The organism is Stenotrophomonas sp. AN71 (assembly GCF_050435725.1).
GTDB lineage: Bacteria > Pseudomonadota > Gammaproteobacteria > Xanthomonadales > Xanthomonadaceae > Stenotrophomonas.
Genome location: NZ_JBNDKU010000011.1, coordinates 1 through 112603 on the forward strand (window position 1 = coordinate 1; position 112603 = coordinate 112603).

107 protein-coding genes, 1 tRNA gene and 1 riboswitch (1 of these 109 cut by a window edge) are annotated in these 112603 nt (G+C 66.3%); of the genes, 67 read left to right on the plus strand and 41 right to left on the minus strand.

What is annotated here, in order from left to right; all coding sequences use genetic code 11:
* Window positions 1–170 precede the first annotated feature (170 nt).
* Window positions 171–1139 (minus strand): LysR family transcriptional regulator, encoded by a 969-nt coding sequence (locus ABH900_RS16045; protein WP_119007330.1) that lies wholly within the window; start codon window positions 1137–1139, stop codon window positions 171–173.
* 110 nt (window positions 1140–1249) lie between these two features.
* Here ABH900_RS16045 and aceB point away from each other — a divergent pair, with 110 nt between their 5' ends.
* The 4 genes from aceB (at window position 1250) to ABH900_RS16065 (ending at window position 8167) form a co-directional block, all read left to right on the plus strand.
* Window positions 1250–2872, plus strand: coding sequence for a malate synthase A (gene aceB, locus ABH900_RS16050; protein ID WP_429624136.1), 1623 nt, complete (start codon window positions 1250–1252; stop codon window positions 2870–2872).
* 66 nt (window positions 2873–2938) lie between these two features.
* Window positions 2939–4240: an isocitrate lyase gene (aceA, locus tag ABH900_RS16055; protein ID WP_429624137.1), complete on the plus strand. Its 1302-nt coding sequence runs from the start codon at window positions 2939–2941 to the stop codon at window positions 4238–4240.
* A 383-nt stretch (window positions 4241–4623) separates the two neighbouring features.
* Entirely contained in the window at window positions 4624–5664 is a 1041-nt protein-coding gene (locus tag ABH900_RS16060) for a diguanylate cyclase domain-containing protein (RefSeq protein ID WP_429624138.1), read from the plus strand.
* A 4-nt stretch (window positions 5665–5668) separates the two neighbouring features.
* Window positions 5669–8167, plus strand: coding sequence for a putative peptide modification system cyclase (locus ABH900_RS16065; RefSeq protein WP_429624139.1), 2499 nt, complete (start codon window positions 5669–5671; stop codon window positions 8165–8167).
* A 7-nt stretch (window positions 8168–8174) separates the two neighbouring features.
* Here ABH900_RS16065 and ABH900_RS16070 read toward each other — a convergent pair whose 3' ends face one another.
* Window positions 8175–8471: an NHLP-related RiPP peptide gene (locus ABH900_RS16070; RefSeq protein ID WP_429624140.1), complete on the minus strand. Its 297-nt coding sequence runs from the start codon at window positions 8469–8471 to the stop codon at window positions 8175–8177.
* A 139-nt stretch (window positions 8472–8610) separates the two neighbouring features.
* Here ABH900_RS16070 and ABH900_RS16075 point away from each other — a divergent pair, with 139 nt between their 5' ends.
* Entirely contained in the window at window positions 8611–9777 is a 1167-nt protein-coding gene (locus ABH900_RS16075; protein WP_429624141.1) for a putative peptide maturation dehydrogenase, read from the plus strand.
* A 19-nt stretch (window positions 9778–9796) separates the two neighbouring features.
* On the opposite strand, the gene ABH900_RS16080 is transcribed toward ABH900_RS16075, so the two are convergent.
* Genes ABH900_RS16080 through ABH900_RS16090 form a run of 3 tightly spaced genes read right to left on the minus strand, consistent with a single transcriptional unit; the run spans window position 9797 to window position 14605 of the window.
* The gene (locus ABH900_RS16080; protein WP_429624142.1) at window positions 9797–11812 is read right to left on the minus strand and encodes an acetyl-CoA carboxylase biotin carboxylase subunit; all 2016 of its coding nucleotides are present in this window, start codon (window positions 11810–11812) and stop codon (window positions 9797–9799) included.
* An 8-nt stretch (window positions 11813–11820) separates the two neighbouring features.
* A complete protein-coding gene (locus ABH900_RS16085) occupies window positions 11821–13431 on the minus strand; it encodes a carboxyl transferase domain-containing protein (RefSeq protein ID WP_429624143.1) in 1611 nt (536 codons plus the stop codon).
* A 10-nt stretch (window positions 13432–13441) separates the two neighbouring features.
* The gene (locus ABH900_RS16090) at window positions 13442–14605 is read right to left on the minus strand and encodes an isovaleryl-CoA dehydrogenase (RefSeq protein ID WP_429624144.1); all 1164 of its coding nucleotides are present in this window, start codon (window positions 14603–14605) and stop codon (window positions 13442–13444) included.
* 159 nt (window positions 14606–14764) lie between these two features.
* Between ABH900_RS16090 and ABH900_RS16095 the strand changes: the two genes are divergently transcribed.
* The 3 genes from ABH900_RS16095 (at window position 14765) to ABH900_RS16105 (ending at window position 17663) form a co-directional block, all read left to right on the plus strand.
* Window positions 14765–15382, plus strand: a complete 618-nt coding sequence (locus tag ABH900_RS16095; protein WP_429624145.1) for a TetR/AcrR family transcriptional regulator — start codon at window positions 14765–14767, stop codon at window positions 15380–15382.
* Between the two features lie 196 nt (window positions 15383–15578).
* The gene (locus tag ABH900_RS16100) at window positions 15579–16097 is read left to right on the plus strand and encodes a c-type cytochrome (protein ID WP_005407662.1); all 519 of its coding nucleotides are present in this window, start codon (window positions 15579–15581) and stop codon (window positions 16095–16097) included.
* 120 nt (window positions 16098–16217) lie between these two features.
* Window positions 16218–17663: an ExeM/NucH family extracellular endonuclease gene (locus ABH900_RS16105; RefSeq protein WP_429624146.1), complete on the plus strand. Its 1446-nt coding sequence runs from the start codon at window positions 16218–16220 to the stop codon at window positions 17661–17663.
* Between the two features lie 125 nt (window positions 17664–17788).
* Here the strand turns inward: ABH900_RS16105 and ABH900_RS16110 are convergent, their stop codons facing one another.
* On the minus strand, window positions 17789–18646 hold the full coding sequence (locus tag ABH900_RS16110) for an EamA family transporter (protein ID WP_429624147.1): 858 nt from the start codon (window positions 18644–18646) through the stop codon (window positions 17789–17791).
* A gap of 43 nt (window positions 18647–18689) precedes the next feature.
* On the opposite strand from ABH900_RS16110, the gene ABH900_RS16115 reads away from it, so the two are divergent.
* A complete protein-coding gene (locus ABH900_RS16115; RefSeq protein ID WP_429624148.1) occupies window positions 18690–19361 on the plus strand; it encodes an alpha/beta hydrolase in 672 nt (223 codons plus the stop codon).
* Window positions 19358–20458, plus strand: a complete 1101-nt coding sequence (zapE, locus tag ABH900_RS16120; RefSeq protein WP_429624149.1) for a cell division protein ZapE — start codon at window positions 19358–19360, stop codon at window positions 20456–20458. Before ABH900_RS16115 ends, zapE begins: the two co-directional genes overlap by 4 nt.
* Window positions 20459–20514: 56 nt before the next feature.
* Here zapE and ABH900_RS16125 read toward each other — a convergent pair whose 3' ends face one another.
* Complete coding sequence (locus ABH900_RS16125) at window positions 20515–21351, minus strand: DUF2884 family protein (RefSeq protein ID WP_429624150.1); 837 nt, start codon at window positions 21349–21351, stop codon at window positions 20515–20517.
* 529 nt (window positions 21352–21880) lie between these two features.
* Here ABH900_RS16125 and ABH900_RS16130 point away from each other — a divergent pair.
* Both ABH900_RS16130 and ABH900_RS16135 read left to right on the plus strand, forming a co-directional pair.
* Window positions 21881–24283: a ribonucleoside-diphosphate reductase subunit alpha gene (locus ABH900_RS16130; protein ID WP_429624151.1), complete on the plus strand. Its 2403-nt coding sequence runs from the start codon at window positions 21881–21883 to the stop codon at window positions 24281–24283.
* 127 nt (window positions 24284–24410) lie between these two features.
* Entirely contained in the window at window positions 24411–25430 is a 1020-nt protein-coding gene (locus ABH900_RS16135; protein ID WP_008264781.1) for a ribonucleotide-diphosphate reductase subunit beta, read from the plus strand.
* 138 nt (window positions 25431–25568) lie between these two features.
* Here the strand turns inward: ABH900_RS16135 and ABH900_RS16140 are convergent, their stop codons facing one another.
* Window positions 25569–26204: a LysE family translocator gene (locus tag ABH900_RS16140; protein WP_429624152.1), complete on the minus strand. Its 636-nt coding sequence runs from the start codon at window positions 26202–26204 to the stop codon at window positions 25569–25571.
* A gap of 91 nt (window positions 26205–26295) precedes the next feature.
* Here ABH900_RS16140 and ABH900_RS16145 point away from each other — a divergent pair, with 91 nt between their 5' ends.
* The 3 genes from ABH900_RS16145 (at window position 26296) to ABH900_RS16155 (ending at window position 28826) form a co-directional block, all read left to right on the plus strand.
* Window positions 26296–26706 carry an acyl-CoA thioesterase gene (locus ABH900_RS16145; protein WP_429624153.1) on the plus strand — a complete coding sequence of 137 codons (411 nt, stop codon included), beginning with the start codon at window positions 26296–26298 and terminating at the stop codon, window positions 26704–26706.
* Between the two features lie 43 nt (window positions 26707–26749).
* Window positions 26750–27556 (plus strand): NAD-dependent protein deacetylase, encoded by an 807-nt coding sequence (locus ABH900_RS16150; RefSeq protein WP_429624154.1) that lies wholly within the window; start codon window positions 26750–26752, stop codon window positions 27554–27556.
* Window positions 27557–27725: 169 nt separating this feature from the next.
* On the plus strand, window positions 27726–28826 hold the full coding sequence (locus ABH900_RS16155; protein ID WP_429624155.1) for an NADH:flavin oxidoreductase/NADH oxidase: 1101 nt from the start codon (window positions 27726–27728) through the stop codon (window positions 28824–28826).
* A 3-nt stretch (window positions 28827–28829) separates the two neighbouring features.
* Here ABH900_RS16155 and ABH900_RS16160 read toward each other — a convergent pair whose 3' ends face one another.
* On the minus strand, window positions 28830–29741 hold the full coding sequence (locus ABH900_RS16160) for a LysR family transcriptional regulator (RefSeq protein ID WP_429624156.1): 912 nt from the start codon (window positions 29739–29741) through the stop codon (window positions 28830–28832).
* Between the two features lie 114 nt (window positions 29742–29855).
* On the opposite strand from ABH900_RS16160, the gene purU reads away from it, so the two are divergent.
* The gene (gene purU, locus ABH900_RS16165; RefSeq protein ID WP_429624255.1) at window positions 29856–30707 is read left to right on the plus strand and encodes a formyltetrahydrofolate deformylase; all 852 of its coding nucleotides are present in this window, start codon (window positions 29856–29858) and stop codon (window positions 30705–30707) included.
* A gap of 33 nt (window positions 30708–30740) precedes the next feature.
* On the opposite strand, the gene pncA is transcribed toward purU, so the two are convergent.
* Window positions 30741–31367: a bifunctional nicotinamidase/pyrazinamidase gene (pncA, locus tag ABH900_RS16170; protein WP_429624157.1), complete on the minus strand. Its 627-nt coding sequence runs from the start codon at window positions 31365–31367 to the stop codon at window positions 30741–30743.
* A gap of 55 nt (window positions 31368–31422) precedes the next feature.
* On the minus strand, window positions 31423–32094 hold the full coding sequence (locus ABH900_RS16175) for an epoxyqueuosine reductase QueH (protein WP_429624158.1): 672 nt from the start codon (window positions 32092–32094) through the stop codon (window positions 31423–31425).
* 175 nt (window positions 32095–32269) lie between these two features.
* A riboswitch (cobalamin riboswitch) is annotated at window positions 32270–32498 on the minus strand.
* A 139-nt stretch (window positions 32499–32637) separates the two neighbouring features.
* Here ABH900_RS16175 and ABH900_RS16180 point away from each other — a divergent pair.
* Window positions 32638–34485 carry an RpoH suppressor gene (locus ABH900_RS16180; RefSeq protein ID WP_429624159.1) on the plus strand — a complete coding sequence of 616 codons (1848 nt, stop codon included), beginning with the start codon at window positions 32638–32640 and terminating at the stop codon, window positions 34483–34485.
* A 100-nt stretch (window positions 34486–34585) separates the two neighbouring features.
* Here ABH900_RS16180 and ABH900_RS16185 read toward each other — a convergent pair whose 3' ends face one another.
* Both ABH900_RS16185 and ABH900_RS16190 read right to left on the minus strand, forming a co-directional pair.
* Window positions 34586–35539, minus strand: a complete 954-nt coding sequence (locus tag ABH900_RS16185) for a DUF1028 domain-containing protein (RefSeq protein ID WP_429624160.1) — start codon at window positions 35537–35539, stop codon at window positions 34586–34588.
* Window positions 35540–35826: 287 nt separating this feature from the next.
* On the minus strand, window positions 35827–37194 hold the full coding sequence (locus tag ABH900_RS16190; protein ID WP_429624161.1) for a helix-turn-helix domain-containing protein: 1368 nt from the start codon (window positions 37192–37194) through the stop codon (window positions 35827–35829).
* Window positions 37195–37309: 115 nt separating this feature from the next.
* On the opposite strand from ABH900_RS16190, the gene ABH900_RS16195 reads away from it, so the two are divergent.
* Genes ABH900_RS16195 through mmsB form a run of 5 tightly spaced genes read left to right on the plus strand, consistent with a single transcriptional unit; the run spans window position 37310 to window position 42843 of the window.
* Entirely contained in the window at window positions 37310–38815 is a 1506-nt protein-coding gene (locus tag ABH900_RS16195; protein WP_429624162.1) for a CoA-acylating methylmalonate-semialdehyde dehydrogenase, read from the plus strand.
* 14 nt (window positions 38816–38829) lie between these two features.
* A complete protein-coding gene (locus tag ABH900_RS16200; RefSeq protein ID WP_429624163.1) occupies window positions 38830–39996 on the plus strand; it encodes an acyl-CoA dehydrogenase family protein in 1167 nt (388 codons plus the stop codon).
* Window positions 39993–40790, plus strand: a complete 798-nt coding sequence (locus ABH900_RS16205; RefSeq protein ID WP_429624164.1) for an enoyl-CoA hydratase — start codon at window positions 39993–39995, stop codon at window positions 40788–40790. Before ABH900_RS16200 ends, ABH900_RS16205 begins: the two co-directional genes overlap by 4 nt.
* Complete coding sequence (locus tag ABH900_RS16210) at window positions 40787–41956, plus strand: enoyl-CoA hydratase/isomerase family protein (protein ID WP_429624165.1); 1170 nt, start codon at window positions 40787–40789, stop codon at window positions 41954–41956. Before ABH900_RS16205 ends, ABH900_RS16210 begins: the two co-directional genes overlap by 4 nt.
* A complete protein-coding gene (gene mmsB / locus ABH900_RS16215) occupies window positions 41953–42843 on the plus strand; it encodes a 3-hydroxyisobutyrate dehydrogenase (RefSeq protein WP_164089585.1) in 891 nt (296 codons plus the stop codon). Before ABH900_RS16210 ends, mmsB begins: the two co-directional genes overlap by 4 nt.
* Before the next feature lie 331 nt (window positions 42844–43174).
* On the opposite strand, the gene ABH900_RS16220 is transcribed toward mmsB, so the two are convergent.
* Together ABH900_RS16220 and ABH900_RS16225 are read right to left on the minus strand one after the other, a co-directional pair.
* Window positions 43175–43600, minus strand: coding sequence for an organic hydroperoxide resistance protein (locus tag ABH900_RS16220; RefSeq protein WP_025875738.1), 426 nt, complete (start codon window positions 43598–43600; stop codon window positions 43175–43177).
* Window positions 43601–43711: 111 nt separating this feature from the next.
* Entirely contained in the window at window positions 43712–44668 is a 957-nt protein-coding gene (locus ABH900_RS16225) for a cation diffusion facilitator family transporter (RefSeq protein ID WP_429624166.1), read from the minus strand.
* A 379-nt stretch (window positions 44669–45047) separates the two neighbouring features.
* On the opposite strand from ABH900_RS16225, the gene ABH900_RS16230 reads away from it, so the two are divergent.
* The 20 genes from ABH900_RS16230 to ABH900_RS16325 all read left to right on the plus strand — a co-directional run bounded on the left by ABH900_RS16230 (window position 45048) and on the right by ABH900_RS16325 (window position 65321).
* On the plus strand, window positions 45048–45560 hold the full coding sequence (locus tag ABH900_RS16230; RefSeq protein ID WP_429624167.1) for a head-tail connector protein: 513 nt from the start codon (window positions 45048–45050) through the stop codon (window positions 45558–45560).
* On the plus strand, window positions 45557–45907 hold the full coding sequence (locus ABH900_RS16235; protein ID WP_429624168.1) for a head-tail adaptor protein: 351 nt from the start codon (window positions 45557–45559) through the stop codon (window positions 45905–45907). The genes ABH900_RS16230 and ABH900_RS16235 overlap by 4 nt, the downstream gene beginning before the upstream one ends.
* Before the next feature lie 14 nt (window positions 45908–45921).
* The gene (gp17, locus tag ABH900_RS16240; protein ID WP_429624169.1) at window positions 45922–46278 is read left to right on the plus strand and encodes a tail completion protein gp17; all 357 of its coding nucleotides are present in this window, start codon (window positions 45922–45924) and stop codon (window positions 46276–46278) included.
* Window positions 46279–46353: 75 nt separating this feature from the next.
* The gene (locus ABH900_RS16245; RefSeq protein WP_429624170.1) at window positions 46354–47013 is read left to right on the plus strand and encodes a phage tail protein; all 660 of its coding nucleotides are present in this window, start codon (window positions 46354–46356) and stop codon (window positions 47011–47013) included.
* Window positions 47013–47321 (plus strand): phage tail assembly chaperone, encoded by a 309-nt coding sequence (locus ABH900_RS16250; RefSeq protein WP_429624171.1) that lies wholly within the window; start codon window positions 47013–47015, stop codon window positions 47319–47321. Before ABH900_RS16245 ends, ABH900_RS16250 begins: the two co-directional genes overlap by 1 nt.
* A gap of 8 nt (window positions 47322–47329) precedes the next feature.
* Window positions 47330–47629, plus strand: a complete 300-nt coding sequence (locus ABH900_RS16255) for a DUF1799 domain-containing protein (RefSeq protein WP_429624172.1) — start codon at window positions 47330–47332, stop codon at window positions 47627–47629.
* A gap of 64 nt (window positions 47630–47693) precedes the next feature.
* Window positions 47694–50333 (plus strand): phage tail tape measure protein, encoded by a 2640-nt coding sequence (locus ABH900_RS16260; protein WP_429624173.1) that lies wholly within the window; start codon window positions 47694–47696, stop codon window positions 50331–50333.
* Window positions 50330–50659, plus strand: coding sequence for a phage tail protein (locus ABH900_RS16265; protein ID WP_429624174.1), 330 nt, complete (start codon window positions 50330–50332; stop codon window positions 50657–50659). Before ABH900_RS16260 ends, ABH900_RS16265 begins: the two co-directional genes overlap by 4 nt.
* Window positions 50660–50666: 7 nt before the next feature.
* Window positions 50667–51833, plus strand: a complete 1167-nt coding sequence (locus ABH900_RS16270; RefSeq protein WP_429624175.1) for a hypothetical protein — start codon at window positions 50667–50669, stop codon at window positions 51831–51833.
* Between the two features lie 117 nt (window positions 51834–51950).
* Window positions 51951–53102 carry a hypothetical protein gene (locus tag ABH900_RS16275; RefSeq protein ID WP_429624176.1) on the plus strand — a complete coding sequence of 384 codons (1152 nt, stop codon included), beginning with the start codon at window positions 51951–51953 and terminating at the stop codon, window positions 53100–53102.
* Window positions 53103–53140: 38 nt separating this feature from the next.
* The gene (locus ABH900_RS16280) at window positions 53141–54295 is read left to right on the plus strand and encodes a hypothetical protein (protein WP_429624177.1); all 1155 of its coding nucleotides are present in this window, start codon (window positions 53141–53143) and stop codon (window positions 54293–54295) included.
* Between the two features lie 98 nt (window positions 54296–54393).
* The gene (locus ABH900_RS16285) at window positions 54394–55632 is read left to right on the plus strand and encodes a hypothetical protein (RefSeq protein ID WP_429624178.1); all 1239 of its coding nucleotides are present in this window, start codon (window positions 54394–54396) and stop codon (window positions 55630–55632) included.
* Window positions 55633–55717: 85 nt separating this feature from the next.
* Entirely contained in the window at window positions 55718–56848 is a 1131-nt protein-coding gene (locus ABH900_RS16290; RefSeq protein ID WP_429624179.1) for a hypothetical protein, read from the plus strand.
* Between the two features lie 149 nt (window positions 56849–56997).
* The gene (locus ABH900_RS16295; protein ID WP_429624180.1) at window positions 56998–57693 is read left to right on the plus strand and encodes a phage minor tail protein L; all 696 of its coding nucleotides are present in this window, start codon (window positions 56998–57000) and stop codon (window positions 57691–57693) included.
* 62 nt (window positions 57694–57755) lie between these two features.
* Window positions 57756–58496: a C40 family peptidase gene (locus ABH900_RS16300; protein WP_429624181.1), complete on the plus strand. Its 741-nt coding sequence runs from the start codon at window positions 57756–57758 to the stop codon at window positions 58494–58496.
* The gene (locus tag ABH900_RS16305) at window positions 58489–59091 is read left to right on the plus strand and encodes a tail assembly protein (RefSeq protein WP_429624182.1); all 603 of its coding nucleotides are present in this window, start codon (window positions 58489–58491) and stop codon (window positions 59089–59091) included. The genes ABH900_RS16300 and ABH900_RS16305 overlap by 8 nt, the downstream gene beginning before the upstream one ends.
* Window positions 59088–62576, plus strand: coding sequence for a host specificity protein J (locus ABH900_RS16310; protein WP_429624183.1), 3489 nt, complete (start codon window positions 59088–59090; stop codon window positions 62574–62576). Before ABH900_RS16305 ends, ABH900_RS16310 begins: the two co-directional genes overlap by 4 nt.
* Window positions 62576–62905, plus strand: coding sequence for a hypothetical protein (locus ABH900_RS16315; protein WP_429624184.1), 330 nt, complete (start codon window positions 62576–62578; stop codon window positions 62903–62905). Before ABH900_RS16310 ends, ABH900_RS16315 begins: the two co-directional genes overlap by 1 nt.
* On the plus strand, window positions 62905–63615 hold the full coding sequence (locus ABH900_RS16320; protein WP_429624185.1) for a hypothetical protein: 711 nt from the start codon (window positions 62905–62907) through the stop codon (window positions 63613–63615). The genes ABH900_RS16315 and ABH900_RS16320 overlap by 1 nt, the downstream gene beginning before the upstream one ends.
* 251 nt (window positions 63616–63866) lie before the next feature.
* Window positions 63867–65321, plus strand: a complete 1455-nt coding sequence (locus tag ABH900_RS16325; protein ID WP_429624186.1) for a SulP family inorganic anion transporter — start codon at window positions 63867–63869, stop codon at window positions 65319–65321.
* Window positions 65322–65467: 146 nt separating this feature from the next.
* On the opposite strand, the gene ABH900_RS16330 is transcribed toward ABH900_RS16325, so the two are convergent.
* The gene (locus tag ABH900_RS16330) at window positions 65468–66364 is read right to left on the minus strand and encodes a hypothetical protein (RefSeq protein WP_429624187.1); all 897 of its coding nucleotides are present in this window, start codon (window positions 66362–66364) and stop codon (window positions 65468–65470) included.
* A gap of 12 nt (window positions 66365–66376) precedes the next feature.
* Window positions 66377–66619, minus strand: a complete 243-nt coding sequence (locus ABH900_RS16335; RefSeq protein ID WP_429624189.1) for a hypothetical protein — start codon at window positions 66617–66619, stop codon at window positions 66377–66379.
* A 195-nt stretch (window positions 66620–66814) separates the two neighbouring features.
* Here ABH900_RS16335 and dusA point away from each other — a divergent pair, with 195 nt between their 5' ends.
* The 4 genes from dusA (at window position 66815) to ABH900_RS16355 (ending at window position 70641) form a co-directional block, all read left to right on the plus strand.
* On the plus strand, window positions 66815–67846 hold the full coding sequence (gene dusA / locus ABH900_RS16340) for a tRNA dihydrouridine(20/20a) synthase DusA (RefSeq protein WP_429624190.1): 1032 nt from the start codon (window positions 66815–66817) through the stop codon (window positions 67844–67846).
* Between the two features lie 213 nt (window positions 67847–68059).
* The gene (locus ABH900_RS16345) at window positions 68060–68434 is read left to right on the plus strand and encodes a hypothetical protein (RefSeq protein ID WP_429624191.1); all 375 of its coding nucleotides are present in this window, start codon (window positions 68060–68062) and stop codon (window positions 68432–68434) included.
* A 73-nt stretch (window positions 68435–68507) separates the two neighbouring features.
* Window positions 68508–69191 (plus strand): response regulator transcription factor, encoded by a 684-nt coding sequence (locus tag ABH900_RS16350; protein ID WP_004136763.1) that lies wholly within the window; start codon window positions 68508–68510, stop codon window positions 69189–69191.
* Between the two features lie 25 nt (window positions 69192–69216).
* On the plus strand, window positions 69217–70641 hold the full coding sequence (locus ABH900_RS16355; RefSeq protein ID WP_429624192.1) for an ATP-binding protein: 1425 nt from the start codon (window positions 69217–69219) through the stop codon (window positions 70639–70641).
* Window positions 70642–70677: 36 nt separating this feature from the next.
* On the opposite strand, the gene ABH900_RS16360 is transcribed toward ABH900_RS16355, so the two are convergent.
* Window positions 70678–71466 (minus strand): zinc-dependent peptidase, encoded by a 789-nt coding sequence (locus ABH900_RS16360; protein ID WP_429624193.1) that lies wholly within the window; start codon window positions 71464–71466, stop codon window positions 70678–70680.
* Window positions 71433–71711 (minus strand): hypothetical protein, encoded by a 279-nt coding sequence (locus ABH900_RS16365; RefSeq protein WP_429624194.1) that lies wholly within the window; start codon window positions 71709–71711, stop codon window positions 71433–71435. Before ABH900_RS16365 ends, ABH900_RS16360 begins: the two co-directional genes overlap by 34 nt.
* Window positions 71712–71854: 143 nt before the next feature.
* On the opposite strand from ABH900_RS16365, the gene birA reads away from it, so the two are divergent.
* The 4 genes from birA (at window position 71855) to ABH900_RS16385 (ending at window position 74522) form a co-directional block, all read left to right on the plus strand.
* Window positions 71855–72820 carry a bifunctional biotin--[acetyl-CoA-carboxylase] ligase/biotin operon repressor BirA gene (birA, locus tag ABH900_RS16370; RefSeq protein WP_429624195.1) on the plus strand — a complete coding sequence of 322 codons (966 nt, stop codon included), beginning with the start codon at window positions 71855–71857 and terminating at the stop codon, window positions 72818–72820.
* Window positions 72817–73548, plus strand: coding sequence for a type III pantothenate kinase (locus tag ABH900_RS16375; protein ID WP_429624196.1), 732 nt, complete (start codon window positions 72817–72819; stop codon window positions 73546–73548). The genes birA and ABH900_RS16375 overlap by 4 nt, the downstream gene beginning before the upstream one ends.
* Window positions 73549–73557: 9 nt before the next feature.
* A complete protein-coding gene (locus tag ABH900_RS16380) occupies window positions 73558–74406 on the plus strand; it encodes an SPOR domain-containing protein (RefSeq protein WP_429624197.1) in 849 nt (282 codons plus the stop codon).
* A 40-nt stretch (window positions 74407–74446) separates the two neighbouring features.
* A tRNA-Thr gene (locus ABH900_RS16385) sits at window positions 74447–74522 on the plus strand.
* Window positions 74523–74992: 470 nt separating this feature from the next.
* Here the strand turns inward: ABH900_RS16385 and ABH900_RS16390 are convergent.
* The gene (locus ABH900_RS16390) at window positions 74993–75538 is read right to left on the minus strand and encodes a hypothetical protein (protein WP_429624198.1); all 546 of its coding nucleotides are present in this window, start codon (window positions 75536–75538) and stop codon (window positions 74993–74995) included.
* A gap of 101 nt (window positions 75539–75639) precedes the next feature.
* The gene (locus tag ABH900_RS16395; protein ID WP_429624199.1) at window positions 75640–76104 is read right to left on the minus strand and encodes a GFA family protein; all 465 of its coding nucleotides are present in this window, start codon (window positions 76102–76104) and stop codon (window positions 75640–75642) included.
* A gap of 363 nt (window positions 76105–76467) precedes the next feature.
* On the opposite strand from ABH900_RS16395, the gene ABH900_RS16400 reads away from it, so the two are divergent.
* Entirely contained in the window at window positions 76468–76821 is a 354-nt protein-coding gene (locus ABH900_RS16400; RefSeq protein WP_429624200.1) for a DUF805 domain-containing protein, read from the plus strand.
* Between the two features lie 161 nt (window positions 76822–76982).
* Here the strand turns inward: ABH900_RS16400 and ABH900_RS16405 are convergent, their stop codons facing one another.
* A complete protein-coding gene (locus ABH900_RS16405; RefSeq protein ID WP_429624201.1) occupies window positions 76983–77432 on the minus strand; it encodes a hypothetical protein in 450 nt (149 codons plus the stop codon).
* Window positions 77433–77709: 277 nt separating this feature from the next.
* On the opposite strand from ABH900_RS16405, the gene rocF reads away from it, so the two are divergent.
* The 3 genes from rocF (at window position 77710) to ABH900_RS16420 (ending at window position 79352) form a co-directional block, all read left to right on the plus strand.
* Complete coding sequence (gene rocF, locus ABH900_RS16410; RefSeq protein WP_429624202.1) at window positions 77710–78630, plus strand: arginase; 921 nt, start codon at window positions 77710–77712, stop codon at window positions 78628–78630.
* Window positions 78631–78790: 160 nt separating this feature from the next.
* Window positions 78791–78928, plus strand: coding sequence for an entericidin A/B family lipoprotein (locus ABH900_RS16415; RefSeq protein WP_008266021.1), 138 nt, complete (start codon window positions 78791–78793; stop codon window positions 78926–78928).
* A 202-nt stretch (window positions 78929–79130) separates the two neighbouring features.
* Entirely contained in the window at window positions 79131–79352 is a 222-nt protein-coding gene (locus ABH900_RS16420; RefSeq protein ID WP_089241428.1) for a CsbD family protein, read from the plus strand.
* Between the two features lie 66 nt (window positions 79353–79418).
* Here the strand turns inward: ABH900_RS16420 and ABH900_RS16425 are convergent, their stop codons facing one another.
* Entirely contained in the window at window positions 79419–80216 is a 798-nt protein-coding gene (locus ABH900_RS16425; RefSeq protein WP_429624203.1) for a hypothetical protein, read from the minus strand.
* 108 nt (window positions 80217–80324) lie between these two features.
* Here ABH900_RS16425 and ABH900_RS16430 point away from each other — a divergent pair, with 108 nt between their 5' ends.
* The 4 genes from ABH900_RS16430 to ABH900_RS16445 all read left to right on the plus strand — a co-directional run bounded on the left by ABH900_RS16430 (window position 80325) and on the right by ABH900_RS16445 (window position 84889).
* Entirely contained in the window at window positions 80325–81617 is a 1293-nt protein-coding gene (locus tag ABH900_RS16430) for a tryptophan--tRNA ligase (RefSeq protein WP_429624204.1), read from the plus strand.
* A 122-nt stretch (window positions 81618–81739) separates the two neighbouring features.
* Window positions 81740–82042 carry a hypothetical protein gene (locus ABH900_RS16435; RefSeq protein ID WP_429624256.1) on the plus strand — a complete coding sequence of 101 codons (303 nt, stop codon included), beginning with the start codon at window positions 81740–81742 and terminating at the stop codon, window positions 82040–82042.
* 156 nt (window positions 82043–82198) lie between these two features.
* Window positions 82199–83131 (plus strand): MBL fold metallo-hydrolase, encoded by a 933-nt coding sequence (locus ABH900_RS16440; RefSeq protein ID WP_429624205.1) that lies wholly within the window; start codon window positions 82199–82201, stop codon window positions 83129–83131.
* Between the two features lie 105 nt (window positions 83132–83236).
* Entirely contained in the window at window positions 83237–84889 is a 1653-nt protein-coding gene (locus ABH900_RS16445; protein ID WP_429624257.1) for a M28 family metallopeptidase, read from the plus strand.
* 77 nt (window positions 84890–84966) lie between these two features.
* On the opposite strand, the gene ABH900_RS16450 is transcribed toward ABH900_RS16445, so the two are convergent.
* Window positions 84967–85302 carry a hypothetical protein gene (locus ABH900_RS16450; protein WP_429624258.1) on the minus strand — a complete coding sequence of 112 codons (336 nt, stop codon included), beginning with the start codon at window positions 85300–85302 and terminating at the stop codon, window positions 84967–84969.
* A gap of 31 nt (window positions 85303–85333) precedes the next feature.
* Window positions 85334–86668: an MFS transporter gene (locus ABH900_RS16455; RefSeq protein ID WP_429624206.1), complete on the minus strand. Its 1335-nt coding sequence runs from the start codon at window positions 86666–86668 to the stop codon at window positions 85334–85336.
* Between the two features lie 275 nt (window positions 86669–86943).
* Between ABH900_RS16455 and yedA the strand changes: the two genes are divergently transcribed.
* Both yedA and rarD read left to right on the plus strand, forming a co-directional pair.
* On the plus strand, window positions 86944–87849 hold the full coding sequence (yedA, locus tag ABH900_RS16460; RefSeq protein ID WP_429624207.1) for a drug/metabolite exporter YedA: 906 nt from the start codon (window positions 86944–86946) through the stop codon (window positions 87847–87849).
* Entirely contained in the window at window positions 87846–88742 is an 897-nt protein-coding gene (gene rarD / locus ABH900_RS16465) for an EamA family transporter RarD (RefSeq protein ID WP_429624208.1), read from the plus strand. Before yedA ends, rarD begins: the two co-directional genes overlap by 4 nt.
* A 153-nt stretch (window positions 88743–88895) precedes the next feature.
* On the opposite strand, the gene ABH900_RS16470 is transcribed toward rarD, so the two are convergent.
* From ABH900_RS16470 to ABH900_RS16490, 5 genes are all read right to left on the minus strand, one after another.
* On the minus strand, window positions 88896–91721 hold the full coding sequence (locus tag ABH900_RS16470; protein ID WP_429624209.1) for a TonB-dependent receptor plug domain-containing protein: 2826 nt from the start codon (window positions 91719–91721) through the stop codon (window positions 88896–88898).
* A gap of 716 nt (window positions 91722–92437) precedes the next feature.
* Entirely contained in the window at window positions 92438–93760 is a 1323-nt protein-coding gene (locus ABH900_RS16475; protein WP_429624210.1) for an ABC transporter permease, read from the minus strand.
* A 13-nt stretch (window positions 93761–93773) separates the two neighbouring features.
* Window positions 93774–94931: an ABC transporter permease gene (locus tag ABH900_RS16480; RefSeq protein ID WP_429624259.1), complete on the minus strand. Its 1158-nt coding sequence runs from the start codon at window positions 94929–94931 to the stop codon at window positions 93774–93776.
* A gap of 14 nt (window positions 94932–94945) precedes the next feature.
* Window positions 94946–95635 carry an ABC transporter ATP-binding protein gene (locus ABH900_RS16485; protein ID WP_429624211.1) on the minus strand — a complete coding sequence of 230 codons (690 nt, stop codon included), beginning with the start codon at window positions 95633–95635 and terminating at the stop codon, window positions 94946–94948.
* A 102-nt stretch (window positions 95636–95737) separates the two neighbouring features.
* Complete coding sequence (locus ABH900_RS16490; protein ID WP_429624212.1) at window positions 95738–96985, minus strand: efflux RND transporter periplasmic adaptor subunit; 1248 nt, start codon at window positions 96983–96985, stop codon at window positions 95738–95740.
* Window positions 96986–97186: 201 nt separating this feature from the next.
* Here ABH900_RS16490 and ABH900_RS16495 point away from each other — a divergent pair, with 201 nt between their 5' ends.
* From ABH900_RS16495 to ABH900_RS16515, 5 genes are read left to right on the plus strand one after another with little or no spacing between them, the layout of a single operon-like run.
* Entirely contained in the window at window positions 97187–98083 is an 897-nt protein-coding gene (locus ABH900_RS16495) for an ABC transporter ATP-binding protein (RefSeq protein ID WP_429624213.1), read from the plus strand.
* Window positions 98080–98859, plus strand: coding sequence for an ABC transporter permease (locus ABH900_RS16500; protein WP_429624214.1), 780 nt, complete (start codon window positions 98080–98082; stop codon window positions 98857–98859). The genes ABH900_RS16495 and ABH900_RS16500 overlap by 4 nt, the downstream gene beginning before the upstream one ends.
* 6 nt (window positions 98860–98865) lie before the next feature.
* Window positions 98866–100089, plus strand: a complete 1224-nt coding sequence (locus ABH900_RS16505) for a sensor histidine kinase (protein ID WP_429624215.1) — start codon at window positions 98866–98868, stop codon at window positions 100087–100089.
* Window positions 100086–100688, plus strand: a complete 603-nt coding sequence (locus ABH900_RS16510; protein ID WP_164136263.1) for a response regulator transcription factor — start codon at window positions 100086–100088, stop codon at window positions 100686–100688. Before ABH900_RS16505 ends, ABH900_RS16510 begins: the two co-directional genes overlap by 4 nt.
* A gap of 43 nt (window positions 100689–100731) precedes the next feature.
* The gene (locus ABH900_RS16515; protein ID WP_429624216.1) at window positions 100732–101706 is read left to right on the plus strand and encodes a hypothetical protein; all 975 of its coding nucleotides are present in this window, start codon (window positions 100732–100734) and stop codon (window positions 101704–101706) included.
* A gap of 64 nt (window positions 101707–101770) precedes the next feature.
* On the opposite strand, the gene ABH900_RS16520 is transcribed toward ABH900_RS16515, so the two are convergent.
* The 9 genes from ABH900_RS16520 to ABH900_RS16560 form a co-directional block, all read right to left on the minus strand.
* Window positions 101771–102307 carry a cytochrome b gene (locus ABH900_RS16520; protein ID WP_429624217.1) on the minus strand — a complete coding sequence of 179 codons (537 nt, stop codon included), beginning with the start codon at window positions 102305–102307 and terminating at the stop codon, window positions 101771–101773.
* On the minus strand, window positions 102304–103407 hold the full coding sequence (locus tag ABH900_RS16525; protein ID WP_429624218.1) for a catalase family peroxidase: 1104 nt from the start codon (window positions 103405–103407) through the stop codon (window positions 102304–102306). The genes ABH900_RS16520 and ABH900_RS16525 overlap by 4 nt, the downstream gene beginning before the upstream one ends.
* Window positions 103408–103577: 170 nt before the next feature.
* A complete protein-coding gene (locus ABH900_RS16530) occupies window positions 103578–104945 on the minus strand; it encodes a leucyl aminopeptidase family protein (RefSeq protein WP_429624219.1) in 1368 nt (455 codons plus the stop codon).
* Window positions 104946–104948: 3 nt separating this feature from the next.
* Complete coding sequence (locus ABH900_RS16535) at window positions 104949–105668, minus strand: HAD family hydrolase (protein ID WP_429624220.1); 720 nt, start codon at window positions 105666–105668, stop codon at window positions 104949–104951.
* A 31-nt stretch (window positions 105669–105699) separates the two neighbouring features.
* Entirely contained in the window at window positions 105700–106809 is a 1110-nt protein-coding gene (locus tag ABH900_RS16540; protein WP_429624221.1) for an AI-2E family transporter, read from the minus strand.
* A 67-nt stretch (window positions 106810–106876) separates the two neighbouring features.
* Window positions 106877–107332 carry a protein sip-5 gene (locus ABH900_RS16545; RefSeq protein WP_429624222.1) on the minus strand — a complete coding sequence of 152 codons (456 nt, stop codon included), beginning with the start codon at window positions 107330–107332 and terminating at the stop codon, window positions 106877–106879.
* The gene (locus ABH900_RS16550; protein WP_014645651.1) at window positions 107329–107799 is read right to left on the minus strand and encodes a phage holin family protein; all 471 of its coding nucleotides are present in this window, start codon (window positions 107797–107799) and stop codon (window positions 107329–107331) included. Before ABH900_RS16550 ends, ABH900_RS16545 begins: the two co-directional genes overlap by 4 nt.
* 8 nt (window positions 107800–107807) lie before the next feature.
* The gene (locus ABH900_RS16555) at window positions 107808–108170 is read right to left on the minus strand and encodes a hypothetical protein (RefSeq protein ID WP_429624223.1); all 363 of its coding nucleotides are present in this window, start codon (window positions 108168–108170) and stop codon (window positions 107808–107810) included.
* A gap of 102 nt (window positions 108171–108272) precedes the next feature.
* Window positions 108273–109706 (minus strand): Do family serine endopeptidase, encoded by a 1434-nt coding sequence (locus ABH900_RS16560; RefSeq protein ID WP_429624224.1) that lies wholly within the window; start codon window positions 109704–109706, stop codon window positions 108273–108275.
* Window positions 109707–110196: 490 nt separating this feature from the next.
* Between ABH900_RS16560 and ABH900_RS16565 the strand changes: the two genes are divergently transcribed.
* Window positions 110197–111123, plus strand: a complete 927-nt coding sequence (locus tag ABH900_RS16565) for a histone (RefSeq protein WP_429624225.1) — start codon at window positions 110197–110199, stop codon at window positions 111121–111123.
* Window positions 111124–111229: 106 nt separating this feature from the next.
* Window positions 111230–111910, plus strand: coding sequence for a hypothetical protein (locus ABH900_RS16570; protein ID WP_429624226.1), 681 nt, complete (start codon window positions 111230–111232; stop codon window positions 111908–111910).
* A 27-nt stretch (window positions 111911–111937) separates the two neighbouring features.
* Here the strand turns inward: ABH900_RS16570 and ABH900_RS16575 are convergent, their stop codons facing one another.
* A complete protein-coding gene (locus ABH900_RS16575) occupies window positions 111938–112297 on the minus strand; it encodes a DUF1428 domain-containing protein (protein WP_429624227.1) in 360 nt (119 codons plus the stop codon).
* Between the two features lie 92 nt (window positions 112298–112389).
* Window positions 112390–112603: the 3' portion of a prolyl oligopeptidase family serine peptidase gene (locus ABH900_RS16580; protein ID WP_429624228.1), read on the minus strand. 2189 nt of this gene lie beyond the right edge of the window; only the last 214 of its 2403 coding nucleotides appear in the window; its start codon lies beyond the right edge, outside the window; its stop codon occupies window positions 112390–112392.

Below are 112603 nucleotides of genomic sequence, written 5' to 3' on the forward strand. Positions count from 1 at the left end.
TGCCCGGCCATTGCCGCCCCCGCCCCCCCCCCCCCCGGGGGGGGGCGGCCCCCCCCCCCCCCCCCCCCCACCCCGCCATCCCACGGAATGCCCGCTGTTGCTGTTGATGTTGTTTCAGTCGAGCAAGCTCGACTCTACGGGGTGCAGGGCGCAGCCCTGCCGAACACCCCTCACCGTTCCGAATGTCCACTCTGGTCGTAATCGCGTGGACTGAACAGTTCCGGCTGGATCAGCTCGATGAACGCCCGCGCCTGCGCCGACAATGCCTTGCCGCGTCGCACGATCACCCCATAACTCCGCTCGGGGAACCAGCGCTTCATCGAACGCGCCGCCAACCGCTCGCGGTCGGCCTCGTTCAGGCACAGCGCCGGCACGATGGAGATGCCCATGCCCATCGCCACGTACTGCTTGATCACCTCCCAGCCGCCCACTTCCAGTGCCACGGTGTAGGCGATGCGATGGCGCTGGAACACCTGGTCCACCAGGCGGTAGGTGATCTGCCGCTTCGGTGGCAGCACCAGCGGGTAGCGCGCAATGTCGGCCAGCTCCAGTTCGCCACCACTGGCCAGCGGATGATCATGCGGCGCGATCAGCACCTGCTCGAAGCGGTAGGCGGGGGCATAGCTGAGATCGGCCGGCACGTCGGTCATCGAGCCGATGGCCAGGTCGGCGGCGTCCTCGCGCAGCAGGTCGGTGCCATCGGCACTGATGGCGTTGTGCAGGGTCAGGCGCACATCCGGGTGGTGCAGGCGGAAGCGTTCGACGATCTTCGGCAGCAGGTACAGGATGGTCGAACTGTTGGCGGCGATGTTCAGCTCGCCCGCGTCCAGGCCGCGCACCTTGTCGCGGAAGCGCGCCTCCAGCCCGTCCAGGTTCTCCACCAGCGGCTGCGCCATTTCGTACAGCAGCTGGCCCTCGCGGCTTGGCACCAGACGCCGCCCGCTGCGCTCGAACAACGGCACGCCCAGCTCCCGCTCCAGCGCCTGCAGCTGCAGACTGATGGCCGGCTGGCTGACAAAAAGTGCCTCAGCTGCCCGTGAGACCGAGCCCAGACGCACCGTCTGGCAGAACGCGCGCAGCGGCTTCAGTCGGTCGGATTTGTAGGAAAAACGAGGACTTGGCGGGGTGCGCGTGGTCATGGCGTTACAAGTATTAGCACAGTTTATGTAGTGCATTGCAAAAACTGTTTTGCCAAATACTCCGCTTCGACGGCACCGTGGGGACGTTCCCCCACCGCTGGAGTCGCCCCATGTCCGCCGTCGCTTCCGCTGTTCCCACCCCCACCGCCAAGGCCACCCCCGGCATCGCCCTGGCGACCCGCGTGGCCGGCCAGGACACCGTGCTGCCGGCGCCACTGCTGGCCCTGCTGGTGTCGCTGCACCGTGCGGTGGAACCGGGCCGGCAGGCACGTCTGCAGGCCCGTCGGGAACGCCAGGCCTTCTTCGACCAGGGCGGTCTGCCGGACTTCCGTGAGGACACCGCCGCGATCCGCAGCGGCGACTGGCAGGTTGCTCCGCTGCCGGCCGCGTTGCAGGACCGCCGCGTGGAGATCACCGGCCCGACCGATCCGAAGATGGTCATCAACGCACTGAACTCGGGTGCCAAGGTGTTCATGGCCGACTTCGAGGATTCGACCTCGCCGACCTGGCGCAACCTGCTGGCCGGGCAGCAGTCGCTGGCCGCCGCGGTGCGTGGCGACCTGGAATTCACCGCAGCCAATGGCAAGCATTACAGCCTGCGCCCGTTTGACGAACAGGCGGTGCTGATCGTGCGTCCGCGTGGCTGGCACCTGGACGAGAAGCACGTGGCCATCGATGGCCAGCCGCTGGCCGGCGGCCTGTTCGACGCGGCGGTGTTCGCTTTCCACAACGCACGCGCGCTGCAGGCCAAGGACCGCGGCCCGTACTTCTACCTGCCCAAGCTGCAGAGCATGGAAGAGGCCGCGCTGTGGGAGACCGCGCTGTCGCACATCGAGGGCATGCTCGGCCTGCCGCACGGCCAGATCAAGGTGACCGTGCTGATCGAAACGCTGCCGGCGGTGTTCGAGATGGATGAGATCCTGCATGCGCTGCGCGACCGCATCGTCGGCCTGAACTGCGGGCGCTGGGATTACATCTTCTCGTACCTGAAGACCTTCCGCCGCCATGCCGATCGCGTGCTGCCCGAACGCGGCCAGGTGACCATGACCCAGCCGTTCCTGAAGGCGTATTCGGAGCTGCTGATCCAGACCTGCCATCGCCGCGGTGCCCATGCGATGGGCGGCATGGCCGCGCAGATTCCAATCAACCACGATGCGGCTGCCAACGAACAGGCGATGGCCCGCGTGCGCGCCGACAAGCTGCGCGAAGTCACCGCTGGCCATGATGGCACCTGGGTTGCGCACCCGGCGCTGATTCCGGTGGCGATGGCGATCTTCGATGAGCACATGCCCGGTGCGAACCAGCACAGCGTGCTGCGCCAGGATGTGCGTGTCGGCCGCGACGAACTGATCGCGCGGCCGCCGGGCACCATCACCCGCGCCGGTTTCGAAGGCAACGTGGAAGTCTGCGTGCGCTATCTGGCGGCATGGCTGGACGGCAACGGCTGCGTGCCGATCCACCATCTGATGGAGGACGCGGCCACCGCCGAGATCAGCCGCAGCCAGCTGTGGCAGTGGCTGCATACGCCGGGCCAGCAGCTGGACGATGGCACGGCGATCGACCTGGCACTGCTCGATGCCAGCCTGGCGCAGTTGCCGGCGCGGCTCGGCGACACCCGTGCACTGCCCGGTGGCGCGCGCATCACCGAAGCCATCGCCCTGCTCGGCGAACTGAGCCGCAGCAGTGAACTGACCGATTTCCTGACCCTGCCGGCCTACGCACGCATCGATTGACCGAGCGCCCGCGTTCCGCCGTCGTTTCCCTCCCCGCTGTACGCACGAACCGAACTGGAGAAAGACATGAGCAAGCTGCCCACTGCCGAACAGATCCAGCACGACTGGGATACCAACCCGCGCTGGGAAGGCATCCAGCGCAACTACAGCGCCGCCGACGTGGTGCGCCTGCGCGGTACCGTGCACATCGAGCATTCGCTGGCCCGCCTGGGCGCGGAGAAGCTGTGGGCGTCGCTGCACGAGCGTGAGTTCGTCAACGCGCTGGGTGCGCTGACCGGCAACCAGGCCATGCAGCAGGTCAAGGCCGGGCTGAAGGCGATCTACCTGTCCGGCTGGCAGGTGGCGGCTGATGCCAATCTGGCAGGGCAGATGTATCCGGACCAGTCGCTGTATCCGGCCGATTCGGTGCCGGCGGTGGTCAAGCGCATCAACAACACACTGCTGCGCGCCGACCAGCTGCACCATGCCGAAGGCAAGGATGACATCGACTTCCTGCAGCCGATCGTGGCCGATGCCGAAGCCGGCTTCGGCGGCGTGCTGAACGCATTCGAGCTGATGAAGGCGATGATCGAGGCCGGTGCCGCCGGCGTGCACTTCGAGGACCAGCTGGCCTCGGTGAAGAAGTGTGGCCACATGGGTGGCAAGGTGCTGGTGCCGACCCGCGAGGCGATCGAGAAGCTCAACGCCGCGCGCCTGGCTGCCGACGTGCTGGGCGTGCCGACCCTGCTGGTGGCGCGCACCGACGCCGAAGCCGCCGATCTGCTGACCAGCGATATCGACAGCAACGACACGCCGTTCGCCACCGGCGAGCGCACCGTGGAAGGCTTCTACAAGACCCGCAACGGCCTGGACCAGGCGATCAGCCGCGGCCTGGCCTACGCACCCTATGCCGACCTGGTGTGGTGTGAGACCGGCAAGCCGGACCTGGAATTTGCCCGCCGGTTCGCCGAGGCCATCCACGCCAAGTTCCCGGGCAAGCTGCTGGCCTACAACTGTTCGCCCAGCTTCAACTGGAAGAAGAACCTGGACGACGCCACCATCGCCAGGTTCCAGCGTGAGCTGGGCAGCTACGGCTACAAGTTCCAGTTCATCACCCTGGCCGGCTTCCACGCGCTGAACTACGGCATGTTCAACCTGGCCCACGGCTATGCACGCCGCCAGATGAGCGCCTTCGTCGAGCTTCAGGAAGCCGAATTCGAAGCGGCCGAACGTGGCTTCACCGCGGTCAAGCACCAGCGCGAGGTCGGCACCGGCTACTTCGATGCGGTGACCCAGGCCATCCAGCAGGGCCAGTCGTCGACCACCGCGCTGACCGGCTCGACCGAGGAAGAGCAGTTCCACGGCGGGCGCGGCGAACGCGCGGCGTAACCGGTAACCCGTGATGCGCCGGGCAACGGATCTGACCCGGTGCTACCGGTCGCGGAATCCGATCAGGGTGGCCAGGGAAGGGCCAGACAACGCCGGCCGGTCGGGGGACCTGCCGGCGTTGTTGTATCGATGGAACCGTGCAACGGGTGGGCAGCGTCAATCCGGCGCACCCTGGCCACCGCAACTTGGCCGAAACCCTGTGAAAACCGCCACCGGATTGATCCAGCAGGGGTTTTGCCCGGACATACGTGACCAGAAAGGGCCACACCGGATCTTCACATCTGAAAAGATCGCCGGAAGGTTCAAAATGAGATAGGACGCACACTTTAAAGCGGTGCTATGCTCCGCGGCTCACCAGGGGACGCTGGCGGCGGGTGCAGGGAATGACCGGCAGGGGTGCGGCCGAGAACAGTGATGTGACGACAGGTATCGCCCGGGTGGCGATGGCCGAGATCGTGCACGCTCTGTTGTCAGATGCCGAGGTGGCATTGTTCGCCAGATTCGCCCGCGCATGCAAGCTTCATGCCGGACAGTGGTTGTTCCAGCGTGGACACCGGGGCGAGCGCATGTATGTGATCCTCGAGGGCCAGATCGAACTGGACTTCGGCGAGGACCTGGTGATCAAGACGCTCGGGCAGCACGAGTTCTTCGGTGAACTGGGCCTGCTGGTCGGTGATCACCTGCGCAGCGCCAGCGCGCGCGCGCTGGTCGACTGCGAGGTGCTGGAGCTGGGTCCGGCCGATTTCCATCGCCTGGTCGAGTCCGATCCGGGCCTGGTGGCCTATTTCCTGCGCCGCACGATCATGCGCGTGCTGACCAACGAGCAGGCCCTGATCAGCCAGCTGCGCCGACGCAACCACGATCTGGAAACCGCGCTGGACAACCTGTACATCACCACCCACCAGCTGACCCACACCCGTGAGCTGGTGCGCACCGATGAACTGACCGGGCTGCACAACCGCCGTGGCCTGACCCTGTATCTGCAGGAGTGCCGCGTACACGCTGCGGGGGCGCCGCAGGGGCTGCTGCTGATCGACTGCGACCGCTTCAAGCAGATCAACGACCGCCACGGCCACCAGGCCGGCGACCGCGTGCTGCAGAGCATGGGCAACATCCTGCGTTCAATGGCCGGTGAGCAGGATCTGGCGTGCCGGCTTGGTGGCGATGAGTTCTGCCTGATCCTGCGCCGTGGCAACCACGAAATCGTGCAGCATGCCGCCGAATTCATTCTGAGCGCGGTGCACGGCCTGCTCGAGCGCAGTCATGGCACACCGCACGTGAGCCAGGTCAGCATTGGCGCCAGCCTGCTGGATGCGGAGGCGGACTGGAGCGAGTGGTATGCCGGCGCCGACCGGGCGCTGTACCAGGCCAAGCGCGATGGCGGCAACTGCCTGCGCTGGGTGGATGATCCGGACGGCCAATAGGGAGATGCAGGTGATGAATGGCGACAACGGAACGTCAGCCCCGCATAGCCCCCAGCTACGCGCCCTGCTGTTCACCGATCTGTGTGATTCGCTGCAACTGGTCGAGCGGATCGGCGATGTCGCGGCCGCGACCCTGTTCCAGGAACACGATCGCCTGGTGCTGGTGCTGCAGCACCGCTGGAACGGCCAGTTGATCGATCGCTCCGATGGACTGTTCATGCTGTTCGAGCGCGCCATCGATGCGCTCGGCTTTGCCCTGGATTACCAGCGCGAGCTGCACGCGCTGGGCCAGCAGCGTTCGATCGAGCTGCGCGCGCGCGCCGGCCTGCATGTGGGCGACGTGCTGACCTGGGATAACAGCCCCGAAGCGGTGCGCGCCGGCGCCAAATCGATGGAGGTGGAAGGCCTGGCCAAGCCGATGGCGGCGCGCCTGATGATGCTGGCCCGCCCCGGCCAGATCCTGCTGTCGGCCGTGGCCGAATCGCTGACCCGTCGTGCCACCGATGCGCTGGGTGAGCGCGGTGCGCGACTGCTGTGGAAGTCCCACGGGCGGTGGCGCTTCAAGGGCGTGCCGGTGGTGCAGGAAGTGATCGAGGTGGGCGAGATCGGCTCGGCGCCGCTGCGCATGCCGCGTGCCAACGCCAAGGCACGGCGCGACCTGCCGCTGTGGCGGCAGCCGCTGGTGCTGGCAGCCGAAGGCCTGGTGCTGGCGGTGGCGCTGCTGGGTGGCTGGTTGTTGCTGCGGCCGGAACCGGCCATCGCCTTCGCCGAGCGCGACTGGGTGGTGCTCGGTGATGTCGACAACCTCACTGGCGACCCGATCTTCGATGACTCGATGCGGCATGCGATCCTGATCGCGCTGGAGCAGTCGCGTTACGTGAACGTCCTGTCGGAGGGCAAGATTCGCGAAAGTCTGGAAATGGCCAGGTTGTCCAGCGACTCGCGGATGACCCGCAGCACGGCGGTGGAAGTGGCAATGCGCGAAGGTGCGCGAGCCGTGCTGCTGCCCAATGTACGGCAGCAGCCGGGCGGCTACTTGCTGGGTATCGATGTGGTCGAGCCGCGCAGTGGTCAGTTGGTGACCAGCTTCACGGCGACGGCGGATCGGTCTGATCAGATGGTGTTCGCCGTCGATGATGTGGTTGGGCGCCTGCGTCGCGGGCTGGGCGAGTCCGTCGCGAGTCTTGAACAGTCGCTGCCGCTGCCGAGGGCGTCGACCCGTGACCTGCGTGCACTGCGCGCCTTTGCGCTGGCCGAGAACGCATTGGGCCAACGCCGCTTCGAGGAAGCGCGCAACCTTTACCAGGCTGCGATCGACATCGATCCGGGTTTTGCGCTGGCCTACATGGGCCTAGCCAAGCTGCTGGCGCGCACCGCGCAGGTCCAGCAGGCGCGTGAGGCGCTCGAGCACGCATTGGCCCAGCAGCAGCGCTTGCCCGCACGTGAGCGCCTGTACCTGAAAGGCTGGCAGGCCGAGCTGGAGCCTGGCGGTTGGCCGCTGGAGCAATGGCGGGCACTGGCCAAGATCTATCCGGATTCATTTGCGGGGTTGTCCAACACCTCCTGGGGGCTGCTGCAGGACAATCGCTTCACCGAGGCCGAACCCTATGCGCGTGCCGCAGCGGTACCACAGGACCCGTTGCGCCTGTATCCAATGATCCATCTGGCGCGGATACAAATGGGCCTTGGTCAGCCGCAGCAGGCAATGCGGACTCTGCATCAGGCACAGGTGCTGCGCGGCAATGACGGGGCCGACGACTTGGACGTGGATGTCCTGGTCGCTCAAGGCCAGGAAGCACAGGCGCAGCAGGTACTGATGCGATTGCCCCGTGGGGACGATCTGCAGCAGCGCATGCGTCTGCGTGCTCACCTGCTAGTAGCTGCCGAGCAGCGCGACTGCAACGCCATGCAGGCAGCGGTTGCCGCGGACGGTCCGGCGCCGGACCTGATTGATTACCAGATCCACCAACGTCTGCAGCACGCCACGGTGACAACGCTGTGCACGGCAGGCGATGTGAAAGAACTTGAATCCATCGCTGCTCTGCTGCAGCCCTTGCTGCTGCAGGAGGACGACTCTGCCGAGGGCACCCGCAGCCTGCAGCTGCTGGCATTGGCCTATCTGGCCCAGCGCCAAGGGCAGCACGAGCTGGCTGAAACGTGGTTGCGCGTCCATAGCGATCTGCTTGAGCGGCAACGAAGCCCAGTGGTGGGCAAGTGGCGACGCGTGGTGCTGGCTACGGCCGAACTGGCGCAGCGCCGGCCACAGACGGCGCGCGATCTGCTCGAGCCCGCGTTCGATGGCAGCGAACCCGTGCAGGCCCACGTTGTGCTGCTGCAGGCATTGCGCGCGCAGCAGGATGCTGCCGGCGTACGGCGCGAGCAGGCCTGGCTGGCCCGGCATCACGGCCAGGCGATCGCTGAGGTGGCTTCCATGCAGGTCTGGCAACCCCTGAACGTGCACGACATCGCTACTGCGGCGACGTCGGTGCCGCCACCTCGCTGATGCGGACTCAGGCGTTGACGCGCTCGTCGACCCGATCGGCTTCGAAGCAGAACACGACGGTCATCGAAGCGGTCGAGGTGCTCAGGTACGAGTGCAGCGAATCACGCGTGCGGCTCAGCTCCTCGACCGAAGCCAGGGTGTCGATCTTCATGCAGTCGTTTTCGCCGACGGCCGCGTCCAGGCCGATCGAGGCCAGTGCCTTGGCCGGCGAGGCGGTGAAGCGGTCGCGGAAGTCGTCATTGCTGATCAGGTGGTCCAGCAGGGTGCTGGCATCTTCGGCGGAAAGGCGGGGATGGGTGCTCATGGGGATCGTCCGTAGGTGGAGTTTCTCGTATCGGCCGCGACAGCCTGCCATTGAGGGCTGCGATGTGCACGTCGCTAAAGTTGGCCGCGCTGCGGTCGTTGCTGCTATGCCGGTTGTGCGGCAGTAAGGAAGGAAATCCATGCGCCTGCGCCGCTGTGCCAGTCTGATGTTCGAACCCCGCGAGTCGGTCACCCTGGACCTGCGCGCGATGCTGGCCGGCCACGCCGAGATGGACAGCCAGATCAGCTGGGTGGCGTTGGCGGCCCATCTGGACCAGCCGTTGCCGGTGGATGCCGAGGAACGCCAGCTGCTCGGCGAGCTCAGCGCCCACCGCTGGAGCGCACCGCCGGCCGACGCGTCCCCGGCCATGCTGGCGCGGCTGATCGAGCAGGGCCTGCTGCTGACCGACCCGCCGAGCGAGGTGGGGCACCAGATGCGCGATGAAGCGCTGCGCCGCAGTCAATGGTGGCCGCTGGCCGCGCTGGCCCATCGCCACGCGCGCTGGCACGCGGTGGACAGTGTGGAGGACATGCGCCGGCAGGGGCTGGATACCGCCGCCGGCCTGCGCCAGCGGCTGGGACCGCCGCCGCCGGTGGTGCAGCCCATGCAGGGTGATTATCAGCCGCTGCCGCGCAGTGATGAAGCCGCCTTCGACGCCCTGCTGGCGCAGCGCACGACCTGCCGCAACTTCGACCCGCAGCGCGCGTTGCCACTACCGCTGTTGGCCCAGGTACTGCAGCGCACGCTGATGGCCCATGCCGTGCAGAAGGTCGAGCGCGATACCGAGTTCCTGAAGAAGAACGTGCCCTCCGGCGGCGGCCTGCATCCGACCGAAGGCTTCCTGCTGGTGCAGAACGTGGAAGGGCTGGACCCGGGGTTGTACCACTACCATCCGGTGCAGCACGCCGTGCTGCCACTGCCCTCGCCGCCGGCGCAGGCACTGCCCGCGCTGGCGCGGCGGATGCTGTCCGGGCAGGAGTGGTTCGCTGATGCGCCGGCGCTGCTGGTGCTGGCGCCGCGCTATGACCGCTGCTTCTGGAAGTACCGCAACCACGCCAAGGCACACCGGGCGGTGACGCTGGATGTCGGCCACATCTCGCAGCTGCTGTACCTGTGCGCGACCGAGCGTGGGCTGGCGGCCTTCGTGACGGCGGCCATCAACGATGCCGATGTCGATCGTGCCTTTGGCTTCGATGGCATCGGCCAGAGTGCGATGGCGATCTGTGGCCTGGGCTGGCGCAGTGCCACGCTGGACACGGCTGAATTCGATCCCGCCGGGCGTGTGGTGGTGGGCGACGACCGCTGAGCGGCCGCCGCCCGGGTGCCTACTTCGCCTCGAAGTCCACCAGTACCGCACCATCGCCCACCTGGTCGCCGGCCTTGGCGCGATAGCCCTTCACGGTGCCGTCGGCGGGTGCCTGCAGGGTGTGTTCCATCTTCATCGCCTCCAGCACCACCAGCGGTGTGCCGCGGGTGACCTCGGTACCGGCCGCGACCAGCGTGGCCACGATCTTGCCCGGCATCGGGGCCAGCAGGCTGCCGGCATCGGCCACGGCGTGGTCCGACTCACCTACCGGATCGTGCAGGGTGAAGCGGTGCTGGCCGTCGGCGCCGAACAGATACAGCTGGTCGCCGTCGCGCAACAGCGTCAACACCCAGCGGCGCCCGCTCAGCTGTACCGTCAGGCCCTGGGCATCGGCGGTACCGATCACCTGCATGGGCGCTGCATCGTCGAACTGCACGCGCCAGCCATCGGTCTGCGCCCACACCCTCAGCGTATGTCGGCGTTCGCCCTGCTGCAGCGGCAGGACGCGCGGTGCGGACGCGCCCAGGCGCCAGCCGTCCTGCATCTGCCACGGTGAATGTGGATCGCGCGCGTCGGTGCTTCCACCTGCAGTGCCGGCGACAGCGGCCACCGCAGCCAGCAGCCACAGGGCATCATCGCTGTCGCCGACCGCGCTCAACGCCGCCTGCTCGCGTTCGATCAGCGCGGTATCCAGCTTCGCGTTGGCGAACGAATCGGTGTTCACCAGCCGGCGCAGGAAGCCGGCATTGGTGGTCACGCCCACCACCTGGCAGTCGGCCAGGGCCTGGCTCATGCGGCGCAGCGCGGCGTCACGGTCCACGTCCCAGACGATCAGCTTGGCAATCATGGGGTCGTAGTACGGCGTGATGCTGTCGCCCTCCTCGACGCCGGTATCCACCCGCACATGGGCCGATGGGCTCGGCAGGCGCAGCCGGCGCAGGGTGCCGGTGGAGGGCAGGAAGCCACGGTCGGCATCCTCGGCATACAGCCGCGCTTCGATCGCATGGCCGTGGATCGCCAGCTGCTCCTGGCGCAGCGGCAGCGGCTGGCCCGAGGCCACGCACAGCTGCCATTCCACCAGATCGGTGCCGGTGATGTACTCGGTCACCGGGTGCTCGACCTGCAGGCGGGTGTTCATTTCCATGAAATAGAAATCGCCGTCCGGGCCGGCGATGAACTCCACGGTGCCGGCACCGACGTAGCCCACGGCACGCGCGGCATCCACCGCCGCCTGGCCCATCGCGGCGCGGCGCTCGGCACTCATGCCCGGCGCTGGCGCCTCTTCCAGCACCTTCTGGTGGCGGCGCTGCACCGAACAGTCGCGCTCGAACAGGTACACCGCCTGGCCGTGGCTGTCGCCGAATACCTGGATCTCGATGTGGCGTGGCCGCTCGACGTACTTCTCCACCAGTACATGGTCGTTGCCGAACGCCGAGGCCGCCTCGCGCTGGCAGCTGGCCAGCGCATCGACGAAGTCCTCGCTGCGCTCGACCTTGCGCATGCCCTTGCCACCGCCACCGGCGCTGGCCTTGATCAGCACCGGGTAGCCGATGCCGTCTGCCTGCGCGCGCAGGAAGTCCGGCGCCTGCTGGTCACCGTGGTAGCCCGGCGTCAGCGGTACACCGGCCTTGGCCATCAGCGCCTTGGCCGCGCTCTTGTCGCCCATCGCGCGGATGGCGCTGGCTGGCGGCCCGATGAAGGTGATGCCGGCGGCGGCGCAGGCGTCGGCGAAGTCGGCGTTCTCGGACAGGAAGCCGTAACCTGGATGGATCGCCTGCGCGCCGGTCGCGCGTGCGGCGTCGAGCAGTGCATCGCCGCGCAGGTAGCTTTCACGCGCGGCGGCCGGGCCGATGTGGATGGCTTCGTCAGCCAGGCGCACGTGGCGTGCGTTGCGGTCGGCATCGGAATACACCGCCACGGTGGCGATGCCGAGGCGGCGGCAGGTGGCGATGACGCGGCAGGCGATTTCGCCGCGGTTGGCGATCAGGACTTTGGTGAACATGGCAACGTGCTTCATAGGAGCTTGCTCGGTCATGGCACGGGTTACATGCGGAACACGCCGAAGCGCGTCTGCTGCGGGGCGGCGTTGAGGCTGGCCGACAGTGCCAGGGCCAGCACCCGGCGGGTGTCGGCCGGATCGATCACGCCGTCGTCCCACAGGCGCGCGCTGGCGTAGTACGGGTGGCCCTGCTGCTCGAACTGCTCGCGGATCGGCGCCTTGAATGCATCTTCTTCCGCCACCGGCCATTGCCCGCCCTTGGCCTCGATGCCATCACGCTTGACCGTGGCCAGCACGCTGGCAGCCTGCTCGCCACCCATCACGCCGATGCGCGCGTTCGGCCACATCCACAGGAAGTTCGGCGAGTATGCGCGGCCGCACATGCCGTAGTTGCCGGCGCCGAACGAGCCGCCGATGACCACGGTGAACTTGGGCACTTTGGCGCAGGCCACCGCCATCACCAGCTTGGCGCCGTCCTTGGCGATGCCGCCCTGTTCGTACTTGCGGCCGACCATGAAGCCGGTGATGTTCTGCAGGAACACCAGCGGGATGTTGCGCTGGGTGCACAGCTCGATGAAGTGCGCGCCCTTCAGTGCCGATTCGGAGAACAGGATGCCGTTGTTGGCGATGATGCCGATCGGGTAGCCGTTCAGGTGGGCAAAGCCGGTCACCAGCGTTGCGCCGTAGCGCGGCTTGAATTCGTCGAAGCGCGAGCCATCGACCAGCCGCGCGATCACTTCGCGCACGTCGTAGGGCTTGCGCGTATCGGCCGGGATCACCCCGTACAGTTCGTGTGCCGGCAGCAGCGGTTCTTCCGTTGCCTGCACCGCCATCGCCGGTTCCGGCTTGCGCCAGTTGAGCTGGGCGATGATCGCGCGGACCCGTGCCAGCGCCTGCAGGTCGTTGTCGGCCATGTGGTCGGCCACGCCGGAAATGCGCGTGTGCACATCGGCACCGCCCAGTTCTTCGGCCGTGACCACTTCACCGGTGGCGGCCTTCACCAGCGGCGGGCCGCCGAGGAAGATCGTGCCCTGTTCGCGCACGATCACCGTCTCGTCGCTCATCGCCGGCACATAGGCGCCACCGGCGGTGCAGCTGCCCATCACGCAGGCGATCTGCGGAATGCCCTGCGCCGACAGGTTGGCCTGGTTGTAGAAGATGCGGCCGAAATGATCGCGGTCGGGGAAGACTTCGTCCTGCAGCGGCAGGAACGCACCGCCGGAATCGACCAGGTAGATGCACGGCAGGTGGTTCTGCTCGGCGATCTCCTGCGCGCGCAGGTGCTTCTTCACCGTCATCGGGTAGTAGGTGCCGCCCTTGACCGTGGCATCGTTGGCCACGATCACGCATTCCACGCCGCTCACCCGGCCGATGCCGGCCACCACGCCGGCGGCGGGCACGGCGTCTTCATACATGCCATGCGCGGCCAGCGGCGCGATTTCCAGGAACGCACTGCCCGGGTCGAGCAGGGCGTCGATGCGGTCACGCACCAGCAGCTTGCCGCGCGCGGTGTGCTTGGCGCGCGCCGCCTCGTTGCCGCCCAGGGCGGTGCGGGCGAGCGTGGCGTGCAGGTCATCGACCACGGACTGCATGGCCGCGCGGTTGCTTTCGAAGGTATCGCTGCCCGGTTGCAGCTGGCTGTTCAGGACGGTCATCGCGGTGGCCTTACAGGGTGCGCTGGAACAGTTCGCGGCCGATCAGCATGCGGCGGATTTCCGAGGTGCCGGCGCCGATTTCATACAGCTTGGCGTCGCGCCACAAACGGCCGGTCGGGTATTCGTTGATGTAGCCGTTGCCACCGAGGATCTGGATCGCCTGGCCGGTCAGCCAGGTCGCCTTCTCGGCGGCATACAGGATCGCACCGGCGGCGTCCTGGCGGGTGGTGCGGCCCTGGTCGCAGGCGCGCGCCACCGCATACACATAGGCACGGCAGGCACCCAGGCCCACATACATGTCGGCGATCTTGGCCTGGATCAGCTGGAAGCTGCCGATCGCCTCGCCGAACTGGTGGCGCTCGTGCACGTACGGCATCACCACGTCCATCGCTGCGGCCATCAGGCCCAGCGGGCCGCCGGACAGCACCACGCGCTCGTAGTCCAGGCCGGACATCAGCACGCGCACGCCGCCACCGACCTGGCCCAGCACGTTCTCTTCGGGAATCTCGCAGTCCTGGAACACCAGCTCGCAGGTGGGCGAGGAGCGCATGCCCAGCTTGTCCAGCTTCTGAGCGGTGGAGAAGCCCTTCATGCCCTTCTCGACCAGGAACGCGGTGATGCCCTTGGCGCCGGCGTTCATGTCGGTCTTGGCGTAGACCACCAGCACGTCGGCGTCCGGGCCGTTGGTGATCCACATCTTGTTGCCGTTGAGCACGTAGTGGTCGCCGCGCTTGTCGGCGCGCAGCTTCATCGACACCACGTCCGAACCGGCGCCCGGCTCGCTCATCGCCAGCGCACCGACCTTGGCACCGCTGCACAGGTCGGGCAGGAAGCGCTGCTTCTGCTCTTCGTTGCCGTTCTTGCGCAGCTGGTTCACGCACAGGTTGGAGTGCGCGCCATAGGACAGGCCGATGCCGCCGGACGCGCGCGAGATTTCTTCCATCGCCACCACATGGGCCAGGTAGCCCATGCCGGTACCGCCGTATGCTTCTTCCACGGTGAGGCCGAGCAGGCCCTGCTCGCCCAGCTTCGGCCACAGGGCCAGCGGGAACTGGTTGGTGGCATCGGCCTCGGCGGCCAGCGGTGCGACCTCGGCGGCGGCAAAATGGGCCACGCTCTGGCGCAGCAGGTCGATGTCTTCGCCAAGATCGAAGTTCAGGGATGGCACGTGCATTGTGGTGGCTCCACGGCGGGATGGCAGGAAATGGACGCACCCGGCGGGGGAGTGGGCGGCGGTGTACAGGACCGCCACCCACACGGGCGATGGCCCCAGCGTAGCGGGGTTCGGGTAAGAAGTGAATACGAATTCAAAAATTGAAACTAGAATCAGAACATGGCCTATAAACGCTCTGCATTGATGGAAGAACGCCTGGCGGGCGCCCGTGAACGGATCCTGCTGGCGACCCGTGCGCTGGTGGCGACCGGCGGCTGGCGCAACGCTCCGGTGACCGCCGTAGCGACCCAGGCGGGGGTGTCCACCGGCCTGATCTATCGCCACTTCCCGTCCAAGGCCGAGCTGTTCGTGGAAGTGCTCAATGCCGCCGTGGCCCACGAAGTGGCGATCATGGAACGCATCGCCAGTGGCCCGGAGGCGGCCAGCGAGCGTCTGCGGCTGGCGATCACCGCCTTCGTCCGCCGCGCCCTGGCCGGACCGGGGCTGGCCCATGCCTTCATCGTCGAACCGGTCGACCCGGACGTGGAAGCCGAGCGCATGCGCGGCCGCCGCGCCTTCGGCGACGTGTTCCTGCGGCTGGTGGAAGAGGGTGTGGCGGCCGGCGAGCTGCCGGTGCAGGACGCGCATGTGGCCGCCGCCTGCCTGGTCGGCGCCTTCACCGAGGCAATGGTCGGCCCGACCGCACCCAGCCGCGAAGCGCACCGCGATGAGGACGCACTGGTGGATGCGATCTGCAGCTTCTGCCTGCGCGCGATCGGCGCCCCCGTCGCCCGGTAGGGCCGGTCGCTGGCCGGCTTCTGTTGCTGGGGTCAGATCCCTTTTGCGCCGCAAAAGGGATCTGACCCCAGCCCCCGGCATGTTGCGCCGCATCAGCAGTGACGCCTGTTGTCGCACGCGAAGCGCGTTCTATACTCGGCCCATCACGCAGTCGCTCAGCCGTGGTCCAACGACTATCAGCCAGGGGTAACGAAGAGTGCGGAATTACGATCTGGAGTTCCTGAAACGCTTCTCCATGGTGATCGCGCTGCTGGCGACCATCACCCTCGGCCTCATCCTCCTTGCCGCCTACATCCACACCCGGATTCCGCCCGAGGTGTCGCCAACGGCGGCCAAGCGCACCGAACAACGCATCTCGCCCACCGGCGCGGTCTACGCCGGCAGCACCGGTGCCGCCGCGCAGGCCGCGGCCAAGGCCGCCGCACTGGCGAAGGCTGCCTCGCAGGTCGCCTACGGGGGTACCAAGGACGGCAAGGTGATCTTCGACAACCTGTGCACGGCCTGTCATACCACCGGCGTGGGGATGGCGCCGACGCTGGATCATTCGCACTGGGACAAACGCATCGCGCAGGGCAAGGACACCCTCTACAAGCACGCCATCGAGGGCTATACCGGCCCGGACGGCGGGATCATGCCGCCCAAGGGTGGCAATCCGGCACTGACCGAGGAACAGATCCACGCCACCGTGGACTGGATGCTGGGCAACCTGAAATAACGGGCGACGCAGCGCCCGCCGGCACTACCTTTGCCCACCAAGGCCGAAACCCCGCTGTGCAAGCGGGGTTTCGCATTTCAGGGTTAGTCTGTGCGCCCTCTTCCAAGGAACCGCCCGTCGATGCGCCGCCGCTCCCTCGCCCTTGCCCTGTCCCTGCTGCTGCCGGCCGGCGCGTTCGCCCAGCCCCAGCCGCAGGCCGCACCGGTCGCGACGCCCCCCGCCGCGCGCAGCAGCGCCACCGTGGTGCTGACTGCCGCGCCGGCCGACTGGCGCGCGCTGGACGGCCAGCGTGTGCGCGTCGCCGCACCGCTGACCCTGGCCGGCACCGACGGCCTGGAGCGCTTCGGCCAGCTCACCGTGGCCTTCGATGGCCGCCTCTGGCAGCCGACCGAAGTCGCCGCGCCGGGCACTGCCGGCTACGAGCAGGTGATGGCTGACAACCTGCGCAGGCGCCTGCTGCTGGACGATGGCAGCGACGCCCGCGACCCGGCCAGCGTGCCGTACCTGCCCGGCAACCCGGTGCTGCGTACCGGCATGCAGCTGCGCAATGTGGAAGGCATCGTGCGTGTAGACGCACAGGGCCGCCCCAGCCTGCAGGTCGAGGGCGTGTTGAAGCTGCCGGAACTGAAGCGTCCGACCGTGCCGACCGTGCCGGGCAGCCTGCACGTGGCCGCCTTCAACCTGGAGAACTTCTTCAATGGCGACGGCCAGGGCGGCGGGTTCCCGACCCTGCGCGGTGCGCGCACGCTGGACGAGCACAAGGCGCAGGTGGTCAAGCTGGTTACCACCGTCAACGCGCTCGGCGCCGATGTCGCCGCGCTGATGGAACTGGAGAACGACGGCTACGGCCCGCAGTCGGCCATCGCCGAGCTGGTCGCCGCGCTCAATCACGACCGTGGCGCACAGGGTGACTGGCGCTTTGTCGATGCTGGCAACGGCCCCGGCGACAACCCGATCCGGGTCGGCATCATTTATCGCAGTTCGCGCCTGCAGCCGGTCGGAAAGCCGGCCACGCTGACCGGCGGCCCGTTCGTCGAGCACAGCCGCGTACCGCTGGCACAGGCCTTCCGGGGCAAGCACGGCGCGCCGTTTGTGGTGGTGGCAAACCACTTCAAGTCGAAGGGCTGCCGCGATGCCGCCGGTGCCGACGCCGACCGCAACGACAACCAGGGCTGCTGGAATGCCACCCGGGTGAGCTCGGCACAGCAGCTGCACGCCTGGCTGCAGACCGATCCGACCGGCACCGGGGCCAAGGACGCGGTGCTGCTGGGCGATTTCAACGCCTACGCGATGGAAGATCCGATCCGCACCCTGCATGACCTGGGCTGGCAGGACGCGTTCAAGGTCGCCAAGGTCGAACATCCCTACAGCTACGTCTACAACGGCTACACCGGCCGCCTCGATCACGCGTTGCTCAGCCCGGGCATGGCCAAGCGTCTGCGCGGCGCCGCCGAATGGCACAGCAATGCCGATGAGCAGGACGCCAGCGGCTACCAGGGTCGCAATGTGCAGGGCCCGTGGCGCAGTTCCGACCACGACCCGCTGCTGCTTGGCTTCGATAAATAACGCCCAACGTCGGGGTCGGATCCCATTCCAGCGGAATGGGCTTTGACCCCAATGCATCGCGGGATCTGAAACGTAGGGGTCAGAGCCCATTCCGTTGGAATGGGATCCGACCCCGATGCACGCACTCACCCCCAGGCGATCAACCCGATCGCCAGCACCGCCAGCGCCAGGCCGGCGCGGTTCCATCGGGTCGTTGCCTCGCCGAAGGCGAACACGCCCACCAGTGCGCCCAGCACCACCACGCCGATGTTCATGCCGGCGAACACGGTGGCCGGGCTGTCTGGCATCGACTGGTGCGCATGTACATAGAAAAGAATGTTGCCGCCGTTGAGCAGGCCCAGCAGCGCGCCGGCACCGAGGTTGCGCCAGGCCAGCCGGCTGCGGCCACTGAAATGCCGCCACAGCTGCATCGCCAGCATCAGCACGAAGGCCACGCTGAAGCTGGCCAGCACCGCCGCCATCGAGGGTGTGCCGGACAGCGCCACCTGCTTGAGCAGCACGTCCACTACCGCGAACCCAGCCCAGACACCCAGCAGCCAGCCCCAGCGGCCTGCTGAGGAGACGACTGCCGGCCCGCGCGGGCGCAGGCTGATCGCCACCATTGCCAGCAGGCCCAGGCCGAGCCCGACCAGCTTCCAGGGCGTGGCGGTCTGGCCGAAGAACAGGAACGCGGCGGCCAAGGACAGCAGCAGCGACAAGCGCTGCGCCACATCACTGCGGACGATGCCGGCCACCGCGACCGCGCGGCCCAGCACCAGGAAGATCGACGGCAGCACCACCGCCAGTGCCAGCAAGGACAGCCACGGGGCATGCGGCGCGCGCAGTGCTTCCAGCGGCGGCTGCAGCACCACGGCGGTGAGCGTTGCAGCCACCAGGTAGTTCCAGGTGACCATCTGCGCAACATCCAGCTGGCGGCGTCCGGCCACCTTCAACAACACCGAGACCAGCACACTGCAGATCACGGCCAGGGACAGGTAGAGCATGGGGCGGGCACAGGGCAGGGGCGAGGGACGGTATCATGTTGCCATGCACAAGCCCTCGTTCCCCGTCGCCCCCGGCGAAACCGCCTGCCTCGCACTGGACGGTCCGGCCGGCCCGCTGGAAGTGGTCGTCGACCTGCCCAAGGCCGATGTGCCGGTGCAGCCGATCGTGGCCATCATCTGCCATCCGTTGTCCACCGAAGGTGGCACCCTGCACAACAAGGTGGTCACCATGACCGCCACCACCCTGCGCGAGCTGGGCATCTCCACGGTGCGCTTCAACTTCCGCAGTGTGGGCGCTTCGGCTGGCGGGTTCGACCACGGCGTGGGTGAGCAGGACGACCTGAGGGCCGTCGCCGCCTGGGTGCGCAGCCAGCGCCCCGACGATCGCCTGTGGCTGGCAGGCTTCAGCTTCGGCTCGTTCGTTTCGCTGAAGGCCGCCGCGGAACTGCAGCCGGAAGCGCTGATCTCGATCGCGCCGCCGGCCGGTCGTTGGGACTTCGATGGCGTGCAGCCGCCGGCACGCTGGCTGGTGATACAGGGCGAGCAGGACGAGATCGTCGACCCGCAGGCGGTCTACCAGTGGCTGGACACGCTGGACTTCCCGCATGAGCTGGTGCGCATGCCCGAGACTAGCCACTTCTTCCATCGCAAACTGATCGACCTGCGCGGCGCGCTGACCCACGGCGTCAAGCACTGGCTGGGCGCGGCGGCATGAGTGCAACCGAGTTGACCCCGTCGCAGCGGTATGCGGAAGGGGTCGCCCGTGGCGATTGGCAGAACGACCCGGCGCAGCATGCGGCGCTGGCCGAGCTGGACCGCATCCACCTGGGCCTGCTGGACAGCGCCGAGGACGGCTGGCTGGACCGCCTGTCCTCGTTCTGGAAGAAGCCCGAGCCAGTCAAGGGCCTGTACTTCTGGGGCGGCGTCGGCCGCGGCAAGACCTTCCTGGTCGACCTGTTCTACGACGGCCTGCCGATCAAGCAGAAGTACCGCACCCACTTCCATCGCTTCATGCGCAGCGTCCATGAGCGCCTGCGCGAGCACCAGGGGCAGAGCGACCCGCTGGCGAAGATCGCCCAGGAATGGCGCAGCAACCTGCGCGTGCTGGTGCTGGACGAGTTCTTTGTCACCGACATTGGTGATGCGATGCTGCTGGCGCGACTGCTGGAGCGGATGTTCGCCGAAGGCGTGACCCTGGTCACCACCTCCAACACGGCGGTGGAGAACCTGTACCTCAACGGCCTGCAGCGCGAGAGCTTCCTGCCTGCCATCGGGTTGCTGCAGCGTTTCTGCGTCGAGCTGTACGCCGAAGGTACCGAGGATTACCGGATGCGCGCGTTGACCCGTTCGCCGGTGTACCGCGCGCCACTGGCCGCCGACAGTGACGACTGGCTGGCCACGCGCTGGAACGAACTGAGCGGCGGCCAGCCGGCCAAGGCCGGCAACATCGAGATCGAGGGTCGCAAGATCCCGGTGCGTGGCCGTGGCAAGAGCATCGCCTGGTTCGATTTCGCCGCGCTGTGCGAAGGCCCACGCGGCCCGTCGGACTACATCGAGATCGCGCACGAGTTCAACACGGTGCTGCTGGGTGGCATTCCCGCTTTTGATCGCCTGAACGAGGATGCCGCGCGCCGCTTCGTCAACCTGATCGACGAGCTTTACGACCGTCACGTCAACCTGGTCTGCACCGCCCGCACCTCGCCGATCGAGCTGTATACCGGCCAGCGCCTGCAGGGGGCATTCGAGCGCACCGCCTCGCGCCTGATCGAAATGCAGAGCGCCGAATACCTGGGCACCCCGCACCGGGCGTGATGGGTAGTTTCCTGTAGAGCCGAGCGCGGGCTCGGCTCCACAACCGCGCCGCGCGGTTACCGGGTCGGCGCCACCGCATTCGCGCGTGGCCGCTCACCTGGCCCGGCCGACACATGCAGGCCCGAGCCATCGTCGTGCGTCACCCGCACGCTGTCACCACGCTCCAGCAGCCGCAACGGCTGTCCCTGGTAACGCACCTCCAGCGTGTCATGGGCCGCCGCCAGTGACTGCACCAGCGGGCACAGCGCCATCGCCTTGGCCTCCAGCTGCTGGCTGCGTGCTTCCATGCGGCGGTCGACCTCGGCATCGAGACGGTCGGCGCGGCTCTCCATGGCGCCGGCGCGGCCGGTGAACACCTGCCACAGCACGCTGCGCGTCATCGAGGCGGCCATCGTCTCGGCCATCTGGTCGATATGCCCATCGAAGCCATCACCGAAGGTGGCCTGTTCCCAGTAGCCACGCCCGAGGCTGGCGTCGATCCAGGCCTGCATCTCACCGCGCATCGCGCGCATCTGGCGGTTGCCGGACTTGCCGGTGATGGCCTCGAAGGCGGCGTCCAGCGCATCGAAGGTGACCCCGGAGACTTCGTGGGCCAGCGCTGTGGCGGCCGGCATCAGCTGGCGGGCGCCGGCCTCCATCTGCCGCAGGCGCGCGGCGTCGGCGGGGCTGACCGTCACCATCGCGCCGTCCAGGCTCAGCTCGCCGTCGTGGAACACCACTTCATGGGGGGCCTGCGGGCCATGCCGCAGCCAGATGCCGCCGCTGTCCACCAGCACGTCATAGTCGGTATGGATGCCACACTGGTCCGAACGCAGGTCCGGCCCCTCGGCGGCCAGCGCCGGGGTGACGAACAGGGCGGGCAGCAGAGCCAGCAGGGGCAATCGCAGGTGCATCGGACGATCCTTCTCCGCAGGCGAGCGGACAGCATCCGCTGCCAGCGCGCGGGCGTCGCCGGCCGGAAGTCATCCCGTCCACCGGATTCCCACCGGCTGCCCACCACCTATCCACAGGGTTGTCCCTAGCCAGCTTCATCACTGTCATGTGAAGCTGTCATTGTTCCGTTTCCGTGGTGCGTTGTGCCACCGCGATGACGCCTTTCGGACTTGACTGCGCAGCCCGATCCGGCAGGTCTGAAGCGTCTGATCAGGGCGCCGATGGCACGATCCTTGCGGCGCAAGGGATTGCCGAATTTCACTACATTTGGCGTTGACGGACCCCTTTACCCCCACTATCTTGTGGCCGTCGGTCGCGGCGACCCCAGGTCTAGGGGTCCACAGGTAACCCTCCACGATCGTCAATGGCAGTGGCAGGCGCAGGGTCTCATTCCCTGCGACGCCGTCCTGCCATCCTGGGCTGTCATGTCCCGGGCCGCGTCAACCGATGCACCGAGCACCCCCCAATCACGCCAAGAGGACACACGCCGTGAGCACCGAATCCAGCGCCACCATCGAGAAGGAAAGCGAATTCCTGTTGACGTCGCCGCCGACGGCCAACGCGATGAGTGTGACCAAGCGCAACGGGACCACCGAACTGGTGGACCTGAACAAGATCGTGCGCGCGGTGCAGCGTTCTTCTGAAGGCCTGCACGCCGTCGATCCGATGCGCGTGGCCACCCGCACCATCTCCGGCCTGTACAACGGCGCCACCACCCGTGAGCTGGACGAACTGTCCATCCGTACCGCCGCCCTGCTGATCGGTGAAGAGCCGGAGTACGGCCGTCTGGCCGCGCGCCTGCTGGCCAACTACATCGCCAAGGAAGTTTCGGGCCAGGAAATCTACGCCTTCTCGCAGTCGGTCAGCCGTGGCCATGAAGTCGGCCTGATCAACGACCGCCTGCTGAACTTCGTGCAGACCAATGCACGCAAGCTCAACGACGCCATCGATGGCGCGCTGGACCTGAACTTCGATTACTTCGGTCTGCGTACCCTGTACGACCGTTACCTGCTGCGCCACCCGCACACCCGCAAGGTGATCGAGACCCCGCAGCAGTTCTTCCTGCGCATCGCCAGTGCGCTGAGCGAGGACGTGCCGGAAACCCTGGCGCTGTACAAGCGCATGGGCAACCTCGACTACCTGCCGTCCAGCCCGACCCTGTTCAACTCCGGCACCACCCACGAGCAGCTGTCCTCGTGCTTCCTGCTGGACTCGCCGCAGGACTCGCTGGAGTCGATCTATTCCAAGTACGGCGACATCGCCCAGCTGTCGAAGTTCTCCGGCGGCATCGGCGTCAGCTACACCCGCGTGCGTTCGCGTGGTTCGCTGATCAAGTCGACCAACGGCCACTCCAACGGCATCGTGCCGTGGCTGAAGACCATGGATTCGTCGGTGGCCGCGGTGAACCAGGGCGGCAAGCGCAAGGGCGCGGCCTGCGTGTACCTGGAAACCTGGCACGCCGACATCGAGGACTTCCTCGAACTGCGTGACAACACCGGTGACGAAGCCCGCCGTGCGCACAACCTGAACCTGGCCAACTGGGTGCCGGACCTGTTCATGAAGCGCGTCGAGGCCGACCAGGAATGGTCGCTGTTCGATCCGCGCGTCGTGCCGGAGTTCACCGACCTGTTCGGCGAAGCCTTCGAAGCCGCCTACCTGCAGGCCGAAGCGCAGGGCAAGGCCAACCGCACCATCTCCGCGCGCAAGCTGTATGCCCGCATGATGCGTACGCTGGCCGAGACCGGCAACGGCTGGATGACCTTCAAGGACAAGTGCAACCGCGCCAGCAACCAGACCCTGCGTCCGGGCAACGTGATCCACCTGTCCAACCTGTGCACCGAAATCCTGGAAGTCACTTCCAACGATGAAACCGCGGTGTGCAACCTGGGTTCGATCAACCTGGGCAACCACTTCGACGAGCACAACGAGTTCGATTTCGAGAAGCTGGCCGAGACCGTGCGCCTGGCCGTGCGCCAGCTCGACCGCGTCATCGACCTGAACTTCTACCCGATCGAAACCGCCCGCCGCGCCAACCTGCGCTGGCGTCCGGTCGGCCTGGGCTGCATGGGCCTGCAGGACGTGTTCTTCCGCAAGCGCCTGCCGTTCGACAGCGCCGAAGCCCGCGCCCTGTCGAAGAAGATCGCCGAAGCGATCTACTTCCACGCGCTGGAAACCTCCTGCGAGCTGGCCCAGGAACGTGGCAAGCACCCGTCGTTCAACGACACCCGTGCCGCCGGTGGCGAACTGCAGTTCGACGCCTGGAACGTGGTGCCGGAAGACACCGCACGCTGGGATGCCCTGCGTGCCCGCATCAAGGAACACGGCCTGCGCAACTCGCTGATGATCGCGATTGCCCCGACCGCGACCATCGCCTCGATCGCCGGTTGCTACGAATGCGTCGAGCCGCAGGTGTCCAACCTGTTCAAGCGCGAGACCCTGTCTGGTGACTTCCTGCAGGTCAACCGTTACCTGGTCAACGAGTTGAAGAAGCTGGGCATGTGGACCGCCGACATGCGCGATGCCATCAAGCTGGCCGAGGGCTCCATCGCCGGCGTGGCACAGATTCCGGAGGCGCTGCGCGAGGTCTACCGCACCGCGTGGGAACTGCCGATGCGTTCGCTGATCGACATGGCTGCCGAGCGTGGCGCCTTCATCGACCAGTCGGCCTCGCTCAACCTGTTCATGGAAAGCCCGAACATCGGTGCGATGTCTTCCATGTACATGTACGCCTGGAAGCAGGGCGTCAAGACCACGTACTACCTGCGCTCGCGTCCGGCCACCAAGATCGCCAAGACCACGGTGAGCAACGCGGCTCCGGCCAAGGTGTTCAGCCCAGACGAAGCTGTCGCCTGCTCGCTGGAAAATCCGGAAGCCTGCGAGGCCTGCCAGTAACACCGCGCGGTGGATTAACGCGCGGTGGGTGCCGACCGCTGGTCGGCACTGCTGCTCGACTACGGAAACACCAAGGTAGCGCCGGGCCACGCCCGGCGTTTTGACCCGAGAAGACAAGGAAACACCCATGGCCGACAAGCCCAAGCAGATGCTGCTCGATCCCGGTTTTGAACTGACCCTGCGCCCGATGCGCTACCCGCAGTTCTATGACATGTACCGGAATGCGATCAAGAACACCTGGACGGTGGAAGAGATCAACTTCCAGATCGACATCACCGACCTGCACAGCAAGATGTCGCCGGGTGAGCGCCACCTGATCCATCGCCTGGTCGCGTTCTTCGCCACCGGCGATTCGATCGTGTCCAACAACCTGGTGCTGAACCTGTACCAGCACCTCAATGCGCCGGAAGCGCGCATGTACCTGTCGCGCCAGCTGTATGAAGAAGCGCTGCACGTGCAGTTCTACCTGACCCTGCTGGACAACTACCTGCCGGACCCGGAAGAGCGCGTCAAGGCGTTCGCCGCGGTGGAGAACATTGACTCGATCAAGAAGAAGGCCGATTTCTGCTTCAAGTGGATCGATTCGATCCAGGACCTGAAGCGCATCGAGACCCGCGCCGAGCGTCGCCAGTTCCTGCTCAACCAGATCTGCTTCGCCGCCTGCATCGAAGGCCTGTTCTTCTTCGCTGCCTTCGCCTACGTGTACTACTTCCGTTCGCGTGGCCTGCTGCCGGGCCTGGCCTCGGGCACCAACTGGGTGTTCCGCGACGAGAGCGCGCACATGGAGTTCGCGTTCGAGTCGGTGCGTGTGGTGCGCGAGGAAGAGCCGGACCTGTTCGATGATGAGATGAAGCAGCAGGTCTATGACATGCTGGCCGAAGCCATCGAATGCGAAGTGCAGTTCGCCGAGGACGTGCTGTCCGGCGGCGTGGCGGGCATCTCGACCCGCGACATGCGCCAGTACCTGCAGCACTGCGCCGACCAGCACTTCGCCAAGCTGGGCATGGAAAAGAAGTACAACGTGCGCAACCCGCTGCCGTTCATGGAGCTGCAGGACGTGCAGGAGCTGACCAACTTCTTCGAACGCCGCGTCTCGGCCTACCAGGTCGGCGTGCAGGGCGAAGTCGCCTTCGACATGAACTTCTGATCGATCCGGTCAGGCGTGTCGCAACGAAGAACCCCGGCCAACGCCGGGGTTTTTTGTGGGTAGCGTCGGGCCACGCCCGGCGGATTCCATCCGGCCCATGGCTTGCTCGCCGGGCCTGGCCCGGCGCTACCTGCTGTCTTACCGCCGCCCTTCCACTGCCATGCGCACCGCCAGGCCGGCCAGCACCGTGCCCATCAGCCAGCGCTGTACCGCCTGCCAGGTCGGGCGCGCGGCGAGGAAGCCGGCGATGCTGCCGGCGGTCAGCGCGATCACGCCGTTTACGCTGACACTGACCAGGATCTGGGTGGAGCCCAGCACCAGCGACTGCATCAGTACGCTGCCTTCGCCGTCCGGATGCAGGAACTGTGGCAGCAGCGACAGGTACATCACCGCCACTTTCGGATTCAGCAGATTGGTCAGCAAGCCCATCGTGACCAGCCTGCGCGGGCTGTCCTGCGGCAGGTCGCGCACCGCAAACGGCGAGCGGCCGCCGGGCTTGAGCGCCTGCCAGGCCAGATACAACAGGTAGAGTGCGCCACCGATGCGCAGCGCGTCATAGGCGAACGGCACGGTCATCAGCAGCGCCGTGATGCCCAGCGCCGCGCACAGCATGTAGAACACAAAGCCCAGAGCGACCCCGCCCAGCGAAATCAGGCCGGCCATCGGCCCCTGGCAGATCGAGCGCGAGATCACGTAGATCATGTTCGGTCCCGGCGTCAGCACCATGGCCAGCGAGACCAGCGCAAAAGCGAGCAGGTCGGAGGTTGCGGGCATGACGGGTCCTGGCGGTGGGCGTGGCGCAGTGTAGCGCCGCCTGCACGGGGCCTGGCTTAAAATTGCCGTACCCCACACCGAAGCATCCCCCATGACTCCGATCCCCGAGACCGTGCCGCCCATCGAAGTGCGCATGGCCGAAATCGTCTTCCCCAACCACACCAACCACATGGGCACCCTGTTCGGTGGCCAGGCGCTGGCATGGATGGACAAGGCCGCCTTCCTCGCCGCCGCCCGCTACTCGCGCCGCACCGTGGTGACCGCGCGCAGCGACCAGGTCGATTTCAAGCTGCCGATCCGCATCGGCCAGATGGTGGAGACCATCGGCCGCATCGTCGAGGTCGGCCGCAGCTCGATGAAGGTCGAAGTGGAGCTGATCGCCGAGGACCTGCACAGCGGCGAGCGCAAGCTGTGCACCCGCGGCCACTTCGTGATGATCGCCCTGGGCGACGATGGCCACCCGGTGACCGTGCCGCAGCTTCCCGGCACCCCGGCCGCCTGAGCCCCTGCTTGCGGGGGCGCCTGAGCGCCCCCATCTGGCTGCCATGACCCTGCCGCTGACCGACTTCATCGACCGCGCCCAGCGCCTGTTCGTGCTGACCGGCGCCGGTTGCAGTACCGCCTCGGGCATTCCCGATTACCGCGATGCCGATGGCCAGTGGAAGCGCACGCCGCCGGTGACCTACCAGGCCTTCATGGGCGAGGCCGCCACCCGGCAGCGCTACTGGGCGCGCAGCCTGCTGGGCTGGCCGCGCTTCGGCCTGGCCCGGCCCAACGGAAGCCACCAGGCGCTGGCCGCACTGGAAAGCCGCGGCAAGCTGCAGGTGCTGCTGACCCAGAACGTGGACGGCCTGCACCAGCGTGCCGGCAGCCGCAACGTGATCGACCTGCATGGTCGCCTGGATCTGGTGCGCTGCATGGGCTGCGAGCGTCGCGGTGGCCGCGAGGATTTCCAGCAGCGGCTGCTGGATGCCAATCCCGGCTGGGATGCGCTGGAAGCCGGCATCGCCCCGGATGGCGACGCGGACCTGGAGACCGACTTTTCCGCGTTCGTGGTGCCCGATTGCCCGTACTGCGGCGGCCTGTTGAAGCCGGATGTGGTGTTCTTCGGCGAAAACGTGCCGCGTGAACGCGTGGCGGTGGTGCATGACCACCTGCAGCAGGCCGATGCGGTGCTGGTGGTGGGCTCCTCGCTGATGGTCTATTCCGGCTTCCGCTTCGTGCAGGCCGCCGCCAGGGCCGGTCTGCCGGTGGTCGCGTTGAACCGTGGCCGTACCCGTGCCGACGACCTGCTGCAGTTCAAGGACGAGCGCGATTGTGCCGAGGCCCTCGCTGGGTTCACCTCCGGGTAGCGCCCGGGCGCGCCCGGCGGGCGCACAGCGCGGCATCGGACACCCGCCGGGCGTGGCCCGGCGCCAAGTTCATGCGCCCCCACGAAACAGCGATCCATCCAGACGGTTGATTCGCAGGCCGTGCAGGGGTGCAATACGCCCCCTCTATCCGCCTGTCCCCCGCATCGCCGTGACCCAGCTGTTTTCGCCGATTTCGTTCGGCCCCCTGACCCTGTCCAACCGCATCGTCATCGCGCCGATGTGCCAGTATTCCGCCGAAGATGGCCGTGCCAGTGACTGGCACGCCATGCATCTGGGCAACCTGGCGCAATCCGGTGCCGGCCTGCTGATTCTGGAAGCCACCGCCGTCGAGCCGCGCGGCCGTATCAGCTGGGCCGATCTGGGCCTGTGGGATGACGGCACCGAGGCGGCCCTGGCACAGGTGCTGACCAGCGTCCGCCGCTGGTCGCCGATGCCGCTGGGCATCCAGCTGGGCCATGCCGGCCGCAAGGCCTCAGTGAGCCGTCCGTGGGACGGCGGTGGCCAGCTGCCGGCCAACGACGCACGTGGCTGGGCCACCGTGGCGCCGTCGCCACTGCCGTTCCATGCCGCCGATCCGGCGCCGCAGGAACTGGACGAGGCGGGTATCGTCGAGGTCATCGCCGCCTTCGCTGCCAGCGCCCTGCGCGCCGAGCGCCTGGGCTTGGAGCTGATCGAGCTGCATGCTGCGCACGGTTACCTGCTGCACCAGTTCCTCTCGCCGCTGAGCAACCATCGCACCGACGGCTACGGTGGCTCGCTGCCGAACCGCCTGCGCCTGCTGGTGGAAGTGTTCGACGCGGTGCGCGCGGCGGTATCGGACAAGGTCGCTGTGGGCGTGCGCATTTCCGCCAGCGACTGGGTCGACGGTGGTTGGGACCTGGTGCAGAGCGAGGCGCTGGCGCAGGTGCTGGACGCGCGTGGCTGCAACTTCCTGCACGTTTCCAGCGGTGGCCTGGATGAGCGCCAGAAGATCACCGTCGGCCCGGGCTACCAGGTGCCGTTCGCAGCGGCGATCAAGGCCAAGGTGCGCATGCCGGTCATCGCGGTGGGCATGATCACCGAGCCGGAGCAGGCCGAATCGATCCTGCGCCATCGCCACGCCGATGCCGTTGCGATGGCCCGCGGCATCCTCTATGACCCGCGCTGGCCGTGGCATGCTGCCGCCGCACTGCGCGACAGTGTGGTACCGGCGCCGCAGTACCTGCGCTGCGAACCGCGCGATGCGCGCGGCGTGTTCAGCACACGCTGATGCTCATACCCGCCAGGCCGGCGCCATGCCGGCCTGCAGGTGCTCGAACAGCGCGCGGATCTTGGCAGTGAAGTCGCGGCGGTCGCTGACGCAGAAATAGACCTCCATCGGCTCCGGGCGCCACGCACTGTCCGCGTCGAACACCGCCTGCAGGCGGCCATCGCGCAGGTACGGCTCGGCCACGAACGCCGCCAGCCGGGTGATGCCCGCGCCGGCGGCGGCCAATGTGGCCAGCGCATCGATGTCATCGCAGACCATGCTCGCCGGCAGCGCCGCGTCCATGCGCTGGCCGTCCTTCAGCAGGCCCCAGCGCAGTGGCCGGCCATCGGTGGGGAAGCGGTGCAGCAGGCCGCGATGGCCGCCCAGCTCCGAAGGCTGCTGCGGCGTGCCATGTGCTTGCAGGTAGGCCGGCGAGGCACAGAACACGAACGGCACCCGTGCCAGCTGCCGAGCGACCACACCGTCTTCGAGCTGCGCGCCGATGCGGATACTGGCGTCCACCGCTTCCGGACCATGCTGCACGGCGCGGTCGGTCAGGCGCAGCTCCAGCTGCAGTTGCGGGTAGCGCTGCTGCAGTGATGGCAGCAACGGCGCCAGCACGTGGCGGCCGAACGCGCTGCTGCAGGCAATGCGCAGTGGCCCGGCAGGCTCGATGTCACCGGCGGTGACCATCGCCTGCGCGCGCGCAAGGTCGGCCTCGATATGGCGTACCTGCGCCAGATACAGCGCACCGGCCTCGCTGAGGGCCAGCTGGCGCGTGCTGCGGTTCAGCAACCGTACGCCCAGATGGGCCTCGAGCCGGTTGATGTTCTGGCCGACTGCGGTGGCGCTGATGCCCAGAACGCGGGCCGCAGCGGCAATGCTGCCGGTCTCTGCGGTGCGGGTGAAGCTGCGGATCAATTGCAACAGGTTCATGACCGACCAGCTTGCCACGGGAGGCCCCAAGTATCGCTTGGGACTGAACCAAGCCACTCGGTTGCATTGGTGACCAACGATCCGATCAACGGTGTGCTGGCCTACACTCGGATGATGCGCCCCGACTCCATCCTCACCCTGTCCTGCCCCGACCGCACCGGTATCGTCTACCGCGTGTCCGGCCTGCTGTTCGACCACGGCTGCAACATCCTCGACGCCCAGCAGTTCGGCGACGAGGAGAGTGGCCGCTTTTTCCTGCGCGTGCACTTCGACCGCGATGCCGGCCTGGCGCTGGACACCGTGCACGGCGCGATGGCCGCGCTGGCCTCCGATTTCGGCATGGATTGGCAGTTGCATGATGGTCGCCGTCGTGCGCGCCTGCTGGTGCTGGTCAGCAAGCAGGGTCATTGCCTCAACGACCTGCTGTTCCGCGCACACAGTGGCCAGCTGAAGGTGGATATCGCTGCGGTGGCGTCCAACCACGCCGACTTCGCGCCGCTGGCCGCGTCCTACCAGGTGCCGTTCCATCACCTGCCGGTGAATGCGGAAACGCGCGCGGCGCAGGAGCAGCAGATCATCGACCTGGTCGATCGCGAGCGCATCGACCTGGTGGTGCTGGCGCGCTACATGCAGATCCTGTCACCCACGCTGTGCCGCGCGCTGGCCGGCCGCGCGATCAACATCCACCACAGCTTCCTGCCCAGCTTCAAGGGCGCGCAGCCCTATCACCAGGCGCACGCGCGCGGGGTCAAGATCATCGGCGCCACCGCGCACTACGTCACCGAAGACCTGGACGAAGGCCCGATCATCGAACAGGACGTGGCCCGTGTGGACCACGCGATGGCACCGCGCGAGCTGGTGCGGCTGGGCAGCGATACCGAATCGCTGGTGCTGGCGCGTGCCGTGCGCCGGCATGTGGAGCACCGCATCCTGCTCAACGGGCACCGCACGGTGGTGTTCCGCTGACGTTCTACCTGATCCATGCCCGGCGGTCATGCCTCAGATGACCGGAATCCCCGCCTTGCCCAGTGCCTCGCGCACCATCGTGTCGTTGGCGCCGGTCACCGGCCGGGTCAGGTCCCACAGGAACTTCACCCGGAAGCCGGATTTCACCGCGTCCTGCGCGCTCCACAGCACGCAGTAGTCGCGGGCCAGGCCGCAGACGTGCACCTCGCGGATGCGACGCTCGTGCAGCCAGCCGGCCAGGCCGGTCGGCGGGCGCTCACCGTCGGGGCCGTGGTTCTCGCGGAAGGCGCTGTACGAGTCCACCTGTGGGCGGGTGCCCTTGCGCAGGATCAGATCGGCCACGGTCCAGTCCACGGCCGGGTGCAGTGCGGCGCCATCGCTGCCCTGCACACAATGGTCGGGCCACAGGGTCTGTGGCTGCGCGTGCAGCAGGATGGTCTCGAACGGACGCTTGCCGGGGTGCAGGCTGGCAAACGAGGCGTGGTCGGCCGGGTGCCAGTCCTGGGTGGCCACCACGGTACGGTAGCGGCGTTGCGCCAGCAGTTCGGCAATCGGCGCGACCAGTGCATCGCCCTGGTCGCAGGCCAGCGCGCCACCGGGCATGAAGTCCGGCTGCAGGTCGATCACCAGCAGGGCGACATCGGCGGGCAGGGCGGTCATGGCAGGTCCAGCACAACGGAAGGGGCGACCAGCGTGGCCGCCCCCTGGCTGCACGTCAATCGCCCTGCGGCGTCTCAGCGTCCTGTCCGTAGTACAGCAGGCCGATCTTGATCCGTTCGCGGCCGTTCTCGCGGCGGTGGCGGTTGGCATCGCGCAGCGAGTACACACAGCCACAGTACTCCTGCTGGTAGAACTGCTCGCGCTTGCTGATCTCGATCATGCGACTGGCACCACCGCCCTTGCGCCAGTTGTAGTCCCAGTACTGCAGGCCCTCGTAGCGCGAGGCGGCACGGATACCGCAGTCGTTGATCTGCGCCATGTTCTTCCAGCGCGAGATGCCCAGCGACGAACTGATGGTGTCGTAGCCATGTTCATGCGCGTACAGCGCGGTGCGCTCGAAGCGCATGTCGAAGCACATCGTGCAGCGGATGCCGCGCTCGGGCTCGTTCTCCATGCCGCGCGCGCGGCTGAACCAGTTGTCGGTGTCGTAGTCGCAGTCGATGAACGGAATGTTGTGCTGTTCGGCGAAGCGGATGTTCTCCTGCTTGCGCAGCTCGTACTCCTTCACCGGGTGGATGTTGGGGTTGTAGAAGAAAATCGCGTAGTCGATTCCGGAGGCGGTGATTGCCTCCATCACTTCGCCGGAACACGGCGCGCAGCACGAATGCAGCAGCAGGCGTTGGCCGTCGGCTGGCAGGGTCAGGGCAGGGCGTTGGAGCTCGGTCATCATCAGGTACCGCACGGAGCGCCGGCAACGGCGGCGACCCATGCCTCAAGGCGTGGGGGACAGGGCTGGCCGGATACCGTGAAAAGGACGCGCGTGGCCACGCCGCCTGCACGTGCAGGACAACGACGGCCCCGGCACCCTCCCCGCGGAGAGTCCAGGTCGAGTCAGGGGACGGTCGTGTCCCCCGGCCGGGGCCGGTATTCGGGCTGATGGACGCGGGCCGCAGCCCCCCTACTACCTGCCGCTTCCCAGGCGCAAGCCCAGTGCTGTTGGCAGGATTCGTTTCCATTCACCGCTGCGGGGCAGCTCCGGAATGGGCGCACGAGGCGCCTTCACCGGATTCCCGTTTAAATCCATCCCGTCATCCGAACGTGGGGTGGATACCTTCGGCGTGTGCAAGGTGGACCCGTTGGCGGCAATGGTCAAGGGCCAAAGACCGCGCCGTGCTGTGGCTCATTTCTCAGGTTGTGAGAGCGTCCCTTGCCATACTGGACACCGACGGACGGGAGAGGGCTTGTGGCAGACAAGTATTGCGATCTGGTCATGAAAGGCGGCATCACCAGCGGCATCGTGTACCCGAATGCGGTACTGGCGCTGGCGCGCGAGTATCGCTTCAAGAGCATCGGCGGTACGTCGGCCGGAGCCATCGCCGCGGCAGTGGCAGCAGCAGCGGCCTGCGGTGATCGTCGTCAGCAGGCCGGTGAACACCTGCCTGGCGACGCTGGCTACGGCGGACTGTCGGCGGTATCGGCACAACTGTCGCGGCGCGGCTTCATCTACAGCCTTTTCCAGCCGGCACACGGGGCACGGGCGGCCTACCGGCTGCTGGTGGTGCTGACCGGCAACGCCGGACTGCCGCGCAAGCTGCTGTGCCTGGCCATTGCCGTGTTCGAGATCGCGCCGCTGGAAGTGCTGGTGTCGCTGGCGCTGTTGCTCGGCCTGGGCTGGTGGGGCGGTGGCTGGAGCGGTGTGGCCGCCACCCTGCTGCCGTCGCTGCTGTGCGCCTACGGCGCGGGCGTGGCCGGTGCCGCGCTGCGGGTAGCGAGGGTGGCACGGCGCAACCTGCTGGGCCTGTGCAGCGGCCTCGGCCGCGATGCGCGCAAGCCCGCCCTGACCGAGTGGTTGCATGCCTGCCTGCAGCAGCTGTCGGGCAAGCCACTGGATGTGCCGTTGACCTTCGCCGACCTGCACGATGCACCGCGTTATGCCGGCGAGCCTGACAGCCCGCATGCGATCAGCCTGCAGATGATCACCACCTGTGTCTCGCACAACGAGCCGCGCACGCTGCCACTGGGCGGCGCGCAGTTCTGGTTCCTGCGTGAGGAGTTCGAGCAGCTGTTCCCCGCCAGCGTGGTGCAGTGGCTGGTGAAGCAGGCCGGCCCGCCATTGGAGGTGGAAGGGCGTCAGTACTACCACCTGCCGCAGGGCCCGAAGCTGCCGGTGCTGGTGGCCACGCGCATGAGCCTGAGCTTCCCGCTGCTGATCAGTGCGGTACCGCTGCATGAGCCCTCGCGCCGCGAGCGTCGCTGTGAGCCCACCGCACCGGCGGCCGACCAGGAGCACAATGTGGCCGACAGCATGGAAGGGCTGACCAGTGCCGGGCAGACCTGCGGACCGGTGATCACCGCGTTCCGCATCTGCTGGTTCTCCGATGGCGGCATCAGCAGCAACTTCCCGATCCATCTGTTCGATGCTGCGTTGCCGCGCTGGCCGACCTTCGCCATCAACCTGGTCTACCCACAGCACGCCGAGGATGTGAGTCATGGCAGCAGCGGCCGCCAGGCGCTGGAGCACGCGGTGTTCCTGCCCACCGAGAACCGGCATGGCTGGCAGCGCACCTACCAGTCGATCGCCACGCCGCTGGCCGCTGCCGAACTGGGCCGCTTCCTGTTCGCGGTGGTGGCGACCATGCAGAACTGGCGCGACCTGCTGCAGGCGCGCGCGCCGGGCTACCGCGACCGCATCGTGCATGTCAGCCTGCAGGGCGACGAAGGCGGCATGAACCTGGACATGCCGCAGGAAGTGCTCACCCGCATCGCCGACAAGGGCAGCCTGGCCGGTGCGCGCTTCTGTTCGTTCTCGTTCGAGAACCACTACTGGATACGCTGGCGCAACCTGGCCTCGGCCTACCAGCGCTATACGCTGGAAGTGGCGCGCACCGACGACCCGGCGCAGCAGGTACTGGCGTATCGCGCGGCCTATTCAATGGTCGCCAGCGGCGCGCCGACGCCGCCGTCGTACAAGCTGGGCTCGGAGGACAAACGGTTGGGCTCACAGCAGCTGTGGGGGCTGATGGTCGAGCAGGGCCGCAGCTGGGATGACCTCGGCCCCGACCTCACCGACGGCGCGCCGCGGCCGCTGCCGCAGATGAAGGTGACGCCGATCTACTGAGCCGGTCCTCGGTAGATCCACGCCATGCGTGGATGCACCTCCAATCGGGGTCAGATCCGTTTTCTGCAGGAAAACGGATCTGACCCCTCCCCGCGATGCCTTATCGCCACGGCTCCACCACCGCATCTCCCTGCAGTGGTGCGTACAGCGGCAACGCCAGTTCCTGCTTCACCCAGCCCGGGTTGAGCGCACGCAGGCCCGCCAGATACTCACGGGCGAGCGCGGTATCCCCCTGCCGCATCGCCAGTCGCGCCGCACGCGCCCAGGTGCGGTCCCAGCCATGTGCCAGCGACAACGAGGTGGCCAGCGCCGCGCGCGCACCGGCCACATCGCCCTTCTCCCAGCGCTGCTCGGCGCGGATGATCGCGTCGTTGGACAGGCGCATGTCGTACAGCTCGCGCAGGCGCGCCACCGCGTGCGGATCGGCGTCCACGCGCAGGTCGGTGTCCTGCCAGTCGCCGCCAGGTGTGCGCACCAGCAGCGCGGCCGACCACTGTCCGCTGCGCTGGCCGCCCGCCGCCTGGCCGGCCTCCAGCGCCACCAGCAGACGCGCCGCCAGCGCACCGCGCGATGCGTCGAAGCTGCGCTGCATGGCGGCCAGCACCTCCGGCCCGGCCAGGCCATTGCCCTGCACGCTCAACCTGCCCTCGCCGTGCGCGCCTGCCCACGCGGCCTGCTGTGCGGTGGCGCCGGTGTACTGCGCATTGCCGCCACGCGCGCTGACCAGCCCCACCTGGCGCTCGGCCACGGTGGTGCCATCGAAATCACCGTCTTCATCGAGCAGTTGTTTCAGGACCTGTGCAGGCGTGCGGCCCTTGGCCAGCAGGGCCAGTCCCTTCGAGCCGTAGGTCAGATTGGTTTCGAACTGGCTGGCGACGGCGCCCACCCTGGCCTGTGCCCACGGCACGCCGACGCCGCCAACGCCGAGATTGTGCGTGGCCACTGCCACGCCGCAGTCGCCCGCATCATTGCAGGCCGCGATGGAAAAGGTCGCCCACGCTGGTGCAGCGGTGGCAGCGAGCAGCAGGGCCAGGCAAGGGCGTAGCAGAAACATGGGCTTCTCCATGGGCGGGCATCCCGATTGGGATGCAGCGTACGCACGAAAGGTTTAGTAGATCCACGCCATGCGTGGATGAATGTCCATCGAAATCGAATATCTCAAACATTCGTCGAAGAGCATCCGCGCATGGCGTGGATCTGCCGTGTCGACCAAGGTCGACACCTACCAACAGCAGCAGGAACCTGTCGAAGGCGGACCCACCCCGCGATCCCACGGAATGCAGCCTTTTGACGTTGACGTTGATTCGGCGGGTGCAGGGCGCAGCCCTGCCGAACCAACCCCTACCTTCCCGGCAACTGCGCGAACGCGCGCTGCATGCAGTCCTCGCGCGGGCACACTCGGCAGCCTGGGCCGATCGAGACCGAGTTGCCCGGGCTCTGCACGTCCAGCCCCAGCGAATACACCAGGCGTTCGGCGTGCTGCAGGTCGCAGCCGAGCGCGACCGCGAAGGTCTTGCGCGGCTGGCCATGGCCCACCGGGCCGCTGCTGACCTGCCGCGCCAGCCAGAAATGGCGGCGGCCGTCGGGCATGCGTGCGGTCTGGGTGAGGATGCGCCCAGGCTGGTTGAACGCCTCGTAGACGATCCACAGCGGGCAGGAGCCGCCCACCTGCGAGAAGTGGAAATCGGTGGCCGAATGGCGCTTGGACACATTGCCGGCGCGGTCCACGCGGATGAAGAAGAACGGCAGCCCGGGCGCACTGCGGCGCGCCAGCGTGCTCAGCCGATGGCAGACCGCCTCGAATCCGACGCCGAACTGGTGCGCCAGCAGTTCGATGTCGTAGTTGCTGGCCTCGGCCGCGCGCAGAAAACGCATGTATGGCATCACCAGCGCGCCGGCGAAATAGTTCGACAGGCCGATGCGGGCCTGCGCGATGCGCGCCTCATCGGTGAACCCGGCGCGTGCCACCACCGCATCGATCTGCGGCAGATAGCCGCGCAGGGCCAGCTCGGCGGCCATCTGGAACGCCTGCTGGCCCGGCTCCAGGTAGTCCGGCAGCCACAGCCGGCGCGTGCCGGCGTCGTACTGGCGCTTCTCGCGCCCAGCCTGCAGCGCGGCCACTTCCACCAGTACGCCATGACGGTCGGCAAGCAGCTGGCGCAGGCGCGGGGCCACGTGCCCGGGCGACAGCCCCCACTCGCCGAACAGGCCCTCGGCCAGTTCATCCAGTTCCGGAATGTGGTTGTGCATGCGGTTGAAGAACTCACGCACCTGGTCGCCAGCCGGCAGGGTGCTGCCGACGCCAGGCTCGCCCAGCTGGAATTCCAGTGCGGCGGCATGTTCGCGCAGGGCCAGGTGGCGCCGGTGCAGGTCCAGCAGCGCGCGGCTGACCTGCGGCAGGTTGCCGGCCAGGGCGCGCAGTTCGGTGGCGCTGACCTCGGCCAGGCCGAGGTCGCGCAGGGTCTCGCCCAGTGCTTCCTGCAGTGCAGCGGGCTCATCCTCGTCGAACAGGGCGGAAACATCGCCGAGTACCTGGCCCAGCTTCTTCTGCACCGCAGGGGTCAGCGGGCGCTTGTTGCGCTCGATCTGGTTCAGGTAGCTGGCCGACAGCCCCAGCGCCCGTGCCAGGTCGGCCTGGCTGTAACCGCGCTGCTCGCGCAGCCGCAGCAGGCGCAGGCCGAGTTGTCGCTGGGAGGCTGAATAATTCACAAAATTAACAGGAATCGTGGGTCACGTTGACCAGATTAAGCGGGTTCAGCCCGGAAATCGAGGTGGGCGCTGTGAATAATGCCAAGCATCTTTCGCACCCCGTGGGATTGTCGTCATGACTGTTGCAGCGCCCCGTATCCGCATGCTGATCGATGGCCAGTTCGTTGAATCGGCCACCTCCCACTGGCAGGACGTGATCAATCCGGCCACCCAGGACGTGCTGGCCCAGGTGCCGTTCGCTACTGCCAGCGAAGTCGACGCCGCTGTCGCTGCCGCCAAGGAGGCCTTCAAGACCTGGCGCAAGACGCCGATCGGTACCCGTGCGCGCATTTTCCTGAAGTACCAGCAGCTGATCCGCGAGAACATGAGCGAGTTGGCGCACATCCTCACCGCCGAACAGGGCAAGACCCTGCCGGACGCCGAAGGCGATGTGTTCCGCGGCCTGGAAGTGGTCGAGCACGCCGCTGCCATCGGCAACCTGCAGCTGGGCGAGCTGGCCAACAACGTGGCCAACGGCGTGGACACCTACTCGATCATGCAGCCGCTGGGCGTATGCGCGGGCATCACCCCGTTCAACTTCCCGGCGATGATTCCGCTGTGGATGTTCCCGATGGCGATCGCCACCGGCAACACCTTCATCCTCAAGCCGTCCGAACAGGACCCGATGGTCACCATGCGCCTGGTCGAACTGGCGCTGGAAGCAGGCATCCCGAAGGGCGTGCTGAACGTGGTGCACGGCGGCGAAGAAGTGGTCAACGCGATCTGCGACCACCCGGACATCAAGGCCGTGTCGTTCGTCGGTTCCACCCGCGTCGGCACCCACGTCTACAACCGCGCCTCGCTGGCCGGCAAGCGCGTGCAGTGCATGATGGGCGCCAAGAACCACGCGGTGGTGCTGCCGGACGCCAACAAGGAACAGACCCTCAACGCGATGGTCGGCGCCGCTTTCGGTGCGGCCGGTCAGCGCTGCATGGCCGCCTCCACCCTGGTGCTGGTCGGCGAAGCACGCGGTTGGGTGCAGGACCTGGTCGAGAAGGCCAAGACCCTGAAGGTCAGCGGCGGCACCGTTGCCGGCACCGACGTGGGCCCGGTCATCTCCTGCAGCGCGCGCGAGCGCGTGGAAGGCCTGATCGCTTCGGGTGCGGAGCAGGGTGCCAAGCTGGTGCTGGATGGGCGCAGGCCGCAAGTGGATGGCTTCGAGAAGGGCAACTTCGTCGGCCCGACCATCTTTGCCGGTGTCACCACCGACATGCGCATCTACCAGGAAGAAATCTTCGGGCCGGTGCTGGTGATCCTCGAAGCGGAAACGCTGGATGAAGCCATTGCCATGGTCAACAGCAACCCGAACGGCAACGGCACCGCACTGTTCACCCAGTCCGGTGCGGCCGCGCGCAAGTTCCAGGAAGACATCGACGTCGGCCAGGTCGGTATCAACGTGCCGATCCCGGTGCCGGTGCCGCTGTTCTCGTTCACCGGTTCGCGCGCCTCCAAGCTGGGCGATCTGGGCCCGTACGGCAAGCAGGTGGTGTTGTTCTACACCCAGACCAAGACCGTCACCGCGCGCTGGTTCGATGACGAAACGCTGAGCCACGGCGTCAACACCACGATCAGCCTGAAGTAACGGCAGGAGCAGCCATGAGCCACTCGATGACGACGGAACTGGAAGAAGCACAGCAGGCGTACCGCGAGGCTGCGCGCGACTTCGCACAGGCCGAACTGGCGCCGCACGCCGCGCGATGGGATGCGGAGGGCATCTTTCCGCGCGAGGCGATCGCCAAGGCCGGTGAACTGGGCTTCTGCGGTCTGTACATGGACCCGGAAGTGGGCGGCAGCGGCCTGAGCCGTCTGGACGCCGCCGTCGTCATCGAGGAGCTCGCCAACGTCGATCCGTCGACGGCGGCCTACATCAGCATCCACAACATGGCCTCGTGGATGGTGTCCAAGTGGGGCCAACCGGCACTGCGCGATGCATGGGGCCAGGATCTGGCCGTCGGCCTCAAGCTGGCCTCGTACTGCCTGACCGAACCGGGCGCTGGTTCCGATGCGGCCTCGCTGAAGACCACCGCCATACGTGATGGCGAGCACTTCGTGCTGAACGGCTCGAAGGCTTTCATTTCCGGCGCCGGTGCCACCGAGCTGCTGGTGGTGATGGCACGCACCGGCGGCGCCGGTGCCGGTGGTGTCAGCGCCATCGCGGTGCCCGCCGACCTGCCGGGCATCAGCTTCGGCCGCAAGGAGGAGAAGATGGGCTGGAACAGCCAGCCCACCCGCGGCATCACCTTCGAAAACGTCCGCGTGCCGGTCAGCCACCTTCTGGGAGAGGAAGGCGGCGGCTTCAAGCTGGCGATGAAGGGGCTCGATGGTGGCCGCATCAACATCGCCGCCTGTTCGCTGGGTGCCGCGCAGGGCGCACTGGATGCCGCACGCCGCTACATGGGCGAGCGTCGCCAGTTCGGCAAGGTGCTGGCCGAGTTCCAGGCGCTGCAGTTCAAGCTGGCCGACATGGCCATCGAACTGGTCGCCGCGCGGCAGATGGTGCACACCGCTGCGCGCAAGCTCGATGCCGGTGCCAGCGATGCCAACGTGTGGTGTGCGATGGCCAAGCGTTTTGCCACCGATGCCGGCTTCAACATCTGCAACGAAGCCCTGCAGATCCACGGTGGCTACGGCTACATCCGCGAGTATCCGATCGAGCGCCTGCTGCGCGACAGCCGCGTGCACCAGATCCTGGAAGGCACCAACGAGATCATGCGGGTGATCGTTGCCCGTCACCTGCTCAATACCGAAGAGGAACTGCGATGAAGGATTGGCGTACCCAGGAGCACGTGGGCCTGAAGGTCGAGGTGGATGGTCACACCGCCGTGGTCACTCTGAACAACCCGCCGGCGCACACCTGGACCGTGCACAGCCTGTCGGCGTTGCGCGACCTGGTGGGCGCGCTCAACGCGGATCGCGAGATCTATGCACTGGTGATCACCGGTGACGGCGAGAAGTTCTTCTCCGCCGGTGCCGACCTCAACCAGTTCGCCTCCGGCGACAAGGCCGCTGCACGCGAAGCCGCGCGCCGTTTCGGCGAAGCCTTCGAAGCGCTGTCTGCGTTCCGCGGCGTGTCGATCGCTGCGATCAACGGCTACGCGATGGGCGGTGGCCTGGAATGCGCGTTGGCCTGCGACCTGCGCATCATCGAAGAGCACGCCCAGGTCGCGCTGCCGGAGGCCACCGTCGGCCTGCTGCCGTGCGCCGGTGGCACCCAGAACCTGCCGCGCCTGGTCGGCGAGGGCTGGGCCAAGCGCATGATCCTGCTGGGTGAGCGCATCAACGCCGAGACCGCGCTGCGGATTGGCCTTGCCGAAGAAAAGGTCGGCAAGGGCGAAGCCAAGGCGTTGGCGCTGGAGTGGGCGAAGAAGGCCGGCAAGCAGAGCCCGACCAGCATCGCTGCCTGCAAGACCCTGGTGCACTCCACCCGCACCGGCACCCACGCCTCGGCGCTGGTGGCCGAGCGCGAAGCCTTCGTCGACCTGTTCGACACCGCCGACCAGGTCGAGGGCGTGACTGCCTTCCTGGAAAAGCGCGCCGCGCAGTGGAAGAACGCATGAGCACGGTTGCCGACGAAGCGCCGGTACTGTTCGAAGAGCGCGTCGCCGGCAATGGCATGCGCATCGGCATCGCCACGCTCAATGCGCCGCGCACGCTCAACGGTTTCTCGCTGCCGATGGCGCACCTGCTGCTGAAGCAGTTGAATGCCTGGGCCGACGACGACGGCATCGCCATGGTGGTGCTGCAGGGCGCCGGTGAGAAGGCGTTCTGCGCCGGTGGCGACCTGCACAGCCTCTACCAGAGCATGCGTGCGTACCGCGAGGCGGGCCGCAGTGATATCCGCGGGAACGACTACGCCGCCGAGTTCTTCGACGTCGAATACCGCGTCGATTACCTGATCCACACCTACGCCAAGCCGATCCTGTGCTGGGGCCATGGCATCGTGATGGGCGGCGGCATCGGCCTGATGTCCGGTGCCAGCCACCGCGTGGTCAGCGAGTGTTCCAAGCTGGCCTTCCCGGAAATCACCGTCGGCCTGTTCCCGGACGTCGGTGGCAGCTGGCTGCTGCCGCGCGTGCCTGGCCGTGGTGGCCTGTTCCTGGCCCTGACCGGCGCGCTGCTCAACGCGGGCGACGCGATCTACGCCGGCCTGGCCGACGTGCATGTGGCCGAAGAACGTCGCAGCACGGTGTTCGATGCGCTGCTGCAGGTGGCGTGGTCTGCCGACGCCGCACACAACCACGAGCGCCTGTCACAGCTGCTGTTGTCGTTCGCCAGCGATGCGGTGACCGGCCCGCTGCTGGCCAATGCCGCGCAGGTCGACGCGTTGTGCGAAGGCGACGATCTGGCCGCCATCATCGATCGCATCAGCACCCTGCAGACCGATGATGCCTGGTTGCAGGCCGCACAGAAGACCCTGGCCGCAGGTGCGCCTGGCTCGGCACGGCTGGCCTTCGAACTGCAGCGTCGCAGCGCCGGCCAGGACCTGGCCAGCGTCTACCGGCTGGAATACATCACCGCTCTGCACTGCGCTGCCCACGGTGATTTCGCCGAAGGCATCCGCGCGCTGCTGATCGACAAGGACCGCAATCCGCAGTGGAACCCGGCCACGTTGGTCGAGGCCACCGGCGCGTGGGCCGATACGTTCTTCGCATCCCCCTGGGCCGATGCCGCGCATCCGCTGGCCGACCTGGGGTCTTCCCTTGCTGAAAGGAGCCTTGCATGAGCCGCATTGCATTCATTGGGTTGGGCAACATGGGCGGCCCGATGGCCGCCAATCTGGTCAAGAACGGCCACAGCGTGCGTGTGTTCGATCTGGTTCCTGCCGCAGTGCAGGCTGCCGTCGATGCCGGCGCCAGCGCCGCCGCGTCGGCGCGCGAAACCCTGGCCGATGCCGAGGTGGTGATCTCGATGCTGCCGGCCAGCCGCCACGTCGAAGGCGTGTACCTGGGCGATGACGGCATCCTTGCTGCGATTCCTGCGGGCGCGCTGGTCATCGACTGCAGCACGATCGCACCGGCCAGCGCCCGCAAGGTGTCCGAAGCCGCCGCCGCGCGTGGCCTGCAGATGATCGATGCGCCGGTGTCCGGCGGTACTGCTGGCGCGCAGGCGGGCACGCTGACCTTCATCGTCGGTGGCGAAGAGGACGCGCTGGAACGCGCGCGCCCGGTGCTGCAGGCAATGGGCAAGAACATCTTCCATGTGGGTGCCAGCGGCGCAGGCCAGGTCGCCAAGCTGTGCAACAACATGGCGCTGGGCGTGATCATGGCGGTGACCGGTGAAGCCATCGCGCTCGGTGTGGCGCACGGCCTGGACCCGAAGGTGCTGTCGCAGATGATGGCGGTCAGCACCGGCCGCAGCTGGGCCACCGAAGTGTGCAACCCGTGGCCGGGCGTGCTGGAAAATGCGCCGGCATCGCGCGGCTACAGCGGCGGCTTCGGCAGCGACCTGATGCTGAAGGACATGGGCCTGGCGGTGGAAGCGGCGATGAGTGTCGGTGCCTCCATTCCGCTGGGCGAAGTGGCCCGCAACCTGTACTCGATGAATCACCAGGCCGGCCGCGGCAAGCTGGATTTCTCCAGCGTCGTGCAGCTCATCACCAGCGACCGGTAACCGGTCGCTGGCCCGCGCATTCCACCTTATCCCCGCGCCGTAGGCGCGCCCCCTTGAACAACAAGGGGGCTCTCCTCCAGCAGGATGGATGCGCGCTGGCCCCTGTAAAGCCAAGCCCATGCGCGGCTCTGCAGAAGCGAATGCGTCCCTGGCCACGTGCCGGGGCCCACCCGAGGTGGGATGGGCGGATGCCCGGTTTCGACCGGCATCCGCCCATTTTTTCTAGCCGGAGGGCGGATCCCTTTCGCATCGCGAAAGGGCTCTGACCCCGATATGCCGCAGTGGGGTCAGAGCCCCTTGCCGCTGGCAAAGGGATCCGACCCCTTCCGCATCAGGCAACGATCAGCGTCACGTCGATGTTGCCGCGGGTGGCGTTGGAGTACGGGCACACGATGTGCGCCTTCTGCACCAGCTCTTCCACCTGCTCGCGCGGCACGCCCGGCACGCTGATGGTCAGCTCGGCTTCAATGCCGAAACCGGTGGGAATCTGGCCGATGCCGACCTTGCCGGTCACGGTGGTGTCGGCCGGCAGCGCGACCTTGGCCTGGCCGGCCACGAACTTCAGCGCGCCCAGGAAGCAGGCCGAGTAGCCTGCTGCGAACAGCTGCTCCGGGTTGGTGCCCGGGCCGCCCGCGCCACCCAGCTCGCGCGGGGTCGACAGCTGGATGTCCAGCACGTTGTCGGAGGAGACGGAACGGCCTTCACGGCCGCCGGTGGAGGTGGCCTGGGCGGTGTACAGAACCTTTTCGATGGACATCGGGATGCTCCTGGTGAGTGGGTGGGTGGTGCGTTGGAGCTTACTTTGCCTGGTTTTTACGTACGTTGGGTTGCACTGCGTACGTAAAACTTGACCAATCGTCCTGCTGGTCTAGATCGTCCACTCGCGGTCGGTGGTGAACATGATGGTCAGCCAGCGGTCCGGCGAGGCTTCGCCGAGTGCATCGCCGATCTCGTCGCGCAACTGGTCCCACTCCACCAGCGGCCGCGGTGGATCGTTTTCCGGCACCACGAAGAACAGCTCGATCTGCTCGCCACGCCCCACCTGCGCGACATAGCTGCGGTGCTCGACGAAGCCATGCTTGGCGACGATCCCGCGTGCCACCGCATCCACGTGTGCCTGCAGCTCCGGCGGGGTGACCAGCAGGATGCCGGCCAGCGCCCGGCGCACGGTGCCCAGCGGGGCGATCATCACCAGCACGCAGACGAAGGCGAGGATGGCCGGATCGATGTACGGCCCAACCCACGCCCACGAAGTGCCCTGCACCAATACGCCGCCGAGGAAGGCGACCAGGTAGCAGGCCGACATGCTTGCCGCCACCACCCAGTTCTTCGCATCCAGCGCAATGAACTCCGAACCGATGCGGCGGTTGGCGCGCAGCACGAACCACGCCAGCGCGCTCTCGGCTACCAGTGACAGGCCGGCGAAAATCATTGCCGGGCCGAGCGCGATATGGCGCCCACCGGACATCAACGCGTCCACCGCATTGACCAGCGCGTACAGCGCCGCGCCGATCATCAGCGTGCCGCTCACGCCCAGCACGATCGGCTCCAGGTGCCAGAAGCCCATGGTGAAGCGCTGGTTGAGCCGCGACTGCACGGCATCGGTACTGGTGGACAGCGCGATCAACCGTGCGACCAGCAGCGACAGCCAGGTCATCACCACATCGATCAGGCCGTAGATGCCGTCGAAGATGATCAGTGAGGAATTGGCCAGCAGGCCGAACACCACCGCGGCCACCGCCAGCAGCAATGCGCCGGCGATTGACAGGCGCAGCACGCCTTGTTCGGTGCGGGGGTCGAAATAGCGTTCAGCGGTGGCGGGCATGCAGGAATCCGGCGGGGAGCGCACCGCGGCAACGGCGCTGCGCCATTCTATCCAGCCCGTTGCATGTCCCCGTGACCACGCCCAGGAAGACCCTGCAAAAGTCACCAGACTGGTAACCGTTTGCGGATTGACGGGTGCACACCCGAAGCGTATCTTTTGTACCACGATGACATAGAAGCCTCCGGTGACCGCCGGGGGCTTTTTGCGTTTGCGGCCTGCAATGCCGTGTCATCTCCTTCGCGGCCCTGTCTTGCCTGGCAGGGCCGCTTCTGTTTCCGCCCCGACCCTGCCTTTTCCGCGCCGTCCTTGATGACAGCGTGCGGCGTAGCCGCGTGCGCAGGGTCGGGGCACTCCCCATCCATCAACGAAGGAGGATTCGATGCCCTTGCTGACTCTTGAGCAGTGCCGCGCGCACTGTCGTATCGACGGCGACTTTGACGACGCCATCCTGGGTGACCTGCTGGCCGCCGCCAGCGACGCGGCTGCTGCCTATCTCGGCCGCGAACTGTACGCCGACCAGGCCGCGCTGGACCAGGCGCTGGACCGGCTGCCGCAGGACATGGCGGCGGCGGTGACCGGGCATGATGCCGCGGTTGCCGCCGCCAACGCCGAGACCAACACCGCCAAGGCCAAGGCCATGCGTGATGTGGCGGATCGCCGCCTGGCCGTGGCCACCGCACGCAGCACACGCCTGCTGCAGGGGATGCCGGCCAACGACAGCATCCGCGCAGCGGTGCGCCTGCTGCTGGGCCACCTGTACGCCCACCGCGAAGCGGTGGTCGTATCCGCGCAGACGCTGGATGCGCCGGCAGGCACCGCCGCCATTGCAATGGAACTGCCGTTCGGCGTCGCCGCGCTGCTCGATCCGTACCGAGCGGCGGCAACGCCATGAACGCCGGCCACTTCAATCGACGCATCCGTATCGAGCGCCAGGACGGTCGCCTTGATGCCTGGGGGCAGCCGCTGGATACCTGGCAGCCGGTGGGCGACCTGTGGGCCGGCATCACCGCCGATGCCAGCGGCGGCCTGCAGCGACTGACGCTGGAAAGCCGCCTGCCGGCAACCCTCCGCCGGCAGCGCTTCCATGTCCGGCTGGCGGCTGCGCGGCAGGCCGGCATCCAGGTCGGCATGCGCATCGTGCACGACGGTCGCATCTTCGACATCACCGGTGTTGCCCCCGACTTCAGCCGGCGCCAGACCACGGTGCTGTTCACCGAACAGTCTTCAGGCACGGCCTGAGCAAGGACACTGCGATGAGTTACGAAGTGAAGCTGCACTCACTGCTGGGCCCTCTGCTGCAGGGCCGGCTGTATCCCGATGTTCCGCCGGAACCGGTCACCTATCCCTGCGCGGTCTACCAGCAGGTGGGCGGACAGGCACTGTGGTTCAACGAAGGCTCCATTCCCGAACAGAAGCACGCCCGCGTGCAGCTGACCGTCTGGGCAGATACACGTGCCCAGGCCAACACCCTGATCCGCGACATTGAAGATCAGGTATGCGGAGGTCTACCGAAGTCCGAATCGTTCGGCGCCGCCATTGCCGTGCATGAGCCGGCGATCAGGAAGTACGGCGCGCGATTCGAATTCGGGCTGTGGTACGCCAACCCGTAGTTTCACCGCTCCATGCAACACCCCCAAACCCGGCACTCGCCGGGTTTTTTTTTAATCCATATGAGGAAATGCAACATGGCACTCAAGCTTCCCAAGGGCACCCAGTTCGGCTTCGCACCGGTCATCTCCACCGCCATCAGCACCACGGCCATCTCCAAGGCCGCTCCGGCCCTGGCCAGTGTCGCTGCCAACAGCGTCGACACCGGCGACGTGGTGGTCATCGAACTGCCGGGCTGGCCGGCTCTGAACAACCGCGCCACCCGCGCTGGCGCCGAAGCCACCGGCAGCGTTGAACTGCTGGGCATCGACACCACCGATACCGTGCTGTTCCCGGGTACCAGCGGTGCCGGCGTACTGCGCAAGGCCGGCGCCTTCGTCGACCTGGACCAGCAGGGTGATCCGACCACCGCCGGTGGCGAGCAGCAGTACTGGAGCGGCACGCTGCTGGAAGATCCGACCGGTCGCCAGGTGCAGATGCCGACCTTCAAGAACGCCAAGACCATCACCCTGCCGCTGTTCTACGATCCCAAGAAGCCGTGGTACTCGGCGCTGAAGAACGTTGATGCCAAGGGCGAGCCGGTGATCCTGCGCGCAAAGCTGGTTGGCGGTGACGTGCTGTACTGGTACGGCTACCTGAGCTACAACGGCGACCCGACCATGGCCGCCAACACCCCGATGGGCACCACTGCGACCTTCACCGCACTGGCCGACTCCATCCTGGTGGAGGATGTCTGATGTTCCAGGTCAAGGCACCTGAGACCTTCAAGAGCACCCTGACCATTGCTGGCCACGGTCGCGAGCAGAAGCTCAACCTGACCTACCGCCATCTGCAGCAGGCCGCATATGCGGACCTGCTGCAGCGCCTGGCGGCCGGCGAGGTGACGCCTGCCCAGGCAATCCTGGATGTCGTCGCTGAGTGGGATGCGGATGTAGCGCTGGATACGGCGGGTGTCGAACTTGCCCTCCAGCAGCAGATCGGCCTGGATGGCGCCATCGTCGGTGGCTACGTGCAGGCCCTGCAAGTGGCTCGCAAGGGAAACTGATCGAGGCGGTGGGGGCATTGTACTGGCGTGCCCCCACCGAGGCCGAGCTGAGCCAGCTCGGCCTGAAGGCAAAGCACTTTCAGCCGCCACAGATCGAACTGTGGCCAGAATGTGCACTTCCCATCGACATCTTCTCGCGGGTCTCCACCCAGTGGCGTATCGGCGCCGGTGGCCCGACGGGTCTGGACTACAACGTGGTCTACCAGGAGCTCGAGCGTGAAGGGCTTACTGCCGAGAAGCACGCGGAAGTGATGGCAGGTATCCGCGTGATAGAGCGGGCTGCCCTGGACGAGATGCACAGCCAATGAGCCATCCGTTGGCTCACTCCGACCCCGCCAGCCGGCGGGGTCACTTTTTCCTGAGGAAACCCCTATGAGCGATACACCGCTCGGTGTTGCGCGGGTGGATATCGAGGTCAACAGCAACCTCGGCGCCGCCACGCAGGCTGCAAAGCGCAGCCTGGCCGACATGACGGCCTCCGCACAGCAGCAGTACCAGCAACTGGACAGGGCTGAGCGCGCGCGCCTGCAGATGCTGCTACAGCAAAGTGCGCAGGTGGACAGCATGCGGCTGGAGCAGGAGATGCTCAATGCCGTACTCAAGGCCAGCGCAGTACTGATCAACGAAATGGCCCGTCAGATGGCCAGCAACGAACGCGCCATCCGTGCCGCGCGCGATGAACTGCGTGCCTATCGCAATGAAGCCGAAGCAGTGGCGAGCACGACGGGCGGCGCGGCAGCAGCGTTGGGCGCAAACGCTGGAGCTGGCGCGGGTGGCTCGACGTTTGCCGACCAGATCGGCAAAGCGACTGAGCTGAAGGGCGCCTATGACGACGCAGCGGAGGTTCTCACCGCGCTGGTTGGCCGTTTCCCTGCTTTGGCCAATCCCATGGCGGCGGCGGCCGCAGCACTGGCCGCGGCCGTAGGTGGCGTAGCCGTCGCCTGGAACTCCGCCAGCGACGAGGCCGCGTCCTTCGAGCGATCACTGCTGATCGTTGGCGATCGGCTGAACGCCAACGTGCCGCAGCTGACCGGCTATGCGCAGGCCATGAGCAGAATTGACGGCATCACCATGAGTGAAGCCTCCGAAGCACTGAACCAGGTCGCCATGACCGGACAGTTTGCCGGGGATGAACTGCGGATGGTCGCGCAGGCCGCGCTGCAGTGGCAGGACGCGGGTGTCAGCAGCGCGGAAGAGGTCATCGCATCGTTCGTCAAGATCAGGCAGGACCCAGTTGCAGCACTCAGGGAGCTGGAGCAGCAGACCGATGTCCTCACCGACGCGCAGCGGAAGCAGATCCAATCGTTGATCGCGCAGGGAAACCAGGCCGACGCTTCGGCCCTGCTGATGCAGGCGTATGCGGGCAAGATCGGGGAGGTGGCACCCCGGGTCATCCAAAGCGCCACATTGATGGAAGGCGCGTGGCGCAAGGCGAAGATCGTCTTCTCCGAGCTGTGGGACATGGTGAAGGAGCCATTCCGGGCAGACAGCGGCGACGATCTGCGCAAGAACATCGCAGATGCCGAAACCAACCTGCGCCGCTGGGGCAATACCACCCTGGGCGGGACCACAGGCTCAAGCTACAGCCTCGCCGAATATGCGCGTGCCAAGAAAGAGCTGGAAGAGGCCAAGGAAGCGCTGCGCGCAGTACAGCGGAATATCAAGCCGATCCTGATCGAAGCGACGTTGCCTGCCAGCCCGCCGGCGACAGCCCCACCCGCGCACGGTCCGTCTGTTGCCGCAGTTGCACGTCTCCCCACTGTGCCAGCCGAACCTAGCTTGTTCGAGCGCATCCAGAAGCAGGTCGACCAGAACGAGATCCAGCGGTTGGGGATTGACAAGAAGACCGGAAGCACGCGCCTTCTTGAGGAAGCCACGATTGCGCTGACGAATGCGGAGGAAAGAGGCGACACGGCTGCCGCTATGCGCCTGAAAACGGCACTTGCCAGCCTTGAGGTCAGCGATCAGGCGCTTGCGCAGAAGAAGGAAGAGATTGCGGCTGCCGCCCAGCTCGAGAAGCTCAACAGATCGCTGGGAGACGCCGAAGAAGCGCGTCGCAGCGCGAATGAGCAGGAACTCCTGGGATTCGGCCACGGCAAAGAAGCCACTGCGCGGCTCGTCCGCGTCAATGCCATCCAGCGTGAGTACGATCAAGGGATGAAGGCACTGCGCGACAGCGGCGCGCCCGAAGGCAGTCAGAGCTTCCGTGACCAATCGAACGCGCTGCGTTCAAGCCGGGATCGACGCTTGAATGATGAGCGGGATCACCAGGGCCGCCGAATGGAGAAGATGGGCGATTGGCGCAATGGCGCGCGCAGCGCCTTTGAAGACTATCGTGAATCCGCTTCCAACACGGCGGGCATGACCCAGGAGCTGTTCAGCAAGGCATTCAAGGGTGCAGAAGATGCGCTGACGAAATTCGTTCTTACCGGCAAGCTCGACTTCAGCGAGCTTGCCGATTCTATCATCGCGGACCTTGCACGAATCGCCGCCCAACAGGCCCTGATGGGCATCATCAACAGTGTGGTCGGCGCCTTTGCTGGAGGCACCGGGGCATCCGCCAGCGCCCCGCCTTCTACGGGCTTCGCCACCGGCTTCGGCAACAACACCGGCTGGCTGACCAGCGGCTACATGAAGCCCCACGCTTTGGGCGGCGTCTACGCCTCTCCCAGCCTGTCCGCCTACTCCGGCGGTGTCTACAACACCCCGCAGCTGTTCGCCTTCGCCAAGGGCGCCGGCGTATTCGGCGAAGCCGGACCAGAGGCCATCATGCCGCTGAGGCGTGGTCCGGACGGTCGCCTTGGCGTGGCCGCGCACGGCGGCGGCGATAGCGGAGGCGTGGGTGTAAGCATCCGCATCGACAACAACGGTGGAAAGGAAGTCACCACCAACGAAAGCATGCTGCAACAGTTCGGCAACGAGATCGGCCAGTTCGTGGAACGCAAGTACCGCGAACTGCAGAGCCGTGACATGAAGGCCGGCGGCGTGCTCAGCAGGAGTGCCATGCAATGACCGATACCTTTACCTGGGCTGCCACCAGCCAGAGCACCGGGACCACCACCGCCGCCGTCAAGCGTGCGAAGTTCGGTGATGGCTATGCGCAGGCCACTGCCGATGGCCTGAATGCCACTTCGCGTAGTTACCAGCTGCAGTTCGTTGGTAACCGCAGGACGATCAGCGAGATCGTCGCCTTCCTCGATGGTCATGCCGGTCGCAGCTTCCTGTGGAAGGGGCCACTGGGGCAGGGGCTGTACACCTGTGATTCCTATACCGACAGCCATCTGGGCGGGCAGGTGTCGACCATCACTGCCACGTTCGAGCAGACCTTCCAGGCGTAGGCATCCCATGGATCTTCAACGGATCGACCTGGATACCATCCAGCCCAACGGAAAACGCGGCGAGACACAGAGGCCGGCCTTCACCAAGATCAACCAGAACTTTCAGGAGGTCGCGTTGGCGCTGGAGGGAATCCCTGGTGCCATCGCACACTCTGTCTCGGGAAAGAATCGTTTGATCAATGGGAATTTCGACCTCTGGCAGCGTGGGGACAACTTCAACGCTGCCGCCGCCTACTGTGCAGACAGATTCTTTGCGCAGCAGGGGGGGATGGATGGAGCAGGCATATTCAAATCACCCGTTGCCCCGGGCGATTCGAACTTCCCGAGAAGCCTGTTTACGTTGGCCGCCAATTGCAACGGGAACCACAACGCCGCCGGACACCATTTCCTGTTCGAGCAGCGTGTGGAAAGCGTGCGGACCTTTTCCGCATCGGAGAGCACGCTGTCCTTCCTGGTCTACAACGCAGGCACCGCAGGCAGAAAGATCGCAGTCGAGTTCCTGCAGCGCTTCGGAACAGGCGGAAGCCCCACTGTCACGGCGATCCAGCCGGAAGTATTCACACTCGCACAGGGCCTGAACCGGATCAGCAAGACCGTCAGTCTTCCTTCCATCTACGGTAAGACGCTCGGCAGCGGCGATGATTCGGTCATCTGTGCGGTATGGCTTTCGGCAGGCAGCGACTTCAACGCGCGCACAGGAGGGCTTGGCGCGCAGGCAGGTCAGTTGTACTTCGGTGAAATGCAGTGGGAAGCCGGCGCACGGGCGACCCGCTTCGAGTGGAGATCACCGGCCCACGAACTTGCGCTGTGCCAGCGCTATTACCAGAAGTCTTTCCCTGTCGCAGAGGCTCCCAACAGCAGGAGCAGCTCGGCCGTCCACCGGAACGCAGTGGCCTTCAACAGCGGCACCTGCCGTGTTGTTGCAGAGTTCAAAGGCACGATGCGCGGCACGCCGCAGCTGCAGTTTCACGCAGGCGGGGAAGGTGGTGACATCGGATCGCCGAGCTTCTGGAGGTACTACGACGCCGCTGGCGGAGCGTGGCGCGCGGGAACCCTGACCAATGTAGTCATGGCAACGAGCCAGGCGTTCATGGCGGACGTAGGCGGTGCAGGCTTCCTGGTAAGCGGCTCTGTTCTCCTGGCAGGCCACTACACCGCCGATGCCGAACTCTGAGCGCATTCATGCGTCTGCGGGATCGGGCGGAAAGCCGTGAGGTCCGCCCGCCGACGGAATGAAAATATTCAAGAACTGATCGGACGCCACCGATTCACCTCGTTCAAGGAGCCAACAATGGCAAGAAAAATCATCGACCTCGATTCCGTTCAACCGAACGGAAAGCGGGGTGAAACACAACGCCCGGCGTTCACCAAGATCAACGAGAACTTTGTCGAGATCTACGACGCTCTGGCGGATGTAGCGAAGATCCCGGAGACGGTCGGAAATGCGATCACCGAGCGCGTCCCAGGCAGGAATCTGCTCATCAACGGTGGTCTGCAATTCTGGCAGCGCCGGACTTCCGGCCGTGTCGGCAGCGGGTCGGGTACCCTTGGGGCGGAGACGTTCTTTGCCGATCGCTTCACCAACTCGGCATTGAGCTGCAACCAGGACGTCCAGCGCGTGGCTTACGAGGGGCAGACTGGCTACCCGGAGGACACGCGGTCGATCCTGGTATGCACCGTGTCCGGTGCCGCTGCCAGCAGTGGTGCGTGGATGGGGCAGAAGATCGAGGGCGTGCGCAGCGCGAGCGGCGATATCACCATCTCTGTGTGGGCAAACAGCGATGCACCGAACCGCAAGGTCGGCGTGCGGGTCATCCAGAACTTCGGCACGGGCGGCTCGCCCGCGCGGGAAGTGGTGATCGAAGCGGGTGTGCTCACACTGGGCACCTCGGCCACGCACCAGAGCGTCACCGTCACTTTGCCGAGCACCAGGGGCAAGGTGCTGGGCATCCATGGCAACGACCATCTCTACGTGGTGTTCGACCTGTGCGGTACCGGCCAGAAGGGCGAGTTGGTGGCACAGAACGGCTCGTTTGGCTTCACACAGTTCCAGGTCGAGGCGGGACACGTGGCCACGCGCTTTGATTGGCGCCCGCCGGGCGTGGAGTTCGCGTTGTGCCAACGGTATTACGAGAAGAGCTACAACCTCGACATCCTGCCCAACACAGTGCACAACGAAGGGCGAGAGGCGTTCTCGGTCAACTCGCCGGGAATGGCGCATTACCAGAGCGTGCGATTCCAGACGGCAAAACGTGCCCATCCCTACGTGATGATCATCTCGGCCGATACCACCCAGCAGAACGGGCACATCGCCGAGGATGACGTGTCCCGAGTTCCCTGCCTTGTCAACTATGCATCGCCTTCCTGCTACGAGGTGAGCTGGACCAACAATCCAGGACGCTGGGGTGGGTGGTGGCACTGGTGGGCCGACGCTGAGTTCTGATCTCCAGCCGCTTCCCGTTCGAACTCCAGGAACCCACAATGACGAGAAAGATCATCGACCTCGATTCCGTTCAACCGAACGGGATGCGGGGCGAAACCCAGCGCCCGGCGTTCACCAAGATCAACGAGAACTTCGCCGAAGTCTATGGCGCGCTGGATGACGTGACCGCGATCGGACAGCGCGTGGATTCACTGGAGCGCAATCTTCAGAGTTCAATTCCAGGCAGGAACCGCCTGATCAACGGCAACTTCGATTTCTGGCAGCGAGCTACCACGGGCACCACCCAGGGTGGTGAGATCTATGTGGCGGATCGTTGGACAGTAGCGGCACTCGGATGTACGCACACTGCGAATCGCGGGGCCAATCTTCCTGCCGGAGGCGCCGCACCCGAATCGCGCCGCTTCCTCAACAGCGTTGTCTCCAAGACCAGTGCTGGCAGCAGCGCCTACGTCGCACAGAAGGTCGAGGGTGCGGCGACGCTGTCCGACGGCCAGGTGACGGTTTCCGGCTTCGCCTATGGCCCGGCAGGAAAACGCATTGGTGTTCGTCTCATCCAGCACTTTGGTACCGGCGGCGCGCCCTCAGCTGCGGTCAGCGTGGAGCTGGGAACCGTGGCAGTCACCGCTGCGTCCTGGACCTACTTCCAGCTGAGTGGCCGGCTGCCATCGGTAAAGGGGAAGACGCTGGGAAACAATGCCGACAGTGACTTCCTGTGGCTGGTGGTTGACATGTGTGCGGATGCCTACGGCGGCGTCATCTCCGGCCAGAGCGGGGAATTCGGCATAGCCATGATGCAGCTGGAGCACGGTAACCGGGCTACGCAGTTTGACCTGCGCCCCCTGGCCCATGAGCTGCAGCTGTGCCAGCGCTACTACGAGAAGTCCTACGACGCTGATGTCGTTCCAGGAACTCCCACCAACGATGGCCGCTACAGTTGGGGCAACTCGGCCACAACGGGTGCGACCACCTACGCGTCGGTGCCGTTCAAGTCGCGCAAGCGGGTGGCACCGGCGATCGTCATCAGGCCAAACAACAATGTGGTCGAGCCCGGCTACGTCAATCAGGACGACAACAGCCGCACCCCGGTTTCGGTTCCCACGATCGGAACGAGTGTGTTCGAAGCAGCCTGGAGCAACAACCCGGGACGCTGGGGCGGCTGGTTCCACTGGACGGCGGATGCGGAGATCCGCTGAGCATCAACCGGGGCGCCAGGGCGTCTCCGACTCGCGCGGAGTTAGTCCGCCGAAACCCAACATGGTCGCAGGCTTCACAAGTGCGGCAAGGAAAATCAATGGCTAGAAAGACAATCGACCTCGATACTGTTCAAGCGAACGGCAAACGAGGTGAAACCCAGCGCCCTGCGTTCACCAAGATCAACGATAACTTTGCCGAAGTGTATGGCGCACTGGGGAGCGTGGCGACCATCGTAGAAGACGTCAACAAGCTGAAGGCGGAGATCGAGAACGAAGCAGAGCAGGCCAAGGCCGAGGTGCAGAATGCCATCGCCCGGCTTCCTGCGGCTGTCGACAACGCCATCTACGGGCGCATTCCAGGAAAGAATCGCCTCATCAATGGAAACTTCGATTTCTGGACGAGAGGGACACCCGTTAGACAGACCGGCTACGGCCCGGACCGGTGGTTTGTTCAGATTGGGCTGATGACAGGTGCTAGCGTTCTCGCCAACAACAACGTGCCGGGGGATGGTGTGTTTGGCGATGCCCGCCTCTCCATGGCGACGGATTCTGCCGGCAACGAAGATGCATTCGGGCACTACTTTGTGTTCGAACAACGGGTGGAGAATGTCCGCACCTTTGCCGGAGTGCTCAGCACGGTTTCCTTCACCGTCTACAACGCAGGGGCCGCTGGACGGAGGATCGCCGTTGAGTTCCTGCAGAACTTCGGTACCGGCGGCTCGGAGACCATTCTGGGAATGAACGCTGAGGTCTTCAGCCTGGTTGAAGGTGTAAACCACATTCGAAAGACGGTTACGCTGCCGTCAGTCTCTGGAAAGACAGTAGCGAGTACGAACCACCACTCAGCCGTCGCAGTCTGGTTGTCATCCGGCAGCGGATTCGATGTGCGGAATGCTGGCCTGGGTGCCCAATCGGGTCGGCTGTTCTTCGGCGAGTTTCAATGGGAGGAGGGGGGCACGGCGACCGGGTATGACACCAGGCCTCTGTCCCACGAAGCTGCGCTATGTGGCTGGTACGCACAGCGCATAGACATCAATGCGGGTGATGCGTTCTCGGTATGCACGGCCCTCGGCCAGTTCGATTGCGTGGGCCAGCTGTCCTTCCAGCCGATGCGCAGCAAACCCGCAGCGCGGACCCTGGGGGGCGGTGTCAACATGACAGGCTTCGGTATCGCCGGGGGCAATGCGCCGGGCTCGTCATTCAACGTCATTCCGGTTTCCGTATCGGGTGCGGCGATCACGGCCGGAGTCGCTACGGGCGGCATGTCTCCGGGCGCGTCGGGCTATATCGCGCCCAAAGCCGGCGGAATCAGCATCATCCTTGAGGCTGAGATCTGATTCACCGATACCTCTTCCCATCGGTCAAGAGGACAACGCGCCATTGCGGCGCCAGGGACCTGGAATCAGGGGCAGAAGAATGGCAATGAAGATCATCGACCTCGATACCGTTCAAGCGAACGGAAAACGGGGAGAAACACAGCGCCCGGCCTTTACCAAGGTCAACGAAAATTTCGTCGAAGTGTATGGCGGATTGGACGCTGTACAGGCCGCAGTGTATGGCCTGGACGGCAGGATGGCTGGCCGAAATCAACTGATCAACGGCGACTTCCGTATCTGGCAACGTGGGGCCGTGTTCCCTGTGTCCACAGGCGCTCGTCACACGGCCGACCGCTGGCTGACCAACGCCACCGGTACAAAAGTGACCGCTATGCGTGAAGAAGTACCCGCAGGCGGTGGCCAAGCGGGGCGCCTGCTGTCCAGCTCGCGCTATCTGCTACGGCTGGACGTGCAGAGCAGTGCAGGTGCCGGCAACATGGCGCTGGTCCAGCAGCGCATCGAGGACGTCCGAACGCTGGCCGGACGCACTGTCACCATCAGCTTCAAGGCACGAGCCTCGGTAGACGATTTCCGCATCGGTGTGGAGCTGCAGCAATCCTACGGAACAGGCGGGTCCACCGCGCGGGACAGCATCGGTGCAGCGGTGGTGCTCGATACGCTGTGGCGCTGGCACCAGGTCACCGTGGCGGTTCCCGGTCTTGCCGGCAAGACGCTGGGCGCGGACAGCTATCTGCAACTGAGCTTCTGGTTGGATGCCGGTGCCGACTTCGGTGGCCGCTCGTTTGCCGCTGGGCAGAAGACTGGCAGCGTGCAGCTGGCCGAAGTGCAGATCGAAGAAGGCGATACGGCTACCGACTTCGATCGCCGGCCAGAGGCGCTGGAACTACTGTTGTGCCAGCGCTACTACGAAGCGGTGGAGGTGAACCGGATCGTTGGCATCACCTACACCGCCAACGGCGACTCGCGTGCCTGCATCCCGTTCAAGGTGCGCAAGCGCGCGCCGCCCCGGATCTCATCGCCGTCCAACGCGTTGAACCTGGTGGGCTTCGGCAACGGTGGCAACCTGATCAACTTCGATGGAGGAAATCCAGGCTGGGAGTCCACCGTGGACGCAGCGTCGATCTCCTCGATGCCCAACAACATGCAGCTCTGGGGCGCGGTCGTGGTGTGGTCGACCACCTCGCAGGTCCTGGTCCAGGCTGATGCGGAGCTCTGAGTCGTGACCATCACCTCGCCTGAAGAATGGCTCCCGGTTTGCTTCACCACCAATGCCTCGCAGCGCCCCGGCCACCACGTCATCGTGCCGCGCGGCCAGAGTCCCTATCCCGCCCCACCCCTACCCATGGCCGCACAGGAGCACACCCCATGATCACCGCCGATGCCCAGCAACTTGAGCCGGGTGGCCGCATCACCGTCTACGAACTGGACGCCAGCAGTTTCGGCGCCGACACGCTGTTCTTCCACGCACACCTGCAGAGTGGTCTCATCTGGTGGCAGGGCCAGGAGTATGGCCCCTGGCCGATCGAGGCCAGCGGCTTCGAACGCACCAGCGACCAACCGCCGAACCCACGCCTGCGCGTGAGCAACATCGATGGCCGCATCACGGCCATGTGCCTGCTGTTCGAGGACCTGGTCGGTGCCCGCATCACCCGCCGGCAGACGCTGGCCAAGTACCTGGACGCGGCCAACTTTGAAGAGGGCAATCCCAGTGCGGATCCCGCCGAACACTTCCCCGACGAAGTCTGGTTCATCGAGCGCAAGATCGGTGAAGACAAGCAGATGGTCGAGTTCGAGCTGACCACCGCGATCGATCTCAACGGTCAGCAGCTTCCGGGCAGGCAGATCATCGCCGGCATGTGTGGCTGGCTGGTGCGTGGCGGCTATCGCGGCGCGTACTGCGGCTACAACGGCCCGGCCGTGGCCGACAGCGATGACGTTGCCACCGATGATCCCGCACGTGACCAATGCGGCGGTCGGGTGCGCAGCTGCAAGCTGCGGTTCGGTCAGGACAAGCCGCTGCCCTATGGTGGCTTCCCGGCCGCAGGCCTGCTGCGTTCCTGATCGTCACCTCCGCGCTTCCACTTTCCAGGCCCGCTCACGCGGGCTTTTTTCATGGGTGAAACATGCAACCGACAACCCTGCAGGCCATCCAGGCGCACGCCGTGGCCGAATACCCGCGCGAGTGCTGCGGGCTGATCGTGGCCATCGAAGGTCACGAACACTATCTTCCCTGCCGCAACGCGGCCGCCACGCCGAGCGAGCATTTCCGCCTGCCCGCCGAGGACTATGCCGTGGCCGAGGACAAGGGCGAGGTACTGGCCCTGGTGCACAGTCACCCTGATGCCGCTGCAACGCCTTCCGACGCCGATCGGGTCATGTGCGAGCGAAGCGGGCTGACCTGGCACATTGTCAGCGTCGGCCAGGTCGCCGGCGAGGCGCCCGTGTGTGGCGATCTGCAGACCCTGCACCCGGCAGGCTACCTGGCGCCGCTGGTGGGCCGACAGTTCGCCCATGGCGTACTGGACTGCTACAGCCTGGTCCGCGACTTCCATGCGCGTGAACTGGGCATCCAGTTGTCCGAGTACGTGCGCGAAGACGACTGGTGGAGTCACGGGCAGGACCTGTACAGCCTTGAACGGCTGCACGCCGAGGGCTTCGACCTGATCGAAGGCGAGCCGCAACGGGGCGACATGATCCTGATGCAGATCCGCTCGCCGGTCACCAATCACGCAGGCATCTACCTCGGTGAGGGGCAGATGCTGCATCACCTGCATGGCCGCCTGTCCGAGACCGTGCCCTACGGCGGCATGTGGGCCGAGCGCACGCGTTGCATCGTCCGCCATCGTGAGGTGCGCCATGACTGACCGTCTTCGTACGATCCGCCTGTACGGCAAGCTTGGGGCGCGCTTCGGGCGCAAGTTCCGGCTGGCGGTGAACAGCCCGGCCGAGGCCGTGCACGCACTGTGCACGATGTTGCCTGGATTCCAGCAGTACCTGATGGGCGCAAAGTCCAAGGGCATGGAGTTTGCCGTGTTCAATGGCCGGCAGAACCTGTCGCGGGATCAGCTGCACGACCCGCCGGGGCAGGATGACATCCGCATTGCACCGGTGATGGTGGGTAGCAAGCGGGGAGGCATTCTGCAGACGATCATGGGTGTCATTCTGATTGTTGTCGGCGTCTACATGAACATCGCCGCGGGTGGATCAGGCACCGGATTCATTCAGATGGGCGTGGGCATGGTGGTCGGTGGCGTCGCCCAGATGCTAGCCCCCCAACCTAAGGGCCTGGGCGCCAAAGACTCTCCTGACAACGCCCCCAGCTACAGCATGAACGGCACCGTCAACACGCAGGCGCAGGGCAACCCCGTCCCCGTGGCCTACGGCGGTCATGACAAGAAGGGCATGTTCATCGGCTCGGCCGTGATCAGCGGCGGCATCCTGGCGGAGGACCAGTTTTGAATCAGATCACTCATACCGCATCGCGTGCGCGCGGTGCAGCAGCGCCTGTGCTGGTCGGCGCCAAGAAAGGCGCCAGCAATGCGCGCACTCCGGTCGAAACTGCCGACAGCCTGCACTCGATGGCGGTGGCCCGCATCATCGACCTCGCCAGCGAAGGCGAGATCCGCGGCCTGGTCGCTGGCAAGCAGTCGATCTACCTGGACCAGGTGCCGATCGAGAATCCGGATGGCACGCTGAATTTCTCCGGTGTGGATGTGCAGACGCGTTCGGGTACCCAGGACCAGGAGCACATCAGCGGCTTCCCGTCCATCGAGAACGAAGTCGGCGTCAACGTCGAGCTGCGCAGCGACGCACCGGTGGTGCGCACGGTATCCGGTGCCGATCTGTCGGCGGTACGCATCCGCTTCGCGGTGCCCGCGCTGCAGAAGACCAATACCGAGAACGGTGATACCGAGGGCTACCGGATCATGTACGCGGTGGATCTGTCCACCGATGGTGGGCCGTTCGGCACGGTGCTGACCGATGCCTTCAGTGGCAAGACCACCACCCAGTACGAGCGCAGTCGCCGCATCGATCTGCCTGCTGGCAGCCAGTGGCAGGTGCGCATCCGCAGGCTGACGGCGAACGCCAACAGCAGCACCATCGCCGATACCATCAACGTGCTGTCGATGACCGAGATCATCGATGCCAAGCTGCGCTATCCGAACTGCGCGCTGGCGGCGGTGCAGGTCGACGCCAGCCAGTTCCAGAACATCCCCACCCGGTCCTACCAGTTGTGGGGGCGCATCGTGCGCATCCCCTCCAACTACGATCCGCTCAGCCGTCTCTACAGTGGCGTGTGGGACGGTACCTTCAAGAGTGGCTGGACCAACAATCCGGCCTGGGTGTTCTTCGACATCGTCACCAATGATCGCTTCGGCCTCGGTCATCGTGTTCCGCTGGATTGGGTGGACAAGTGGCGGCTGTACCAGATTGCGCGCTACTGCGACGAACTGGTCAGCGATGGCCAGGGCGGCAAGGAGCCGCGCTTCACTTGCAGCCTGTATCTGCAGACCCGTGCCGAGGCGTATCGCGTGCTGCAGGACATCGCCACCATGTTCCGCGGCATCAGCTTCTATGCGGCCGGGCAGGTGATGGCCTCGGCCGACATGCCCAAGGACCCAGTGCTGACCTACAGCCAGGCCAACGTCATCGAAGGGCGCTTCCACTATGCGGGCAGCAGCCGCACGGCGCGGCACACGGTAGCCCTGGTGTCGTGGATGGATCCGGATGACTTCGGCCGCCAGAAAGTCGAGGTGGTGCAGCATCTGCCCGGTGTCGCCCGCTACGGCATCAACCAGACCGAAGTGACGGCGGTAGGCTGCCACTCGCGTTCGCAGGCGCAGCGCGTGGGCAACCACATCCTGCATACCGAGATGCTGGAAACCGAGACCATCAGCTTCTCGGTGGGCTTGGATGCACTGGGCTGCATGCCGGGCGATGTGATCCAGGTGGCCGACCCGAACCGCGCCGGGCGCCGCAATGCCGGGCGCATCCGTAGTGCAGGTGTGCGTAGTCTGGTGCTGGACAGGATGCCCGAGCAGATCGCCGCCGGTGACACCTTGCGCGCCACGCTGCCCAGCGGGCAGACCGAAGCACGCACCGTGCAATCGGTGGACGGTGAGACGGTCACTGTCACGGCGCCGTGGACGGCGCTGCCGGTTGCGCAGTCGGTGTGGGCGTTGGAATCGCCGGAGCTGGCCCTGCAGCACTATCGCGTGCTGTCGATCAGCGAAGGTGAGGAACTGACCTATCAGATCACCGCGCTCAAGCACGTGCCGGGCAAGTACGCCGCCATCGACGATGGCACGCGCCTGGAGCAGCCACCGATCAGCATCATTCCGCCCAGCGTGCAGCCACCGCCGGCCAACGTGCGGATGGCCTCGCATGTTGTGGTGGACCAGGGTATCGCCACCTCCGTGCTCACCATCGAATGGGATGCGGCAGACAAGGCGATCGGCTACGACGTGGAATGGCGCCGTGGCGATCTCAACTGGGTCCGCGCTGGACGCGTCGGCACGCAGAGCCTGGAGGTGCGGGGCGTCTATGCCGGTCAGTATCTGGCCCGGGTGCGTGCGGTCAACGCGCTGGGCGCCGTGTCGCAGCCGACGCTCAGTGCACTCACCACCATCGAAGGCAAGACCACGCCGCCCCCCGCATTGACCTCGCTGACCGCCCGCAGCCGCGTGTTCGGCATCGAGCTGGCTTGGCAGTTCCCGGTGGGTGCGACGGATACCGAGCGTACGGAACTCTGGTACAGCACAAGCCCTGATCGCGCAGCCGCCATCAAGCTCGGCGACTTCGCCTATCCACAGGCGCGGCACCAGATGAATGGTCTGGCAGCAGGGGCGCGCTTCTGGTTCTGGGGGCGCCTGGTCGATCGCAGTGGCAACATTGGCCCGTGGCACCCCGTGGAAGCCGGCGTTCTGGGTGAATCCAGCAGCAACCAGGCAGACTACGATGCCTACTTTGCCGGCCGCATCAACGAAAGCGCGCTGGGCCAGCAGCTGCAGAGAAAGATCGAGCGCGTCACCGAGGTGCTGCCTTTGGTCTGGGACGCGCAGGCGACCTACACCCCAGGGCAGACCGTCATCCACGACGGTTGGATCTGGAGCTGGCAGGGCACCGCCGCAGGCAACGAAACACCGCCGGGCAGCCACTGGAAGAACATCGGTGATGCCATCGCTGAGGCGGGCGCCATTGTCGGCCGCGTCGACCAGCTGGAAATGGACGTGACCGACGTCGATGGCAAGGTGGCCGCGCAGGGGCAGAAGGTCGATGGCCTGTTCGCCCAGGTCAGCGACCACACTGCCGGTGAGGAGGACTACAACGTCGGCGAGAACGATGTCAGCGCCGGCGCCATCACCGTCTACAGCGTGATGGCCGAGAAGGATGCAGCACTGGCCAAGCGCGTGGATACGGTCGAAGCCTCCATCGACGGCGTTCCGGGCAAGATCGAAGGGGTCAGTGCGGCGGTCCAGCAGGTCTCGCAGGCCGTGGTGAACCTGGATGGCAAGGTCAGCGCGACCTATACGGTCAAGGCGCAGATCAGCAGTGCCGGGCAGATCTACATGGCCGGCATGGGTCTGGGTGTCGAGCAGCAGCCGGATGGCAGCTACCAGAGCCAGATCCTGATGCAGGCCGATCGCTTCGCCTTGTTCAACACCAACAGCGGCCAGGTCAGTGCGCCCTTCGTGGTGCAGGGCGGGCAGACCTTCATCAGCCAGGCGCTGATCGGCAACGGTTGGATCCAGAACGCCATGATCGGCGACGTGATCCAGTCCAATGCAGTCGGCGCCGGCGGGCAACCGCGATGGAGGCTCGACAAGAACGGCACATTGACGATGAACGGCCCCGAGAATGGCGGCCGCCTGACCATCAATGACAGTGTCATCCACGTTTACGACAGCAACGGCCGCGTCCGCGTCCGCATGGGGATCTGGTGATGGCAACCGGCATGCAGATATTCAGCCCGGATGGGCAGATGTGGTTCGACACCAATGACCGTGCCGGCAAGATCATGGGCGAAATGCGCGTCAACAGCAGTGCCAGCACCTATGTCGGCATGGCCGGCATGGGGCAGCCATTCGCGATCCTGCCCAGTACCTTCTGGGACAGCTGGCAGGACATGAATGGAAACCAGTTCTCAGCGCCGAACATGGCGTTCATTACCTTCAACAAGGAAGGCGCCGCCGCGGGTGACTACCTCACGCTCAGCTTTACGTTCATGACGACCACCAGTCCCAATGCCTATCTTTTCTACGGGAGTTTCTGATGGCCGTCGGCCTTGAAGTCACCAACGACAGCGGTATCCCTGTTCTGGTCAACGCACACGCCCTTGCCTTCTTTGCAGCAGGCAAGGGGGTGGAGTCCATTGGCAGCAACACCTCGCCGTTGGGTCAGAACGGCTCGGTCAGTCTGCCGACACAGAGCATGCCGTACCTGGTGTTCATCCGCTGCAATGGCGGATCCACCCGGATCACGTCAGGCACTGGAGGTTTCAGCTGGAACATGGCCCAGGGCACCACCAGTTTCGAATGGTGGGCGTGGGGGCGTGCGGTTCCCAGCAACAACGCCGGCATGCAGGTGTACAACGCCGATGGCTCATTGCAGTGGGACATGAGCAGTCGTCCGCTGCGCATGGCAGGGCTGGTCGATACGACGGGCGCGCGACCGCCGATACCCAGCGAGATGTCCAACGACAACATCCTGACCGGTGACCTGATCAATGGCCCGGGCAACAATCTCGCCTACCTGCTGTCGGACATCGGTCTCTGCCACGATGTCTACGCGATGCCCAGTGGAAACCCCACCATCCGTACCAACATGCGCTACTCGGCGGCCATCAGTACGCCGAATGCGGCGCAGCTGCGCGTGAATTTCACCCGGCGCGCAGCCAATCGCCAACGCTCCCTCAGCGGTGCGTCGTACCAGTCGTTTGCCTCGCGCCTTCCGAGCTTCGTCCTGGCGGCATACACCTACTGAGCAGGGAGCACGCGGCCCGGCAGCCATTTGAGCCGCCGGGCCGCTTCCCGTAGACTGCGCGCCTCCCACGTACCGACGCCCACTTGCAGTGATTACGCCACCCTGACCCTTGCCGCCCTCGGTTGCCCGCCACCTTCATTTGGTGCGTGCAACGCCGATGGTCCGGCCGTGCCTTCGGCACCGGCTCAGGAACCCGCGTCTTCCCACTGCAGCGCCACGTGGCCTCGCCCGCGTGTGCGCGGAGCGTTCTCATGCAACTGTCCTACCCCCTGCGCCAGCAATGGCTCGGCAACCTTCGTGGTGATCTGCTGTCCGGCATCGTCGTCGCCCTGGCGCTGATTCCCGAGGCCATCGCCTTCTCGCTCATCGCTGGCGTCGACCCCAAGGTCGGCCTGTACGCCGCGTTTTCCATCGCGGTGATCACCGCCATTGCCGGCGGCCGTCCCGGCATGATCTCCGCCGCCACCGGTGCGATGGCGCTGGTGATGGTCGATCTGGTCAGGGACCACGGCCTGCAGTACCTGTTTGCGGCCAGCATCCTGGCCGGCCTGCTGCAGGTGCTGGCCGGTGTGCTCAAACTTGGCTCGCTGATGCGTTTCGTCTCGCGCTCGGTCATCACCGGCTTCGTCAACGCGTTGGCGATCCTGATCTTCCTGGCACAGCTGCCCGAGCTGATCGGCCGTGGCCCGGCCGTGTACGCGCTGTGTGCGGCCGCGCTGGCGATCATCTACCTGCTGCCACGCCTCACCCGTGCGGTGCCCTCGCCACTGGTCGCGATTCTGGTGCTTACCGCCGTGGTGATCGGCTTCGGCATCGATGTGCGCAGCGTCGGCGACATGGGCCAGCTGCCGGACAGTCTGCCGCACTTCCTCATTCCCGATGTGCCGCTCAGCTGGGACACCCTGCGCATCCTGCTGCCGGTGTCGGCCACGCTGGCCGTGGTCGGCCTGCTCGAATCGATGATGACGTTGCAGATCGTCGAGGACATTACCGAGACACCCAGCCAGCGCAACCGCGAATGCGTCGGCCAGGGCGTGGCCAACACGGTCACCGGCTTCCTCGGCGGCATGGCCGGCTGCGCGATGATCGGGCAGTCGATCATCAACGTGACCTCCGGCGGCCGTGGTCGATTGTCATGTCTGGTGGCCGGCGTTGTGCTGCTGGTGCTGGTGGTGTACGGCAGCGACCTGGTGCGGCAGATCCCGATGGCGGCGCTGGTGGCGGTGATGATCATGGTCAGCATCGGCACCTTCAGCTGGCGCTCGTTGCGTGACCTGCGCACGCATCCGCGCAGCTCCTCCGCGGTGATGCTGCTGACCGTGGTGGTCACTGTGGCCACCCACGATCTGGCCAAGGGCGTGCTCAGCGGCGTATTGCTGTCGGCACTGTTCTTCGCGCGCAAGGTCGGCCGCATGCTGGATGTGCAGCGCGAAGATGCCGGTGACACGCAGGTCTACCAAGTGCGCGGCCAGGTGTTCTTCGCTTCAGCCGGTCAGCTGGGCACAGCGTTTGATTACCTGCACGTGGCGCCGAAGGTGCGGATCGATCTGCGCGATGCCCACCTATGGGATCTTACGGCGGTAGCCGCGCTGGAACGCGCGCAGGAAAAGCTGGCCGCGCACGGGTCGGAGGTGACGGTGGTGGGCCTCAATGCGGCCAGCCGGACGTTGATCGAGCAGGTGGGTGGGCGCGGCGGCGGACACTGAGTTCGCACTCACCGGCCGCCACCTACTACCGAAAATGGCGGGGCTCCAAGCGCTTTGGCAGGCGCCGGTGACATCCACCGGCGTCTGCCCTTGATTCAACAGGGCGCACCCGGGTGACCGCAGCGGCGGTCACCCGTGCTGTTGCATCAGTGCCTGCGCCCCATGCACCTGACCTCCACCCGCATGTCGGCGTCCATCACTTCGCTCGTGCAGATCATCTGGTTGTCGCCTGGCCCGATGTTGGGGCGCACGCCCAGATCGAAGAGATAGCGACTGAAGTCCATATAGGCGTCACTGGTGATGCCACCGGGGAACTCGTACACGACCGGCTTGCCGTCCTTGGCAACGTCCTCTTTCGTCTCTGGAACCGGGTTGCCGTGAACGTCGCTGCCGGTGCCGGGGATCGCCGCCCAGCTCTTCATCTCGACGTCGTAGGAGGCCTTGATCTTCGAGCCATCGGCGAAGTTCAGGGTGGTCACCGGGCGGCCCGCGGTCAGCGAGATGTTCTTTCCCCTGACCGAGTTGATGAACGTCATGTGCGCCGCATACCCGCGGGCAAGCCAGGAGGCATTCAACTGCTCGATCGCGTTGTTCATTCTGGCCGGGCTCTGCAGTGCTTCGTACACGGTCGCCGGAACCGGCCTGTCTGCAGTGGGGGCCGCCAGTGCCCGTCGCACGCGTGCAGTCCCCATCGCCTGCTGGGGGAGCCTCCATGTGTTCGACGCAAGGTCGTAGTTCATTTCAAGACTGCGTCCATTGGCGTGCCAGAAGCGGACCAGTGCCACAAAGTAGTCTTCCAGGTCCTGCTCGATCGGCAACTCCTGGATCCTGCGATCCCACAGGATGACGAACTTCCGTATCTCTCCCGTGGAAATGCTGGTTACCAGAGCACCGCCGACGTCGACGTCCGACAGCGCGGCTGCCTGCATCTGAGCGTATGAGCAACCTTCGCACGGGATATCTTGTATCTGCTTCAACTGCGCGTGCGCTCCCTGCGCACAGAGCAACAACGCCACAGCAGTGGCGTAGCGGAACGGCCTCATCGAATTCGATTCCTAGATGGATGGATTGGGTAGGAAATGAATGACGATCCTGGCTACTGCCGCAATGACCAGCGCAATCGACACGGCGCGGGTGAAGCGATGGATCTCGCGCCGTTGGAAGGGGATCCATACCGTGAGCAGGATGGTCGAGAGACCAAAAACCACCACCGGGATGCCGGAGGTCGCCATCGCCATGCACAGGCTGATGAAGGCGAACAGCTCCAGGACCAGTTCGATATAGGTGCGTTGCTGCATTACATGTTCCGTTTGCTTGGGACATCCATGGCCGCACATCGTTATGCGGCACACAAATGATATCACTTCTCATTCGTATTTAATGGTGTGGCAAGCGAGTGCCATGTCCGCATGGGAAGCACACCCGTTTCACGCGCACCGTGGCGCCCCGGCCACCATTCATCCACCCGGTGTAAACTATTGATCTCACTGGCAATGCCAGTCTCCACGATCAACGCCCCGATGACGTCCGCCACCGCCCGTTACGCCGATTCCCTGCGCCTGTCTGTTGCCCCGATGATGGACTGGACCGATCGCCATTGCCGCGTGTTCCATCGCGTGCTGGCGCCGGGCGCGCGTCTGTACACGGAGATGGTGCACGCCAACGCGGTCATCCACGGCGACCGCGAACGCCTGCTGGGCTTCGATCGCAGCGAGCAGCCGCTGGCGCTGCAGCTCGGTGGCAGCGATCCGGCACTGCTGGCGCAGGCCGCGCGCATCGCCGCCGAGTGGGGCTACGACGAGGTCAACCTCAACTGCGGCTGCCCCTCCGACCGCGTGCAGGCCGGCCGTTTCGGCGCCTGCCTGATGCGTGAGCCGGTGCTGGTGGCCGAGTGCGTGGCGGCAATGGTCGATGCGGTCGACATTCCGGTGACGGTGAAGTGCCGCCTCGGCGTGGACGAGGACAACGATTACGACGTGTTCGCCGCCTTCGTTGACCGCCAGGTTGCCGCCGGTGCGGCGATGGTGGTGGTGCACGCGCGCAACGCGTGGCTGAAGGGCCTGTCGCCGAAGGAGAACCGCGAGGTTCCGCCGCTGAAGTACGACTGGGCCTATCGCCTGAAGCAGGAGCGCCCGGCGCTGCCGGTGGTGCTCAACGGTGGCCTCGCCAGCCTCGAGGCGGTGCAGGCACAGGCTGAGCACGTCGATGGCGTGATGCTGGGCCGCGCGGCCTACCACGACCCCTACCTGCTGCATCAGCTGGAAGCGCTGCAGACCGGCGCTGCGCTGCAGGCACGCGGCGATCTGCTGCGCGCGCTGCGCCCCTACGTGGAAGCACGCCTGGGCGAAGGGCTGGCACTGAAACACATCACCCGCCATCTGCTGGGCCTGTTCCATGGCCAGCCCGGTGGCCGCGCCTTCCGCCAGGTGCTGAGCGAGGGTGCACACCGCCCGGGCGCGGATTGGCGCCTGGTCGAACAAGCCCTGGCGGTCACCGAGCGCGAAACCCATCGCGCCGTAGCGTGACGTTCGTCACATTCCTGACTTGACAAGGCGCAGGGATTCGTCCCGAATGTTCACTTAGATGAACAACAGCGGCGACCACCCGGAAAAGTTCAGACCGGATTCACTGCTCCAAACCAAGAATTTGCAAAGGAATTGTAAAGGCCGGGGCCCGTACCCGGCTCCCCGGATTTACGACTTTTGAACGAATCGCCGTGCTCGGCTAGGATCGCATCGATGTCTTCCGCTCCCTTCCATTGCCGCATTGCCCTGGCCACCTGCGTGGTGCTGGCGGCTGCGCCGCTGTCTTCGGCGCTGGCGCAACAGCCGCCGCGTGGCGAGCAGGGGCGCGCGGAGATGATGGAGCGGGGCGAGCGCGGGGGCCGTGGCGACGAGCGTTCGCTGTCCGATGCCGTGCGCCGCGTGCAGCGCACCACCGGCGGCCACATCCTCGGCGCCGAGCGCGTGCCGTTCGATGGTCGCGATATCAACCGGGTGAAGTACATGGACGACCGGGGCCGGGTCCGCTACATGGACGACCCCGCCCCGTCGCGTTCACAGCCGCGCACACCGCGGTCGGATATGTCATCACTACGCGGCGATAACCCCTGAACAGGGATAGTTGTCGCTATCAACCCGTACCCCACAGGCCTCCGGGCCACACCCAGGACACTAGGGAGAGTTCATGCGTATCCTTCTGGTCGAAGACGAAGCCCCGCTGCGTGAGACCCTGGCAGCCCGGCTCAAGCGCGAAGGCTTTGCCGTCGATGCTGCGCAGGACGGCGAGGAAGGCCTCTACATGGGCCGTGAAGTTCCGTTCGATGTCGGCATCATCGACCTCGGCCTGCCCAAGATGTCGGGCATGGAGCTGATCAAGGCCCTGCGTGACGAAGGCAAGAAGTTCCCGGTGCTGATCCTGACCGCGCGTTCGAGCTGGCAGGACAAGGTCGAAGGCCTCAAGCAGGGCGCCGACGACTACCTGGTCAAGCCGTTCCACGTCGAAGAGCTGCTGGCCCGCGTCAACGCGCTGCTGCGCCGCGCCGCTGGCTGGAGCAAGCCGACCCTGGAATGCGGCCCGGTCGCCCTGGACCTTGCCGCGCAGACCGTCAGCGTGGCCGGCAGCAATGTCGACCTCACCAGCTACGAGTACAAGGTGCTGGAGTACCTGATGATGCATGCCGGTGAACTGGTCTCCAAGGCCGACCTCACCGAGCACATCTACCAGCAGGACTTCGATCGCGACTCGAACGTGCTGGAGGTCTTCATCGGCCGCCTGCGCAAGAAGCTGGACCCGGATGGCGAACTGAAGCCGATCGAGACCGTGCGCGGTCGCGGCTACCGTTTCGCGATTCCGCGCAACGAAGGCTGAGCCGGCGCACTCTGGCGATAACACGATGTCCGGCCGTCTGTGGTTCTTCCGACGCTGGCGGCCGCGCTCACTGCAGGCGCGCCAGATGCTCGCCGCCTCCGTGGGCCTGGTCGCGTTCCTGGCCCTGGCCGGCTACGCGCTCGACGCCGCCTTCGCCGATACGGCGAAGGCGAACCTGCGTGAGCGCCTGAAGAACTACGCCACCGCCTACGCGGCCGGCATCGACTTCACCCGCGACCGCTCGCTGTACATCCGCGAGCAGCCGCCGGATCCGCGCTTCGACGTGCCAGGCAGTGGCCTGTACCTGCAGGTGGTGATGCCGGACGGCAAGGGCAATTCGATGTCCGCCGAAGGCCCGATGCTGCCCACCGTGGGTGGCGGGCTGCTGGCGCCGCGCCAGGAAGTGTTCGAAGGCCCGCTGCCGATGATCCAGATCGACGGCAGCCAGGGCTCGGTGTACCGCTATGGCCTGGGCCTGGTGTGGGACGCCGATGCCGATCCCGCCACTGAATTCCCGTACACCATCTACGTGATGGAAGACTCGCGCGCGCTGGGTGCGCAGCTGCGCGTGTTCCGTGGCCGCGTCTGGTTCTACCTGGGCGGCATCGGCCTGATCCTGCTGCTGCTGCAGACCGTCATCCTGCAGTGGAGCCTGCGCCCGCTGCGCCGCGTGATCACCGAGCTGACCAAGGTGCAGCGTGGCGAAACCGCGCGCATGAGCGAGCGCCACCCACGCGAGCTGGAGCCGCTGACCGACAGCATCAACGCCTTCATTGAAAGCGAGCGCGAGAACCTCGAGCGCCAGCGCAACACCCTGGCCGACCTGGCGCACAGCCTGAAGACGCCGATCGCGGTGCTGCGCACGCAGATGGACAGTGGTGCCGGTGACAACGCGCTGCGCGAGGAACTGGACGTGCAGCTGCAGCGCATGAACAACCTGGTCTCGTACCAGCTGGCGCGCGCGGCGTCGTCGGGCCACAAACTGTTCTCCGCACCGCTGCCGATCGAATCCAACGCCGAGGAAATCGTGCGTGGTCTGGAAAAGGTCTACGCCTCCAAGGGCGTGCTGTGCGAGTTCGACATCGACCCGGCCGCGCGCTTCCACGGCGAACCGGGTGATCTGCAGGAGCTGCTCGGCAACCTGCTGGAGAACGCTTTCAAGTGGGCCAACCGCCGTGTGCTGCTGACCGCACAGCCATTGCCGGCACCGAATGCGCGCCGCGCCGGACTGCTGCTGGCGGTGGACGACGACGGCCCGGGCATCGCTCCGGACGACATCGGCAAGGTGCTGCAACGTGGTGTGCGTGGCGACGAACGCGTGCAGGGCCATGGCATCGGCCTGTCGATCGTGCAGGACCTCATCAAGGATTACCGCGGCGAACTGGCCGTGGGCCGTTCCAGCGAACTGGGTGGCGCCCGCTTCGAAGTGCGCCTGCCGCCGGGGCCATAATCCACGTCGCCGGGCCATGCCCGGCGGACGGATGATTCAGCCGACCATCGCTGGCGGCTGGCCATAGAACCGCCGCAGCTGTGCGGCCACCTCCGGCAATGCCTGCTGCAGCAGATCCGGCGCAGAGAAGTGGTATTCGCTGGCCACCGCGAAGAACTCCTCCGGTGCCTCGGCCGCATACGGGTCGATCAGTACCTCTTCGCCCGCGTCCACCTGCGCGCAGAATGCATCGTAGGCGCGCTGGAAGGTGGCGGCCCACTCGCGCTGCCACTCGCGCGGCAACGGCGGCGTGCCGTCCATTGCGCCATCCAGGGCATCCAGCTTGTGCACCATCTCGTGCACCGCCACGCAGTAACCCTCGTGTGGCGTCGCAAGATCGGCCTGCACATCGGCCCAGGACAGGATCAACGGGCCGCTGTCCCACGATTCTCCAATCAGCTCGTCATCCCATTCGTGCAGCACGCCGGCCGCATCCATGTGGCTGCGGTGCACGCGGAATGCGTCGGGGTAGACGATCAGCTGCGACCAGCCCTCCAGTCCCACCTCGCCGAACTCAAGCAGGGGCAGGCAGCACAGTGCGGCCAGCAGCACGCCGTCGCCGGCCTGCAGTTGCAGTTCACCAATCGGCGTAATGGTCTTCCCGTGCAGGAAGCGCGTGGCCAGCACGCGCAGGCGTGCGCGACGCTGATCATCCAGGCCGTGCAGCCACGCCGCGCGGCGGCAGGCTTCATCCCACAGCGCATCTTCAATCGGCTGCGGCGCAGGCCGCAGCCACTGCAGCAACGACTTGATCAGCGGAACATGCCCGGCAGGTAGCTGTGCCATTTCGGCGCACGGATGCGCTGCAGCACGTCGTCATCACTGCCACCGCCACCACTGCTGGTGCTGGCCGCCGGGCGGACCGGTGCCGGCTTGGTGGCCGCCGCCGAAGCGGTCGCCGTCGGTGCACGCTGCGAAGCGGCATCGCCGTTGGAGGACACACATGCCCCGCGGCTGTCGTCCAGCACTGCCGTCGCAGACGCCGCGAAGGGCATCGTCAGCAGGATCAGGCAATGGGCATAACGGCGCATTGTCGACATCCACGTTAAGGGAAGGTGAGTTCCCGATTCTAGCCCGAACCCGGCGCCCGGTTGGAAGCCCCTCGGCCATCCGGGCGGCGGGCGTCGTTGGCGGCTTTCCCGCATAATTCCTTCCTGACTTCGTGGAAGCTGCCGTGGACGATCGCCAACTGCTGGCCAAACTCGCTGCCGGTCGCCTGTCCGGCGACGCCCTGGCCCGTGAGCTGGGCCAGACCCGTGCGGCAATTTGGAAGCGTATTCAAGGGCTTAGGGCTGCCGGTGTGGACGTCGAGGGCCGTGCCGGCGAGGGCTATGGCCTCACCCGCCCGGTCGACCTGCTGGACCCGGACGCGATCCGTGCCGGCCTGCCGGCCGCCACCCAGGCCCTGCTGCACGATCTGCAGGTGGCCTGGACGGTGGACTCCACCAACGCCGAATTGCTGCGTTGCAGCGCGCCCCAGCGCGGCGTCAGCGTCCTGCTGGCCGAGCGACAGACCGGCGGCCGCGGCCGCCGTGGCCGCAGCTGGGCCTCGCCGCTGGCAGCGCATGTGTACCTGTCGGTGCTGCGCCTGTACTCCGGCGGCCTCGGTCGCCTGGCCGGACTGAGCCTGGTAGCCGGCATCGCCGTGGCCGAAGCCCTGCACGACCTGGGCTACACCCAGGCCCAGCTGAAGTGGCCGAACGACCTGCTGGTGGACGGCCGCAAGCTGGTCGGCCTGCTGGCCGAGGGCGGTGGCGAATACGCCGGGCCGGCGCGCGCGGTGATTGGCATCGGCATCAACACGCACATGCCGCCCTCGTTCGCCGAGCAGATCACCCAGCCGTGGGTGGATCTGGACACGCTGGCGGGCAAGCCGGTGGATCGCAACGCCGTGGTCGCCGCGGTGCTGGCGCGTCTGCTGCCGGCGCTGGAGGAATTCGACCGTGAAGGATTGGCGCCGTTCCTGCCGCGCTACGCCGCGTTCGACATGCTGGCCGGCCGCGAAGTGCGGGTGGAGTTGGACGGACAGTGGCAGCACGGTACCGCGCTCGGCCTGGCCGATGACGGCGCATTGCGCGTGCGCATCGATGGCCAGGAACGCTTGCTGCACGCCGGCGAAGTCAGCGTGAGGGCGGCATGAGCGATTGGTTGTTCGACCTCGGCAACTCGCGCTTCAAGTTCGCGCCGTTGCTGGGTGACCGTGCCGGCGACGTACAGGCATGGGCACATGGCGCCGAAGGCATGGCCGGGCAGCCGCCGCACAGCCTGCCCAGCGGCAGCACCGCGTTCGTGGCCAGCGTGGCCGCGCCGTCGCTGACCAGCGCCATGCTGGATCAGCTGCAGCGTCGCTTCGAAAACGTGCACGTTGTGCGCACCAGCGCTGAATGTGCCGGCGTGCGCATCGCTTACGCCAAGCCGGAGAAATTCGGCGTTGATCGCTTTCTCGCCCTGCTGGCCGCCGCCAAGGCGCGGCGGCCGGTGCTGGTGGTGGGCGTGGGCACCGCGCTGACCCTCGATCTTCTGGACGCTGACGGCCAGCATCACGGTGGCCGCATCTCCGCATCGCCCACCACCATGCGCGAGGCGCTGCACGCCCGCGCGGTGCAGCTGCCCGCCACGGGCGGCGACTACAGCGAGTTCGCCAACGACACCGCCGACGCACTGGCCTCCGGCTGCGATGGTGCAGCCGTGGCGCTGATCGAGCGCAGCGCGCAGCAGGCGCAGTCGCTGCTGGGCATCGCGCCTGCGCTGCTGGTGCATGGCGGAGGTGCGCCGGCGCTGATGCCGCTGCTGCGCGGCGCCGACTATCATCCATCGCTGGTGCTGGATGGCCTCGCCCGCTGGGCGGTGCACCAGCCCGCAGGCTAGTATCCGCGCATGCTGACCCGTGCCTTGATCGTCGTACTGGCCATTCTCAATCTTGGCGTCGCCTGCTGGTGGCTGCTGCGCGATGAACCGCAGAAGCCCGCGCCGGCGCCGCAACCGGCCGGCGTGGCCGCGCTGCGCTGGGTGCCCGGTGGTGGTGATGCCGCTGCGGCTGCCGAAGCGACTGCTGCTGCCCCGACCGCACCGCTGATGGAACGCGAACCGGCTGGGAAGGCCGCTGTGGCTGCGACGCCTGCGCCTGCACCCGCTGTGCCGGCGAAGCCCGAGGCCATGCTCGCAGCAGCGCCTGTTGCCGCCGTCACCCAGCCGGCGGCTCTGCCTGCATCGACCCCGGCATCGGCACCGGAAAAACCCGCGACCCCGCCTGCGGCAGTCGAGCCACCGCGCTGCATCGCGCTGGGCCCGTTCGCCGACCGTGCGGCTGCTACCGCGGCACAGGGCAAGGCTGGCAACGCACTCGGCCAGGTGCGCCTGCGCGAACAGCCCGCTGCCAGCGGCAGCGCCCGCTACCGGGTGATGCTGCCGGCCGCCGCCAGTCGCGAAGAAGCCCAGGCCACGGTAAAGCGCATCGTCGCGGCCGGCCTGAGCGACTACTACATCATCAGCCAGGGCGAGGAGGCCAACGCCGTGGCGCTGGGCCAGTACCGCAACCGCGAAGGCGCCGAGCGGCGCATCGCGGCGGTGCAGGCCGCCGGTTTCCAGCCGCGCCTGGTGGCCAGCGGCGACGCCGGCCAGTGGTGGCTGGAAGGGCAGCTGGCGGCGGGTTCGCAGCCGGCCCAGGCCCAGCAGCGCAGCGGCGCGGCGCAGAGCCGGTCGCTGGAATGCGCGCGACTGCGCTAGAATCCCCGGACCGCGGCGCTGCCGCCGGTGATCCATCCATGCCGCTTTAGCTCAGTTGGTAGAGCAACTGTCTTGTAAACAGTAGGTCATCCGTTCGATTCGGATAAGCGGCACCACCAGCCTGACGATGTATCGACCGCGCACGGCGTGCCTCGTCCTTGATGCCTCATCACGCCCCGCGGCCATCAGTAGCTGCGGCATGAGGCATGCGCTGGATGGGACCCTGTTGATACTAGATCTTCGCGCCTCAGCGGCTGTGCTATCGCCTGGGCGATCTCACGTCCACTCTGGCAAGCCGGTCAGCCACCAGGGCGAGCCATCTTCTCTCCCGACGCTCCAAGCTCACTCGACTGCATCAGCAGGCTCCTGAGGGCGATCTCCTGTGAAGACGGCATATCGGGACAAAAACGGTACAGCCTGTCACCCAGACCCGCACCCCGTCCCTTATCCGCTTGAATGCCGGATTTGCCATCACTCTCTTCGTTGCGGATGCGACCCAGCCAGCATTTTCCGTTCCCATCCTGCATTGGAACGAAAGGCATTCCTTGCCTTGCGCCAGAGCGGCCACAGCCTTCACGTTGCTACATCATGCTGCCGCAACAGATCGCACGCGGCGCACAACCCAAAGCATCGCCGGCCCTACCAGTCGCCTGCTGATCAAGGCGATCAGCATGGGCACGCAGGCAACCAGCGTCGGCATTACGGGACCGAATACGAAGGTCATCCCCACGACAAAACCGAACAGGTACTCCGCCCGGTAGACCGGCAACAGCACTGCGGCCACAAGCAGCGCCCCCATGACCTGGGTGGCCGCCGCTTCGCCGCTGAGGACAAAGGCCAACGACAACGCCGCTCCTGCCAGCAGCGACCCCAGGAAACCAGCGATGGCCGGAATCATCGCACCCGATCGCTCACGCGTTCGCCGAACAACGACCCAGCCAGCCAATGCGCCCAGCAATGGCATCATCACCAATGCCCACACATTGGAGACTGCAGGCAGGCTCGCATCGTTGAGCAGGTGGTGGCGCAGAATGCCCCCATGAGTGTGCTCCCATGCCAGCTGCAGCAGTGCGGTGGTCATGCCAAGTACGACGGCGCAGGGTAGCGGCCAGCGGGACTTCAGAGCTGCCATGATCAAATCCCTATGAGCACGTTCGGTTTGTGAGAGAAAAAGCGTAGGAACTGCGCAAGCGGCATGCAATGTGACGGTCTGCACCGTGACGAACGGCGACGTCAGCTCTCGGTTGGAGCGCCGCTTGAGAAAAGCGGGCCATCCCACCCTTCCAGGTACTTTGGCAAGCCGTCATCAATCGCTATCTCGCGCTGAGAATAGAATAGATGGAACTCAGGCTTCAGCGTCTCCTGGAAATCTTCGCCCATTGCCTTGGCGAGAAGAGACGTTCGGATAATGGTCAGGTCGATTCTGTTTGTGCCGAACACTGTGGTACCGCATGACCGGCAGAAGTGTCGCTCCATCTGCTTGTCAGGATGCTTGAACTTCCCAACGAACTCGTGCCCTTTGACGATCCTGACGGACTCATGTGCCCAGGCAGCCGCAGACAGGACGGGAAGATCGTAGAGTTCCCGGCATGAAGAACAATGACAATATGCGCGTGCCATTGGAGTTCCAATCACCATCAACTCGACATCGTGGCAGTTGCAACTCACTGAAATCTCAAAATATCCAGTCATGCTCATCGATGGAGTAGTTGTCCGAAGTTCGACGTCGGAATGAGGCGGGGCCGCCAAGCGGTTTCGGTTTGAATGAACGGTCAGGCTTCAGCTTATCGCGGATGGACCTCCTTGTTCCAAGTCGATCGCTGGTTTCATGGACGATGGCCGCGAAGAACAATCTTCCCGGATGGTTGTATGACAGGCGGCCGCAGGTTCCGGCCGGGTCGGGGTGCCTTGATCAGGGGCTCGCCCTGCGTCCGCAAGGCGACATCGTGCGCGCGGAGTGGATGCAGGCATCCAGCCACTGGGAAGTTCAGCTGCTACTCAATCCTGAGGTGATAACTAGTCGAGGTCCACGGCCGAACATTGATGTTCATCGGAGCTCGAATGATTCCCGCACTGACGCCGTTGCGGCGCTACTTCGACTTCTCGGGGCGCTCCGACCGGACCGAGTTCTGGTCCTTCATGCTGCTGGTGGCGATCGTTGTGGCGATCGGTGAGGGCCTGAGAATGGCTTCCAGCTGGCGTGACGACTGGCTGCTGGCCGACGTGGGAAGGCTGTTGGAATTCTTCGCGCTGCTGTTCTTTCCGATTCCGATGCTGGCGCTGACGGTGCGCAGGCTGCACGACCTGGACGAGTCCGGCTGGTACTCCATCATCGCGTTCATTCCACTGGGCGTATTCGTGCTGTTCCCGATGATGCTGCTTCCAGGATCCGAGGAAGAGAACAGGTATGGATGAGCCCTGACCATTCGAGTGGAGAATGGTCAGGGCGCACGCACCGGCTTGGGTAACAGGGGCTTGCAGCAGCGTGATGTAGAGACTGCAAGCGATGGTGATTTGGCAAGCCGGGCGTCCGCATGCACTCGGTACGAGGTTCGCCGCTGCTGCCCCTGTCGATATCACCGCGGGTTTACCGGGTCATTTCCCTTCTTGTACGTGTAGCCGGTTACCTCCCAACCGCCGCCATGGCCGGACGAAGGTTCCGTCCAGGTGAACTCCCACGTCTGGATGGAGCCGTCGGGAAGGAGGTTCTCCACTCTGTAGATCTCACCCGGAATGCCTTCGTCCGGCAGCTTTCCCGGAATCGAGTCATCCGATCGTGCAGATGCGAGCCCTAAGGAGAATGCCTGCCTTTCCACCTGCACGGTGCCGTAGCCCTGGGGCGCGAACGACGGCTTAACGCGCTGCGCTACCCAGTCCAGCACCTGGCGTGCACCTGCTGTCTGCATGGGGAATTCTTCTGATGTCACCGTATGTGTGATGCGCGATGGAGCGGCGCCGGCCTCCGGGGCGAGTAGCGCGGCGGAGGTGAGCATCAGTGCTGCCAATCCATTGACTGCGTATTTCATGAGCGTTGTATCTCCGTAGCTGGGGAATTGAAGACGCACCTTCAGCAAGGTGCCACCTCAGCGTGGCGCCGGCGTGGGCAGTGGATAAGAGGCAATGCCGACGCCGATGTGACGTCGATCAGGAAAGGTTGGATTCCTGACCACTCAACACAGGGATATCTGATCCACGATGCTGCCTCGGCCCCGTCGAGTGGCCGCCGCCTGCTGCACCGCCGCGAGTGGTGTCACACAGCTCTGGCTAGACTGTGCTTCTTTTTCCCCACCGCAGGAGGCACCCATGGCCCATCCCATCTCCGTATCCCTGATCGGCGTTCCCACCGATGTCGGTGCAGGCCATCGCGGTGCACGGCTGGGGCCGGAAGCGCTGCGCGTGGCGGGCCTGCCGGAGGCGCTGGAGGCGCGCGGCGTGGATGTGCGCGACCTGGGCAACCTGGATGGCCCGCGCAACCCGTGGACCACGCCGGTGGAAGGCTATCGCCACCTGGATGAAGTGGTGGCCTGGAACCACGCGCTGATGGAAGCCAGCTATGCCGAGCTGCAGGCCGGCCGCATGCCGATCATGCTGGGCGGCGACCATTGCCTGGGCATCGGCTCGATCACTGCCGTGGCGCGCTGGTGCCGCGAGCAGGGCAAGACCCTGCGCGTGCTGTGGCTGGATGCGCATTCGGACTTCAACACCAGCGATGTCACCCCGTCGGGCAACATCCACGGCATGCCGGTGGCCTGCCTGTGCGGCCTCGGCCCGGATGCGCTGACCCGGTTGGGCGGCAGCGCGCCGGCGATCACCCCGGCGCAGATGCACCAGATTGGCATCCGCTCGGTGGACCCGGAAGAAAAGCGCCTGATCAAGACCCACAAGGTCGATGTGTACGACATGCGCTACATCGACGAGAACGGCATGAAGCGCACGGTGGAAGCAGCGCTGGCCGGCATCGACGAGAACACCCACCTGCACGTCAGCTTCGATGTGGATTTCCTCGACCCGAGCATCGCGCCGGGCGTGGGCACCACCGTGCCGGGCGGGGTGAACTACCGCGAGGCGCAGCTGGTGATGGAGATGATCGCCGACACCGGGCGCATGGGGTCGCTGGACATCGTCGAACTCAACCCCTTGCTGGACAAGCAGAATGCCACCGCCGAACTGGCCGTGGACCTGGTCGAAAGCCTGTTCGGCAAGTCCACCCTGATGCGCGATTGAAGGCTGCTGCTGAACGGAACCTCGATCCGTTCACACCCGCTCCACGCCACTGCCGCCAGATTGCACTTCACGCGGCGGCGGTGGCGATGGCCCCTCCCGCCGAGCGACAGAACCCCATCCGCGAATGAAGCGGTATAGCGGCGAACCCAAGGAGAAGCCCATGAAGCGCGTAGTTGCCCTGATGCTGTTGTCGATGTTCTCGGTGGCCCTGCTGGCCGGCTGCAACACCATTGCCGGTGCCGGCAAGGACGTGCAGAAGGCGGGCGAGAAGGTTGAGGACACCGCAAAGGGCCGTTGAGCCCTGCACGGAACGGAAAGCGAAAAGGCCGGGGACATCCCCGGCCTTTTTTGTGCGCGTGTTTTGCCTCGTGACTGTCGATGCGTAGTGAACCATTCAAGCAGGTGAGCATGTATTTCATTGACGGTTGACCAGCCCTCAACGGCCGCTGCGCGAAGCTGGAGCCACGGTAAGAACGCCGTTGCAACCAAGGACTCCAGCAATGAACAAAGACATCATTTCCGGCAAGTGGTCGCAGCTGAAGGGCAAGGCCCAGGCCAAGTGGGGCGATCTGACCAACGACGATTTCGATGTGGCCGAGGGCAATGCCGAATATCTGGCGGGTCGCCTGCAGGAACGTTACGGCTGGGCCAAGGACCGCGCTGAGAAGGAAGTCCGCGACTTCCAGGACAGCGTCAGCAAGGACTATCCGGACTACAAGTAAGCCGCTTCGTTTCCCCCACGGCATGACGCCCGCACCGTGAGGTTGCGGGCGTCATGCTGTGTGCGGTCAGCGCGCCGGCGGGTCCGGCACGTAGCGGTTCGGGAACGCCTGCGGTCCGCGCGGCAGGCGCGAGGACGAATCGACCAGGATGCCGCGTGCACGCAGGTTGCGGGCGCTGTCGTAGCGCAGCTGCAGCATCTGGATGGGGTTGCGGCTGGCACGCTCGAACTCCGTGTCGCGCACCGAGGACTGTTCGCGCGCGCCATGGCCGGTGCCCAGCGCCGGTGCCTGCGCCCTGCGCGCATAGCCCTCGATGTGGCTGGCGCTGGCATCGGCGGCGGCTTCGGCCTGGGCGGCCGGGGCCGGCGGTGGCAGGCCGCGACGCAGGATCGGCTCGGGGCGCCAGCGGCGGGCCTCGTCGAAGACCGCCACGCCCACCACACCGATGTTGTCCGGGCGGCCGGTGCGGCTGGCATAGCTGCCGCTGGGGCTGCTGAACACGAACTGCGCTACCTCATCCTGGCTCTTGCGCCAGCCGGTGATGTCGGCGCGCTGGCCGGGGTTGAGCACATAGCCGGTCTGCGAGGGATCGGCATTCTCGCCGGAGATGGCGTTGACACCGTCCACCGACAGCACCACCAGCACCCGGCGTGGGCTGTCGTTGTACAGGCGCACGGCGTAGCGGTGACCACGTTCACCGGCCACCCAGCGCTGGCCTTGGCCGGGGTAGCTGCGCAGTTCGGTGCCACGGTCGCGGTCGACCAGGGCCATGCGTACCGGGCCGTCCTCGGCCATCGGTGCCGGAAGGGCCGGGGTGAAGCCGGCCAGGGGCAGGATCAGCAGCAGGGGCAGCAGGCGTTTCATCGGGCATCTCCAGCGGGGTTGGGTGAATGAACGTGCCGCAGGTCCTGACGGGGTTGACCGCAGGCACGGTAAACTGGCCCCGTTCATCGAAGGTTTCCGCACGCAGTCATGACGACCCGAGTCCTTACCGGCATCACCCCCTCCGGCACGCCCCACCTGGGCAACTACGTTGGCGCCATCCGTCCGGCGATCGCGGCCAGCCGCGCCCCGGGGATCGAGAGCTTCTTCTTCCTGGCCGATCTGCACAGCCTGATCAAGTCGCAGGACCCGCAGCGCACCCAGCGCGCGACCCTGGAGATCGCAGCTAGCTGGCTGGCCTGCGGCCTGGACGCGGAACACGTGTGGTTCTACCGCCAGAGCGACATCCGCGAGACCACCGAGCTGATGTGGTTCCTGACCGCCATCGCCAGCAAGGGCATCCTCAACCGCGCCCACGCCTACAAGGCGGCGGTGGACAAGAACCGCGAGGAAGGCGTGGACGAGGATGCGGGCGTCAGCGCCGGCCTGTTCATGTACCCGGTGCTGATGGCCGCCGACATCCTGATCTTCAAGGCCAACCAGGTGCCGGTGGGCCGCGACCAGATCCAGCACATCGAGATGGCGCGCGACTTCGCCCAGCGCTTCAACCACGTGTACGGCAAGGAATACTTCCCGTTGCCGGACGTGGTGATCGACGAGCAGGTGGCGACGCTGGCCGGCCTCGATGGCCGCAAGATGAGCAAGAGCTACCACAACACCATTCCGCTGTTCGTGCCGCGCGAAGAGTTGAAGAAGCTGGTGTTCTCGATCCTGACCGATTCGCGCGCACCGGGCGAGCCGAAGGACACCGAGGGCTCGGCGCTGTTCCAGATGTACCAGGCGTTCGCTACCCCGGAACAGACCGCTGAATTCGCCAAGGCGTTCGCCGCCGGCATCGGTTGGGGCGATGCCAAGCAGCAGCTGTTCGAACGCATCGACAGTGAGTTGTCGCCGCTGCGTGAGCGCTACAACGCGTTGATGGCCGAGCCGGAGAAGATCGAAGCGCTGCTCAAGCGCCGTGGCCAGCAGCTGCGCGAGCAGCTGGCGGCACCGTTGCTGGACGAGCTGCGCCATGCGGTGGGCCTGCGCGACCTGTCCAGCGCCGGCGACATCGCCAGCGAGGACGCCGGTGTGGCCCGCCTGGCACCACCGCTGTTCAAGCAGTACCGCGAAAAGGACGGCCGTTTCTACTTCAAGCTGACCGCCGGTGACGGCACGCTGCTGATCCAGAGCGAAGGCTTCGATTCGCCGCGTGATGCGGGCCAGCTGATCGCCGTGCTGAAGCAGGCAGAGCAGGGCGACCAGCTGCAGAGTGATCTGTTCAAGCTGGAGGCCGACGTGGACGCAGTGCTGGCCGCGTTGGCGGTGCTGCGCGAAGCATAAGGTAGTGCCGGCCGCTGGCCGGCAACTGCATGGGAAGCGCCGACCAGCGGCCGGCACTACCCGGGAATGAAGGTCGTGGCATGATGTCCACGCGCCGCCGGCGCGATGACATGGAGTCTGCGATGGCGTGGTTGTCGCTGCTGCTGTTCCTGCCCTGGTTCCTGCTGCTGGGCAGCCTGTACTGGCTGTTCCCGCGCCAGCCGCGCACCGCGCGCCGGCGCCTGTTCGATGGTGCCACCTTGTTGCTGGCTTTCGCGTTGAGCATTGCGTCGATGCTGTGGGGCCACCACATCGGCGTGGTACAGCCCGGCGCCGGCCCGATCTGGCCACAGGTGCTGGCGGTGCTGTACGCCTATGGTGCGTTCCTAGCGGTGCTGGTGCTGGCGTTGCTGCTGCGGCCGCGGTTCGCATTGCGCTGCGGCTGATCGGTAGTGTCGGCCGCTGGCCGGCAACTGCATTCCCGTGGCGATCCTGGGGTTGCCGGCCAGCGGCCGGCACTACCCGACCAAAGCCGCATCGAACCCGGACCATCCACGCGCCTACCATGGGCGTCTGTTCCCGATCCTGCCAGGTGCGTGCCGATGACCGCCGACCCCAGCATCCATACCCTCGATACCGGCTTCCAGCGTCCCGACTTCGATGCGGCTTACCTGATCGTTGAAAACGGCCGCGCCGCCTTCGTCGACTGCGGCACCGGCCTGTCGGTGCCGGCGATGCTGCAGGCGCTGGCGGACGCTGGCCTGGGCGTGGAGGCGGTGGACTGGCTGCTGCTGACCCATGTGCATCTGGACCACGCCGGTGGCGCCGGGCTGCTGATGCAGCAGTTACCCAACGCCCAGGCGGTGCTGCACCCGCGCGGCGCACCGCACATGATCGATCCAACCCGGCTGATTGCCGGTGCGACGGCGGTATACGGTGCCGAGGAAATCGCGCGCAGCTATGGCCGCATCGAGCCGATCCCAGAACACCGCGTGGTGGTGGCTGCGGATGGACACCGCATCGACCTGGCCGGGCGCGAACTGGTGCTGATGCATACGCCGGGCCATGCGCTGCATCACTACTGCGTGTGGGATGCGCGCAGCCGCAGCTGGTTCACCGGCGATACCTTCGGCATCTCCTACCGCGAGCTGGACAGTGCGCAGGGTGCTTTCATCTTCCCGACATCGTCGCCGGTACAGTTCGACCCGGAGGCGATGAAGGCTTCGATCCGGCGCATGCTCGATTACGCGCCGCAGGCGATGTACCTGACCCACTACGGCCGTGTGGAGCAGGTTCAGAAGTTGGCGGACGATCTGTTCGAGCAGATCGATGCGATGGCCACCATCGGCCGCCAGTGCGATGGCCGGCCGGATCGCCACCGCTGCCTGTTGGCTGCCTTGCAGGCGCTGTACCTGGAGCGCGCGCAGCAGCATGGCTGTGCGCTGGACCAGGCGGCGGTGACCGCCGTGCTGGCAATGGACATCGAGCTCAACGCGCAGGGCCTGGCCTGCTGGCTGGACCGCATCCGCCAGTAGATCCACGCCACGCGTGGATGGCGCGAACCCACGCTGCACCGCGATGTCACGACCACGTTACACTCTGGTGACTTCCAAGCTAGCCGTGGTACTGCCGTGAATCCGATGCGCGTGTTGCTGCTGTCGTCCTGCCTGTTCGTCGGTGGCCTGGCCCATGCGGCCAACGACCTGCCGGGTGGCGGCATCGATCCGCAGGCGCTGTCGCGCCATGTGCGCGTGCTGGCGTCGGATGAGTTCGAGGGCCGCGCGCCGGCCACGGAAGGTGAAGAGCGCACGGTGCAGTACCTGATCGAGCAGTTCCGCAGCTACGGCCTGCAGCCGGGCGGCGTGGACGGCAGCTGGGTGCAGCCGGTACCGCTGGTGCGCGCGCAGTTGGATGGCCCGGCCAAGGCCAGCCTGACGCTGAAGAAGGGCAGCCGCGCGCTGGCCAACGGTGTGGACGTGACCCTGCAGAGCCTGCAGCCGCGCAAGCGCGTACAGATCAAGAATGCACCACTGGTGTTCGTCGGCTACGGCATCGATGCGCCGGAACGCCAATGGAACGACTACAAGGACGTGGACCTGCACGGCAAGATCGCCGTGGTGCTGATCAACGATGCCGATTTCGAGGCCGATGCGCCGGGCGCGTTCGATGGCAAGGCAGTGACCTACTACGGCCGCTGGACCTACAAATTCGAGGAAGCCGCGCGCCGCGGCGCCGAGGGCGTGCTGATCGTGCACGAGACCGCGCCAGCCGCCTACGGCTGGGCCACGGTGAAGAGCTCAGGTACCTCGCCGTTGTTCGATATCGAGCGTGGCCAGGCGGAAGCGATGGCGCAGCACACGCCGCTGCGTGGCTGGATGCAGCGCGAGCTGGCCGAGGCGATTTTTGCCGATGCCGGCCTGGACTTCGACGCCGAGAAGCGCAAGGCGATGCGCGCCGACTTCCGCCCGGTGGCACTGGACAACGCCAGGTTGAGCGTGGATTTCGTGCTGAAACGCGAGCAGGTGGTGACCCGCAACGTGGTGGCCAAGCTGCCCGGCGGTGAGCATGGCGATGAAGCGGTGATCTTCTCTGCGCACTGGGATGCCTTCGGTATCGGCCAGCCTGACGCCAAGGGTGACCGCATCCGCCGCGGCGCGATCGACAACGCCACCGGCGTGGCCACAGTACTGGAGCTTGGCCGGGTGTTTGCTGCGGGCCCGCAGCCGCAGCGCACGCTGTACTTCGTGGCGCTGACCGCCGAAGAGAAGGGGCTGCTGGGTGCCAGCTACTACGCCGCGCACCCGCTGGCGCCGCTGGACAAGACCGCCGCCGTGCTGAACATCGAGATGTTCAGCCCGGATGGCCCGACCCGCGACATCGCCTCGTGGGGCAAGGGCCGTGTATCGCTGGAAGGTGACCTGGAGCGCGTGGCCAAGGCCCGCGGTCGCAGCTACAGCCCCGACCCGAACCTGGAGGCCGGCTTCTTCTACCGCGCCGACCACTTCGCCTTCGCCCGCCTGGGCGTGCCGGCGATCACCATCGGCCCGGGGCTGGACAAGTTGGACGGCGGCGTTGAAGCCGGCCGCGCCCTGCGCGAGAAGTACTTCGCCGATTGCTACCACCAGGCCTGCGATGCCTGGACCCCGAGCTGGGACCCGAGCGGCCACGCCGCCGACACCCTGCTGGTCTACGACCTCGGGGCGGAGCTGGCCAACAGCCGGCGCTGGCCGACGTGGGAGAAGGAATCGGAGTTCCGCGGCGCGCGCGACAAGAGCGAAGCGGCCCGCCGTTGATGGGGTAGTGCCGGCCGCTGGCCGGCATTTACGTATTCCTTCCGGAGGTTCAAGAGGTTGCCGGCCAGCGGCCGGCACTACCCGCGTCGACGCAGCAGTTTCCAGGCACCCCAGCTGCTGGCGGCGAGCGCTGCCAGATAGCACGCCGCCATCGTGCGCATGCCGACTGCATGCAATGGGCCAGGACGGGCGCTCCAGCGCAGCTGCAGCGAGCTGTGCCCGCTGCCCAGGTCCACTGCCAGCTGCAGGGCCAGCGCGGCGCAGAACACCAGCAGGGCAACCCCGAATCCGATGCGTGGCCACGAAGCCTGCGCGTCGGGGCGGCGCAGCAGCCAGGCCAGTGCCGTGGCTGCGGCCAGCGCCGCCGCGATGCACATCAGCGGCGAGGCCGGAGACACAGCGGCCACCGGCATTGCACCGGTGGCCGCGATCACGACAGCGTGCTTACTTGCGGGTGCCGTCGAGCCAGTTCGGCCCCTTGTTGGTGAGGAAGAACACATAGACCACCAACGATACCGCGATCGTCGCAGTGACGTAGATGGCGAACCAGTCGACGTGGCCGGTCTTCAGCGCGCCCTGGTACAGCAGCGGCGCGGTGCCGCCGAACAGCGAATTGGCCAGCGCGTAGCCCAGGCCCACGCCCAGTGCGCGCACATGGGTGGGGAACAGCTCGGCCTTCACTACTGCGTTGATCGAGGTGTAGCCGGTAAGGATGACAAAGCCCAGCGCCAGGGTCAGGAAGGCCAGGGTTGCGTCATGCTGGTGCGGCAGCTGGGTGATCAGGTACCAGCTGTACAGCACGCCGCCGACACCGAAGAACACCAGCAGGGTCTTGCGCCCGATGATGTCCGACAGCCAGCCACCGACCGGCTGCAGCACCATCAGGAAGGCCAGCACACCCAGGTTGATCAGGGTGCCGGTCATCGGATCGTTGCTGGCGAAGGCACTCTGGATCATCTTCGGGCCGTTCACCGAGTAGGTGTAGAAGGCCACGGTGCCACCGGCGGTGATCAGGAAGCACAGCAGCAGCGGCCGCCACTGGTGCACGAACAGTTCGTACATCGAGCCCGACTTCTGTGCCTTGCCTTCGCGCGCGGCTTCGATGGACGACTCCGACAGCGACTCGTCCATGCCCCGGCGCAGCCAGAACACCACGACCGCAGCGATGCCGCCAATGCCGAAGGCGATGCGCCAGCCCCATTCGGAGATTTCCGGCTTGCCCCAGAACGTCAGCATCAGCAGCAGGGTGAGCTGGGCCAGCACATGGCCGCCGACCAGGGTGACGTAGTGGAAGGACGACAGGAAGCCCCGGCGGCCGGGAATGGCGGCCTCGGACATGTAGGTGGCGCTGGCACCGTACTCACCGCCGGTGGCGAAGCCCTGCAGCAGGCGCGCGAACAACAGGATGACCGCTGCCCAGATGCCGATGCTGGCTGCCGTGGGGGTGATGGCGATAAGGAACGAGCAGGCGGCCATGACCGTCACCGACACGGTCAGGGCCTGGCGGCGGCCATGGCGGTCGGCGTAGCGGCCGAAGAACCAGGCCCCGATCGGGCGCATCAGGAACGTGGCCGCGAAGATCGCCCACACGTACAGGGTCGAGTTCTTGTCATCCGGCGAGAAGAACTGCGATTCGAAGTACACGGCGAACACCGAGTACACATAGACGTCAAACCACTCCACCAGGTTGCCGGCGGAGCCTTTGAGGGTGTTGGAGATGGACCGCCGCAGCGCGGCGCCGTCGGTGCTGGGGACAGCGGGTTGGGACGTGGTGCTCATCTGGGTGTGGATCCTCGATGCGGCGCTTCCGTGCGGGAAAGATCGGGTGCCAGGCGCGCGCAGGGCGCCGCGGCCAGCCTCCTAGGTACTGCATCCCACGTCAATGCCAGGTGCCGGGGAGCGGGCAGGGCATGGGACCGCACAGGGTGACAGCAGGCGGGGCCGGCGGACCATAACTAAATCGTCGTACGTCGGTTCACGGCCTGGCGTAAATCGGGGTGATTTCCCGCTGGTGAACACTCTAGAATCCTGTTTCCCCCGCCTGCTGGTGCGTCATGTCGGCTCCCCTCTCTTCGTCTGCGGCTGCCCCCCGGGGTGGCCTTGTCGCGCTGGCCCTGCTGCTGGTCTATGTGGTCTGGGGCTCGACCTACCTGGGCATCGCCAAGGCCCTGCATGGCGGTGCGCTGCCGCTGACGATGGTCTCCGGCAGCCGGTTCATCATCGCCGGTGGCGTGATGTATGCCGCGCTGCGCCTGTTCTGGAAAATGCCGAAACCGACCCTGCGGCAGTGGCGGAATCTGCTGGTCATGGGCGTGACCATGCTGGTGCTGGGCAACGGTATGGTGGTGTTGGCCGAGCGCGAGGTGTCCTCGGGCCTGGCCGCCACGGCGGTGGCGTCGGTGCCGTTGTGGATGGCGCTGTTCTCGGCGTTGCGTGGCCAGCATGCCAGCCGGGGTGAATGGCTGGGCATCGCCATCGGCTTCCTCGGCGTGGTCTGGCTCAATGCCGGCAGCAGCCTGACCGCATCGCCTACCGGGCTGGTGCTGCTGCTGATCGCACCGGTCGGCTGGGCGTTCGGTTCGGTATGGGCACGCGGGCTGGACCTGCCAGGCCCGTTCATGACGGCGGCCGGGCAGATGATCTGCGGTGGCGTGCTGCTGGTGCTGATCGGTCTGGCGGTCGGCGAACGCCCGACCACGCTGCCCGATACCGGCGGCCTGCTGGCGATGGCGTACCTGTGCGTCTTTGGGTCCATCGTGGCGTTCACGGCCTACGTGTGGCTGCTGCAGAACGTGCGCCCGGCACTGGCTGGCAGCTATGCGTACGTCAATCCGGTGATCGCGGTGCTGCTGGGCGCACTGCTCAACGGTGAGCGTTTCGGCTGGCGCGATCTGGTGGCGATGGCGGTGATTCTTCTGGGTGTGGTGGTACTGACGATGGCAAGGACGCGAAAGAAATGAGCATGGACGAGAAAGAACAACGCCGGGGCCTGCTGGTCACCGCTTCCACCTTCGTGATCTGGGGGCTGGTGCCGGTGTACTGGCACCTGCTCAATGAAGTGCCTTCGTTCCAGATCATCGCCCACCGCATCATCTGGAGCACGGTACTGGTGCTGGGCTGGCTGCTGATCAGTTCACGCCTGGGCTGGTGGCAGAAGATCGCCGCACAGCCGCGCGCGCTGCCGATCCTGCTGGTATCGAGCCTGACCATTGCCTTCAACTGGGGCCTGTACATCTGGGCGATCAACGCCGGCCATGTCATCGAAACCAGCCTGGGCTACTTCATCAACCCGTTGGTGAACGTGCTGCTGGGTGTGCTGGTGCTGAAGGAGCGCCTGCGCCGGCTGCAATGGGTGGCGGTGGCAATGGCGGCGATCGGTGTGACCTGGCTGACCATCGATGCGGGCACGCCGCCGTGGATCGCGCTGGGCCTGGCCTGCTCGTTCGGCCTGTATGGCCTGCTGCGCAAGCTGGTCTCGGTCGATCCGGTGGCTGGCCTGGGCGTGGAGAGCATGTACCTGTTCCTGCCAGCGCTGGCCTTCGCGATCTGGGCAGAGAACGGCCATGGTGGTGCGTTCTTCCATGGCTGGGGCTGGCGCAACGATCTGCTGCTGATCTTCGGTGGCGCGATCACGGCGGTGCCGCTGATCGGCTTCGCCTACGGCGTGAAGCGCATCCCGCTTTCGCTGGTCGGCATCCTGCAGTACATCGCCCCGAGCCTGCAGCTGTTGCTGGGCGTGTTCTTCTTCCATGAAGCGTTCGATACGGCCAAGGCGATCGGCTTTGCGGCGATCTGGGCCGGCCTGGTGCTGTTTGTCGGCGACAACATCCGCACGATGCGCGCGAGGCGGTAGCGCCGGCGGGAGCATGGGGTCGGAGCCCTTCGCGGCGCGAACGGATCCGACCTCGCCTTCCCGCAAAAAAGAGCGGCGCCCCGAGGGGCGCCGCTCTGCTTCCATCCACGGCCAGGAGAGAGGGATGGCCGTGGCGGGAACGCGGTTGCAGGCTTAGAAGCGCTGCTGGTACTTCATGTACATGAAGCGGCCGATGTCGAAGCCACCGTAATAGGTGAAGCTGCTGTTCGGCTGGCTGTACATGATCGGACCCTGGTGGTTGAACACGTTGTTCACGCCCAGCGACACGGTGCCGTTCCACGGCAGGCTGTAACGCACCTGCAGGTCGTGGAAGGTGTTGGAGCCCACCTTGTTGGTCGGCGAAGCGCTGGTGTACGACGAGCTGAAGCCCGGCATGTTGCATTCGTCCATGTACGAGCACTTCTCCTTCATGCTGGAGTAGTAGCGCGCGGTCCAGCCGATGCCGAGGTCGCCGTACTGCCAATCCAGGTTGAAGGTGGAACGCACGCGGAAGTCGCCGCCCCAACCGGTACGCTGTTCCACCGGCGTGGTCGCAGTGTTGTCGTTGCGCTGTTCCAGGTAGTCGGTGTAGGTGGTGTTCCAGTTGACGGCGAACGTGCCGAACGCGGTTTCCGGCAGGCGGTAACGCACATTGATGTCATAGCCGGCGGTCTCGCGGAAGCCGGCGTTGACCAGCGAGCGGTCCAGTCCGTTGACCTGGCCGTTGCTGCCACGGGTGAAACGGCCACACGCCGCGTCCGAACCCTGCACGTAGCACTGCTCGAGGATGCTGTTGGCGGTCTCGGCAACAATGGCGTTGTTGATGCGGATCTTCCACCAGTCCAGGCTGACATCCAGACCGGCGACGAAGTCCGGGCTGTACACCAGGCCGACGGTCCAGGTCTTGGCGGTTTCCGGCTTCAGGCCGGCGTTGGAGCCGGAGCTGAAATCAACGGTGGCCTGCTGGCCCGGCTTGCTGGCCACGGTGCCGTCGCTGTTGAGCTGGCGGAAGTTGGCCGGCACCTTGAGCGCCTGGCAACGGGCGGCGACGGTCGGGCTGGTGGCCGCGGTACCGAAGGCGGTATCGCACGGGTCGGTGAACGAGTCGCGGCTGCTGACGGTGCCGCCGTACAGATCATCCACGGTCGGCGCACGGAAACCGGTGCCGTAGGTGGCGCGCACCAGCAGGCTGTCGATCGGCTTCCACTTCAGGCCGAACTTGCTGTTGGTGGTCGAACCGAAGTTGTTGTAGTCCGAGTAGCGGCCGGCCACGTCAAGGGACAGTTCGCGGGCGAACGGCAGGTCGGCCAGCACCGGCACCTGCAGTTCCAGGTAGACCTCGTTGAGCGAGTAGTTGCCGCGGGTCGGCTGGCCGGTGGTGCCGGCGATCTGGCCCTTCTGCACCATCAGGTCCGGGGTGTAGCTGGCTTCTTCGCTGCGGTGCTCGAAGCCCATCGCGGCCAGGACGTCACCGGCCGGCAGGGTGAACAGCGAGCCGGAGATGTTGCCGCTGGCGACCTTGGTGGTGCTCTGCATCTTGTCGACGAAGCGGGTGAACAGGTAGTCCTGCACGTCCGGGTTGCTCAGCGAGCCCGGGCCGGTGTAGCCGATCGGTGCGGCCGGGTTCCACGGCACGCAGCCGGCGATCACCGCGCCCGGTGCGCCGCAGCGGGCCACGTTGCCATCCATGAAGGACGGGCCGACGGCCAGGTTGACGTGCGGCTGGTACATGCTGCCGGTACCGATGCGCTCGCCTTCGTTGCGGTTGTACATGTAGCTGACGTTCCAGTCCCAGTACCGCGAACCGGTTTCGAAGCTGCCTTCCAGGCCGATGCTGGCGCGCTTGGTTTCCAGGGTGTTCTCGGTGCCGCGCGGCAGTTCCTCGGTGCGGTGCGCGAACAGCGCGTCCTGGCCCCACAGGTTGAACGCGCTGTCCTTGGACAGGGCAGCGCGGCTGCCGTTGCGCGCCTGCGCGGCGCTCACCGAGTACGGATAGCCGGCCAGATGCTTGGTCGACTCGCGCTTGCTGTACAACGCATCGGCGACGATGCGCAGATTGTCAGTGATCGAGAAGCCGCCGTTGGCAAACACCGAGGTGCGCTCCAGGCCGGTCAGCAGGCTCATGTTCGACTTGGTGTTGGCACCATCGGCCGGGTCCGGCGTGTGGAAGTTGCCGGCCTTGCTCGGGTCGCCGCCCGGGCCGACGGTCAGGTTCTTGCCGCCGACGGTGACATAGCCCGATGCGGTGTTGCCATTGAGGCCATCGGTCGGGTGGCGCGGGCCGTTGGTGTAGCGGCTGAACTCGCGGTCCTTGCCCAGCACCTCGTCTTCCTTGCTGCGCTCGGCACCGATGCTGAACCAGCCACGGTCGAAGGTCTTGCCGAAGGTCGCGCTGTAGGAACGCTTCTGGCCATCACCCTGGCCGTACTGGCCGACGTAGACGCTGGCTTCGCCACCATCGAAGTTCTTGCGGGTGATGATGTTGACCACACCGGCGATGGCATCGGAGCCATACAGCGCGGAGGCGCCATCGGTCAGCACTTCCACGCGTTCAACGATGGACGACGGGATCGAGGCCAGGTCGGAGTAACCGCCGGCACTGACGCCCATGCGACGGCCGTCGATCAGCACCAGGCTGCGTTCCGGACCGAGGTTGCGCAGGCTGACGTACATGCCGCCGAAGTCGCGCGAGGAGTTCAGCGAGGAGGCGCGGCTCATGCTCGGCGCACCTGCTGCGGGAAGGTCCTGCAGGATGTCGGCGACGTTGACGTAGCCCTTCTTCTCGATCTCGGCGCGGTTGAGCGCGACCACCGGCTGTGCGGTTTCGACACTGGCCTGGCGGATGCGCGAGCCGGTGATTTCGATGCGGTCGAGGTTGGTCGTGGAATCGCCGGCGCTCTGTGCGAAGGCGGGGGTGGCGCAGCTGGCGGCCAGCGCGATGACGATCGCGTTGCGCAGCGGATTGGTTTTCAGGGACATCCGTGAAATCTCGTGTTTCAGAAAAAACATGCGCCCGTTCTATGGGCGCGTGGGGTGCTGCAAACCAACGTGGGGGGCGCGATTCTAGAATGTTTCCATTCGTAACTGTTTGTCTCTTCGCTGCTGGATGTGCGCGAAAATGAATCGCACCCAACAATCCACAGATGCGATGTGCGCAGCGTCACGCACGTTGCATGCGCGATGGGCAGAGGCATCGATAACGGCGGCGTTGCGGCAATCTGTAGTGGCGCGTGTGTGCGCACATCCATCCACGCATGGCGTGGATCTACTGGACCCCGCGCACGATGCATCGGTAGATTCACGCCGCGCGTGGATGCCGCACATCGGTAGATCCACGCCACGCGTGGATGGCGCACATCGGTAGATCCACGCCTCGCGTGGAAGGCGCACATCGGTAGATCCACGCCACGCGTGGATGGCGCACATCGGTAGATCCACGCCATGCGTGGATGGCGCACATCGGTAGATCCACGCCACGCGTGGATGGCGCACATCGGTAGATCCACGCCACGCGTGGATGCTGCACATCGGTAGATCCACGCCGCGCGTGGATGCCGCACGCCGGTAGATCCACGCCTTGCGTGGATGGCGCACACCGGTAGATCCACGTCACGCGTGGATGACGGGCAAAGCAAAAGGGACGGAGCCTTCGCTCCGTCCCCCTGCAGAATGCGCGTTGTACCGCTGCGTGATGCTCAGGTTTCGCGCAGTGCCGTGGTGATCGGCAGGCGTGCCGCGCGCAGCGCCGGGAACAGGCCGCCAACCAGGCCGATGCCCAGCGCCCACTTCAGGCCCGTCCACAGCAGTTCCGGCGACACATGGAACTTGAACACCACCGCGCTGAAGTTGCTGCCGATGGTGGACACGCTGTAGCCGTTGAACAGCAGCCACGCCACCGCGCACCCCAGCAAGCCACCGAGCAGGGCCAGCAGCATCGTTTCCAGCATCACCGCCGTTACCACCGGCAGGCCACGGAAGCCGATCGCACGCATGGTGGCGATCTCGCGGGCACGCGTGGCCACGGCGGCATACATGGTGTTGAGCGCACCAAACACCGCACCCACTGCCATGATCGTGCCGATCACCTTGCCAAGGATGTCGATCAGCTTGGTCAGCCCGCCGCCTTGCTTGCTGTAGTAGACACGGGTGGTTTCCACGTCCAGCTTCAGGCGCGGGTCGGCGGCGACGGCAGCTTTGAACTGCTCGAAACCGGGCTTGCCTTCGGTGCGCACGGTGATCGACTGCCAAGCGCTGCGCTGGTAGGTGGTGGCCAGCGTATCGGCGTCGGTCCACAGTTCCGAATCGTGCGCATCGCCGGTGGCGAACACGCCGACCACGGTCCAGGCCTGGTTGCCCAGGGTCAGCGTCTTGCCGACCTCCATATCGCGGAACTGGCCCTTGGCGCCCTGGCCGACCACGATCTCACGCAGGCCGGTGCCGAACTTACGGCCTTCGACGATCTTGACCTTGTCATGCACCGCCCACGCCTGCGGGCCGACGCCGCGGAACTGCGCGTTGACGTCGGTGCCATCGGACTTCGACACCAGGTTGACCACCTGCGACAGCTCCGGTGACAACAACGGCCGGCCCTGCGCATCGCGGCTGATGCCGGGCAGGGTGGACAGCGTCGGCACCTGCTCGCGGGTGATCACCGAGTTGGTCTCGGCCTGCGAGCCACCGCGCAGCACGATGGCGGTGGTGTCATCGCCGGTGTTGTTGAGCGTGGCCTGGAAGCCTTCACCCATTGCCAGCATCGCCACCAGCACGCCGACCACGCCGGCGATGCCGACCACGATCACCGAGGACGCGCCCCAGCGCTGTGGCAGGCTGGCCACGCCGATGCGGGTGGCGGCCAGCGCCAGCCGTCCACCACGGGTCAGCAGCAGCCACAGCGCCACAAGCACTGCGACGGCCAGTACACCAACCCATGGCAGGCTGATCCACAGCACCAGCCCGATCACCAGCAGCAGCACCGTGAGCGCGTTGCCGGACCACTTCTTGAGTTTGCTCTTGAACATGTCGGTGTCCTCCTCAGCGGCCGGCCAGTGCGTCGACGATCTTCAGGCGCTTGGCACGCAGCGCGGGCAGCAGCCCCACCACGATGCCGATCACCACGATCAGGCCCAGCCCCATCAGCCAGGTAGGCGTGGGCACGTGTGGTGGCAGCATGCCGATGCTCTGCGGCGAGATCACCGGCAGGATCAGGGCGGCCAGGCCCATGCCGATCAGGCCACCCAGTCCGATCAGCAGCACAGACTCCACCATCACCAGGGTCAGTACGGTGCTGTCCTTGAAGCCCAGTGTCTTCAGCGTGGCGAGCTCCGGCACGCGCTCGCGCACCGCCTGCGCCATGGTGTTGCCGGTCAACAGCAGCAGGGTGAAGAACACCGCGCCCATGATCGAGGTGACGATCATGCCGATGTCCGCGAACTGCTTGACGAAGGCCTGTTGGAACGCCGATTCGGTCTGGGTCTTGGTCTCGTGGTCGGAGTTGGCCGAGATCGCATCGATGGCCTGCGCCACCCGTGAGGAATGCTCCACGTTGTCCAGCGTCACCGTGTACCAGCTCACCTTGTTCTTGATGTAGTCGTTGGATTCGTCGAAGTACTTCCAGTTCATCATCAACTGGCGTTCTTCATTGGCAGCGACAGCGCGGTCCTTGGAACGGTAGATGCCCTTCAGCTCCAGCGGCCAGTCATTGCTGCCGCCGCGCGGGAAGATCGTCGCCTGCAACGGGATGGTGTCGCCGATCTTCCAGCCGAACTGCTTGGCCAGGGTCTCACCGACGATGGCGCCGGTGCGGGTCTGCTTCCAGTCTTCCAGCTGTGCCGGGTCGATCTGCAGCTCACGGTAGACATCGAAGTAGTTGGGCGAGACCGAGAAGTTCGGGAAGAAGTTCTTCGGATCCTGATAGATGCCGCCGAACCACATGCCGTAGGCCACGTTGCGTACCCCATCCACCTGGCGGATCTGGTCCTCCAGGCGGATCGGCAACGACTGGGTGATCGACAGCCGCGAGGCCACGATCAAGCGGTTGGCGCCTTCCACGCTGCCACCGGAGGCGAATGCCACACGCACCGAATCGAGCATGCCGAACAGCAGGAACGCGGCCACCACCGACAGCAGGGTCAACAGCGTGCGGGTCCGGCTGCGGAACAGCTGCGCCCACACCAACGAGAAATATTTCATCGCCATGGCCTCCGTCAGTGGGCCAGCGGCGCGTCGGCCAGCTCGCCCTTGTCCAGGTGCACCGTGTGCGTGGCGTACTCGGCGGCCTTGGGGTCATGGGTGACCATGATGATGGTCTTGCCATGCTCGCGGTTGAGCTGCTGCAACAGGCCGAGGATCTCTTCGGCGGACTGGCGGTCGAGATCACCGGTCGGTTCGTCGCAGATCAGGAAGGTGGGATCGGAGACGATCGCACGGGCAATCGCCACGCGCTGCTGCTGGCCGCCGGAGAGTTCGTTGGGACGATGGCTGCGGCGATCGGCCAGACCGACCAGGGTCAGTGCGATTTCCGCATTGCGGCGACGGTGCGCAGCGTTGAGGTGGGTCAGCAGCAGGGGCAGCTCCACGTTCTTCTGCGCGGTCAGCATCGGCATCAGGTTGTAGAACTGGAACACGAAGCCGACGTGGTGGCTGCGCCAGGTCGACAGCTGGCCGCCGCTCATCTGATCGATGCGTTCGCCTTCGATGCTGATCTCGCCGCCACTGGGGTTGTCCAGGCCTCCGATCAGGTTGAGCAGGGTGGTCTTGCCCGAGCCGGACGGGCCCATCAGTGCGACGAAGTCGCCGCGCGCGATGTCCAGGTCGATGCCGTGCAGCACCTGCACTTTCTCGGGGCCACGCTGGTAGGTCTTGGTGATGTTGCGCAGTGAAACCAGGGTCGACATGGGTGGTTCTCCACGGAAGGCGGGAAACGGGAAAGCGCGCCGGCGGTGACCGGGGGCGTGCGTCGAGCGGTGCTGCCGGCGGCGCCCAAGGGCGCCAGGCCGTTACTGCGCTTGTTTCTGTTGCACCTTGGTGGCATCGCGCAGCGTGTCGGGTGGGTTGACCACCACCGACTCACCCGCGCTCACGCCCTTGAGGATCTGGCGGTCCTTGCCCATTGCCTGGCCGGCCTCGACCGTGCGCTGCTGCACGCGGTTCTCGTCGCCCAGTACGAAGGCCACCGATACGCCCTCGCGCTGGACCACCGCGCCTGCCGGCACGCGCACGCCCTGCGGCTTGGCCGCGGCCTGTGGCTGGGCCTGTTCCAGGAAACTGACCCGCACGCCCATCTCCGGCACGATGCGCGGGTCCTTCACCTTCAGCGCCACGCGCACCTTCACCGTCGCCTTGCCGCGGTCGGCGGTGGGGATGATGGCGATCACCTCGCCCGGAATCTTCCACTCCGGGTAGGCGTTGAGCGTGGCTTCCACCGGCATCTTCGGCTGCACGCGGCCAATGAAGGCCTCGCCGACCTCGACCTCGATCTCCAGCGAGTCCATGTCGACGATGGTGCCGATGCCGGTACGGGTGAAGCCACCACCGGCCGAGAGCGGCGAGACGATTTCGCCCGGCTGCGCCGCCTTGGCGGTGACCACGCCGGAGAACGGTGCGCGCACCACGTTGTTGTCCACGCCGAGGTCGGCGATGGCCAGCTGGTCGTGGGCCACCTTGACGTTGCGCTGTGCGGTATCCAGCTGCGCACGCAGGCTGTCGCGCTGGGCCACGGCCTGGTCGTACTGCGAGCGCGAGACCAGCTGCTGGCCAACCAGCGCCTGCAGGCGGCTGGCTTCAGCGGCGGCCTGCTTCTGCTGGGCCTCCAGACCGGCCACCTGGCTGCGTGCGGCCTGCAGCTGCGAGGCGTACAGGCTGCGCTGCGCATCGGCATCGATCGGATCCAGCGTGGCCATCACCTGCCCGGCCTCGACCCGCATGCCTTCCTCGATCATCACCTCGCGCACCTTGCCGGTGATCTTGGCTGACACCGTGGCCATGCGCCGGGCCACGACATAGCCGCTGGCGTCAAGCACCGAACTGCTGGCGCTGCCCTGCTGGATGGCCACGGCCGGTGCGGTGTCCACTTCCACCACCGGCGTGCGGCCGAACAGGGCGAAGGCGCCGACGCCCAGCAGCAGCGCGATCACCACGATCGCGATCCACAGCCAGCGGCGGCCTCCACCCGAGCCACCGGAGGCCGGCGGCGGCGATTTGCGGTCGATACGGAGTTCCTTCAACAGCTCGGCAGAAGCGTTCATTCGTTCCATCACAGGCGTTCGGGCGGGTGTGGCCGGAAGGGCGGACGCGGCAGTTCCGGCGGTGGAGCGTGCGGCACAGCATGACGGCAGGCAGGGCGATGATGGCAGTGACAGCTGTCATCCGATGTCACTGACGGCGGCAACTGCGAAATGTGACCACGGCGGCACAGGATGGCAACGTCCCCGCTACCGGTACCGCCCATGGATCCGATCGCCCCGTCGCTGGCCCGCCTGCAGCAGGTGCAGGTGCGCTATCGCGACCATACCGCCCTGCATGGCATCGACCTGCAGGTCCGCGCTGGCCAGGTACTGGCACTGCTGGGCCGCAACGGTGCCGGCAAGAGTACCGCGATCAGCGTGCTGTTGGGCCTGCGCCGTGCCGATGCCGGCCAGGTCGAACTGCTCGGCGGCGACCCGCAGCAACGTGCCAGCCGCCTCGGCCTGGGGGTGATGCTGCAGAGCACCAGCCTGCCGCCGATGCTGCAGGTGGATGAACTGGTGGTCCAGGCCAGCGCCTGCTATCCCGATCCGATGCCGCTGCAGGACGTGCTGCAGCGTGTCGGGCTGCAGGCGCTCGCGCGCCGCCGCTATGGCCAGCTGTCCGGCGGCCAGCAGCGTGCCGTGCAGTTCGCCATCGCGTTGTGTGGTCGCCCGCGTGTGCTGTTCCTGGACGAGCCCACCACCGGCCTGGACATCCAGGCGCGGCAGACCATGTGGCAGGCGATCCGGCAGCTGGTGGCCGAGGGCTGTGGCGTGTTGTTGACCACCCACTACCTGGAGGAAGCCGAAGCCCTGGCGCAGCAGGTGGTGGTGCTGGAGCAGGGCCGGGTACTGGCAGACGCGCCGCTGAGCGAGCTGCGCCTGGCCGACCGGCCGCGGCGCATCCGTTGCCGCAGCGCACTGCCGGTGGATGACGTGCAGCAGTGGCCCGGCGTGCAGCAGGTGCAGCGCGAGGGCGAGCATCTGCAGCTGCTGGCAAGCCCGGCCGAACCGGTGGTGGCACGCCTGCTGGCGGCCGACGCACAGCTGCGCGAGCTGGAAGTACAGGGCGCGGCCTTGGCTGACGCCTTCCTCGACATGACCCGGGAGGCCGCATGAATACCCTGACTCCGACCACCGCCGCCGTGCGGCCCATGTCGTGGCGCCGCGCGCTGCGCCCGTACCGCGCCGAACTGCAGGCCGAGCTGCGCCGGGCGTGGCGCACGCCGGCCTTCGCCGTGCCCTCGCTGCTGTTCCCGGTGCTGTTCTATCTGTTGTTTGGCGTGCTGCTGGGTCGCGGCCACGCCCCGCTGTATCTACTGGCCACCTATTGTGTGTTCGGGGCGATGGCCCCTGCGCTGTTCGGCTTTGGCGTGCAGCTGGCACTGGACCGCGAAGGCGGCCTGCTGACTCTCAAGCGCGCGCTGCCGATGCCGGCGGCGGCACCGCTGTTGGCGCGGTTGGCGATGGCTGTGATGTTCGCGCTGCTGGTGGCGTCGCTGCTGATCGTGGTGGCGCGCGTGCTCGGTGGCGTGCACCTGCAGGCGGTGCAGATGCTGCGGCTGCTGGCGGTGGCCGGGGCGGCGGCACTGCCGCTGGGAGCAATCGGGCTGCTGATCGGCAGCCATGTCAGCGCCAGCGCGGCGCCGGCGATGGTCAACCTGGTCTATCTTCCGCTGGCCCTGTTGTCGGGTCTGTGGCTGCCGCTGTCGGCACTGCCAACGCTGTTCTCGACGATGGCACCGCTCTGGCCGACCTGGCATCTGGCCCAGCTGGCGCTGCCGGTGGTCGGGCTGCCGTCGGTGGGCGGTCCCGCGGGCCATCTGCTGGTGCTGCTGGTGGTCACCGTGGTGGCGCTGCTGTTGGCGCGCCGCCGCCTGCGCCGTATCGGCTGAACTGGCATGATCAGCGACGATCGTCCCCGCCTGGATCCTCCCGTGTCGCCGAACTGGTTTGCGTCCCTGCTGCGCCCCGCACCGGATTCGGCAGTGGCCGACAATCTGCGCCGTGGCAAACCGGCCTGGGCCGATGCGATCCACCTGTTGTGGACGATCTGGGTGTTCATGACGCCGGTGTTCAGCGGCGGCTTCACCCTGCGCTGGGTGCTGCTGACCTTGAGCAGCTACCCGGTTTTCCTGCTGTTGTATGCGCGCCTGCTGCTGTCACCGCGCCACCATGCGCCGCGCTACGCGTTGGCGATGGTGGCGCTGGCCACGGTGCTGGTGCCCTGGTATCCGTCGGGTATCAGTTACTTCATCTTCGGCTGCGTGATGCTGCGCGTCTGCGGGCGCGGCAGCTGGTGGGTGTATCTGCTGCAGCTGGCGGTCCTCAACGCGGTGTTCTGCTCAGCGGCCATGTTCTCGCATTACCCCTGGCAGAGCCTAGTCTGGATTCCGGCGGTGTCGTTCATCATCGGCATGGTGGTGAACGTGGAAGCGGTGAACAAGGACAAGGATGCCGCGCTGCAGCTGTCGCAGGACGAGGTGCGGCGGTTGGCGACGACCGCCGAGCGCGAGCGTATCGGCCGCGACCTGCATGACCTGCTGGGGCATACCCTGTCGCTGATCACGTTGAAACTGGAACTGGCGCGCAAGCTGCACGACCGTGGCGATGCACGCGCGCGGCAGGAAATCGGCGAGGCCGAGGACATTGCCCGCGAAGCGCTGGCACAGGTACGCAGCGCGGTCACCGGCATCCGTGCCAGCGATATGGCAGGCGAGCTGGCCTCGGCGCGCCTGCTGCTGGAATGCCAGCAGGTGCACCTGCAGTACGCGCCGCCGCCGCCGATGCCGGTGGATGTCGAGCGAGGGCTGGCGCTGGTGCTGCGCGAGGCCGCGACCAATATCGTGCGTCATGCGCAGGCAACGCAGGCGCGGGTGGACTTCATGCTGGAGGGGCGGATGCTGGCGATGCAGATCCGCGACGATGGGAGAGGTGGCATGCAGGTCGAGGGCAATGGGTTGTGTGGCATGCGCGAGCGCGTGGCTGCCTTGGGCGGAAACCTGCAGGTGCAGTCCGCAAGGGGCGAGGGCACCGTACTGACCGTACGCGTGCCATTGGCCGCCGCGACTACGCCGCTACCACCGGGCACGCCGCCGTCGCTGGCGCAGGACGGTGCCGCATGATCCGCATCCTTTTGGCCGAAGACCAGGCGATGGTGCGTGGTGCGTTGTCGGCACTGCTGGGCCTGGAGCCGGATATCGACGTGCTGGGCAGCGCCGCCGACGGCGAAGCCGCCTGGCGCATGCTGCAGCAGCTGCAACCGGACATCCTGGTCACCGACATCGAGATGCCGGGCCTGTCCGGACTGGAACTGGCGCAACGCATTGCCCGCCATGAGCTGCCGATCAAGGTGGTGATCGTGACCACCTTTGCCCGTGCCGGTTTCCTGCGCCGTGCGCTGGAAGCGGGTGTGCTGGGCTACCTGCTGAAGGACGCACCGGCCGAGAACCTGGCAGACGCACTGCGCAAGGTGAAGCAGGGCATCCGCGCGATTGACCCGCAGCTGGCGCTGGATGCGTGGTCGCAGGCCGATCCGCTGACCGACCGCGAGCGTCGCGTGCTGCGGCTGGCCGGTGAAGGCCGTACCGCCAGCGAGATCGCCGAACAGCTCGGGCTGTCGCACGGCACGGTGCGCAACTATCTGTCCGAATGCATCGGAAAGCTGGGCGTGGCCAACCGGATCGAGGCGTATCGGCTGGCGCGGCAGAAGGGGTGGTTGTAGGCCTGAGCGCGTATTCTCTGCGCACTTACGGACGAGGTCTGCAATGAAGCATCACTATGCCGATTTCCTGGATCGCACGGACGATACCTGGACCCTCACGCCCAATGCGCAGCGATGGTCGTGCCATGTCGATGATCTGGTCGATGCGCCCGACGACACCGAGCGCCTGATGGTCACCGCCGGTGATCGCAACTGGCAGCGCATGCTGCAGCTGCCCTTGCTGCGTGAACTCACCCTGCACGAGCCCAGCCAAGCGCAGTTGGCTTCGCTGGCGCAGTTGCCGCAGCTGACCGCGCTGCGTATCAGCCATGCGCGCCCGAAGACGCTGGCGATGCTGGAGGGCCTGCAGGCACTGCGCGAGTTGGTGCTGGAATACGTTTCGGCGTTCAGCGACCTTTCGCCGGTGGGGCGCCTGCCGATGTTGCGTGCGCTGCATATGGAGAACCTGCGCCGGGTTCGCGATTTCTCCGGGTTGGCCGGTGCTCCCGCGCTGCGCAGTCTGACCCTGGCGGGTACCCTGGATTGGAACCAGCCCGTTGAAGACCTCGGCTTCCTGGCTCGGTTGCCAGCGCTGGAGGCGGTCAGCATCTACTGGTTCCGAAGCCCGTCGCTTGCAGCGCTACCCGGCCTGCTCCTGCGCGTGCCGCAGCTGCGCAAGGTGCATTTCAGCATGTCCGAACTTCCGCTGGAGGACTTCGCACGCATCCATGCCTGGCTGCCCGCCGTCGAAGGTGCGGTGCGCGAGCCGTTCGTACTGTGCGGCGAACAGCATCGGATCGTCGATCCGCGCGAAGACAGCGCTGCGTTGCCGCTGGAGGCCTTCCTGGCAATCCCGGGCTGCTGGGTTGATACACGGGGGCGCCGTCGCGAACATCTGGCCGATGGCGCCTACCTGTTGGGCAAGGGCGAGCGCATGGCCGGTGGCAAGACGGCCAGCATAGTGGCCAAGTGCGGGCTGCATGCGCAGCGCTACCGCGCTCTGGTGGACCAGTTCAGCCGCGAAGGCGCACCGATCTGAGCGCCGCTTCGACTACCGGGCATGGCCCGGCGGCACCCATGCGTGTGCGCAGAGAAACCCGCCCTCAGTCCCTCCCACGCGCCATCGCCTGGAACACGCCATCGCGGCGCACCCAGAGGTGGAACAGCGCTGCACCCACGTGCATCAGCACCGTGGCAAACAGCACGTACGCCAGCAGGCTGTGCGCGTTGCGCAGGGCTGCATACAACGCCGGGGTGTGCGGCACGATCGGCGGCAGGTGCAGGCCACCGCCCAGCACGATCGGGTAGCCGCCGGCCGACAGCATCGCCCAGCCGATCAGCGGCATCGCCAGCATCAGCGCGTACAGCATCCAGTGCGAGGCCTTGGCGGCCATCACCTGCCAGACCGGAAGATCTGCCGGCAGCGGCGGTGGACGATGACGCAGCCGGTTGTACAGGCGCAGCAGCACCAGTATGCCGATGGCGATGCCCAGCGGACGGTGCAGGTCGATCAGCATCGGCCGCAGGTGCAGCGAGGCGACCATGGTCACGCCGATGAACAGCATGGCGATGATCATCAGCGCCATGGACCAGTGCAGCACCCGCGCCAGCAGGTTGAAGTGGCCGTTGCCGGTGCTCATCGTGCGGCCTCCTTCGGTTGCTCGACGTTGCCGGTGGCACGCTCTCGTTCGCGCCGGTTGAAGGACTGCGAATACACGGCCGAGCGGGCGGCCAGGATCGGGTCGTCACTGCCGCGCACGCCACTGGGCAGGATCAGTGGATCGAAGTTGATCTGGCCGCAGGCGCCCTGTTCCTGTGACTGCATGTGGTCCAGGCTGAGTACGCCGGCCACCACCTGATCACGCGATTCGGGCCACGGTACCGACGGATCATCGATGGCATCGCCGGGCCCGGCGCTGCTGACGACCAGGTTCCAGCGCACCGGACCACTGGCCAGGCGCTGCTGCAGTTCCTGGCTGAGGAAATCGACGCTGGCCTGCTTGCGCGTTTCCGCATCCATGTCCACCACTGGCGATTGCGGCTGCCAGCGCCAGCGCACTGCGCGTTTCTGGCCTTGCGCATTGGTGAACCAGAAGCTGTTGACGCTGTTGAAGGTGGTGTCGGCCCAGCTGCTGGTCCACGGCGCCGTCTTGGCCCATTGCTGGAAGGCCTGTGCGCTGGGGTACTTCGCCAGCACCGCGGCCATCTTCTGCGGGTCGGGCTTGCCCGTGGCGGGGTCAGGGATGGAGGCGCGCGTCTGCTCGTAGAACGCCTCGGCGCTGGGCACGGCGAAGAACGGGAAGCTGTTCATTGCCATCCGCCATTCCTGGCCATCATCGCTGACCATCTGTACCGCGAGGCTGCGTACGCGTGCGGTGTTGTCGGCGCCGTAGGGGTCGCCGCCGCCGATCGACAGGCGGCCCATCACCGGCACACGGGCCTGCGAGAACACTCGCGCACTGGACAGGGTGGGAGCCTGCGCGCTGGGTTCGAACCAGCCGCTCACGCAGACGCCCTTGCTGTGCGCGCGGCGGAACCCGGGATGGGCCGGGCCGGTGGCCTCGATGGTGTCGGTGAAGCGTTGCGCGGTCAGGCGGTTGCCGATCCAACCGGCCAGCCAGGCAAAGGTCAGCGCGACCGTACCCAGGATGAGGGCGATCAGTGCGATCCAGAGCAGCGGCGAATGCGTGCGCGGTGCCCCCGGCGCCTGGCCGGCGCGGGTATAGCGGAAGAGCGACATGGTCGGGTTCCTGCCTTCACGGAGCGTGTGGGTGGTCGACCGACACATCCTCGCAGAACCCGGCCGCGGCCGAAATTCAATTTTTCGTCAGATTTGCCGGAGATACAGTGCCGACCATGGTCGGCACCCGCACCGGCATTGGTAGCGCCGGGCCATGCCCGGCGGCTCCATCAGGTGTAACGCGCCTTCAGCATCGCCCACGCCGAACGCAGCGCCAACGCTTCACCACCGGCCGGACGGCCCGGGCGTTCCCCATCGTTCCAGGCGTACACATCCAGATGCGCCCAACGCTGGCCGTCTTCCAGGAAACGCTCCAGGTACAGCGCAGCAGTGACCGAGCCGGCCATGCGCGAACCGGCATTGGCCAGGTCGGCGATGCCGCTGCTCAGGTAACGCAGGTAGGGGCGCCACAGCGGCATGCGCCAGACCGGGTCTCGGGTCGCGTCGCCGGCCTGCAGCCACTGCTGGGCCAGCGTGTCGTCGTTGCTGAAAAGTGCCGGCAGGTCAGGGCCCAGCGCGATGCGCGCCGCGCCGGTGAGGGTGGCGAAGTCCAGCACCAGGTCCGGCGTCTGTTCACCGGCGAAGGTCAGCGCATCGCACAGAATCACGCGGCCTTCGGCGTCGGTGTTGTCGATCTCCACGCTCAGGCCCTTGCGGGTGGCGATGACCTCGCCCGGACGGAATGCATCCGGACCGATCGCGTTTTCCACCGCCGGCACCAGCAGGGTCAGGCGCACCGGCAACTGCTGGGCCATCACCAGCCCGGCCAGGGCCAGTGCGTGCGCGGCGCCGCCCATGTCCTTCTTCATGTTGCGCATGCCGTCGGCCGGCTTGATGTCCAGGCCGCCGGTATCGAAGCACACGCCCTTGCCGACCAGCACCAGCGACGGGTCGGTTTCCCTGCCCCAACGCAGCACGACCAGGCGCGGCGCACGATGCGAGGCGCGGCCCACCGCGTGGATGGCCGGGAAGTTCTGCTTCAGCAGTTCATCACCGGTGATCGCCTCGACCTGCGCGCCATGCGCCTCGGCCAGGGCGCGAGCGGCGTCTTCCAGCTGCTGCGGGCCCATGTCTTCGGTCGGGGTGTTGACCCAGTCACGCACGCGCAGGCTGGCGGCGATCAGGTCGGCCACTTCGCCGGCCGGTGCGGCCACCAGCTGCGCCGGTGCACGGTTACGCTTGCGGTAGCGGTCGAAGCGGTAGCTGCCCAGGCCCCAGCCCAGTTGCAGCAGCGCCTGTTCGGTGGCCGGCAGGTCAGTAGCCAGCTGCCACACGCTGCCTTCGGGCAGGGCATGCGGAGCGTGCGCATAGCTGTAGGCATCGGCGCGATCGCCGACGCCGATCACCGCGCCTGCCAGGCCATCAATGCCCGGCAACAGGGCCGCGCTGTGCGCACTGGCGGTGAAGCCCTGCGAGGCCAGCCAGGCCTGGATGGCGGCCGGCTGGCCATCCTTCCAGGCGGCGAACTGCGCGCGGTCCAGCACGTACAGCGGTAGTGCCGCGGCGGTGTCGGCGGTGAAACCAGTGATCTCGCTCATGCGTCAGATGCTCCGGGGTACGGCGGCGTCGAGGTTGGTGTCCAACCAGTCGGCCAGACCGGTGAGGGTGTCGAACTGCAGGTCCGGCTGCAGTTTCGGATGGGTCCAGGTGGCTGCTTCGCGGTTGATCCAGCACCCGCGCAGGCCGGCGGCGATCGCCCCGGCCACGTCCATTTCGGCGTGGTCGCCGACGTGCAGTACCTGTGCCGGCGCCACACCCAGGCGGGTGCAGGCGGCGTGGAAGATGCTGGCCTCCGGCTTGGCGGCGCCGTGTTCGCGCGCGCCCAGCTGGAAGGCGAAATGATGGGCCAGGCCGATCCGCTCCAGGTCGGCATTGCCGTTGCTCAGCGCCGCCACCGGCACCCGGGCGGCGATCCGCGCCAGCGCGTCGATCGCATCGGGGTAGCACTCGACCTGGTTGCGCGCGGCGTAGAACACCTCATACGCCGGCTCCAGCAGATCCAGGCTGGCGCCACTGTTCTGCAACGCTTCGTGCAGGGTCAGCCGGCGCAGCGCGCTCAGGTCGTGGTGGAGATGCGGATGGGCGTGGTACAGCCGCTCGCGCACTTCGCGCATCGCAGCCACCGGGTACATCGCGGCGGTTGTGGGGCTGTGTTCGCACATCCACGCGTGCAGGACCTGGTCGATGCGGGCGCCGATCGGAGCGAACGGCCACAGCGTGTCGTCAAGGTCGAGGGTGATGGCTTGGACGGGGAAATTCACCCCGCCATTCTACCCCTGCCCGCGCGGGCTTTCATTCCAGCAGGCGTGCCCAGCCCTGCATGCCGTCCAGCCGCGCCAGCACCAGCTTGATGCAGACCAGCAACGGCACCGCCAGCAGCAGGCCGATCATGCCCCAGGCCCAGCCGAACACCATCAGCGCCAGGATCAGCACCAGCGGCGAGAGCTTCATGCGTCGGCCCAGCACGATCGGGGTCACCATCTGTCCTTCCAGGGTATGCAGGGCCAGGTAGGCAGCGGCCGGCAGCAAGGCCTGCAGCGGGTCGCGGAACTCCACGAAGCCCATCAGCAGCATCAGCGCCACGCCGATCAGCGGGCCCACATACGGGGCGAAGTTCAGCAGTGCAGCCACGGTGCCCCACAGCAACGCCTCCTGCAGGCCGATGCCGAACAGCATCAGCACACCCGCGAACACCAGGCCTACCAGCGTATTGATCACGCTGATGGTCAACACGTAGCGCGAGACCTCGCGCTCGATCGAACGCAGGATGTCACTGGTGAAGCGCTGCTGCTGGCGGTTCGGGAACAGGGCGATCGCTGCGCGCTGCAGGCTCTGCCCATAGATCATGAAGAACAGTGTGAGCAGCACCACTGCCAGCACCGAGGCGGCCAGCCGCGGTGCTCGGGTCAGCATGCGGTACGGGTCGTCCAGCTGGGTGCGGATCACCTGCACCTTGTGGTTGCTGTCACCGCCGGCCACGCGGGCGAAGTTTTCCGCCGCTTGGTTGGCCTGCTGCACCGGCTTGGTCAGGTCCTGCACCTGGCGGGCCACCTTGCGCAGCTGCTGTGGTGCTTCCTGTGCCCATTCCATGGCCGGGCCGATCAGCTGCACTGCCAGCGAACCGGTCACGCCCAGGCCGGCGCCGAGGATCAGCAGTGCACCCAGTGCACGCGGAATCCACAGCTTCTGCAGCAGGCGCAGGATCGGGTTGCCCACCAGCGCGAAGAACATCGCCAGCAGCACCGGCAGGATGATGTCCTGTGCCGCCCACAGCGTGTAGCCCACCGCCAGCGTAGCCAGCACCACCAGCGACATCGGCCCGCGCGGTCGCGAAGGCGTTGGCGGGGAGGCTTCGGGCGCGTCGGCGTCGACCGATGACGGGGACAGGAGGGACTCGCTCATCGACGCACCAACCGGGAAGGGGAACGCATTATCCGCCGGCCGCGATCGGCGCGGCGGATTCCATGGGTCACCGCTCGGACAGCTCGGTGGCCGCTTCGGCTGGCCGCGGCCCGCGCAGGTCCGGCTCCGGCTCCTGTCGTGGTGCCGGCGCCGGCCTGGTGCCGGCAGCGGACGTCGCCGCCTGTGCCTGTTCGCTGGCATCGTCGGCTTCTTCGGCCGCGTCGTCGGCAGATGCCGCGGCCTGCGCCGCCATCGCGGTGGCGAACGCCGCCTGTGCACTGGCAAACAGGTTGGACACCGAACCGACCATCTGCAGCCAACGGGCGCCGTTGACCTTGCCGGGCACCTCCAGCTTGCCGGCGATGAAGCCACCGGCGAGGCCGACCACCACGATGCGCAGTGGCGACCAGCCCTGGCGCCAGACCTGGCTGAGCGTGGACCAGTGATCCTGGGTCTCGCCCAGGCGCACGGTCACCACCTGTTCGCAGCGCTTTACCCGCCGCTGCAGCGCACCGAACTTCATGGCTTGCCCTCCGGCAACTGTACGCCCGCGTCGGGGTCATCTTCGCTGGGTTCATCGAACAGGCCCAGGCGGGACAGCTGGCGACGGGTGGCGTGCATGCCGGTGTGGTGGAAGAAGTAGGACACCCGCCAGATCGCATAGCCGGTGACGGCCAGGCTCAGCAGCGAGGTGATCAGCAGCGCCTGCAGCCAGCTCAGGCCCCAGCTCTGCAGCAGGGCGATAAGGGTGGCGGCCATCAGCAGCCAGGCCGAGGCACCGAATACGATCGCCACACCGGCCCAGGCCAATGCACGGCCAAACGCACTGCGCGCCAGCGCGAAGTCGGCCGAGGCCAGCCGCCGCAGTGAACGCACCGTGTGCTTGGCCGAATCGGCGGCGGCACGTCCGGCCGCGCCGACCTGGCGGATGCTCTCATCCAGCGGCGGGGTGGCCGCCGGATCAGGGGCTTGCGCGTTGTCTTCGCTCACGCCGCGGCTTACTTGTCGCTGCCGCGGGCCAGCTTGGCGATGATCCAGCCGGCCGCGAAGGCGACGCCGAACGAGGCCAGCGGACGTTCGCGGATCAGCTCGGCGGCGCTGTCGATCAGGTCCTTGCCCTTGTCCATCAGCGCATCGACCTGCTCCTTGGCGGCGGCACCGCCGAACTCGGCAGCGGCCAGACCGGACAGCGCGCTGTCAGACAGCTCAGCCTTGACGTTGGCCTTGCCGATGCGCAGTTCGTCGGTCGCTGCACCAGTGGCACCCTTGATCGCACCGCCTGCGGCACTGGCCGCCTGCTTCAGGTGGGAACCGGCTTCACCCAGGTGGTCCTTCAGGTTCTCGGTATTGGTGGGGCTCATCGAATCACTCCTGTTGCGATGGGGGAAACGGGGGTCGGCAGTGCCGACCTGGACTGACAGCAATAGCATTGCCGGGGTATAGGGGGTGTTACGGCAGGGCGATCAGCGCATCACGAGCTGGCCCTGCTGCTGGCCATTGTTGCGCAGTACGCGCAGGACCAGGGTTGGCGGGCGCTGCTGGAAGTTGGCACGCCAGCTGGCCAGATCGGCGAATTCACCCACCGTGGCATCGGTGATGATGTCGCCCTGCTGCAGGCCGTTGCTGGCTGCGCGGCTGCCGCGTTTGACCTCGCTGACCAGCACGCCGTTGGCGCCGGACTGGCGCAGCGATTCGGGCAGGTCGACGAAGGTGGCCCCGCCCAGGCGCGGGTCCAGGCTGTCGCCGGTGACCGCGCGGGCCTGCTCCTTCAGCGTAGCCTTGATCTGCAGCGGCTTGCCTTCGCGGCGGACTTCCAATGCCATCGTGCTGCCCACCGCCGCCAGGCCCTCCACGTTGTGCAGGGCTTCGGCGCTGTCCACGCGCTGGCCGTTGGCCGACACCACCACATCGCCCGGCTTCAGGCCCGCCGCCGCCGCGGCCGAACCAGCCAACACGCGGGTGACCAGCGCGCCGCGGGTTTCGCCCAGGCCCAAACCCTGGGCGATCTGCGCGGTCAGGTTCTGGCTTTCCACGCCGAGCGTGCCGCGCACCACCACGCCGTGCTTGACCAGCTGGTCGACCACGCTGCGCGCCAGGTTCGAAGGAATCGCCAGGCCAAGGCCGATGTTGCCGGCCATGCTGCCCTGCGGATTGAAGCTGGCGGTATTGATGCCGACCAGCTGGCCCTGCAGGTCGACCAGCGCACCGCCGGAGTTGCCCGGGTTGATCGACGCATCGGTCTGGATGAAGTTCTGGTAGCCCAACCCACGGATGCCGCTGCGGCCCACCGCCGAGACGATGCCGGAGGTGACCGTCTGGCTGAAGCCGAACGGGTTGCCGATGGCCACTACGAAGTCGCCCACGCGTAGCTGGTCGCTGTTGCCGAGCTTGATGTCGGTCAGGTTCTGCGCCGGGATGCGGATCAGCGCGATGTCGGTATCGCGGTCCGAACCGAGGAATTCGGCCTTGACCGTGCGTCCGTCGGCCAGTGTCACCTGCACGTCATCGGCGTTGTCGATGACGTGATGGTTGGTCAGCACCAGGCCTTCCTTGGCGTCGATGATCACGCCCGAGCCAAGCGATTCGTTGATGCGCTCCTGCGGGATGTCCGGGAACAGGCGGCGGAAGAACGGATCGTTGAAGAAGGGGTTGCGCACGCGCACCACCTGCTTGGTATTGACGCTGACCACGGCCGGCATCGCCTTCTCCAGCATCGGCGCCAGCGACGGCGCCGCCTGCCCGGCCACCGAGGCCGGCAACGCTGCGGTGGTCGGCAGCACCGCAGGCAACGGCGCGGCGTCGGCACGGTTGTCCAGGTGGGCATTGATGCCGGTGGCAACGAAGCCACCGAAGGCGGCGGCGATTGCGAGCGTGAGCAGGGTGGGAAGCGGTCGCATGGGAGTCGGTTCGCAGGCGGGAGTGGGGGCGGTTCGGCCCTACGGTAGAACAAGCTGAATGAGTCTGTCGCGAACTGGATAAATGCGCCATGAAAACCGGCTGCTCCGACGTGGGGCGTGCGGGTCGGCAACGGGGCGGTGGCGACACCGGGAGAGCGAGTTCGTGCGCCGCGGAAGTGCACCGCGTACCACGCTGACACAGGCCGATACTTGCGCAGTTCCGCGCAACCCGGTGCCGCAATGCGCCACAACGCTTGCCTGTCGCTGTAGTCAGGAAGATGCATGCAGGCGTGCACTGTCGCCGCGCACCCCGCACAGCGCAGCACTGAAAAAAAGGGGTTTCCTGCAAACCCAGGGTGTCGGTGAGAGTGGCGGGCTACACCATTGCTGTCGCAACAGATGCGATTGTCGGCGCGTGCCCCGTTCCACGATCGTCAATGTCGGTATAGCATCGCCCCGTTTTGATACTAAAGGCCCCCAGGAGGGCAACATGAGCAACGGTAATGGTAATGGTGTGTCGGTCGTGACCGACGCCGTCGAGAACGTCAAAGAAGTCGCCACCAACGTTGGCGAGACCATCGCCCACGCTGCCGAGGACGCAGTGAAGTCGGTCAAGAAGACCGTCAAGCGCGCGACCAAGGCTGCCGGTACCCGCGTTGCCAAGGCCAAGAAGGCCGTGGCCAAGGTCGAGAAGACCGTTGCCAAGAAGGCCGAGAAGGCTGCCAAGTCGGTCGGCAAGACCGTTGCCAAGGCAAAGCAGAAGCTGGAAGCGGCCAAGAAGAACGCCAAGGCCGAAGCTGCTGCCCTGAAGAAGGAAGTGGCCAAGAAGAAGGCGGCTGCAGGCAAGGCCGTGACCAAGAAGGCGGCCGCCGCCAAGAAGACCACCAAGGCCGCCACCAAGGCTGCCGGCAAGAAGGTCGCTACCGTGAAGAAGGCCGCTACCAAGAAGGCTGCCGTCGCGAAGAAGACCGTTGCCAAGAAGACCGCGGCCGCCAAGAAGGTGGTCGGCAAGAAGGTCGCCACCGCCAAGAAGGCTGTGGCCAAGAAGACCGTCGCCGCCAAGAAGGTCGCCGGCAAGAAGGTCGTGGCTGCGAAGAAGGTTGTCGGCAAGAAGGTTGCCGCCACCAAGAAGGTCGTGGCCAAGAAGACCGTCGCTGCCAAGAAGGTCGCCGGCAAGAAGACCGCCGCCGCCAAGAAGGTTGTCGGCAAGAAGGTTGCTGCTACCAGGAAGGTCGCCACCAAGAAGACCGCTGCTGCCAAGAAGGTTGTCGGCAAGAAGGTTGCCGCGACCAAGAAGGTTGTCGCCAAGAAGGCTGCACCGCTGAAGAAGGTCGCCGCCAAGAAGGCTCCGGCCAAGAAGGCTGCCGTCAAGAAGGCCCCGGCCAAGGCCGTGCGCAAGGTCGCCAAGCGCAAGTAATCGCGCCGTGACCGAAGGCCCTGCCACCCACCGGGTGGTGGGGCCTTTCGCATTCATGGGACACGGTCTGGGGCAAGATGCAGGTTCTTCCTGCCGGAGCCCGACCATGCGCGGTATCGACTTCAGTTCCTGGCAGGGCGTGCTGTCCACGTTGGCCGGCCTGGTCCTGATCACCCTGCTGGGCGTGGGTATCCGCCTGCTGGTGATGCAGACCCTGCAGCAGCGCCGTGAGCGTGAGAACCGGCAGATCAACGAACGCCTGCGCACGCTGATGGCGGCCTACAAGACCCTGGGAGGCTCGTTCACCGGTGAACTCGGTGTCGATCCCAGCCACCGTCGCGACCTGCGCCAGCGCGAAGATGCCGAAGGCATCGCCGAACCGCGCTCGGACCGCGCGCGGCGCATCCGTGATGCGGTTGAAGCGGCGCTGTCGGACATCCTGCTGCTGGGCACCGACGAACAGGTGCGGCTGGCTGCGCGCGCTGCCAACGAACTCGCGCAGGGGCGGCCGGTGCACACCCACGAGCTGGTGATCTCGCTGCGCGACTTCGTGCGTGAAGCGCTGGACCTGGCCCCGATCCCGTCCGACCTGCAGATTCCACGCCAGGGCCCGACCCGGCCCGTTGCCGGCGCCGGCAAGAACCGCAACGAGGGCGATGCCAAGGCAGGCCGTACCGGAGGCGGCGGAGGAGGCGGTGGCGGGATGGGAGCCGGCATGGGCCTCGGCGCCGGCGCCGCACTGGGCGCCGGCCATGCGGCGTCCGCTGACGAGGCGGACGCGCGCTGAGCGCGTCCACCCGGTTCAGCACTTCGTTCAGCGCTTCAGCTCGTAGATCGGCACGAAGCCGCCGTAGATCATCCGCGCGCCGTCGAACGGCATCGGATTCTTCGCTGGATCAAACCGCGGGTCTTCCATCATCTTTGCCATGCCCGCGTCGCGGGTCGGCTTGTCCGGCCATTCGATCCAGGAAAACACCACCGTCTCATCCGGCGTGGCTTTCACCGCGCCGAAGAAGTCGGTGGTCTTGCCGTGCGGCACGTCATCGCCCCAGCACTCGACCACGCGCAGCGCACCGAATTCGATGAAAACGGGATCACCCGTGCGAGCGTGTGCGAGGAACTTCTCCTTGTTGGCGCTGGGCACTGCCAGCACGAAACCATCGATGTAGCTCATAGCCTTTCTCCGGGATGGACCGTGCCGCATGCACGGCCTTCATGTGTTCGACGAACGGGGGCGACACGGATCGACACCCCGCTGACGCCTGTTCAGCGCGGGCCGCCGGGCAGCGGGGCCAGCACGGTGTCCGGCGGCTGCTGGCCGGACAGATGGCGCACGAAGTAGTCCCACATGCGATGCGTGTAGGTGGCGTCGTTGCGGAACAGCTCATGGTCCTGGCGCGCCAGGTACAGCAGGTCGTACTCGCGCTGGGCCTTGTTCAGGGCTGCGGCAAGCTGCAGGGTCAAGGCCGGTGGCGCGTTC

Excerpts from the sequence above, each read along its gene's own strand:
- ABH900_RS16045 (WP_119007330.1), bottom strand. The coding sequence starts at position 1,139 with ATGACCACGCGCACCCCGCCAAGTCCTCGTTTTTCCTACAAATCCGAC.
- aceB (WP_429624136.1), top strand. The coding sequence starts at position 1,250 with ATGTCCGCCGTCGCTTCCGCTGTTCCCACCCCCACCGCCAAGGCCACC.
- aceA (WP_429624137.1), top strand. The coding sequence starts at position 2,939 with ATGAGCAAGCTGCCCACTGCCGAACAGATCCAGCACGACTGGGATACC.
- ABH900_RS16060 (WP_429624138.1), top strand. The coding sequence starts at position 4,624 with ATGACCGGCAGGGGTGCGGCCGAGAACAGTGATGTGACGACAGGTATC.
- ABH900_RS16065 (WP_429624139.1), top strand. The coding sequence starts at position 5,669 with ATGCAGGTGATGAATGGCGACAACGGAACGTCAGCCCCGCATAGCCCC.
- ABH900_RS16070 (WP_429624140.1), bottom strand. The coding sequence starts at position 8,471 with ATGAGCACCCATCCCCGCCTTTCCGCCGAAGATGCCAGCACCCTGCTG.
- ABH900_RS16075 (WP_429624141.1), top strand. The coding sequence starts at position 8,611 with ATGCGCCTGCGCCGCTGTGCCAGTCTGATGTTCGAACCCCGCGAGTCG.
- ABH900_RS16080 (WP_429624142.1), bottom strand. The coding sequence starts at position 11,812 with ATGACCGAGCAAGCTCCTATGAAGCACGTTGCCATGTTCACCAAAGTC.
- ABH900_RS16085 (WP_429624143.1), bottom strand. The coding sequence starts at position 13,431 with ATGACCGTCCTGAACAGCCAGCTGCAACCGGGCAGCGATACCTTCGAA.
- ABH900_RS16090 (WP_429624144.1), bottom strand. The coding sequence starts at position 14,605 with ATGCACGTGCCATCCCTGAACTTCGATCTTGGCGAAGACATCGACCTG.
- ABH900_RS16095 (WP_429624145.1), top strand. The coding sequence starts at position 14,765 with ATGGCCTATAAACGCTCTGCATTGATGGAAGAACGCCTGGCGGGCGCC.
- ABH900_RS16105 (WP_429624146.1), top strand. The coding sequence starts at position 16,218 with ATGCGCCGCCGCTCCCTCGCCCTTGCCCTGTCCCTGCTGCTGCCGGCC.
- ABH900_RS16110 (WP_429624147.1), bottom strand. The coding sequence starts at position 18,646 with ATGCTCTACCTGTCCCTGGCCGTGATCTGCAGTGTGCTGGTCTCGGTG.
- ABH900_RS16115 (WP_429624148.1), top strand. The coding sequence starts at position 18,690 with ATGCACAAGCCCTCGTTCCCCGTCGCCCCCGGCGAAACCGCCTGCCTC.
- zapE (WP_429624149.1), top strand. The coding sequence starts at position 19,358 with ATGAGTGCAACCGAGTTGACCCCGTCGCAGCGGTATGCGGAAGGGGTC.
- ABH900_RS16125 (WP_429624150.1), bottom strand. The coding sequence starts at position 21,351 with ATGCACCTGCGATTGCCCCTGCTGGCTCTGCTGCCCGCCCTGTTCGTC.
- ABH900_RS16135 (WP_008264781.1), top strand. The coding sequence starts at position 24,411 with ATGGCCGACAAGCCCAAGCAGATGCTGCTCGATCCCGGTTTTGAACTG.
- ABH900_RS16140 (WP_429624152.1), bottom strand. The coding sequence starts at position 26,204 with ATGCCCGCAACCTCCGACCTGCTCGCTTTTGCGCTGGTCTCGCTGGCC.
- ABH900_RS16145 (WP_429624153.1), top strand. The coding sequence starts at position 26,296 with ATGACTCCGATCCCCGAGACCGTGCCGCCCATCGAAGTGCGCATGGCC.
- ABH900_RS16150 (WP_429624154.1), top strand. The coding sequence starts at position 26,750 with ATGACCCTGCCGCTGACCGACTTCATCGACCGCGCCCAGCGCCTGTTC.
- ABH900_RS16160 (WP_429624156.1), bottom strand. The coding sequence starts at position 29,741 with ATGAACCTGTTGCAATTGATCCGCAGCTTCACCCGCACCGCAGAGACC.
- purU (WP_429624255.1), top strand. The coding sequence starts at position 29,856 with ATGCGCCCCGACTCCATCCTCACCCTGTCCTGCCCCGACCGCACCGGT.
- pncA (WP_429624157.1), bottom strand. The coding sequence starts at position 31,367 with ATGACCGCCCTGCCCGCCGATGTCGCCCTGCTGGTGATCGACCTGCAG.
- ABH900_RS16175 (WP_429624158.1), bottom strand. The coding sequence starts at position 32,094 with ATGACCGAGCTCCAACGCCCTGCCCTGACCCTGCCAGCCGACGGCCAA.
- ABH900_RS16180 (WP_429624159.1), top strand. The coding sequence starts at position 32,638 with ATGAAAGGCGGCATCACCAGCGGCATCGTGTACCCGAATGCGGTACTG.
- ABH900_RS16185 (WP_429624160.1), bottom strand. The coding sequence starts at position 35,539 with ATGTTTCTGCTACGCCCTTGCCTGGCCCTGCTGCTCGCTGCCACCGCT.
- ABH900_RS16195 (WP_429624162.1), top strand. The coding sequence starts at position 37,310 with ATGACTGTTGCAGCGCCCCGTATCCGCATGCTGATCGATGGCCAGTTC.
- ABH900_RS16200 (WP_429624163.1), top strand. The coding sequence starts at position 38,830 with ATGAGCCACTCGATGACGACGGAACTGGAAGAAGCACAGCAGGCGTAC.
- ABH900_RS16205 (WP_429624164.1), top strand. The coding sequence starts at position 39,993 with ATGAAGGATTGGCGTACCCAGGAGCACGTGGGCCTGAAGGTCGAGGTG.
- ABH900_RS16210 (WP_429624165.1), top strand. The coding sequence starts at position 40,787 with ATGAGCACGGTTGCCGACGAAGCGCCGGTACTGTTCGAAGAGCGCGTC.
- mmsB (WP_164089585.1), top strand. The coding sequence starts at position 41,953 with ATGAGCCGCATTGCATTCATTGGGTTGGGCAACATGGGCGGCCCGATG.
- ABH900_RS16220 (WP_025875738.1), bottom strand. The coding sequence starts at position 43,600 with ATGTCCATCGAAAAGGTTCTGTACACCGCCCAGGCCACCTCCACCGGC.
- ABH900_RS16225 (WP_429624166.1), bottom strand. The coding sequence starts at position 44,668 with ATGCCCGCCACCGCTGAACGCTATTTCGACCCCCGCACCGAACAAGGC.
- ABH900_RS16230 (WP_429624167.1), top strand. The coding sequence starts at position 45,048 with ATGCCCTTGCTGACTCTTGAGCAGTGCCGCGCGCACTGTCGTATCGAC.
- ABH900_RS16235 (WP_429624168.1), top strand. The coding sequence starts at position 45,557 with ATGAACGCCGGCCACTTCAATCGACGCATCCGTATCGAGCGCCAGGAC.
- gp17 (WP_429624169.1), top strand. The coding sequence starts at position 45,922 with ATGAGTTACGAAGTGAAGCTGCACTCACTGCTGGGCCCTCTGCTGCAG.
- ABH900_RS16245 (WP_429624170.1), top strand. The coding sequence starts at position 46,354 with ATGGCACTCAAGCTTCCCAAGGGCACCCAGTTCGGCTTCGCACCGGTC.
- ABH900_RS16250 (WP_429624171.1), top strand. The coding sequence starts at position 47,013 with ATGTTCCAGGTCAAGGCACCTGAGACCTTCAAGAGCACCCTGACCATT.
- ABH900_RS16260 (WP_429624173.1), top strand. The coding sequence starts at position 47,694 with ATGAGCGATACACCGCTCGGTGTTGCGCGGGTGGATATCGAGGTCAAC.
- ABH900_RS16265 (WP_429624174.1), top strand. The coding sequence starts at position 50,330 with ATGACCGATACCTTTACCTGGGCTGCCACCAGCCAGAGCACCGGGACC.
- ABH900_RS16270 (WP_429624175.1), top strand. The coding sequence starts at position 50,667 with ATGGATCTTCAACGGATCGACCTGGATACCATCCAGCCCAACGGAAAA.
- ABH900_RS16275 (WP_429624176.1), top strand. The coding sequence starts at position 51,951 with ATGGCAAGAAAAATCATCGACCTCGATTCCGTTCAACCGAACGGAAAG.
- ABH900_RS16280 (WP_429624177.1), top strand. The coding sequence starts at position 53,141 with ATGACGAGAAAGATCATCGACCTCGATTCCGTTCAACCGAACGGGATG.
- ABH900_RS16285 (WP_429624178.1), top strand. The coding sequence starts at position 54,394 with ATGGCTAGAAAGACAATCGACCTCGATACTGTTCAAGCGAACGGCAAA.
- ABH900_RS16290 (WP_429624179.1), top strand. The coding sequence starts at position 55,718 with ATGAAGATCATCGACCTCGATACCGTTCAAGCGAACGGAAAACGGGGA.
- ABH900_RS16295 (WP_429624180.1), top strand. The coding sequence starts at position 56,998 with ATGATCACCGCCGATGCCCAGCAACTTGAGCCGGGTGGCCGCATCACC.
- ABH900_RS16300 (WP_429624181.1), top strand. The coding sequence starts at position 57,756 with ATGCAACCGACAACCCTGCAGGCCATCCAGGCGCACGCCGTGGCCGAA.
- ABH900_RS16305 (WP_429624182.1), top strand. The coding sequence starts at position 58,489 with ATGACTGACCGTCTTCGTACGATCCGCCTGTACGGCAAGCTTGGGGCG.
- ABH900_RS16315 (WP_429624184.1), top strand. The coding sequence starts at position 62,576 with ATGGCAACCGGCATGCAGATATTCAGCCCGGATGGGCAGATGTGGTTC.
- ABH900_RS16320 (WP_429624185.1), top strand. The coding sequence starts at position 62,905 with ATGGCCGTCGGCCTTGAAGTCACCAACGACAGCGGTATCCCTGTTCTG.
- ABH900_RS16325 (WP_429624186.1), top strand. The coding sequence starts at position 63,867 with ATGCAACTGTCCTACCCCCTGCGCCAGCAATGGCTCGGCAACCTTCGT.
- ABH900_RS16330 (WP_429624187.1), bottom strand. The coding sequence starts at position 66,364 with ATGAGGCCGTTCCGCTACGCCACTGCTGTGGCGTTGTTGCTCTGTGCG.
- ABH900_RS16335 (WP_429624189.1), bottom strand. The coding sequence starts at position 66,619 with ATGCAGCAACGCACCTATATCGAACTGGTCCTGGAGCTGTTCGCCTTC.
- dusA (WP_429624190.1), top strand. The coding sequence starts at position 66,815 with ATGCCAGTCTCCACGATCAACGCCCCGATGACGTCCGCCACCGCCCGT.
- ABH900_RS16345 (WP_429624191.1), top strand. The coding sequence starts at position 68,060 with ATGTCTTCCGCTCCCTTCCATTGCCGCATTGCCCTGGCCACCTGCGTG.
- ABH900_RS16350 (WP_004136763.1), top strand. The coding sequence starts at position 68,508 with ATGCGTATCCTTCTGGTCGAAGACGAAGCCCCGCTGCGTGAGACCCTG.
- ABH900_RS16355 (WP_429624192.1), top strand. The coding sequence starts at position 69,217 with ATGTCCGGCCGTCTGTGGTTCTTCCGACGCTGGCGGCCGCGCTCACTG.
- ABH900_RS16360 (WP_429624193.1), bottom strand. The coding sequence starts at position 71,466 with ATGGCACAGCTACCTGCCGGGCATGTTCCGCTGATCAAGTCGTTGCTG.
- ABH900_RS16365 (WP_429624194.1), bottom strand. The coding sequence starts at position 71,711 with ATGCGCCGTTATGCCCATTGCCTGATCCTGCTGACGATGCCCTTCGCG.
- ABH900_RS16375 (WP_429624196.1), top strand. The coding sequence starts at position 72,817 with ATGAGCGATTGGTTGTTCGACCTCGGCAACTCGCGCTTCAAGTTCGCG.
- ABH900_RS16380 (WP_429624197.1), top strand. The coding sequence starts at position 73,558 with ATGCTGACCCGTGCCTTGATCGTCGTACTGGCCATTCTCAATCTTGGC.
- ABH900_RS16390 (WP_429624198.1), bottom strand. The coding sequence starts at position 75,538 with ATGGCAGCTCTGAAGTCCCGCTGGCCGCTACCCTGCGCCGTCGTACTT.
- ABH900_RS16395 (WP_429624199.1), bottom strand. The coding sequence starts at position 76,104 with ATGAGCATGACTGGATATTTTGAGATTTCAGTGAGTTGCAACTGCCAC.
- ABH900_RS16400 (WP_429624200.1), top strand. The coding sequence starts at position 76,468 with ATGATTCCCGCACTGACGCCGTTGCGGCGCTACTTCGACTTCTCGGGG.
- ABH900_RS16405 (WP_429624201.1), bottom strand. The coding sequence starts at position 77,432 with ATGAAATACGCAGTCAATGGATTGGCAGCACTGATGCTCACCTCCGCC.
- rocF (WP_429624202.1), top strand. The coding sequence starts at position 77,710 with ATGGCCCATCCCATCTCCGTATCCCTGATCGGCGTTCCCACCGATGTC.
- ABH900_RS16415 (WP_008266021.1), top strand. The coding sequence starts at position 78,791 with ATGAAGCGCGTAGTTGCCCTGATGCTGTTGTCGATGTTCTCGGTGGCC.
- ABH900_RS16420 (WP_089241428.1), top strand. The coding sequence starts at position 79,131 with ATGAACAAAGACATCATTTCCGGCAAGTGGTCGCAGCTGAAGGGCAAG.
- ABH900_RS16425 (WP_429624203.1), bottom strand. The coding sequence starts at position 80,216 with ATGAAACGCCTGCTGCCCCTGCTGCTGATCCTGCCCCTGGCCGGCTTC.
- ABH900_RS16430 (WP_429624204.1), top strand. The coding sequence starts at position 80,325 with ATGACGACCCGAGTCCTTACCGGCATCACCCCCTCCGGCACGCCCCAC.
- ABH900_RS16435 (WP_429624256.1), top strand. The coding sequence starts at position 81,740 with ATGGCGTGGTTGTCGCTGCTGCTGTTCCTGCCCTGGTTCCTGCTGCTG.
- ABH900_RS16440 (WP_429624205.1), top strand. The coding sequence starts at position 82,199 with ATGACCGCCGACCCCAGCATCCATACCCTCGATACCGGCTTCCAGCGT.
- ABH900_RS16445 (WP_429624257.1), top strand. The coding sequence starts at position 83,237 with ATGCGCGTGTTGCTGCTGTCGTCCTGCCTGTTCGTCGGTGGCCTGGCC.
- ABH900_RS16450 (WP_429624258.1), bottom strand. The coding sequence starts at position 85,302 with ATGCCGGTGGCCGCTGTGTCTCCGGCCTCGCCGCTGATGTGCATCGCG.
- ABH900_RS16455 (WP_429624206.1), bottom strand. The coding sequence starts at position 86,668 with ATGAGCACCACGTCCCAACCCGCTGTCCCCAGCACCGACGGCGCCGCG.
- yedA (WP_429624207.1), top strand. The coding sequence starts at position 86,944 with ATGTCGGCTCCCCTCTCTTCGTCTGCGGCTGCCCCCCGGGGTGGCCTT.
- rarD (WP_429624208.1), top strand. The coding sequence starts at position 87,846 with ATGAGCATGGACGAGAAAGAACAACGCCGGGGCCTGCTGGTCACCGCT.
- ABH900_RS16470 (WP_429624209.1), bottom strand. The coding sequence starts at position 91,721 with ATGTCCCTGAAAACCAATCCGCTGCGCAACGCGATCGTCATCGCGCTG.
- ABH900_RS16475 (WP_429624210.1), bottom strand. The coding sequence starts at position 93,760 with ATGTTCAAGAGCAAACTCAAGAAGTGGTCCGGCAACGCGCTCACGGTG.
- ABH900_RS16480 (WP_429624259.1), bottom strand. The coding sequence starts at position 94,931 with ATGAAATATTTCTCGTTGGTGTGGGCGCAGCTGTTCCGCAGCCGGACC.
- ABH900_RS16485 (WP_429624211.1), bottom strand. The coding sequence starts at position 95,635 with ATGTCGACCCTGGTTTCACTGCGCAACATCACCAAGACCTACCAGCGT.
- ABH900_RS16490 (WP_429624212.1), bottom strand. The coding sequence starts at position 96,985 with ATGAACGCTTCTGCCGAGCTGTTGAAGGAACTCCGTATCGACCGCAAA.
- ABH900_RS16495 (WP_429624213.1), top strand. The coding sequence starts at position 97,187 with ATGGATCCGATCGCCCCGTCGCTGGCCCGCCTGCAGCAGGTGCAGGTG.
- ABH900_RS16500 (WP_429624214.1), top strand. The coding sequence starts at position 98,080 with ATGAATACCCTGACTCCGACCACCGCCGCCGTGCGGCCCATGTCGTGG.
- ABH900_RS16505 (WP_429624215.1), top strand. The coding sequence starts at position 98,866 with ATGATCAGCGACGATCGTCCCCGCCTGGATCCTCCCGTGTCGCCGAAC.
- ABH900_RS16510 (WP_164136263.1), top strand. The coding sequence starts at position 100,086 with ATGATCCGCATCCTTTTGGCCGAAGACCAGGCGATGGTGCGTGGTGCG.
- ABH900_RS16515 (WP_429624216.1), top strand. The coding sequence starts at position 100,732 with ATGAAGCATCACTATGCCGATTTCCTGGATCGCACGGACGATACCTGG.
- ABH900_RS16520 (WP_429624217.1), bottom strand. The coding sequence starts at position 102,307 with ATGAGCACCGGCAACGGCCACTTCAACCTGCTGGCGCGGGTGCTGCAC.
- ABH900_RS16525 (WP_429624218.1), bottom strand. The coding sequence starts at position 103,407 with ATGTCGCTCTTCCGCTATACCCGCGCCGGCCAGGCGCCGGGGGCACCG.
- ABH900_RS16530 (WP_429624219.1), bottom strand. The coding sequence starts at position 104,945 with ATGAGCGAGATCACTGGTTTCACCGCCGACACCGCCGCGGCACTACCG.
- ABH900_RS16540 (WP_429624221.1), bottom strand. The coding sequence starts at position 106,809 with ATGAGCGAGTCCCTCCTGTCCCCGTCATCGGTCGACGCCGACGCGCCC.
- ABH900_RS16545 (WP_429624222.1), bottom strand. The coding sequence starts at position 107,332 with ATGAAGTTCGGTGCGCTGCAGCGGCGGGTAAAGCGCTGCGAACAGGTG.
- ABH900_RS16555 (WP_429624223.1), bottom strand. The coding sequence starts at position 108,170 with ATGAGCCCCACCAATACCGAGAACCTGAAGGACCACCTGGGTGAAGCC.
- ABH900_RS16560 (WP_429624224.1), bottom strand. The coding sequence starts at position 109,706 with ATGCGACCGCTTCCCACCCTGCTCACGCTCGCAATCGCCGCCGCCTTC.
- ABH900_RS16565 (WP_429624225.1), top strand. The coding sequence starts at position 110,197 with ATGAGCAACGGTAATGGTAATGGTGTGTCGGTCGTGACCGACGCCGTC.
- ABH900_RS16570 (WP_429624226.1), top strand. The coding sequence starts at position 111,230 with ATGCGCGGTATCGACTTCAGTTCCTGGCAGGGCGTGCTGTCCACGTTG.
- ABH900_RS16575 (WP_429624227.1), bottom strand. The coding sequence starts at position 112,297 with ATGAGCTACATCGATGGTTTCGTGCTGGCAGTGCCCAGCGCCAACAAG.